Below are 114,088 nucleotides of genomic sequence, written 5' to 3' on the forward strand. Positions count from 1 at the left end.
GAAGGTCCGGTAGACCGGCGTCGCCGCGTCAGCCGTCGGCATCCACCCCGGCTCCTGCATGCAGTCGAGCAGGACGCCGAGACGACGGAACAGCGAGGACCGTGACCGGTCGCTCAGCGACGGGACGGCGAGCCGCACCACACCGCCGAACAGGAGCCCCAGGGCCTGCAGCGCAGGGAGGACGTCCTCGTCCCGCGGCACCGCCACGCGTGTGTACCGGTTCGCCCGCAGTTCGACCAGACCGAGGCGACCCAGGTCCGCGAGGGCCTCCCGCACCGGCGTCCGTGAACACCCGAGCTGCAGCGCGAGTTCGTCGTCGTCGAGTCGTTGGCCGGGACGGAGCCGTCCGCTGATGATCTCCGCACGCAGACGCTCACGAGCGACGTCACGGAGCAGGGTCTTCGTCCCGGGGGTGGGTCGCGCTACGAACATCGGCCCCTCTCGCGGTGCTGCGGAGCCCGGGCGGTCCGGGCGTGTTCCGAGCGTACGACTCCTGCTGCACGATGTCGCGTGTGGTATATCGGTGTCCTCCAGCGCCGGGTTGCAGACCGGGGAACGGGACTGCCAGTGCGCCGCGGCTACTCTCGGTCCGTGCCGTCCTTCGACTTCGCCGACCACTTCCGGCGCCACGCCCGCGAGCAGGGCCCGGACCTCATCGCGATCGACGGGACCGACCGGTTCCTCCTCGACGAGGCTCCGCACGTGCACGGCGACGCCCTGCGGCACCCGGGCGCCGTCACGGTGGTGGACGACCGGTACGGGGTGCTCACCCTCGGAGTGCTCGCCCTGCACGGAGCGTCGGATGTCCGTGTGGTCCAGGACTCGCTCGTCGGTGAGCGAGCACTGGAGGCCAGCGCCGGCACGTTCGGCCGTCGCGGGTTCCACCACCCGGAGGGCTTCGAGGAGGCGTTCCGTGACGCCCGACTCGTCATCCTCCGGCTCAGCAAGTCGCACGACCGCCTGGACGAGGTCGCACGCGCGGTCGCCCGCTTCGCCGCGCCGGACGTCGTGCTGCTCTGCGGTGGACGCACGAAGTACATGACCCTGACCCAGAACGACGTGCTCCGGCGGTCGTTCGGCGAGGTCGTCGCGAGCCGTGGGCGCGGCAAGTCCCGCCTGCTCATCGCGTCGGACCCGCTCCGCGCCGCCGCCGAACGCGCCGCGGTGACCGATCCGTGGCCGCGTCAGGTACGTCAGGACGAGCTCGACATCACCATCGCCGCCCACGGCGGCGTGTTCGCGGGCACGTCGCTCGACATCGGGACGCGGGTCCTGCTCGAGGCCGCCGAGGCGGCCATGCCGGAGGCCCGGGTCGTCGTCGACCTCGGGTGCGGTAACGGGGTGGTCGCGACCGTCGTCGCGCGCTCCCGCCCACGCGTGCGCGTGGTGGCGACGGACGTCTCCGCGGCGGCGATCGCCTCGACGCGTCTCACCGCCGACGTCAACGGCGTCGGCGACCGCGTCCGTACCGTGCGGAGCGACGCCGGCGACGAACTCGACGAGGACAGCGCCGACCTGGTGCTGTGCAACCCGCCCTTCCACGCGGACACGACCGTCTCGACGGACGCCGCCGAGGCGATGTTCCGCAACGCGGCCTCGGTGTTGCGTCCGGGTGGGGAACTCTGGACGGTGTGGAACTCGCACCTCCGGTACCGCCCGATGCTCGAGCGCATGGTCGGACCCACGCGGCAGGTGACGCGGACGGCGAAGTTCACCGTCACGGCGTCGGTCGCCCCGCGCTGAGCTCCGGTCAGACGAGCCGCCGACGTCTGCGGGCCCGGGGGAGTGGCCGGCCGCGACGGGGACGACCCCGCACCACGGGCGTGGAGCGGGGCCGTCCGCATCAGACCCTCGTGACGGGCCGTCGTGCCGTGCGGGTCAGATCGTGACCGTGACCTGCGTGGAGCGGTCACCCGAGACGACGGTGATGACGTGCTCGCCCGCCGTCAGCCCGGTCACGGTGAGGTGTCCGGTGCCGTCCTCGTGGATGGCGCTGTAGGCGAGGACCGTGCCGTCCGCGTCCGTCGCCTGCAGGCCGCCGATGCCCGAGGGGAGGCCCCAGACGTCGATCTCGGCGCTGCCGGTGAGTGCCGACGCGTTCACGACCGTGGCCGCGAGCTGGTCGGACGGGTGGTCGCCGTTGCCGACGACCACGTCCTGTTCGGCGGTGCGGTCGCCGTTCGTCGAGGTGACGTGCACCGTCGTCGTCAGCGCTTCCGGTGCAGGCAGGACGACACTCGCGACGCCGCCGTCGCCGATCGTCGCCTGCTTCGTGACGCCGTTCGCGGTGGCCGTCACCTCGGTGCCCTCCGCGCCCGAGAAGTGCGCGACGATCTCGGAGGCGGTGAGGCGGCTGGTGGTCACGGCGACCTCGGCCGGAGCGGGGGTCTCCTCACCGTCACCCTCGCCCGGGTCCGTGGTGCCGCTGCCGTCGCCCTGGCCGGGGTCGGTGGTTCCGCTGCCGTCGCCCTCGCCGGGGTCGGTGGTTCCGCTGCCGTCGCCCTCGCCGGGGTCGGTGGTGCCGTCGCCGTCGCCCTCACCGGGGTTCGGGGTCCCACCGTCGGCGTCGTAGCGGAGGGAGTACGGCTCCGACTTCCAGCGTCCGTGCTCGTCCTGGTACTGCACGGTGAGCTCGTTCAGGCCCTCCTCGAGGTCCTCCGAGAACGCGATCCGGAAGTCGCCGTCGGCGTCGGTCGTGCCGTGCGCGGCCATGGACCCGGTGTGGTCCGTGACCAGGACCTGTCGGTACGAGCCGACGGTCGACCCCTCGATGGTCGGACGGGCCTCCGTCACGGTGGAGCCGTCGGCGGGCGTCGCGATGGTGAATCCGGTGGTCTTCGGGGCCCAGGTGACGCTCCGGGAGACCCGCTTCTGCCAGCTGCCGTCCGGCTGCTCGAACGCGACGACGATGCCGTTGTCGCCGAGGTGCAGCGCGCCCTCGATCGTGACCGACCAGTTGCCGTCGGCGTCGGCGGTCGTGCTCCCGAGGGGGTCGACGCCCATCGCGAGGATGCTGACGCGGCCGTTCGGGCGACCGTGCCCGGTGAAGGTCGGCTGCGCGGTGTCGACCGTGGCGCCGTCGGCGGGGCTCGTCACGTCGTAGACCGGTTCGGTCGCCTCGCCGGGGCCCGGGTTCTCGGAGCCGGAGCCGGAGCCTTCGCCGGCGCCGGAGTCCTCCCCACCCGAGCCGGAGCCCGAGCCGTCCCCGGCGTCCGCGCCGGCCTCCGCCAGCACCCAGCCGCTCGCCGCGAACCGGTCGTGGTCGGGCGTGCTCGCCGGCACGGCGTCGTTCACGGTCCGGACGAAGGCGTGCTCGGCCTCCGCGCCGCCCGGGATCCGGACGCTGAAGTCGCCGTTCGACCCGGTCTCGGCGGTGGCCAGGACGGTCTCGCGGTCGGTCGACGCCTGGACCTCGGCGCGGAGGTTCGTGTGACCCGTGACCACGAGGTCGTCACCGTCGCGCGTGACCGTGTCGATCGTCGGGGTCGCCGCGTAGGCGTCGAGCTCGGCCTGACCCGGCGTGCTGTACGTGCCGTTCTTCTTGACGACCGACGCCGTGATGGTCTGCGGACCGGAGACGAGCGGTTCGAGCGTGCAGGAGTACAGGTTCGGACGCGCCTGGGTCGCGGTGCCGGTGCACAGGACGTGCCCGTCCGCGTCGACGATCTTCAGCGTGCCGCCGGTGACGGAGCTCGTGACCCGGGCCTCCGGGGAGGCCTGCCCGGTGACGAACAGGCGGTTGCCGTCCCGCTCACCCTGGGCGGTGGCGCCCTGCACCGTGTACACGTTCGTGGTGCTGCCGACGATCGGCCGTGAAGCCGTCGCCCCCGGGATCGACGGGGTGTCCGCAGGGCTCGTCGCGGCGGAGGCGGCCGACGGGACGAGGGTTGCGGCGAGGACGAGGCCGAAGGCGGCCCCGGCTGTTGCTCGGTGGATCGTGCGCATGGTTCCCTTCCTGTCCGCGCGGAGCACGCGGACCTGGGAATACTGCATGTGGGATACGGAGAAGATCCCGAGTGTGATGGTGAGGTTCCTCCACCAGAACGAGGAAAGCCCCGACCAGATGGCCGGGGCTTTCCTCGTGGGAGCGTGGACTACGCGGGGACGTAGTCGAACGTGTCCGGGTCGGGGCCGGTGCGGTGGCCCTTGTCGAGCGTCGTGATGTCCGTCATGTCCTCGTCCGAGAGCTCGAAGTCGAAGATCTGGAAGTTCTCCTCGACGCGCGAGCGGGTCACCGACTTCGGGAAGACGATGTCGCCGCGCTGGATGTGCCAGCGGAGGACGACCTGGGCCGGGGTCTTGCCCGTGCTGCGGGCGATGCGGGTGATCGTCTCGTCATCGAGCACGAGACCCTGGGCGATCGGGGACCAGGCCTCGGTCGCGATGCCGTGCTCCGAGCCGTACGCGCGGAGCTCGTCCTGCACGAGGTACGGGTGCACCTCGATCTGGTTCACGGCCGGCGTGATCGTGGTCTCGGCAGCGAGACGGTTCAGGTGGTGCGCCTGGAAGTTGCTGACGCCGATCGAGCGCGCGGTGCCGGCGTGGTAGAGCTCCTCGAGCGCCTTCCAGGTCGGGACGAAGTCGCTCACGGTCGGGAGCGGCCAGTGGATGAGGAAGAGGTCCGTGTAGCCACCGAGCAGGTCGGCCGACTTCTTGCCGTTCTCGGCTGCTGCTTCCGGGGCGTGGAAGCCGTTGTTGAGCTTCGAGGTGACGAAGACCTCCTCGCGGGGGATGCCCGACTCGGCGATCGCCTCACCGACCTCCTTCTCGTTGCCGTACATCTCGGCGGTGTCGATGTGGCGGTAGCCGACCTCGAGCGCCGTGAGGGTTGCGGCCTTCGTCTCGGCGGGGTCGATCTGGAAGACGCCGAAGCCGAGCTGCGGGATCGTGCGTCCGTCGTTGAGCGTGATGTTCGGAACGGTGGTCATGCGTCGATCCAACTCCCGACGTCGCGCACGGCTTCCCGGGGACGGTCAGGCGGGCGTGTCCCCCTCCCGCCGGTCCGGGTGGGTCAGGCGAGTGCGGCCGCGATGTACGCGGCGAGCGCCTCGCCGTACGCCACCGCCGGGTCGGCCGAGGCGAAGGTCCGGTCGGTGCCGGCGATGCGGGCGGTGACCGTCCACAGGACCTGGTCGTCCTGGCCGACCAGCCGCGTCAGTCCGACGAACGCCGGCCCGAGCAGGTCCCGCAGTTGGTCCTCGCGCGGCAGCCACAGGGAGTCGGCCGCGGCGACCGAGTCGAGCGCCCACTCGGTCGTGCCGTTGAAGCCGAGTTCGACGCCCGTGGGGTGGTCGTGCCGCTCGACCGTCATCTCGGAGACGGTGTACACGTCCTCGTCGACCCCCGGCTTGTCGATGACGAACCGGTCGCCGGTGTCCGGGTGCCAGCAGAGCCCCGCGGTGCGGAGGGCACGGGCGAGTTCCACGGTGATCATGCGCCCACACTGGCACGCACCGGACCGGCCGGCACCGAGCGCACGACCAGGTTGCGGACCGGACCCGCGAGGCCGCGCTCCCGGGACGGCAGGACGGCCCTCCGGAGAACTCGTCGGGCGGTCGTACTACCATCGCGACGCACCCGCGCGTCACGCCCGTCGTGACGCGCGCGCGACGCGACGACGCCCGGCCACCGGTGCCGCGCCTCCCGGTCGGACCACCGACCACGGGGCGGGCCGAGGGCCGGCGTCCCGAACCGCAGGGCCGACCGGCCCGCTCAGCAAAGGACCCGTATGACCCTCGACCGTGAGGAACTCCGCGACGGTTGGACCGTGTCGCTCGTCGAGGACGGCGCCTCCGGCGTCGCTGCCGACCTGCCGACCGGCGTCCGCGGTGTCACGTTGCCGGCGACCGTGCCCGGACAGGTGCACACCGACCTGGAGCGTGCCGGGCTGCTGCCCGATCCCACCTTCGACCGCAACGAGACCCGGACGCAGTGGGTCGGGCAGTCGGACTGGGCGTACCGACGGCAGCTCGACGTCGACCCCCGCGGCCACGAACGGGTCGACCTCGTCTGCGACGGCCTGGACACCGTGGCCGAGCTGTCCCTCGACGGAGTCCCGATCGCGACCACGCGGAACATGCACCGGCGCTACCGGTTCGACCTCCGGCAGGTCGAGACGTCGGGTCCGGTCGACGGCAAGGAACTCGAGATCGCGTTCGAGTCGCCCTACCGCGAGGCCGAGCGCGTCGCCGCGCGCGCGGGCAGCATGCCCGGCCCGTACGACGAGCCGTTCCCGTACGTGCGGAAGATGGCGTCGAACTTCGGGTGGGACTGGGGGCTGACCGCGGTCACGAGCGGACCGTGGCGACCGGTCGCGATCGAGCGGTGGTCGACCGCCCGTCTCGCCGACATCCGGCCCCTCGTCGACGTCGAGGCCGGTGAGGGCGTGCTCGACACCCACATCGCACTCGAGCGCTCCGGCCCGACGCTCCACGGCACGAGCACCGGCGACCTCGACCTGGACGGCGAGGACGACGACCTCGTGCTCGTCGTGACCGTCTCGGGTCCCACGGTCGACGGGCGGACGACCAAGCAGCGGTCCCGCGCCCAGGTCACCCCGAAGGAGGACGGTGCGGTCGTCACGGTCCGTGTCCCGGACGCGGCGCTGTGGTGGCCGCGCGGGTACGGCGAGCAGGCCCTCCACGACGTGGTCGTGGAGCTGCAGACCGTCGACGGCGCGGTGCTCGACCGGCGCTCGTTCCGCACCGGGTTCCGGTCCGCCGGGGTGCGGACGGCGCTCGACTCCGCCGGTCGCCCGTTCGAGGTCGTCGTCAACGGCACCGTCATCGACGTCCGCGGCGTGAACTGGATCCCCGACGACGTCATCGTGTCGCGGGTCGACCGTGCGCGGTACGCCGCCCGGCTCGACGCGGCGGTCGACCTGCGCGCGAACCTCGTCCGCGTCTGGGGTGGCGGGGTCTACGAGTCGCACGACTTCTACGAGCTGTGCGACGAGCGCGGTCTGCTCGTCTGGCAGGACTTCCCCTTCGCGTGCGCCGCGTACCCGGAGGACGAACCGCTGCGCGGCGAGGTCATCGCCGAGGCGCAGGACAACGTCGCCCGGCTGTCGCGGCACCCGTCCCTCGTGGTGTGGAACGGCAACAACGAGAACATCTGGCTGCACGACGTCGACGGCTGGGGGGACGAGCTCGGCGACCGCCCGTGGGGCCTCGGCTACTACCTCGACCTGCTGCCGACGATCGTCGACGCGGTCGACCCGTCCCGCTTCTACACGGTGGCGTCGCCGTGGTCGGGGTCCGAGTCGATCGAGCCGAACCACGTCGACCACGAGACGCACCACTCGTGGGACGTCTGGAACCGGGTGTCCGACGACCACTACCGCGACTCGGTGCCCCGGTTCGTCTCCGAGTTCGGGTGGCAGGCGCCGCCGGCCTGGCGCACGCTCCGCGACGCGGTGACCGACGAGCCGATGACGCCGACGTCCCCCGGGGTGGTGCACCACCAGAAGGCCGCCGACGGGATGGCGAAGCTCGCGCGGGGGATCGAACCGCGGTTCGGCAGCGCCGGGGACGACCTCGACCGCTGGCACTACCTGACCCAGCTCCAGCAGGCCCGCGCGATCGCGACCGGCGTCGAGCACTGGCGGACGCACTGGCCCCGCAACACGGGCGTCGTGGTCTGGCAGCTCAACGACCTGTGGCCGGTCTCGTCGTGGTCCGCGATCGACTCAGCCGGTCGCCGCAAACCGCTCGCGCACGAGCTCCGCCGGCTCTACGACGACGTCCTCGTCGCGATCCGCCCGGTGTCGACCGTGGACACCGCCGTCCGCGCGGTGCCCACCGAGGTCGACGACCGGACGGGAGGCCCGGCTCCGCGCACCGCGTCCCTGCCGGTCACCGACTCGGCCGGGTCCGGCACCGTCCCCGGCGACGACGGGCGTGACGACCCGTCGCGGGCCTCCGACGCCTCGCCGGTCGAGGTCGCGGTCCGCTCGGCCCGCACCGGGCTCGACACCGTCGTCCGGGTCCGCCGGATCGACCTGTCCGGGCGGATCCTGGCGGAGGAGACCCTGCCCGTCGTGCTCGACCGTCCGGGGGTCGCCGTCGTGCGGCTGCCCGCGAGCGTCGGTGTCGTGGACGACGCCCGGGACGAGGTCGTCGTCGCGGACATGGACTGGCGCCGGGCCGTGTGGACGCCGGCGCCGGACCGGGAGATGCGCTGGCAGCCCGCGCGGTACAGAGCGACGTTCTCGGCGACGCCGGAGGGCGACGGGCTCGACCTCGTCGTCGAGGCCGACTCCCTCGTCCGCGACCTGCTCGTGCAGCCGGACCGGGTGGCCGCGACGGGCACGGTCGACCGCGGGTTCATGACGCTGCTGCCGGGGGAGCGCGTGCGGTACCGCCTGACCGGCGTCGGGGAGGCGGACATCGCGGCCCTGACGAGTGAGCCGGCGCTGCTGACGCTCGACCGGGTCCTGCTGGAGGCATCCGACATACTGGATTGATGTACCATGGCCGGGTGAGAGCGGGAGACCGCCTCTGCGTATCCGCACGCCCCTCGCCTGATCAGGAGCCCACATGTCGCTTGCGCCTGGTCCCGTCCGGCGTCCGTCGACACACACCGATCGGTCGTGCCGGGACGTCCCCGATCCCGTCGACGTGACCGAGGACCGGTCGCACGTGCCCGTGACGACGACGGAGCCCGGCCGGAGGACCGCGTCCACCGGAACCTCTGCGCCCGCCGGAACCTCTGCGCCCGCCGGAACCTCTGCGCCCGCCGGGACGTCGGTGCTCACCGGAGCGACTCCGCCCACCGGTGCGACGTCGTCCAGTGGGACGACGCTGCCCAGCAGCACGACGGCGCCCGACGTCTCGACGGGCTCGTCGCCACGACCGCTGTGCGGGACCCGGGTGCGCGGGACGCTCGTCGTGCTGGACCTGCTGTTCCTCGCCGTCGCGTTCCTCGTCGCCCACGTGACCCGGTTCCCGGGGGAGTCGCCACTGCCGCGGCCCGATGCCGGGCTGCTCGAGTTCACCGTCGCCCCGGTCGTCGTCGTGCTCTGGCACGCGATGCTCGGCGCGGCGCGTTCGCGTGACCCGCGCGTGGTCGGGTTCGGCAACGAGGAGTACCGACGTGTCCTCACCGCGAGCCTGGTCACCGGAGCGACGGTCGCCGTCGTCGCCTACGCAGTGGGCATCGACCTGGCACGCGGGTACGTCGCGGTCGCGTTCCCGGTCGGCCTCGGGCTCGTCGCCGCCGGACGCAAGGCGGTCCGGACGGTGCTCGCGCGGCGACGGTCCCGGGGTGTGGGGCTGGTCGACGTGTTGGTCGTCGGTGACGCTGACGACGTCCGGTACGTGGGGCGGCGCCTGGTGGCCACCCCCGCGGCGGGCTACCGGGTCGTCGGGGTGCTCACCGACTGCCTCCCAGCAGGGCGGGCGATCGGACTCGGTGACACCACGGTCCCGGTCATCGGCGGCATCGACGACGTGCTCGACGTCGCTCGGCGCCGGCGGGTGGCGGCCGTGCTCGTGGCCGGGGCCGTGCCCGGCGGACGGGAGCGCATCCGCCGGCTCGGCTGGCAGCTCGAGGCGGACGGGATCGAGCTCGTCGTGTCCTCGCCGCTCGCCGACGTCACGTCCGCCCGGGTGCACGAACGCCCCGTCGACGGGTTGCCGCTCATGCACGTCGAGATGCCCGACTACTCCCGTCGCGCGGGCAAGCGGGCGTTCGACCTGGCGGGCGCGGCGCTCGGGATCGTGCTCCTCGCCCCGGTGTTCGGCCTGGTCGCGCTGGCGATCCGGGTCGACGACGGGGGCCCCGTCCTGTTCCGGCAGACCCGCGTCGGCCGCGGTGGTGCGCCGTTCTCCATCTGCAAGTTCCGCACCATGTGCGTGGACGCCGAGCAGCGTCTCGCCGACCTCCGGACGCGCAACGACGGCGCCGGGCCGCTCTTCAAGCTGCACGACGACCCGCGTGTGACCCGGGTGGGGCGGTTCCTCCGCCGGACGTCCCTCGACGAGCTGCCCCAGCTGTGGAACGTGCTCGTCGGGACGATGAGCCTGGTCGGACCACGTCCGGCGCTGCCGAGCGAGGTCGAGCGGTACCGGGACTTCGACGACCGTCGCCTCCTCGTGACGCCGGGCATCACGGGGCTCTGGCAGGTGAGCGGCCGTTCGGACCTCGACTGGGCCGAGGGTGTGCGGCTCGACCAGTACTACGTCGAGAACTGGTCCTTCCTGCACGACGTCGTCATACTGGCCCGGACCCTCCCGTCGGTGCTGCGGTCGCGCGGCGCCTACTGAAGCCGATCGCCGGGGCAGAGGCGTGAGCCGAGGAGGCGCGGGGCACCGCCTGCTCGGCCGTCCCTGGACGAACGGTGACCATCGGGCTCCTCGCCTGGGCTTCTCACGCGGTGCGAGTTACGATGGTGGGACAGCGGGACACCGCCGGACCGGTCGACGGTGACCGGACGGGACGACCAGGGACACTGGTCGGACGGCGGCCAGTTCCAGTACCGAAGGAGTCGACATGTTGCAAGGCCTCACCGGAATCCACCTGGTGATCATCCTCGGCATCGTGCTGCTGTTGTTCGGTGCGACGAAGCTCCCGGCGCTCGCGAAGGGCCTCGGCCAGTCGATCAACGTCTTCAAGAAGGAGATGGGGACCGACGACGGCAAGAAGACCGGCGCCGCCTCGACCGATGGGACCGCGAACGCCGCACCCGTCCAGCAGCCGACGGCGCAGTACCCGAGCAGCAACGGCGTCCAGGAGCCGGTCGTGAACCCCGGCCCGTCCACGCAGCCGAACAGCGACTCCCGCTCCCTCTAGACCGCCGACCCATCGGCATCCCGGCCCCGGGACCGACGACAGCCCTCGTGCACCAGCACGGGGGCTGTCGCCGTTGCACGGCGCGACCGGGCGCATGATGGCCGCATGACGACCAGCGCCCCAGCCGCAGCCGCCGACCGGCCGGGAGGCACGGCCCCCCTCCACGACGACCGACGCCTGGTGCTCGTGGTCGCGGTCCTCGCGTCCTTCGTCGTGGGGCTCGACTCCAGCGTCGTGAACGTCGCACTCCCCGCGATCCGGACCGAGCTCGGCGGTGGCCTCGTCGTCCAGCAGTGGACGGTGGACGCCTACCTCGTCACGCTGGGGTCGCTGGTCCTGGTCGCCGGGTCGCTCTCCGACCTCTTCGGCCGGGTCCGCATCATCACGTGGGGTCTCGTCGTGTTCGGCGTCGCCTCGGTCCTGTGCGCCGCTGCACCGAGCGGCGAGGTGCTCGTCGTCGCGCGCGCGGTGCAGGGGGTCGGTGGAGCGCTGGTCACCCCGAGTGCGCTCGCGCTGATCGTCGCCGCCTACCGCGGGGCAGCCCAGGCGAAGGCCATCGGGACGTGGACGGCCTGGTCGAGCGCAGCGATGATCCTCGGCCCCGTCGTCGGCGGGCTCGTCGTGGACGGCATCGGGTGGCGCTGGATCTTCGTGCTGACCGCGGTGCCGATCGTGGTGACGATCCCGCTCGTCCGCCGCATCGGGTCCGAGGTGCGCGGCGGCCCGCACGCGCGGGTGGACGTCGTCGGCGCGGTGCTGGCGGTCGTCGGGGTCGGTGGCGTCGTGCTCGGGCTCATCGAGCAGGAGCGGCTCGGGTGGGGCTCGCCCGTGGTCGTCGGCGCGCTGGTCATCGGCGGGGTCGCGCTCGGGGCGTTCGTGCCGTGGGAGCTCCGGGTGACCCGGACGTCCGGGGCGCCGCTCGTCCCGCTCGGGCTCTTCCGGGCGCGGAACTTCACCGTCGGGAACCTCGCGACGCTCTCGATCTACGGCGCACTCGGGATGGTGTTCTTCGTCGTCACGCTGTTCCTCCAGGAGGTCTGGGGTTTCCCGGCATGGGTGGCGGGCCTCGCGACGCTGCCGCCGACGCTGATGCTCCTCGCGCTGTCCACCACGGTCGGTGCGCTGGCCGGTCGGTTCGGACCGCGGTGGTTCATGACGGCCGGGCCGGCGATCGCCGCGGTCGGTGCGCTGCTCATGCTCCTCGCCGGCGACGACCCGGCCGGGTACTGGTGGTCGGTCCTGCCGGGACTGGTCCTCGTCGGTGCCGGCATCGCGACGATGGTGACCCCGCTGACGAGCGCCGTCCTCGGCTCCGTGCCGCAGACCCAGGCAGGTGCGGGGTCGGCCGTGAACAACGCCGTGGCGCGCATCGCGGGCCTCGTGACGGTGGCGCTCGCCGGGGTCGTCCTGGGCGGTGAGGTCGGCGTCGCCGGCCTGCACCGGGCGATGGTCGTGATGGCGGTGCTGCTGCTGGCCGGAGCCGTCGTCAGTGCGGTCGGGATCGTGGACCCGGACCGTCGAGACTCCGACTCGTCCGCCTGACCAGCCGTTCGAGCGGCCCGGTGCCGATCCACCGCCGCCACGGGGTCGCCACCAGACCGGCGCCGACGACCACCAGGAGTGTCGCCGTCCACCCGGTGTGCCAGTGTCCGTCACCGGTTGCGTCGAGTGCGGCGTACACGACGATGTGGGCGGCGTAGACGGTCAGGGCGAGTGCCCCGACGGCCCGCACCGGGGCGAGGAGGACGCCGGCGCGACGTGCGGTGAGGAGGCTGAGCGCGAGGACCGCGAGCGCGACGCCGAGTGCGCCGAGCAGCTCCGGCGTCGACCCGGCATGCGGCTGCACCGAGGTCAACCCGGCCCAGTCGACACCGGGGTGCTCGACCGTGCCGCCACCCTGTGGGACGAGGTGTGGTCCGGCGTCGGCCGGGCTGGTCCCCGCCGACCCGGCGCCGGCGGAACCCGCGCCGGCCGTACCGGAGCCGGTGGACGTCGACCCGCTCGCGCTGGTGTCGCCGGGTGGGAGTCCCAGGGCCGCCCGGACGAGGACACCGCCGCCGTAGCCGACCACCTCGGCGGCGATGCCGGCGGCGAGCAGGAGCAGGTGCACCCGGGTCCGCCGGAGCGGGAGCCGTCCGACCACGAGCCCGACGAGGACGACGCCCCACCAGGTGATGCCCGGGTAGGCACCGAGCAGGACGCCGTGCACGAGTGGGTCGCTGGCGTCGTGCAGCACCGACCGGCCGACCGCGGTGCAGACCGGCCCCGTCACGAGCGCTGCGGCCGCGACCCCCGCGACCGTGCGGGTGCGGGCCCGCAGGAGCGGGATCGTCGCCACGAAGCACACCGCGTACGTGGGCAGGATGACCTGGACCGGGGTGTCGAGGACGGTCAGGAGGGAGCCGAGGACGAACAGGGCGACCGCGCGCACGAGCACCCGCCGTCGGTGCACCACGAGGCCCTCCGGTGCCGATGGGTCCGACGGGTCCGACGGGTCCGACGGGTCCGACGCCGGCCGAGGTCGGGTCATCAGCGTGAGCGAGACGCCGGCGCAGAGGGCGAAGAGGACCGCCGAGCGCCCGTCGACCACCGCCGCCCAGGTGTCCGGCCGGGCCCAGTCGAAGTCGGGGTGCGGTGGACCGAGGTGCGCCACGACCATGCCGAGCACGGCCAGACCGCGGGCGAGGTCGAGGCCGTCCAGCCGGGACGGTCGCGCACTCGACGCCGGGGCCGGCCCGGCGGACGGCCCGTCGGCGGACGGCCGGTCGGCGGATGGGCCTGCGACCGGGCCCGGGGACCGGCCGGGGGATCGGCGGGTGGAGCGGCGGAGGGACGCGAGCGGACCCGGGGTCCGGCGAGCTGTCGAGGTGGTCATGTCCCCAGCACAGCGCGCGGGGTGTTTCGTCGGAGTTGCCCGCAGGTGGCGGGAATGCCGTCGCCCGCCGTAAACTTGAGTCAAGTGGACTCAGGAAGGCGCTGACGGGATCGGCCCCGCGCCGGACGGTCCGAGGACTCCGGTCCGGCTGGCGGTCGCCGGCCGACCACACGGCAACGCAACGGAAGGACGGAACGCATGGCGAACCTCCAGGGCGCTCCTGACTCGCAGGAGAAGCAGAAGACCGCCCTCCAGCAGTACGGCGTCGACCTCACGGCGATCGCGCGGAGCGGCAAGCTCGACCCGGTGATCGGGCGGGACGCCGAGATCCGGCGGGTGTCGCAGGTGCTCACCCGCCGCACGAAGAACAACCCGGTGCTCATCGGCGAGCCCGGCGTCGGCAAGACCGCCGTCGTCGAGGGGCTCGCGCAGCGCATCGTCGCCGGTGACGTCGCCGACTCGCTCAAGGACAAGCGGCTCGTCTCGCTCGACATGTCCGCCCTCATCGCCGGTGCGAAGTACCGCGGCGAGTTCGAGGAGCGGCTCAAGGCCGTGCTCAAGGAGATCGACGACTCCGACGGGCAGGTCATCACGTTCATCGACGAGCTGCACACGCTCATGGGCGCAGGCGGCGGCGAGGGGTCCGTCGCCGCGTCGAACATGCTCAAGCCGATGCTGGCGCGCGGCGAGCTCCGGCTCATCGGGGCGACGACGCTTGACGAGTACCGCGAGTACATCGAGAAGGACGCCGCCCTCGAGCGACGCTTCCAGCAGGTGTACGTCGGGGAGCCGAGCGTCGAGGACACCGTCGCGATCCTCCGCGGCCTCAAGGAACGCTACGAGGCGCACCACAAGGTGACGATCAACGACTCCGCCCTCGTGGCCGCGTCGGCGCTGTCCGACCGGTACATCTCCGGCCGTCAGCTGCCGGACAAGGCGATCGACCTCATCGACGAGGCGGCGAGCCGACTGCGGATGGAGATCGACTCCAGCCCCGTCGAGATCGACGAGCTCAAGCGCACCGTCGACCGGCTGCGCGTCGAGGAGTTCGCGCTCAAGCAGGAGAAGGACGACGCCTCGAAGGCCCGGCTCGAGACCCTGCGGGACGAACTCCGCACCCGCGGCGAGCTGCTCGCCGGACTGGAGGCGCGGTGGCAGGCCGAGCGCGCCACCCTGAACCGGATCGGTGAGCTGAAGCAGCAGCTCGACGACCTCAACATGCGGTCGCAGCGTGCCCAGCGGGAAGCCGACTACGAGACCGTGTCCCGCCTGGAGTACGGCGAGAAGCCCCGCATCGAGGCCGAACTCGCCGCAGCCGAGCAGGCCGGGTCCACCGACCGCATGGTGAACGACAGCGTCACCGACGAGGACATCGCCGCCGTCATCGCGCAGTGGACCGGCATCCCCGTCGGGCGCCTGCTGCAGGGCGAGACCGAGAAGCTCCTGCACCTGGAGAGCGAACTCGGTCGTCGGATCATCGGGCAGCGGACCGCCGTGTCTGCCGTGTCGGAAGCGGTCCGTCGGACCCGCGCCGGCATCTCCGACCCGGACCGACCGACCGGCTCGTTCCTGTTCCTCGGCCCCACTGGCGTCGGCAAGACCGAGCTCGCGAAGGCGCTCGCCGAGTTCCTGTTCGACGACGAGAAGGCCCTCGTCCGCATCGACATGAGCGAGTACGGCGAGAAGCACTCGGTCGCGCGGCTCATCGGCGCCCCGCCCGGGTACGTCGGCTACGAGGCCGGCGGGCAGCTCACCGAGGCCGTCCGCCGTCGGCCGTACTCGGTGATCCTGCTCGACGAGATCGAGAAGGCGCACCCCGAGGTGTTCGACGTCCTGCTCCAGGTCCTCGACGACGGCCGGCTCACCGACGGGCAGGGCCGCACGGTCGACTTCCGGAACACGATCCTCGTGCTGACGTCGAACCTCGGGTCACAGTTCCTCACCGACCCGGCGCTCTCCGAGGAGCAGCGTGAGGCGGCGGTCCGCGAACTGGTGCAGCAGGCGTTCCGTCCGGAGTTCCTCAACCGGCTCGACGACATGGTCGTCTTCCAGGCGCTCACCCCGGACGACCTCAGCCAGATCGTCTCGCTCTACGTCGACCGACTCGCGCGTCGACTGTCCGGTCGCCGCCTCGAGCTCGCCGTGACGCCGGACGCCCGCACCTGGCTCGCCGAGGGCGGGTACGACCCGGCCTACGGCGCTCGGCCCCTCCGTCGGCTCATGCAGCGGCAGATCGACGACCAGCTCGCTCGCGCCATCCTCGCCGGCGACGTCCGGGACGGCGACACCGTCCGCGTCGACGTCGCGCCGGGTGGCGAGCAGCTCACCGTCGAACCGTTCGAGGTCGGCGAGCTGGTCGAGGAGTGACCGGCCCGGCCCGCACCACGGCGGATCCGGGCGTGACGGCCGCGCGGTGACGGACGGGAGGCCCGGTGCCGGTCCCACGGACCGGTGCCGGGCCTCCCGTCCTGCGGTGCCGGCCGTCGTCGGTGTCGCCTGGCGGACAGTGGCGGCGTGCTGTGAACCCGATCCCCGGCGGCGGTCTACCGTCGGCGGCATGCCGGAGATTGCAGCACTGCGACGCGTGACCGATTCCATCGAGCAGGCGAGTGTGCTCGACAAGGCCGTCGACCTGGACCGCAAGGTCGTCAACGCCCTCATCCGACCGCGGGCGCTCCGGCAGATCCTGCACGGGGTGCCGTTCGGGCACCCGATCCACCCGCTCATGGTGCAGGTGCCGCTCGGTGCCTGGATCTCCGCGGCCGTCCTCGACCTCGTCGGCGGGAAGGGCAACGAGAAGGCCGCGAAGACCCTCGTCGGGCTCGGCGTCGCCTCGGCCGGGAGCGCGAGCGTCGCCGGCTACACCGACTGGTCGGAGATGAACCGCGAGCAGCTGCGCACGGGTTGGGTGCACCAGGCGGTGAACTGGGTCGGCATCACGTTCTACGGCCTGTCGTGGCTGCAGCGGAAGCGCGGCAACCACGCAGCCGGGCGGACGCTGGGGTTCATCGGCCTCGCGACCGTCTCGGTCGGCGGGTACCTCGGTGGGCACCTGTCCTACCGGCAGCGTGGCGGCGTCAGCACCTCGGGCGAGGTCCCCTTCGACGCGTAGCATTCCCAGCCACCGCATACCGTACTGGTACATCATGTTCCGGTGCGGGTGTTGGTGGTGGACGACGAAACGGCGCTGGCCGACCTCGTCGCGAGGGGGTTGCAGCGGCAGGACATGGCCGTCGACGTCGCGTACCGCGGCGACACCGCCGACGAGCTCCTCGCCGTCAACGACTACGACGTCGTCGTGCTCGACCGGGACGTCCCGGGCCTGCACGGCGATGCGGTCGCGCGTCGGCTGGCAGCGCGGGGCTCGCTCACCAGGATCCTCATGCTCACGGCGGCGACGTCGCTGGCCGACCGGGTCCAGGGCCTGGAGATCGGCGCCGACGACTACCTGACGAAGCCGTTCGAGTACCCGGAACTCGTCGCCCGGGTCCGTGCCCTCGGTCGGCGCTGCCTCGCGCCCGTCGCGCCCGTGCTCGAACGCGGCGGGATCGTGGTCGACACGAACCGGCGGATGGCCACCCGGGACGGCCGACCGCTCGACCTGACGAGCAAGGAGCTCGGCGTCCTCGAGGAACTGCTGCGCGCGGACGGTCGGGTCGTCCCCGCAGAGGAGCTGCTCGAGAAGGTCTGGGACATGAACGTCGACCCGTTCACCACGGCGGTGCGGGTGACGATGTCGAAGCTCCGGCGGAAGCTCGGCGACCCCGATCCGATCACGACCGTCCCCGGGCGGGGCTACGCGCTGTGACGCGGACGTGGAGCATCCGGGCGCGGACGGCCCTCGCGTTCGCGCTGACGGCGATGGCGCTCGCGGCCGGCACCGTCGCCGTCGTCAACCTCGGGTCCCAGGCCTCGCTGCAGCGTGCGGTGCTCGATCGGCAGCCCGGCGCCGGGCATGTCGACGGTGTCCCCGCGGTCCGCCCGGACAGCGGTCCTGCGACAGCGGTCACCCTGGACGGCAGCGGTGGCGTGCAGGTGGTGGCGGTCGTCGCCGGGCTGCAGTGGCAGTGGTCCGTGCTCGGGGTGACCGGCGCGGGCGTCCTCGCCGGTGGGATCGGGTGGGCGGTGAGCCGGCGGATGCTCGCGCCCGTGGACCGCATCACCGCGACCGCCCGCCGGATCTCGGCGTCGACCCTGCACGAGCGGATCGCGCTCGACGGCCCGGACGACGAACTCCGGCGGCTCGCGCACACGATCGACGACCTGCTCGACCGGCTCGAGGACGCCTTCGCGAGCCAGCGGCGGTTCGTCGCGCAGGCGTCGCACGAGCTCCGGACGCCGCTCGCCGTGCAGCGCGCGGCCCTCCAGATCGGGTTGCCGGACGACGCCGGACCGGCCGACGTGGCCCGCACGCGGGAGGAGCTGCTCGAGCAGAACCGGCGGACCGAGCACCTCGTCGAGTCGTTGCTCGTCCTCGCCGAGGCGGACCGGGGACTGGACGGGCGGACCGTGGCGGTCGACCTGGTGGCGCTCGTGGACGATGTGGCCGCGGAACACCGCGCCCGGGCGGAGACCGCCGGCCTGACGCTGACCTGCCGGACGGAGGGCGGGCCTCCAGGGCGGGTGCCCCCGGTGCAGGGTGAGCCGGTGCTCCTGCGGCAGGCGCTGCGGAACCTCGTCGACAACGCGATCGAGTACAACGTGCCGGGCGGGAGCGTCCGGGTGACGGTCGACGCTGCCGGGGTGCTCGTCGAGAACGACGGGCCGGAGGTCCGTGCAACGGAGGTCGCCCGGTTGACCGAGCCGTTCCGGCGGGGCGGGACGACCGCCGAGCCGCCGAGGACGACCACCGGTCGGCGGCACAGCGGGCTCGGGCTGTCCATCGTGGCGGCCGTGGTGTGCGCGCACGGGTGGGTCCTCGCCGTCGACCCGCGGGACCGCGGTGGACTCGTGGTGCGCATCGGTGTTTCGTCGGTGTGACCTCGGCGGTACCGCTGCCGAAACGTGCCGACCGCTCTGCTCGGAGCATGACGACGACACCGAGATCATCCTCCCGACCACTCCTCGCCGGTCTGCTCGCCCTCGGGTTGGCCGCCGGCCTGTCCGCCTGTACCGGGGCGCCGAGTTCCGCTGCCGGGACCGCGGACGCCGACGCCGGCCTCGGGTCCCGATGGGGCGCGTGCATGCGCTCCGCGGGGTTCTCCGTCGAGGACCCGAGCGACGACCAGATCCGCTCCGGGACCATCACGTCGCCGTCCGGCGTCGACCAGGACCGCTTCCGGTCCGCGGCCGACCAGTGTGCGGAGGACCTCGGCGTGCACGGGGCCGACTCCGCCTCGAAGGAGAAGTGGATCCGCGAGTACGACCAGGTCGCGTCCTGCATCCGTGACGCGTACCCGGACTTCCCGGAGCAGCGGCCCGGCGTGATCGAGTGGGACCGCGAGGAGTACCCGCCCGCCGGTGACCCGGCGTTCCAGCAGCGGGCCGACGAGTGCACGAGGAAGTACTCGCCCGACACGAAGACGCAGAGCGTCGGATGAGGCGCGTCGACGACGCCCTCCGGCGGGCTGTCGGCACGGAACGGTGTTGCGTCGATGTGACCTCGGCGGTACCGCTGCGGCAACGCCTGGGCCGCTGTGCTGGAGGCATGACGACGACCACGAGGCCACGCACACGACTCTTCCTCGCCGGTCTGCTCGCCCTCGGGCTGACGACCGGCGTCACGGCATGCTCGGGCGCGACGGACCCCACCGCCGGACCGACCCACGCGAGCACGGGCATCGGAGCCCAGTGGGGTGACTGCATGCGCTCCGCCGGGTTCGACATCGAGGACCCGAGCGACGACCAGGTCAGCTCCGGGACGATCCTCTCGCCCGCGGGTGTCGACCAGGAACGCTTCCACAGCGCGGCCGACGAGTGTGCGGAGGACCTGGGTGTGCACCGCGCCGACTCGGCAGAGCAGGACAAGTGGGTGCGCCAGTACCAGCAGGTCGCCTCGTGCGTCCGCGAGGAGTACCCGGACTTCCCGGAGGACGGGTCGGACGGTGGCATCTCCTTCGACCCGGACGGGTACCCGCCCGCCCGCGAGCCGGCGTTCCAGGAACTGGCGCAGAAGTGCATGCAGCAGTACGCACCGGACACGCAGACGCAGGAGGTCGGCTGATGCGGATCGACGCGCGAGCCGTGCTCGCCTCCTTGCTCGTGCCGGCGCTGCTCACCGGGTGCTCGTCGGCGCCCGACGACGAGTCCCGTCCTCCGGCCACCGGCACACCCTCGGCATCCACTGCGTCAGCCGCAGAGGTGGGGGCGTGCATGCGGGACCGCGGCCACGACGTGGACGACTCGCAGTTCGCCGAGAGCGGGGGCTCCCGAGCCCGCGTGAGCGTCCCGCCGGGGGTCGACGCAGACCGCTGGGTCGCCGATTTGGACGCCTGCTCCGGCGGTGCCGCCGACGCACCCGCTGCCCAGCCGGTACCCGGCTGGGACGCGCTGAGGAGGAAGGCGGCGGCCTGCATCCGGGACGGCGGGTTCCCGGACTACCCGGACGGGACGGAGGACCAGCGCCGGTGGAAGCCGTCGGACACCGACGCGTTCGACCGCGTCGCGGAGGACTGCGACGCTGAGGTGTACGGCGCCGTGGGGACGGAGGCCGGGCGATGAGCATGACTCGCAGGGCCAGGACCGTGACCACGGCCGTCTGCCTGGTGGCCGCCCTCGGAGCAGGGACCGCCACGTGGGCACTCGTCGCCGCACCCTCGACCGAGGCCGCCGAGCACGTCGCCGAGCACCACGGGCCGACAGCGGAGGTGACGCGCGGTGACCTCGTCGAGTCCCGGACGGCCGCCGGCACCCTCGGGTACGGTGCACCGACCCCGGTGGAGGGTGCCGGCGGTGGGACGCTCACGTGGCTGCCACGGCCCGGACAGGTCGTGCACCGCGACGAACCGCTGTACGCCGTCGACGAGCGGCCGGTCCGGGCGTTCACCGGCACCACCCCGCTCTGGCGGCCCCTCTCCCGAGGGCTGCACGGCGCCGACGTCCAGCAGCTCAACGAGAACCTCGCGGCGCTCGGCTACGACGTCGCCGAGGACGACGTGTTCGGTCCGCGGACCGCCGCTGCCGTCCGGGCGTGGCAACGGGACCGCGGGCTCGAGGTCACCGGCACGATCGACTCGGGACAGATCGCGTTCGTCGACGGGACGGTCCGTGTGGCGTCCGTGCCCGGACGACTCGGACAACCGGCCGGTGGCGACGTCCTGCAGGTGACGAGCACGAAGCGGGTGGTCACGGCGACGGTCGCACAGCGTGACGCCGAGCCCTTCGCGGTCGGCACCGCGGTCCGGGTGCTCGTCAACGGCGGCGGGGATGCGATGGCCGGCGAGGTCGTCGACGCCGTCCCGGCCGAGTCGGACGACGGCAAGGAGACCGTCACCGTCACGGTGTCGTTCGACGCCGGTGACCGGGAGTTGCCCGACGCAGCCTCCGCACAGGTCGTGGCCGACGGGCACACCGAGCGGGACGTCCTGTCGGTCCCGGTGTCGGCGCTGGTCGCACGCGGCTCGTCCGGGTACGCCGTCGACGTCGTGGGGAAGGGCGGACACACCCGGCGCGTCCCCGTCGAGGTCGGTTTCGTGGCCGACGGCCGCGCCGCGGTGACGGGCGACGTCGCCGAGGGCACCCGCGTGGTGGTGCCCTCGTGACCGCCGGCACCCCCGGGACCGTGGGCACCGCCGGGACCGCCGGGACCGCCGGGACCGCCGGGACCGGCACGACCACGGGAGCAGGGCGGTCCGCGGGGGAGGACACCGCCCTCGTCCTCGCCGACGTCACCCGGTCGTACGGCGAGGTGCAGGCCCTGCGCGGGGTCTCGCTCGAGGTCCGGCGCGGGGAGCTCGTCGCCGTCGTCGGCCCCTCCGGGTCGGGCAAGTCGACCATGCTCAACACCATCGGCACACTCGACCGGCCCACGACCGGGACGGTGACGATCGCGGGCGCGGACGTCGGGTCGCTGTCCGACGACGCGCTCTCCGCCCTCCGCGCCGAGCACATCGGGTTCGTGTTCCAGCACTTCCACCTGCAGGCGGGGGCCACGGCGACCGAGAACGTCGCGGACGGGCTGCTCTACACGGGGACGCCGCGGCACGAGCGGCTCGAACGGGCGGTGGCAGCGCTCGAGCGCGTCGGACTCGGGCACCGGGTCGACCACCGGCCGCACCAGCTCTCCGGCGGCGAGAAGCAACGCGTCGCCATCGCCCGCGCGATCGTCGGCGAGCCCACCGTGCTGCTCGCCGACGAACCCACCGGCGCGCTCGACACCGTGGCGGGGGCGGCGATCCTCGGTGTGCTCCGCGAACTGCACGCCGCCGGCACCACGGTGCTCGTCATCACCCACGACCTCGAACTCGCCGCGTCGCTGCCCCGACAGGTGCGCATGCGGGACGGCCGGATCGAGGACGACAGCAGGAGCGACGCAGCGCGCCTCGCAGCGGCGATCGGCGCGGTCCCGGCCGTCTCCACCGAGGCCGCGCGGTGAGCGCCCGACGCACGCTCGGCACGGGTGACCTGCTCCGGCTCGGGGTGTTCGGCCTGCGGACCCGACCGACCCGCGTCGTGCTCTCCGCCCTCGGGATCGCGATCGGGATCGCCGCCATGATCGCGGTCGTGGGCATCTCGTCCTCGAGCAAGGCCGCGCTCGACCGGGTCCTCGACGCCCTCGGGACGAACGTCCTGACGGTCACGCAGGCGGAGTCGTTCGCGGAGCAGGTGCCGCTGCCCGCCACCGCCGTCGAGTCCGTCCAGCGGCAGGACGACGTGCTCGAGGCCGCCGGGGTGGGCAAGGTCGAGGACGCACGGGTCTACCGGACCCCGTACGTGCCGACGGCGGAGACGAAGGGCATCGGCGTCCTCGGGGCCGAGGGGGACGTCCCCGAGGTCCTCGGCGGCTCGGTCGCGGCCGGCCGGTGGCTCGACCCGGGATCGGCAGCGCCGGCACAGGTCGTGCTCGGGGCGACGGCGGCACGGGCCCTCGGCATCGACCGCGTGACGGCGGACACCCGCGTGTGGCTCGGCGGTCGCTGGGTGCAGGTCGTCGGCGTCCTCGGGCCGCTGCAGCTCGCCGAGGACCTCGACAACCAGGTCTTCGTGCCCCGTGGCCTCGCCGCCGACCTCGGCTGGGACGGGCATCCGTCCGCGGTCTACACCAGGGCCGACCCCGACCGGGTCGCCGCCGTCCGCGACCAGCTCCCGCGGACGGTCAGCCCGGCGTCCCCGGCGGACGTGGCGGTGACCCGCCCGTCCGATGCACTCGCGGCGAAGAACGCGACCGACGACTCGTTCACCGGCCTGCTCGTCGGCATTGGCGGCGTGGCGCTCCTGGTCGGCGGGATCGGCGTCGCGAACACGATGGTGATCACGGTGCTCGAGCGACGGGCGGAGGTCGGTGTCCGCCGAGCGCTGGGAGCGCGGCGTCGGGACGTCCGGGACCAGTTCCTCGTCGAGTCCCTGCTGCTGTCGTTCCTGGGTGGTGTCGCGGGGGTGGTGATCGGCGTGGTCGTCACGCTCGTGTTCGCGCTCGGACAGGGGTGGCCGGTCGCGGTCCCGCTCTGGGCCGTCGCCGGCGGGCTCGGGGCGACCGTGCTCATCGGTGGGCTGTCGGGGCTGTCGCCGGCTGCGAAGGCGGCGCGGATCCCGCCGACGTCGGCGCTCGCCGCGGCCTGAGGCGGGCGGGCAGGACCGAGCCGGGAGGCACGGGGCCGGGTCGGCCGGACCGGTCCCGTGCCTTCCTCCGCGTCGGTGATGTTGGTTCTCCTGTGGAACGGTTGCGTTCGTGTTGGTTCAGCACGTACAGTGCTCAGAACCAACGGGAACGAAGGAGTCCGGGCATGTACGCAACGGAGCGGCACGAGGCCATCGCCGCGGCCCTGCAGTCCGCGGGCCGGGTGTCCGTGGCCGGGCTCGCCGAGCACTTCGACGTCACCACGGAGACCGTCCGCCGCGACCTGGACGCCCTCGAGACCGCCGGGGTGCTGCGCCGTGTGCACGGCGGAGCGGTCCCGGTCGAGCGGTCGAGCCTCGTCGAGCTCAGCGTCGCCGAGCGGGAGGGGCAGCACGGCCCGGAGAAGACCGCGATCGCCCGGGCCGCCATGCGCCTGGTCCCACCGACGTTCACCGGGTCGATCGCGCTCGACGCCGGCACGACGAGCGGTGCGGTCGCCGCCGAGCTCGCCCGCTGGGAGCCCGCCACCCCCGGCGCGACGATCACGGTCATCACGAACTCCGTCCCGATCGCGGGCGTCCTCCAGCACAGCGCACACGTCGAGCTCCACCTGCTCGGCGGCCGGGTGCGCGGGGTGACGAGCGCCGCCGTCGGCACCGCGACCGTCGAGCAGATCGGCGCGCTCCGCCCCGACGTCGCCTTCGTCGGGACGAACGGCCTGTCCGCCGGCTTCGGCCTGAGCACGCCCGACGAGCACGAGGCCGCGGTGAAGGCCGCCTACGTCCTCGCCGCCCGACGGAGCGTGGTCCTCGCGGACGCGGCGAAGCACGGCGTCGAGGCCCTCATGCGCTTCGCCCGACTCGACGAGATCGACACGCTCGTCACCGACCAGGAGCCGCCGGCCGACCTCGCCGGGGCCCTCGCCGACGCCGACGTCGAGGTGGTCGTCGCATGAGCGCCCGCATCGTCACCGTGACGCCGAACCCCTCGCTCGACCGCACGATCGAACTGTCCGGGGAACTCCAGCGCGGCGCCGTCCAACGAGCCGTGCGGTCCACGGCCGAGCCCGGCGGCAAGGGCGTCAACGTCTCGCGGGTCGTCGTCGCGAGCGGCGGGGACACCGTCGCGGTCCTGCCCGGCGACGAGACCGACCCCGTGCTGCTCGGCCTCGCCACCCGCGGGATCCCCACCGCAGCCCTGCCGATCGGCGCCGCGCTCCGCTCGAACGTCACGGTCACGGAGCCGACCGGCACGACGACGAAGCTCAACGAGCCGGGCCCGTCGCTCGCCGGCCGGCTCGACGACCTCGCGGAGCTCGTCGCCACCACCGCCGGGCCCACCGCGACCGGACCGGCCGCACGCTGGGTCGTGCTCGCCGGGTCCCTCCCGCCGGGGCTGCCGGACGACGCACTCGCCGTGCTCGTCCGCGCGGTCCGGCAGCGACACGGCGACGACGTCAAGGTCGCGGTCGACTCGTCCGGCGTCCCGTTCACCGCGCTGCTGCAGTCGGGGGAGCGGATCGACCTGGTGAAGCCGAACGCCGAGGAACTCGCCGAGGTCGTCGGCGGCGACCCGGAGGCGTACGAGCAGGAGCCGGGACTCGCCGCCGCCGCAGCCGCACGGCTCCGGGAGCGCGGCGTCGGCACCGTCCTGCTCACCCTCGGCAGCGCCGGCGCCGTCCTCGTCGACGGCACCGGCTCGTGGTCGGCAGCGGCACCACGGATCACGGCACGCTCGACCGTCGGAGCGGGTGACTCCGCGCTCGCCGGGTACCTGCTCGCGGAGGTCGCCGGAGCTCCGCAGGAGCGTCGACTCGCCCAGGCCGTCGCCACCGGGGCAGCCGCCGCGGGCCTCCCGGGCAGTGACGTCCCCGCGCTCGACGCCACCGACCCCGACGCCGTCGTCGTCCGTCGCCTCGACCCGTCGGCGGACAGCTCCCCAGCGGAGCACGCCACCGACCACCCCGTCCCGCACGTCGTCTGACCTCTCCGGTCCGTCGTCCGCCTCCCGGCCCGCCCCGCCGCCGGAGCACACCAGCACACCCGTCCCACCAGCACAGCCCCCCGGCGCACCGCGCCACTGCGAAGGAGCAACCCATGTCCGCTGCGCACAGCACCGGCGCCGGCGACGGTGCCGGCCTGATCGGCGTCGACCTCGTCGGCCTCGACGAGGACCTCGGCGCCACGTCGTCCGACGTCATCCGCGTCCTGGCCGACCGCATCGCCGCGACCGGCCGCGCCGCCTCCGGCGAGACCCTCGCCACGGACGCGATCGCCCGCGAGGCGAGCGTCGGCACCGGCGTCCCCGGCGGCATCGCCATCCCGCACGCCCGGTCGACCTCGGTCACGGCCCCGACGCTCGCCTTCACCCGCCTCGCGCGGACGGTGCCGTTCGGTGCGCCCGACGGCGACGCCGACGTCGTGTTCATGATCGCGGTGCCCGACGGCGCGGACAAGGACCACCTCACCGTCCTGTCGACCCTCGCACGTGCGCTCATCCGCGAGGACTTCACCGCAGCCCTCCGCGCCGCGACCACCCCGCAGGAGATCGTCGACCTGGTCGACCGCGAGGTGAGCGGCGAGGTCGCCGCAGCCGGTGTCGGTGCCGCTGGTGTCGGTGCCGCTGGTCGGGCCTCCACCGCGACCAGCCGGGAGGCCCGTCCCACCCCGGCAGCGGACACCCACGTCGTCGACAGCGACACGACCGGCACCGCCGGTCGCCGGAAGGTCATCGTCGGCGTCACCGCCTGCCCGACCGGCATCGCGCACACCTACATGGCCGCCGACGCCCTCGTCGCGGCCGCCCAGCGGGCCGGTGCCGAGATGCACGTCGAGACGCAGGGGTCCTCGCAGGTCGAGCCGCTCGACCCCGCCCTCATCGCCCGTGCCGACGCCGTCGTCTTCGCGGTCGACGTCGACGTCCGGGACCGCTCGCGGTTCGCCGGCAAGCCGCTCGTCTCCGGCCCGGTCAAGCGCGGCGTCGACGAGCCGGACGCGATGATCGCCGAGGCGCTCCGCGCGGCCGACGACCCCGCGGCCGCCCGGGTCTCCGGCTCCGCGGCCGAGGCGGGCACGAGCACCGCGAAGGACGAGCACTTCGGGCAGGCGCTCAAGCGCTGGCTGCTCACGGGTGTGTCGTACATGATCCCGTTCGTCGCGGGCGGCGGGCTCCTCATCGCCCTCGGCTTCCTGCTGTCCGGGTACGGCATCGCGCTGGCGCACGGTGACGACGGCGTCAACAACGCGGTCTGGACGCTGCAGCACTCCACCCTCCTCGACCTGCCGTCGCAGGGGCTCGGGTACTACCTCGGTGCCGCGGCCTTCCAGATCGGCTCCGTGTCGCTCGGGTTCCTGGTGGCAGCGCTCGCCGGGTACATCGCCTACGCCATCGCCGACCGGCCGGGCATCGCGCCGGGCTTCGTCGCGGGGTCCATCGCCGTGTTCATGAACGCCGGGTTCCTCGGCGGGCTCGTCGGCGGTCTCATCGCCGGTGCCGCCGCGTACTGGATCGGCCGCATCCCGACCTGGCGCTGGCTGCGCGGGCTCATGCCGGTCGTGATCATCCCGCTGTTCGCGTCGATCATCGCCTCGGGCCTCATGCTCCTCGTGCTCGGCGGTCCGATCGCCTGGCTGATGACGCAGCTCACCGGCTTCCTCAACTCGCTCTCCGGTGCCTCGGCGGTCCTGCTCGGCATCATCCTCGGCCTGATGATGGCGTTCGACCTCGGCGGTCCCGTCAACAAGGTGGCGTACGCGTTCGCCGTCGCCGGGCTCGGTGCCGGCAGCGCCTCGAACGTCGTCCCGTTCGAGATCATGGCCGCCGTGATGGCCGCGGGCATGGTGCCGCCGCTCGCCCTGGCCCTCGCGTCCACGGTCCTGTACCGCAAGGGGTTCACGAAGCCCGAGCGCGAGAACGGCAAGGCCGCGTGGCTGCTCGGCGCGTCGTTCATCTCCGAGGGCGCGATCCCGTTCGCCGCCGCCGACCCGCTGCGGGTGATCCCGGCGTCGATGGTCGGTGCGGCCGTCACGGGTGCGATCTCGATGGCGGCGGACGTCACCTCGCGGGCACCGCACGGCGGGTTCTTCGTGTTCTTCGCGATCGGGAACCTGCTCATGTTCACCGTCGCGATCCTGGCCGGCACGGTCGTGTCCGCGCTCGTGCTCGTCGCGCTGAAGAAGTGGGTGCGCCGGGCGCCGGCCGCGACGGACGCGGCTGCCGCCGAGGCAGCGTCCGCCGGCGAGACGGTGGGGCAGCGCGCGCCGGTCGCCGCGTAGCGCGTCAGAGCCCTGCGACACGCCGCCGGGCTGCCGAGACGCCGCTGAAGGCACGAGACGCCGCCGGATCCGGCGGCGTCTCGTGCCGACGCCCCCGTCCCGCACGGGACTGACGGGAGGCTCCCCACCGGTGGGCCCGGCGACGTGGGCCCGGGTGCCAGCTGGGCCCGGGCCTCCCGTCCGTCGCGACGCGCGCGAGCGGTGCGCCGAGGTTCCGCGATCACGGCACCTCGGGGCGCGAGGCGCGCGCATTGCGGAACCTCGACGGGAGCCGGCGGCGTGTTGCGGAACCGCGGGCGGGAGCCGGGGCGGGACCCGGGGGCGGGGACGCACCCCGGAGTCTGTCAGGCCACTCAGGCAAGGTGGCGGGATGACGACCGCCGTACCCTCGACCGTCGCCCACGTCGGCGCCACCACCGCGTCCTCCGGATCGGGAGGTGGCCCGGACCCCGACATCGGCGGGCTGACCGGCCTCGTCCTGCAGGTGATCGACACGATGGGGGAGTGGGGCGTCGCCCTCATGCTCTTCATCGAGACGGTGTTCCCGCCGATCCCGTCCGAGGTGATCCTGCCGCTCGCGGGCTTCCTCGGCGGTGCCGGGCGCATGGACCTGACGCTCGTGCTCGTCCTCGCGACCGTCGGCTCGTACGTCGGGGCGCTCGTGCTCTACTGGCTCGGCGCGGTGATCGGCTTCGAGCGGACCGTCCGGTGGTTCGGCAAGCTCCCGCTCGTCGACGAGGACGACTTCCGCAAGGCGGCGTCGTGGTTCCACCGGCACGGGAAGAGCGCGGTGTTCTTCGGACGTCTCGTCCCCGTCGTCCGCAGCCTCATCTCACTGCCGGCGGGTGCGGACAGGATGCACCTCGCCACGTTCTCGGTCTTCACGATCCTCGGCAGTGGGCTGTGGAACTCGGTGCTCGTGCTCGGTGGCGCGGCGCTCGGGACGCAGTACGAGCGCATCGAGGGGTACACCGAGTGGATCGACCGCGCGGTGTACCTCGCCGTCGTGGTGGTCGTCGTCGCGTTCGTCGTCCGGCGCATCCGCCGGGGCCGCGCGGCTGCCCGGAACTGACCCCGGCTGCCCGGAACTGACCCCGGCGGTCCCGCAACCCCGGCGATCACGCCGAGCGCTCGTCACTTCGCGGTGAGCGCCGACTCCTTGTGCGCGGCCTGCTTGCCCGACTTCTCCGACTCGATGATCCAGTACGGGTCGTCGTCCGTCGGCTTGAAGGTCTGCCCGTCGAACTCGAAGTCCTCCGTCTTCTTCTCGACGAGCTTGCCCGTCGTCTTCCCCTGCGACGTGTTCCACTGGACTTCGTCACCCTTGCGCATGTCGGCCTCCCGCCGTCCTCCGGAGGACACTCCGTCCGGGACGTGGACGGTACGCGCGGCCGCTGGATCATCCCTGGTGCGCAGTTCCGGCCCTTGCGCCGGTCACATTCGGGTAACCGCGGCTCGGATCGGCGGGGCCACGGGTACCGTGGCCGAGGAGTCACACCGCGAACACCCGACGCGGATCCGGACTCCCGAGGGATCGACGTGCACCATGAGCCTGGCCACCGACAGCGCGCGGGCGGAGACCGTCCTGGCAGGACGGTACCGTCTCGTGAAACTGATCGGCACCGGCGGCATGGGTTCGGTGTACGAGGCCCGCGACGAACACACGTACCGCGCGGTCGCCGTGAAGATGTTCGCCACGCCGGAGCGCATGACCACCGCGGACCGGGTGCGCCAGGAGCGTGAGATCCGCCTGCTCAGCATGCTCTCGCACCCCGGGCTCATCCCGCTCTACGACGCCGGCACGCACGACTTCGAGGACGGCCCGCACCGCTACATCGTGATGGAGCTCATCGCCGACGCGACGCTGCTCCGCCGCCTGGCCGAGGGGCCGCTGCACAACTACGAGGTTGCGGACCTCGGCGCCCAGCTCGCCGACGCCCTGGCGTACGTGCACTCCCGCGGGATCGTGCACCGCGACGTGAAGCCGGCGAACATCCTGCTGAGCGACGAGGGCGCCTCCGGGTTCGTCCGCACGGTCAAGCTCACCGACTTCGGCGTCGCGCACTTCGTCGACGGTTCCCGCCTGACGAACGACGGCACGATCATCGGCACCGCCGCCTACCTGTCGCCGGAGCAGGTCGCCGGGGAGCCGATCAGCTACGCCACCGACGTCTACTCGCTCGGACTCGTGCTGCTCGAGGCGCTGACCGGCGTGCAGGAGTACTCCGGCACCGTCATCGAGGCCGCGCTCGCCCGGCTCCGCCGCAACCCGTCGGTGCCCGACTCGGTCGCCTCGGAGTGGCGTGACCTGCTCACCAAGATGACCGCCCGCGACCCCGTGAAGCGCCCGACCGCGGTCGCGGTCGCGCGGGCTCTCCGCGGCGGGTCGACCCAGGTGACCGGACCGGTTCCGCTCGGCCCCGGTCGCGAGGTGCACCGACGCGAACACCGGATGCACCGAGCCGCTCACCGTCACGCACGACGTGGCACGTTCGACGCCGCCCGCCGCTGGCGCCGACGGAACGTCATCGCGGCGTCGGTCACCGCGCTCGCGGTCGCCGCCGCCTGCGTCGGGTCGTACGTCGTGGGCGCGCTGCACTGACCTGCACCGCATCGCCCGGCACCGCACCGACCGGCACTGCACCGCACCGCACCGCACCGCCAAGCCCGGCCGGCAGCGTTCGCTGAGCGCGCCGCTCCCGACCCGTCCGCGCGCGGAGTGATCGGGCAGGATGGGTGCATGAGCGACCAGCGCTGGATCAAGATCTGTGGCCTCTCGACGCCGGAGACCCTGGACGCCGCCGTCGACGCCGGTGCGGACGCGGTCGGCTTCGTCTTCGCCGCGGGCAGCCCCCGCACGGTGACCGCCGACGCCGCGAAGGCACTCGTGGAGCGGCTGCCGGACGGCATCGACGCCGTCGGGGTCTTCCGCGACCAGGCGATCGACGAGGTCGTCGGCATCGCCTCCGAGGTCGGCCTCACCACCCTGCAGCTGCACGGCCGGGAGTCCGCGTCGGACTTCGCCCGCGCCCGCGACGCCGGGTTCTTCACCATCCGGGCCGTCGCCGCCGCCGACTACCTGCGCGAGACGCCCGAGCAGCGCGCTTCCTTCGACCACGACCTCCTGCTGCTCGACGCGGCCGAGCCCGGGAGCGGACACCTCGTCGACCCCGCCACGCTCACGGGGTCGGTGGACGAAGCCTGGATCCTGGCCGGCGGACTCACCCCCGCGAACGTCGCCGACCTCGTGCAGCGGCTCGACCCGGACGGCGTGGACGTCTCGAGCGGCGTCGAGTCGTCGCGCGGCGTCAAGGACGTGGCACGGATCCGCGCCTTCGTCGAGGCGGTCCGCAGCATCCCCTGAGCACGACGGACGGGAGGCTCCCCACCCGCCGGTGGGGAGCCTCCCGTCCGTCCCGTGGTCCGCCGTCAGGCGGTGCGGAGCGTGGGCACCAACTCGCGGAGGAACGCGTCGGTGTCCTCCCAGCCCTCGACCGCGTGGCAGGGGACGCCGAGCGCCTTGACCGGGTAGTCGTTGCCCTCCGGGTCGAGCCGGTCGCCGACGAAGAGCATGTCGTCGAGCGCGATGCCGGTCAGCTCCGCGAGGCGCTGCATGCCGTACGCCTTGTCGATGCCCTTGCGGGTGATGTCGATGCTCGTGGAGCCGCCGGAGCGGACTTCGAGGTCGGGGAGCTCGGCCTGCACGCGCCGACGGAGGTCGTCCTTCTTCGCACCGGTCGGGTCCCAAAGCTTCTTGACGTCCACCGGAGCCGTCTGGCCCAGCGCGGAGAACGTGATCTGCGAACCGCGGTCCTCGAGGATGGCGCCCCACGTCTCGGACTCCCAGTACCCGGCGGCCTTGGCCTGGGCCTCGACCGCGGCGAGGGCACGCGTCTTCTCGTCGTCGGTCAGGTCCTCGGCGTACTGGAGTGCCCAGTCCCCGGCGTCCCACCGGTAGTACCGCGTCCCACAGGTCGGCATGAGGTGCAGCGCGTCGAGTGCCAGGCCGTCCCGGTCGCGGAGCGGGGACACGAGCTGCTGTTCGAACTGCTGGAAGTTGCCGCCGCTGATCACGGCGACGGGGACGACCTCGAGCAGGGACGCGAAGGTGTCGAGCATGCGGGGGTCGAGCGGCGACTTCGACGGGGCGAGCGTGTCGTCGAGGTCGAACGCGACGAGGCGGGGTGTGGACATGCCCTCGATCATGCCAGGACCCGGTGTCCGGACCGAGTGGGGCGGGCCCGGAGGCGTGCCGGGCCCGCCCGTCGGGTCACTCCTTGACGAGCACGACCTCGTCGAGCGGGAGGCGCGTGCGCTCCGCGGTCTCCCGGGCGGCGGCCTTCTCGTCGAGCTGCGACGGGTCGGCGACGTGCCCGATCGCGGTGACCGTCACGGGCACGAGGTGCTCCGGCAGGGCGAACGCCGAGCGGATGGCGTCGACCTCGAAGCCGCCCATCTGGTGCAGGTGCAGGCCCTCGGCGTGCGCCTGGACGGCGAGCGCGGCGACCGACTGGCCGAGGTCGTACTCCGCCCAGCGACGCGGCTCGCCGTCCGCGGTCACCGGCTCGGCGATCGCGACGAGCAACGCACCGGCGCGGTGCGCCCAGGCGCCGTTGAAGCCCATGAGCGTCGCGTGGATCGCGTCGAAGGTCGGGGTGCCACGGCGACCGACGACGAAGCGGCGGGGCTGCGTGTTCGCGGCGGACGGCGCCCAGCGAGCGGCCTCGAGGAGCGCGTCGAGCTGGTCGTCCGAGATGGTGGCGGACTCGTCGAACGAGCGGGGGCTCCAGCGCTCCTCGAGGAGCGGCACGAGGGGCTGGCTGGAGTCGGTGGTGCGGGAGAGCGTCGTCGTCATGCTCGCTGGAACAACCCTCCGGGCGCGCATGATTCCCGATCCTCCCGATCCGCCTGCGAGGATGGGCACGATGAGTGGTGTCCTGGTCGGCTTCGCGATCATCGGCGTCGTCATCGCGACCGGCTACGGCGTCGGGCGGGCGGGGTCGCTCGGGCCGCACGCGCAGTTCGTGATGAGTCGGCTGGCCTTCTTCGTGCTCATGCCGTGCCTGCTGTTCCACACGATCGCCACGGCCGACGTCGCGACGCTGTTCTCCCCGATGCTCGCCGTGTCGGCGCTCTCCGCGCTGTCGGTGGCCGTCGTCACGGCGACCGTGTTCGCGCTCGTGCTGCGGCGCCCGCTCACCACGACCACGGTCGGTGCGTTGGCGGCGTCGTACTCGAACGCGAACAACATCGGCCTGCCGGTCGCGGTCTACGTCCTCGGGCAGGCGACCGCGGTCGTGCCGGTCATCATGCTGCAGCTCGTCGTGATGGCGCCGATCGCGCTGACCGTCCTCGACGCGGCCACGGCCTCCGGGGGCGGCTGGCGACGCCGGGTGCTCGGCCCGGTTTCGAACCCGCTCATCATCGCGTCGCTGCTCGGGCTCGTCTGCTCGGTCACCGGGCTGACGCTGCCGGACCCGGTCCTCGAACCGTTCGTGCTCGTCGGCGGTGCCGCGGTGCCGGTCGTGCTGCTCTCGTTCGGCATGAGCCTGCACGGCTCGGCTCCGCTGCGGGACCCCGCGATCCGGCTCGACGTGCTGCTCGCGACCGGCGGGAAGCTCCTGGTGATGCCGGTGGTGGCGTTCCTGCTGGCCCGGTACGCGTTCGGCCTGGACCCCGCGCACGTGTTCGTCCTGACGGTCCTCGCCGGGTTGCCGTCGGCGCAGAACGTGTTCAACTACGCCCAGCGGTACGACGCCGCGGTCCCGGTCGCGCGGGACGTGGTGCTCCTGTCGACGGTCGGCTCCGTGCCGGTCCTGGTCGCGATCGCGGCGCTGCTGCACCCGTAGGCGGGCGCTCGGAGCGTCAGAAGATCATCGGGCGGTCGTCGTCCAGGACCGTGTCGAGGTCCAGGTCGACCGACACCGGCACGTGGTCGCTCGGGGCGTCGCCCTTCCGCTCGTCCCGGTGGATCGTCGCGCCGACGGTGACGTCCGCGAACGCCTGCGACCCCATGACGAAGTCGATGCGCATGCCCTCGTTGCGGGGGAAGCGGAGCTGCTTGTAGTCCCAGTACGTGTACCCGGTGGGGACGAGCGGCCGGACGACGTCCTGCAGCCCGCGCTCCTCGAACGTGCGGAACGCGGCGCGCTCCGGCTCGCTGACGTGCGTCGACCCCTCGAAGACGCGCATGTCCCACACGTCCTCGTCCAGCGGGGCCACGTTCCAGTCGCCCATCAGCGCGAGCGGCATGTCGGGCTCGGCCGCCAGCCACTCGGATGTCCGGTCGGCCAGCTGGGCGAGCCAGTCGAGTTTGTACGTGTAGTGCGGGTCACCGAGCTCGCGGCCGTTCGGGACGTACAGGCTCCAGAGGCGGACACCCTCGACGGTGACCCCGATCGCGCGGGCCTCGACGGGCAGGCCCGGTCCCTCCTGGCCCTTGAGGAAGCCGGGCTGGCCGGGGAAGTCGCGGGTGACGTCCTCCATCGGCAGACGGCTGGCGAAGGCGACGCCGTTCCACTGGTTCAGGCCGTGCGCCTCGACCGTGTAGCCGGCGGCCTCGAACGCCTCGACCGGGAACTGCTCGGGCTTGCACTTGATCTCCTGCATGCCGAGGACGTCCACGTCCTCCCGCACGAGCCAGTCGACGACCCGACCGACTCGGGTCCGGACGGAGTTGACGTTCCAGGTCGCGACACGCATGCACCGAACCTACCGGGATCGACCGACCGGGCGGACGTGCACCGGGGACAGGGTGTTCCCTGGACGGACACATCACGACCAGGACCGCTGGAGGCACTCATGGCGACGACGACGAACTCCGACCGGGTGGACGGCACGACCACCGGCAGCACCACCACCCAGGTCACCTCGGCCGGGCGCACGATCATCGACGACGCCGTGGTCGCGAAGGTCGCCGGCATCGCGGCCCGCGACGTCCCCGGCGTCCACGCACTCGGCGGGAACACCGCGCGGGCGTTCGGTGCCATCCGGGACGCAATCGGGTCGAGCGACCTCGGCCAGGGCGTCCGGGTCGAGGTCGGTGAGACCCAGGCGGCCGTCGACCTGACGATCGTGGTCGAGTACCCGACGCCGATGCAGCAGGTGGCGGCCGGCGTCCGGCAGGCCGTCACCGACGCGATCACCGACCTCGTCGGCCTGCAGGTCACCGAGGTGAACATCGCGATCGTCGACGTGGACATCCCCGCACTCGACGCTCCCGTCGTCCCCGAGACGCGCGTCCGGTGAACGCCACCGTCGTCGGCATGGCCGTCGGAGCGGTCCTGGCGGTCGTCGCCCTGACGCTCGGGTTCTGGGCGTTCGTCGTGGTGGCCGTCGCGATCGCGGTCGGCGGACTGGTCGGCCGCATCGTCAGCGGCGACGTCGATGTGCGTCGACTGCTCGACGTGCTCCGCGGACGACGGAGCTCCTCGTGAGCCACGTGCCGGTGCCCGGCACCGACCGGATCGCGTCCCCGGCCCTGGTGCACACCGCGCAGGCGGTCGCCGCCGAGGTGCTCCGGGCACCGTTCCGGGAGGTCCGTGCCCGGGTCGTCGACGACGGTCGCGGTGCCCTGGCGGTCGAGGTGACGAGCCCGCTGGCTCTGCCGGTCCTCGGGACGCACGCCGTTCCGCACGAGCCCGTCCTCGCGACCGCGCACCGCGCGCGCACCTCGATCGCGGAACGGCTCCGGACGATCACCGGGCGGAAGGTCGCGCGCGTCTCGCTGACGTTCTCGTCCGCCGTCCTCGCCCGGCCGCGGAGGGTCCGGTGAGCACGAGTCCCGCGAAGGGGACCCCGTCCGCCGACGACGACCGCTCCGTGCGCCGCCTCGTCCGTCGGGAGACGTCCGCGTCCCGGTCGGTGTCCGTCGTCGTCGCGATGACGTTCCTCGTCCTCGTCGCGGTCACGGTGGCCGTCGCCGCCGTGGTCGTCCTGCTCGGGCAGCGCATCGCCGGGGTCGACCCCCGGGACGTGGTGGACGCCGCCGTCCGTGCGCCCACCGGGCTGGTCGACGCGGTGGTCGTCGCCGTCGGTGCCGTCCTCGCGCTGCTCGGTCTCTGGTCCCTGCTACACGGCCTCCTGCCGGCGCGACGTCCCCGACACGTCGTCCGCACCGACCGGCTCGGCGTGGTCGTCGACGACGAGGTGCTCGCGTCCGCCGCCGCGCGCGCCGCCCGGTCCGCGACCCGGCTGGGACCGGACGCCGCCGTCGGGTCCGTCGGTCGCCGCGCCCTGGACGTCGTGCTCCTGCCCGCCTCCGGTGTGGACGTCGACGAGGCGTCTGCCGCAGCGGCCGTGGACCGTGAGCTCGCCGCCGTGGACGTCGTGCCGCCCCTCACCGCCCGTGTCCGGGTGCGCACCACCGGCAGGATCGACGGATGAACGGCACGAACCGCACGGTCGGTCGGATCGTCCTCGTGGTGGTCGGGCTCGTGCTGCTCGCCCTCGGGGTCGCCGTCGTCCTCGTGCAGACACTGCCCGACGCGGCCGACCGCTGGCACGTCGTCGCCGACACCGCACTCGGCGGCCTCGGCTCGGGAGCGGCACGGGAAGCAGGCGTACGCGCGTGGTCGGCGGTGCTCGCGGGCGCGGTCGTCCTCGGTGTCCTGGCGCTGCTCGTCCTCACCTCGATCCGGAGTGGCCGGACCGGCACGGTCGTGGACGACGACGGGCCCGCGGACGGCCTGCCCGGACGGGTCCGCATCGAGGCCGCGGCGATCGAGCACGCGCTCTCGTCCGCGATCGCCCCGCTGCCGCAGGTCGCGTCCCTCGCCGTCGACGTCCGCCGGGTCCGTCGTCGCACCGCGGTCCGGATCCTGGTCCGCACGCGCCGCGGAGCGCCCCCGCGTGAACTCGTCGAACGGGTCGAGGCCGTCGTGCACGACCTCGACGCACTGCTCGGGGAGCGCCTGCCGGTGCTGCTGCGCATCGCCCGCGGCGGGTCGTCCCGTCCGGACCGGGTGCGCTGACCGATGCCCGGCGTCGGTGACGACGGCGACCCGACGGACGACCTCGTCGGCCGCGGCGGACTGCCGGAGGGTCCGGTCGAGGTCCCGGCCGCGGTCGTCGGGGTCGCCCGCGGGCGGCCGCTCGAGCCGGTTTGGGTGAACTCGGCCGGCGGACGGACCTTCCGTCTCGGCCCGACACCGGACCGTGCCGAGGGCTACGTGAAGTGGGTCCCTCCGCGCTACGCGCCGTGGATCGACGCCGAGGTCGCACGGCTGCGCTGGGCGGCCCGCTGGCTGACCGTGCCGGAGGTGCTCGAGCACGGGGCCGACGGTTCCGGTGCGTGGATGGCGACACGACCGGTGCCGGGCTGGAGTGCCGTGGACCCGCGGTGGCGGGACGACCCGCGCGCGGCGGTGATCGGTGTGGGGGAGGGGCTCCGCGCGCTGCACGACAGCCTGCCGGTGCCGTCGTGTCCGTTCACGTGGTCGACGGACGAGCGCCTCGACCGGGCACGAGCGGCCGGTCGGAACGTCGACGCGATCGGTCCACAGCCCGCGACGGACCAGCTCGTGGTGTGCCACGGGGACGCCTGCGCCCCGAACACGCTCCTCGGGGCCGACGGCCGCTGGGTCGGGCACGTGGACCTCGGCGCGCTCGGCGTCGCGGACCGGTGGGCCGACCTCGCGGTGGCGTCGATGAGCCTGGGGTGGAACCACGGCCCGGGCTGGGACGACCTGTTCCACGAGGCGTACGGGCTGCCGCAGGACCCGGAGCGGACGGCCTGGTACCGGGCGTTGTGGGAACTCGACGTGGATGACGTGGACGACCCACGGCGTGCGGCCTGACCCGCCGAGTGGCCTGACCAGCCGGGTGGTCTGACCGACCGGGCGGTCCGGTCGCGCGGGCGCTACTGCCGGGCGCGGGCGCTGCGGCCGGGCGCTGCTGCCGGGCTAGAAGCCGACGCCGCGTGCACCCATGAACGACACCGGGTCGACCGTCCCGCCGCCGACGTGGGTCTCGAAGTGCAGGTGGCACCCGGTCGAGTTGCCGGTGGAGCCGACGAGGGCGACGAGGGTCCCGGCGCCGACCTGCTGGCCGGGGCTGACCCGGAAGCCGCCGGCGACGATGTGCCCGTACGCGGTCTTCACGCCGCCGCCGTGGTCGATGCGGACGTAGTTGCCGTACCCGCCGTAGGGGCCGACGTACTCCACGGTGCCCGCGGACGCCGCGACGATCGCGGTCGAGCAGCCGCTGCCCAGGTCGATGCCGTCGTGCATGGCCGTCGCGCCGGTGTACGGGTTGACGCGGACCCCGTAGCCGCTGGTGATCCAGCCGCCCGCCGGTCGGACCCAGCCGGACCCGGACGGCGCCGTGCCACCGCCGCCGCTCGGCGCGGCCGGCGCGGCCGGTGCACTGCCGCCCTGGTTCGCCGCCGCGGCCGCGGCCTGCTGGTCCCGCAACTGCTGCGCCTGACGTGCCAGCTCGGCTTCGAGGGCCTTCCGGCGACGCTCCTCCGCGGCCTTGCGGATCCGCTCGCCCTTCTCGTACTGGGCCTCGGTCGTGGCGCGACCCGACGTCAGGGAGGCGAGCTGGGCCTCCAGTCGGGACTTGTTCGCCTCCTGCTCGTCGTACGCGGCCTGCGCGCGGTCGGACGCCGCCTGTGCTTCGCCCATCCGGTCCTGTGCGGCCTGCGCGAGCTCCTCGAGCGCGAGCGCGGCGCGGTCGGCCTGGTCGGTGAGCGACCGGGCGACGGACGCGTCGTTGGTGGCCGCGGTCTCGACCCGTTCGGCCTGCTCGGACAGCTTGCTCAGCGCGCCGAGGTCGTAGAGGAGGTCCCGCGCGTCCTCGCCGCCGGTGAGCACGCTCGTCGTGACGTCGGCACCACCGGACCGGGCCATCTGCGCGGCGAAGCGGCCGGCCTGGGCGGCGCTCGCCTCGGCGACCTCGGCGTGCTCCTCTGCGTCGTCCCGCAGCGCCTGTTCCCGCTCGGCGGCGCGCAGGGCCCTGCGCTGGGCGGCCTCGAACGCGGCACCGAGCCGTTCGGCCTCGGCGCGGGCGGCGTCGACCTCGTCCGACAGACCGGAGATGATCCCGCGGATCTCGACGATCTGCGACTGCTTGGCCGACTCCTTGCCGCGGGCCGCGACCACGTCGTCCCACGAGGGGTACGTGGCGGCCTGGGCGGCGGGCGCGTCGAGGACGAGCGTGCCGATGAGACCGGCGATCGCCAGCCCGGTGGCGAGCAGACGCCGCCGAGCCGTCGGCGCGGAGCGGGGACGGGGGGCGGTGACCACGGAGCGAGACATCGCAACGGAGCCTATACATCTCCACAGGCGGTTCGCTGCGGCGACGCTCCGCTGTGGACGGATCCGTGGCGTGATCGAGCCTGTGGACGACTTCGTCGCCGCATCGGAGCCGGACGACGGCCGGTCGGAGGTCAGAACCCGCGCTCGTGCAGGATCCGCTCGGCCGACCCAACGACCGTCCTCTGCAGCACCTCGGCGCCGCGGGTCCCCGCGTAGTCGTGGACGTCGTACCCGTCGCAGTGCGTGATCGTGGCCGGGGGTCCGAGCGAGTCCTCCACGGGCGTCGTCCAGACGTCCCCGGACCCGACGACCACGTAGTCCGGTCGGGCGTCCCGGTAGGAGCCGAGGTCGACGAGCCAGGGGTAGGTGTCGAAGGTGTCCCGGACCTGGAGCAGCCGGACGTCCTGGTCCGCGTAGGCGGCGAGCGGACGGATCGTCCAGAACTGACCGACGCCGACGGGATCGCGGTCAGCGGTGCGGTGTGCGTCCACCCACCGGTCGAGGCAGGCGACCGGTCCGTACCGGGCGTCGACGACCGAGCGGACCGTGCCCGGCGTGACCGCGACGCCCGCGACCAGGACCAGGGCGGCACCCACCGCCGACAGCGTCCGGAGGGTCCGCGTGGGACGGTGCAGCCGGGTCTGCCGGACCGCGGTCCGGGCGAGTTCGCACACCGCGACGAGCGCCAGGAGCGGCATCGTCACGACCGGCTCCAGGTAGCGGGGTGTCTCCGAGCCGGCGACGACGACCCCGACGGACACCGCCACGATCGTCACGAGCGGCAGCGCGGTCGCGAGCAGCACCGCCCGGGAGGACCGCGTCCGCCAGGCCCAGACCGTGCCGCCCGCGCTGAGCAGCACACCGAGCAGCATGAGCAGCAGCCCCGCGTCCCCGGAGGCCGAGGCGGCACGGTCGTCGGTGAGCGCCGCGAAGAACGCCGCCGTCGCGCCGGCCCGGTCGGGGTGCACGTACGTCGACGGGTCCAGGGAGACGAAGGGGCGGAGCGGGATCCGGACGAGGTACCCGACCACGGCGCCGACGGCGAGGGCTCCGGCGACCAGGGCCGCCGGCCGCCACGGCACCCGGCGCGCGACGACGAGCAGGGCGAGCGTGACGACGACGGGTCCGGCGGACCACGGGACGTACAGCGGGTTCGACCCCGTGCTGAGTGCCGCGACGACGCCGACCGTCCCGAGCACCGGCAGCGACGCCCGGCCGGTCCGGACGGTGCGCAGTACGAGCACCGCGGTGGCGAGCATCGCGAGCACGGCCCCGTAGTAGTAGGTCGTCGTGAGCAGCAGGGAGGCGAGTTCGAGGGACGTCGCGGTCGCCGAGGACTCGGTCAGGACGAGCATCGTCACGAGCACGACGGCGAGGACCGACACCGCGATCCGGGCCGGGCGGGCGGCGGCGGGCATGAGCTCGTTCGCGGCCGCACGGACGAGCGCGTACACGGCGAGCAGCACCAGGACGCCGTTCAGCGCCAGGGCCTGCTGCGGTGTCGCGGTCACGGCGGAGACGGCCAGGTAGACCGGCAGCTCCGGGAAGAAGAACAGTGCCGGGGACATCGCCCACTCGAACGGCTGCCCGAGCGCGATCGACCGCGCCACGAGCGGCAGCAGCACGGAGTCGCCGTCGTACCAGAGCAGGGCGACCCGCTCCGTCGCGAGGACGTGGCGGAGCGCGACGACCGCCAGGGCCAGGGCGAGCAGGGCCCCCACGGCCTCGTGCCCGACCGCCCGCGCGACTGCGGAGCGGGGGCGGGGAGTGCCGGCCTCGAGCGGCCGTGCACCGTCCCGCGGTCGGACGAGGGGCATGACCGGAGCGTACCTGCGACCGCGTTCCGGAAGCCGGGCGGAGGGCTCCAGGGAGCGCGGACCGCCGGTCACCGCTGATCTCGGGTGCCGTCCCGGGAGCCGGGCGGAGCGCTCCAGGGAGCGCGGACCGCCGGTCACCGCTGATCTCGGGTGCCGTCCCGGGAGCCGGGCGGAGGGCTCCAGGGAGCGCGGACCGCCGGTCACCGCTAATCTTGGGCACCGTGACCCACGCGCGCGAGCAGTTGATCGAGCACATCAAGGCCGATGCGGTCTTCCACGGCGACTTCACCCTGACCAGCGGGAAGCAGGCGTCGTACTACATCGACCTCCGCAGGGTGAGCCTCGACCACCGCGTCGCTCCCCTCATCGGCCAGGTGATGGCCGACCTCATCGCCGACGTCCCGGACGTCGACGCCGTCGGCGGCCTGACGATGGGCGCCGACCCGATCGCCAGCGCGGTCCTGCACCAGGCCGCTGCCCGCGGGGGCTCCTACGACGCCTTCGTCGTGCGCAAGGAACCGAAGGACCACGGTCGCGGCCGCCAGGTCGAGGGGCCGGACGTCCGTGGCAAGCGTGTGGTCGTCCTCGAGGACACCTCCACCACCGGCGGGTCGCCGCTCAAGGCGGCCGAGGCCCTCGAGCGCGAGGGCGCCGTGATCGCCGCCGTCGCCGTCGTCGTCGACCGGGACACCGGCGCGAAGGAGCGGATCGAGGCGGCGGGCTACCCGTACCTCGCTGCGATCGGGCTGGCCGACCTGGGGCTGTCCGCGTGACCGAGGAGCGTCCGGACGACGCGCGCGAGCCCGACGGCCCCGTCACCCCCGACTCCGGGGACGACGGCCGGGAGGCCCGCCGTGCGCCCGCCCCGGACGCTCCGTTCTCGGGCCTCCGCAGTGCCGCGGACATCTTCGGCGCCCCGCTGACGGAGGAGGAGTGGCCCTCCCGGCGCGAGCGCCGCGAGGCCGAGCGTGCCGCCCGTCAGGCTGGTCGGCCGGAGCCCGAGCCGTTCACCGCCCCGGCGTCCGTGCCGGTCGCCCCCGCGTCGGCACCGGCCCCCGCTTCGGCGCCGGCGCCCGAGCTGGACCCCGGCGCGACCCAGGCGATCTCGATGCCCGAGGAGCTCGCGCTGCCCGGTGGCGTCGCCGGTCGGGTCCCGCCGCCCGCGGCCGTGCCGCCGGTGTCGAACGCCCCCGACCCGCGCGCGATCGTCCTGCCCACGGCCCGCTCCGACCGGGAGGCCCGCGCGGCCGAGGCCCGGGCGATCGAGGACGAGCGTCGACGCACCGACCCGGACGGCCTCGGACGGTCGGACGTGGACTGGCTCGGACGCGTGCGGCCCGGCGCCGTGCCGTCGGCCGACCCGTCGTCGTCGGGCGTGACGCCCGTGCCGCCGGCCCTCGCCGGTGGTCCGGACGCCCAGCCGCTCGGCGTCGAGGACGTCCTGCCCGCGACCGACGAACCGCCGACCTTCACCGAGCTCCTCCGGCTGCACGACGACGTGGACGGGGCCCCGCAGGCCGACCGCCCCTTCGACTGGTCGGTCCTCGGTGAGGAGACCGGCGAGGTGCAGACCACGCTGACCCAGGACGCCTTCGACACCAACCTCGTCGCCGCCGGGTCGTGGGCCACCGGGACGACCGTTCCCGACGCTGCCTCCCACGCCGACCCCGATCCGATCGACCCCGATCCGGTCGACGACGACCGGGCCGGCGAGCGGACGACGCCGTCGGGCGGGTCGAGCTGGTCGCTCAGCGACGAGGCCGCCCGGACCGGCGAGGTGTTCCCCGGTGACGTGACGGACGACGACAGCACGATGGCGATGCCCCTCGACCGTCACGGCGTCGACGACCACGGCGCGGGGTCCCGCGACGGTGGCCACGACGACGGCGACCTCGACGACGACCTGGACGACTCCGTCGGGACGGCTCCCACGGCCGCCTTCGCCCCGCGCTCGGCGGCTCCTGCCGTGCCGCCGTCGGTCCTCCCGTCCGTTGTGCCGCCGTCCTCCGCCACCCCGTGGTGGGAGGCGGAGGAGGACGAGTCGCCGCGGGTCGTGCCGGCGGATCACGTCCCCCCGCTGGTCGAACCGGGCCCGCGCACCGCACGCCGCGCACCGGAACCGCGCACACCCTCGGACGACCGTGTCGCCGGAGCCGACGGGACGACCGGCTCGGACCGTGTGCACGACCGGGACCCCGCCCCCGAGCGGGACGGCGCCCCGTGGCGCCTCGCGCCCGAGGACATCGACCAGTCCGAGTGGCAGGGTCGCGAGACGAGTGACACCGGCGTCATCAAGGACCTGTTCGGCACCGAGGCGATCCAGCAGCTCCGTGACGCGGACGCCGCCCGTACCGAGGACACGAGCACCCGGATGATGCCCGCCGTCGCGGCGACGCCCCCGTCCGGCCAGGCGGAGTCCCGGACGACGGACGCCGACCGTGCCAACTTCATCAACGAGGGGTTCGCCCGTCTGCAGAGCGAGGGACGGCGCGGCAAGCAGCTCCTGGTCTACGGCTCCGTCGCGATCATCGTCGTGCTCCTGCTCCTCGTCCTGGTCATCACCGCCTGGATCCGCGGGAACAGCCTCGAGGAGCAGCCGGCGTCGCCGTCGAGCAGCCCCGCCGGCGCGCTGGCGGTGCACCCGCCGACGAGCGCACTCGACTGACACGCCGACCGGCGGACCGACCGCGCCGAGCCGACACCCAGGCGCGGGGAGTGGAGTGGGACGGCCATGCCGACGCTCGCTTCGACCCTGACCGATCCCCGACCCGCCGTCCGTCTCCGGGCGGTGATGGCCGCCGGGACGACCCCGTCCGTGGACGAACTCGACGTCCTCGTCGCGCAGTGCGCGGTCGAGCCGGACCTGCAGGTGCGGGAGATGCTCACGTGGGCGCTGGTGCGCCTCCCGGCCGCGGTGGTCGTCCCGCGGCTGCTCCCGGAACTCGAGCGCCCCGAGGCGCAGGCCCGGAGCCAAGCGCTGCACACGCTCTCGAAGATCCGCGACGGCTCCGTGTACCCGCAGGTCGCGGAGCGGCTGTCCGACCTCTATCCGGGTGTCGCCAGGACCGCGTGGCGTGCTGCCGTCCTGCTCGCGCCCGAGTCCGAGCGGCCGGAGCTCGCGAAGACGCTCGCCGTGCAACTCGGCCACGGTGACGAGGAGACCCGGCTGGCGCTGAGCCGGGCGATCGCCGGGCTCGGGTCAGAGGTCGCCGGGCCGGTCCTCGCCGTCGCGGCGGAGCACCGGAACGCCGCGGTGCGGGAGCACGCGGCCGAGACGGCCCGGCTGCTCGAGGACCCGGACGCGGGGTCGGCGCTGGCGCTCGCGCGGGCGCGCCGTGAGGTCGCCCTCGGCCGGACGCGTTCCGCGAAGGGCTGACCGCCGGCGGCGGCAGTGCTGGCGGGGCAGCGCCCTGGGTTCCGTGACTCGCCGTGGCCCTGCCCCCGCGGTTCCGGCATTCGCGCATCTCGGGCGCCGAGATGCGCGGATTCCGGAACCTCGGGGGTGGGGGTCGGGCGCGCCGCGGCGCGGCGTGCCGTCAGTGCGGGGCGTCGGGCGTCAGCCAGATGGCGGTCGCCGCGGCGGCCGGGAGGTCCACCAGCGCCTCCGCCCCGCCGGCGTCACGGCGCGCGACTGCCACCACCCCCGCGTAGTCGCGCACCTGTTCCACGCGGAGGTGCGTGCCGAGCCCGACCCCGAGTTCGTCGAAGTACCGCAGCAGCGCCGGGTCGTCGTCCGACACCCGGCCGACGGTCCCGCAGACGCCGGGGTCGACGGTCCCGAGCAGCGCGCCGGGCGTGTCCGGCACGACCCCCTCGGCGCTCGGGATCGGGTCGCCGTGCGGGTCGTGCGTCGGGTGGCCGAGGTCGGCGTCCACCCGGTCGAGGAACGTCTCCGACACGGCGTGCTCGAGCGCCTCCGCCTCGGTGTGCACCTCGTCCCAGGAGTACCCGAGCCGTTCGACCAGGAACGTCTCGATGAGGCGGTGCCGACGGACCATCGCCACCGCGGCTTGCCGACCGAGCGGGGTGAGCACGACGCCGCGGTACGGGGTGTGCTCGATGAGGCCGTCGCGGTCGAGCTTCCGGAGGTTGCCCGACACGGTCGACGCCGAGACGTGCAGGGCCGCCGCGATGTCCCGGGTGGCGAGGCCGTCGTCGCCGCGCTCGCCGGCCTTCCAGACGAGCTTGACGTAGTCCTCGGCCATCGTGCTGAGCGAGGGCAGGCGCATGCGCCAATGGTACGGCCGCTCCTGGTACAACCGGGAGGTGACCTCCGTCCAGCCTCCCGCCGTCCGACGTCGCCGTCGCGGGTGGTGGCCGGTCCCGCCGTCGCTGCTGGTCGGGCTCGCCCCGCTGGTCGTGTTCGCCGTGGTGAGCATCGTGCGCTCGCGGCCGAGCGACGACTACCCGGCGCTCGGCCGCACGGTCGACAGCGTGGTGCGCGACCTCGTCGTCCCCGAGGCGGTCGTCGCGGGCATCCTGGCGCTGGTCGTCACCGCGCTCGGGTGGTGGCGGATCGCGACGGTCGACCCGGCGCGGGGCGGACCGCGGTGGACGATGGTGGCGCCGCTCCTCGTCCTGGCGGTGTGCCTCGGTCGGCTCCCGCTCCTCGACTGGGGTGGGAAGAGCCTGCGGTACTTCCTGCTCCTCGCGCTCGGGGTCCTGCTGGTCGGTGTCGTCGAGGAGCTGATGACCCGCGGCGTGCTGCTCGTCGGACTCCGCCGACGCCTGCCCGAGATCGGGGTGTGGGCGCTCTCGTGCGTGCTGTTCGGGCTGCTCCACTTCCTGAACGTCCTGTCCCTCGCCCCGGTGGCCACGACCGTCCTGCAGGTGGTGTTCGCCACCTCGTTCGGGTCGGTGCTGTACCTGGCCCGGCGCCTGACCGGCAACCTGCTGGCCCCGGTGCTGCTGCACGCCTTCTGGGACTTCGGCGCGATCGGCGTCAGCGCCTCCGCGCCGGGGTCGGTCGACGTCCTGCTCGTCGGACTGCTCGGCCTCGCCACGATCGCGGTGCTGCTGCTCGGCGTCGTCGCCGGCGGACTCGTCGCGTGGCGGGACGACCGGGGCCGGCGCCTGCGCCGCCGGTGGCGGACCGTACCGCCCCTGGGAGCCGCCGCGGTGCGCGGTCCGGAGGCGGGCCTCCCGGCCGGAGCGGACGCCCCGGTCGAACTGGCCGGCTGACCGGTCTAGATCTCCACCTCGTACGGCTCGGTGTGCAGGAGCTCGTGCACGCCGGAGATGACCTCGCTCGGGCGGAACGGGTACTTGTCGATCTCGGCCTGGTCGCTGATGCCCGTCATGACGAGCACGGTGTGGAGGCCCGCCTCGATGCCGGCCTGCACGTCGGTGTCCATCCGGTCGCCGATCATGCCGGTGTTCTCGGAGTGCGCGCCGATGCGGTTCATCGCCGAGCGGAACATCATCGGGTTCGGCTTGCCCACCACGTAGGGCTGCTTGCCGGTGGCCTTCTCGATCATCGCGGCTATCGCGCCCGTGGCCGGCAGGACGCCCTCGGCGCTCGGGCCCGTCGCGTCCGGGTTCGTCACGATGAACCGGGCCCCGTCGCGGATCAGGCGGACGGCCTTCGTGATCGCCTCGAACGAGTAGTTCCGGGTCTCGCCGACGACGACGTAGTCCGGTGCCGTCTCGGTCATGATGAACCCGGCCTCGTGCAGGGCGGTCGTCATGCCGGCCTCGCCGATGACGAACGCCGAGCCCTCCGGCATCTGCGACGCGCAGAAGTCGGCGGTGGCGAGGGCCGAGGTCCAGATCCGCTCCTCGGGGACGTGCAGCCCGGACTGGCGGAGTCGCGCGCTGAGGTCACGCGGCGTGAAGATCGAGTTGTTCGTCAGGACGAGGAACTCGGTGCCCTGGTCCTGCCACTGCCGGATCAACTCCGGGGCGCCGGGGAGCGCCTGGTTCTCGTGGACGAGCACGCCGTCCATGTCCGTCAGCCAGCACTCGACCTCGTCGCGGGATGCCATGCGGCCAGCGTAGTGGGCGGACCCGGTCGGAATCCCGAAGTGCCCTAGGCTTTCAGGGCGCGTTCCCGTACGCGTACCGGAAGCGTCAGGAGGAAGCCGTGCTCGTCGACCAGGACCCCCGTGCCAGCCCGGACGGTCCCGCAGCAGCACCTCGCCGCCGAGGCCGACCGAACGTGCTCTCACGCGACCAGGTCATCGACGCCGCCACCGTCATCGCGAACGAGGACGGCCTGGACCGCCTGTCCTTCCGAGCGCTCGGTGCGGCCCTCGGCGTCGCCCCGATGACCGTGCACCGGACGATCGGCGGCCTCGACGACCTGCACGCCGAACTCGTCCGCCGGACGGTCGACGAGTTCACCGCCACGTTCGTCTGGCCAGAGGGCTGGCGCGCCGTGGTCCGGGTCTTCGCCACCACCTTCCGCGACCTGCTCGTCCGGCACCCGCTCGTCCTCGAGTCGCACAGCAGCCGGGCGCCGCTCGCCTCGTCGGAGTCGGACGCCGTCGTCGCGACCGTCGTCGGTGCCCTCCGCTCCGCAGGGCTCTCCGAAACCGAGGCGATGTACGCGTTCTTCGTCGTCTACGACTTCGTCGTGGGGCACACCGCCGTGCAGGTCGGGCGCGGCGACTCCGAGGCCGGGCGGCCCGAGCGGCACCGGCTCGTCGGGGAGGTCCTCGGCGAGCACTCGTACGAGGCGCGCTTCGCGCTCGGGCTCGACGTGCTGCTCGGCGGCATCGAGGCGCGGGTCGCGGACGCCGGGGTGCAGGCCGCGGGCTGAGCGTCGGACGGGAGGCGCGGTGCGCGCGCCGTACGCTGGTCACGTGACCCAGGGCCTCCCGTCCGGCGACCTGCCGGAGCCGTCTCCGGCGCTCCCACCCACCCACGAGGCGACGACGCACGGGGTCGGGCCGCACCCGCGGCCGTGGCCCGAGGGGCCGCAGTACGACCCGGAACTGCTCGAACACGGGGACACCCGCAACGTCGTCGACCGCTTCCGGTACTGGTCGATGGCGGCGATCGTCGCCGACCTCGACACCCGCCGGCACGCCTTCGACGTGGCGATCGAGAACTGGCAGCACGACCTGAACATCGGGTCCATCGTGCGCAGCGCCAACGCCTTCCTGGCCGGCACCGTGCACATCATCGGTCGACGCCGCTGGAACCGCCGTGGGGCGATGGTCACCGACCGGTACCAGCACGTGCGGCACCACGAGGACGTCGCCGCGTTCCTCCGGGTGATGCGGGACGAGGGACGGCCGGTCATCGCGATCGACAACACCCCGGGGGCGGACCGCATCGAGACCGCCGACGTGCCCGAGCGCTGCGTGTTCCTGTTCGGGCAGGAGGGGCCGGGGCTCACGGACGAGGCGGTCGCGGGCGCCGACGGGCACCTCGAGATCACGCAGTTCGGGTCGACGCGGAGCATCAACGCCTCGGCGGCTGCGGCGATCGTCATGCACAGCTGGGTCGTCCGGCACGCGGTGCTGCCGGGCTGAGGCGGGCGGGCGCGTCCCGTCGAGGCGGGCGCATCCCGTCGAGGTTCCAGAATTCGCGCATCTCGACGTGCGAGAGCGGCGCATTGCGGAACCTGGGCGGGATGCGCGCGGCATGTCGTGCGACCTCGGCGCGGGCCCGGCGGGCGCGGGCCCGCGGGCGCGAGCCCCGTGGTCCGCGGTCTCGAGGTCGCGCGAATCGCCGTGGCCGTTCCGTCGAGGTCGCACGAACTGCGCATCGCGACCTGCGGGAGCGACCGATTGCGCGACCTGGGCGGGAGGCGCGCGGCGTGTCGTGCGACCTCGGCGCGAGCCCGGTGCGCACGGGCCGGCGTGGTCCGCGCGGTCTCGAGGTCGCGCGACTCGCCGTGGCCGTTCCGTCGAGGTCGCACGAACTGCGCATCGCGACGTGCGGGAGCGACCGATTGCGCGACCTGGGCGGGAGGCGCGCGGCATGTCGTGCGACTCCGGCGCCGGTCGGTGGGCGCGAGTCGGACGAGCCCGAGCCCGAGCCGGTCGGCCCGGGCACGCACCTGACGCGCGACCCGGACCGACCGTGGGCGGGATGACGGCACCAAGCGGGAGCCCGGCGCCGTCACCCCCGGGGGTCAGGCCCGGCGGCGGCGCACCGCAGCGAAGGCGGCGAGGGCGCCACCGAGGAGCATCGCGACCAGCGCGCCGACGCCCACGCCGAGGCCGACGGGCGAGCCGGTGAACGCGAGTTCGCCGGTGCCGTTCGAGCCCGGACCGGTGCCCGGTGCGCCGGCGGCCGTGGTGCTCGTACCGGTCGGGGTCGTGCCGGGGAGCACGGTGCCGTTCGGCGTCACGTCAGCGGTCGGGGTCGCGGGTGCACTCGGCGCAGGGGTGTTCGTCACCACGGCCGGGGTGGCCGGGACGGTCGGCGTCGGGGTGTCCGTCGGCGTCGGCGTCGCGGGCGTGGTCGGGACCGCGGGCGTGCTCGGGGTGCCCGTCGGAGGGGCCGTCGGGGTCGCGGGGGTCGTCGGTGCCGGCGTGCTCGGCGTCGGCGTCGGCGTCCCGGTCGGGGTGGGGACCGGGGGCACGACCGTGAGGCACGCGTCGGTCGACTCGCCGGCGAACGTCTTGTCGAAGGCGTGGTCGCCGTCGCCGGACGTCACCGAGACGGACCAGGTGTGCTTGCGGGTCGTGTCGAGCGGGAACGTCGTGTCGAACGCGCTCGGCCCGAAGGTCGTGGTGCCGCGGTCGGTGTCGTCGAGAACGACGTCGACCGTCGAGTTCGCCGGGTAGTTCGCGAGCGCGACGTGCAGCTGCGTGCAGGATGCCGACACCTCGGGGGTGTGTGCCGAGGCGACTCCGGTCACCGCGACGGCTGCGATGCCGCCGACGATGATCGAGGCCGCGGCGCCGCCGATGGTGCGGGTGAGGATGCGTGCCATGTTCTGTTCTCCAGGGATTCGGGTACTCCGAGGAGGGCCACCCGGGCAGGCGAGGCAGCATCGGTCAGGACACCGTGGGCAGGGACCCACGGCGAGGGCACGGGCAGGGTGACCTGTGCGTCCGACACGAGAGGGTGCTCGTGCCGCCGAAAGGATGCAGACGTCGGGATGAACTCGGGTGTTCCGTCCACGTGACCCCTCGGGTAGGGGTCGACCGAAGCCTAGTTCCGCTCAGGTACCAGCGCTGTCAGGATGTCCCGAAAGCGGGGATAGATCACCGATGCCCGCCTCGGGTGCACATGTCGTCGCGGGTGCGTTCAGCGTGGGGCGGTCGTGCGGCGGGCGACGAGCCGTGGCTCGACCAGGACCTCGGTGGGGGTCAGCCCCGGGTCCGCGATGCGTTCGAGCAGCCGCACCCCGGCGCCGCGGCCGATGTCGATGCTGCGGTCGTCGATGCTCGTCAGGCCGACGTACCGGGATGCCGCGATCGGGGTGTCGTCGTACCCGATCACCGAGATGTCCTCGGGCACGCGGAGACCTCGATCGGCGATGGCGGACATCGCGCCCAGGGCGGTCACGTCGTTCGCGGCGAACACCGCGGTCACCTCGGGGTGTTCGTCGAGGAGGCGGTGCGTCCCGGTGAACCCCGTCTCCTCGGTGACGTCGGCGGCCAGGACCACGGCCACCCCGGTCACGCCGGATGGCCCGGTCGCATTGGACGGCCAGGGCACGCCGTCCGACGCCGACCCGCCAGCCCGTGCATCCGCCGCGTCGATGGCGGCGCGCCACCCCTCGAGCCGGGCGTCGCTCGCCGCCGAGTGCCCACCGACGAAGCCGAGCCGCACGTGCCCGAGGTCGATGAGGTGCTCGGCCGCCATGCGCCCGCCGGCGAGGTCGTCGTTCGCAACGGTGTCCGCGCGGGCGAGCGCTGCCCGACCGCCCGCGACGACGACGGGCGTGCTCGCCGGGATCGCGAGGTCGGTGTCGGGCTCCCCGGCGATGACGAGTCCCTCGACCCGCATGGACAGGAAGCCCTCGACAGGGGAGACGTCGAGCCCGGTGTTCAGGAAGCGGTCGGCGACGACGAGTCGATGGCCCTGGTCCTGCAGCGCCTCGCGGAGGCCGGTCAGCAGGTCGACGAACCACTGGTTGCGGAAGTCGTCGAGCACGACCCCGATCGTCCGGGAGCGGGTGCCGGCGAGCGACACCGCGGCGGTCGACGGCCGGTAGTCCAGCTCCTGGATCGCCGCGAGGACGGCCGCCCGGCGCTGCTCGCTCACCCGCGGGGAGCGCTGCAACACGAGGGACACGAGCGACTTCGACACCCCCGCACGCGCGGCGACGTCGTAGATCGTCGCGGGCTTGGTGTTCCCCATCGTCATCCTCGACCTCCGGCTGCGCACCCGCCGGATGCGTCCTCCCGATCGTAGCGCTGTCGCGCTCACGCCCTGCCGGGCGGCGCAGGGGCCGGAAGGCCCGGGTCGGTCCGGCCGCGCGCCGCCCGCCCGCCGTGGCGACCGCCCCCGGGCCGGACCCAACAGCAACCAGTCCGCACCGCGGGAGTCCGTGGTGCGGACCGGTTCTCGTCGTGCGTGTCCGGTCCGCGCCGCCCTGCCAGCCGGGAGGCCCGGGGCGGGTGCCCCCCGCGCCTCCCGGCCGCCGTCGCGACCGGTCCCGTGTTCGTACACAACAGGAACCGGTCCGCACCGCGGGGTTCTGCGGTTCGAACCGGTCTTTGTTGTGCGGGTCCGGCCCGCGCCTGGCCAGGCCGCGCACGAGACGGGAGGCCCGGGCGGGCAGCCCCCGCGCCTCCCGGCCGCCGGCGGAACCGGCCCCCCAACTGACGCAACAGGAACCGCTGCGCAATGCGGGAGTCCGTGGTGCGGACCGGTTCTGGTCGTGCGGGTCCGGTCTGTGCCCTCCTGCCGGTCGGGAGGCCCGGGGCGGGCTGGCCGCGCCGCCCTGCCGGGCCGGTGGCTCAGGGCGGGCTGCCCCGCGCCTCCCGGCCGCGGTCGCGGCCGGTCCCGTGGTCCGACACAACAGGAACCGGTCCCCACTGCGGGAGTCCGTGGTGCGGACCGGTTCTCATCGTGCGGGTCCGGTTCGCGCCCTCCTGCGGGGCGGGAGGCCCGGGGCGGGCTGGCCGCGCAGCCCCGCGGGGCGGGCTGGCCGCCCCCTGCGCGGGCGGGAGGCTCGGGGCGGGCTGGCCGCGCCGCCCTGCGGGGCGGGAGGCTCGGGGTGGGCTGGCCGCGCGCCTCCCGGCCGCCGTCGGGACCGCCCCCAACCGACGCAAGAGGAACCGGTCCGCGCCAGGGGAGTCCGTGGTGCGGACCGGTTCTTGTTGTGCGGGTCCGGTCCGCGCTGGCGCGCCCGCGCGTCGCGCGCCCGCCGCCTACCCGATCAAGCTCGGCCGCAGGTCGCGCAGCGTCCGCGTCCGCGTCTGCCGCGCCGTGACGAGGTAGGACACCAGCAGCGCGCCGAGCAACCAGCAGAGCAGCACGCCCGCGTCGCTCCACGCCGTGCCGAGCGAGCCGCCGTACATCGTCTGCCGGATGGCGTCGACGGAGTAGGTCATCGGCAGGGCGAAGTGCAGCGCGGCGAGCGGCCCGGGCAGGGTCTGCCAGGGGAACGTGCCGCCCGCGGTGACGAGCTGGATGAGCATGAGCACCAGGCCGAGGAACTGCCCGACCGACCCGAGCAGCACGTTGAGCGTCATGATGATCGCCGCGAAGGTCGCCGACGCCAGGACCATGACGCCGACCGTCCCGCCGGCGTGCACGACGTCGAGGTCGAGGGCGTACCGGACGATCAGGAAGAGCGCGGCCATCTGCACGACGCCGAGGAGCGCCGGGGTGAGCCAGCCGCCGAACACGACGCGCAGGGGTCGGCGGACGGCGGTGATGGCGCGCTTCGAGATCGGCTTGAGGATGAGGAACAGCGCGTACATGCCGATCCACGCGGCGAGCGAGATGAAGAACGGCGCGAGGCCGGCTCCGTAGTTCGAGGCCGCGGCGATGTTGTCGTCGCCGACCGTGACCGGGTCCGAGATGACGGAGGCCTGCGCGTTCCGCGACGACGCGGTCGATGCGGGGATCTTCGTCCGCCCCTTGTCCAGCTGGGACGCCAGTTCCGACGAGCCGGACTCGAGGGCGTGCACGCCGCTGGCGAGCGACTTCGCACCGTCGTCCGCCGAGGCCGCTCCGGTGGCGAGCTGCGACGCCCCCGAGGACAGCTGCGGGGCGGCAGCGGCCAGCCGATCCGTCCCCGCGGCCACCTGTGCGGCACCGGTCGACAGCGTCGAGGCCCCATCCGCGGCCGTGGCGATGCCGGATGCCAGCTGCGGGGCGGCGTCGGCCAGTGCTGCCGCGCCGTCGGACACCTGGCGGGCACCGGCGCTGAGCGTGTCGATCTGCTGCGTCGTCGCACCGAGCTGCTGTTTCGCGTCCGCTCCGGCGCTGTTCGCCCGGTCGACGGCCGAGGTGACGGTGGCGGTCAGGGCCTGCTGCTGCTCCGGCGTCAGGGTGACGCCCTCGGGCAGGTTCGCGGTGATGTCCTGCAGGACGGCGTCCGCGTCGAGGGGCTGGATCGCCTGCACGGTCGTGTTCGCCTCGTCGACCCGGGCGGCGAGCTCGGCGTTGCCGGCCGCGACCTGTGCGGCGCCGTCGGCGAGCTGCCGCGTCTGGTCCGGCAGCGCGGCCGTCTGCTGCTGCGCCGACCGGAGGCCCGTGGCCAGGGACGCCGCGCCCGTCGCGACCTGCTGTGCGCCCGAGTCGAGCTGCGCGGTCTGTTCCGGCAGCGCGGCCGTGCTCGACGCCAGGGTCCCGGCTCCGGTGGACAGCTCCGCGGTGCCGTCCTCGAGCGCATCGGCTCCGTTCGCGGCCTTCGTCGCGCCGGACGCGAGCTCGCCCGCACCGTCGACGGCGTCCCCCAGGCTGTCCCGCACGTCGGCGAGCCCGACGAGCAGGGTGGTCGCCGCCTCCTTCCCGACGCGTTCGGCGACGGCCGTCCGCATGGTCTTGCCGGCCTGCTCCGCGATGGTGGAGGCGAGGTAGGAGTTCGTGTCCGCCGTGGTCATGACGAGTTCGGCGCGCTCCGGGTGGTCGGACTGCGCGGAGGCCAGGGACGCGGAGAAGTCGTGCGGGATCGTGACGACGAAGTCGTACGTGCCGTCGCGCACGCCGGAGCGGGCGTCGGCCGCGGTGGTCTCGGTCCAGTCGAAGTCGTGGCCGTCGACGGCCTCCTTCGCGACGTCCTTCCCGTAGTCGACGCGCTCGCCGTCGAGGGTGGCCCCGGCGTCCTGGTCGACGATCGCGGCCGGGATCTGGTCGAGCTTGGCGTAGGGGTCGCGGTTGGCCCAGAGGTAGGCGCCGCCGTACAGCAGCGGGACGCACATGAGGGCGATGAACGCCAGGCGGGCGAGCGGGGTGGCGGTCAGGCGCGCGAGTTCGGCGCGGACGAGCGAGGGGATGGTCACGAGCGGGTCTCCAGGGGAGCGGGTGCGTCGGTGGTGTCGGTGGGTTCGGTCGGGAGGCCCGCCGGGGCGTCCTCGGTCCGGGTCGCGTCCTCGGGACCCTCGGTGGTGGTGTCCGCCGCGTCGCCGCGGTCGGTGATCGTGTCGAGCAGGGCGGTCGCCGTCTCCGCCGCGGCCTTGGACGTGACGAGCACGACGGTCACCCCGCGGCGCGCGACGTCCCGGACGACGGCGAACCAGTCGGTGACCGCACCACCGTGCCGCTCGGGCGAGGTGATGACGAGTCCGGAGACGCCGGGCCGCAGGAGCGCGAGCTCGGCGAGCAGTCGGACGCGGGCGTCGGTCGGGACCCGCTGCACCGGGGTGTCGGACCAGTGCGTCATCCCGAGCTCCTCGAGCACCGTGGCGACGTCCGCCCGGGAGGGCCGTCGGCCGGCGAACGCGAGCTCCTCGTGCACGATCTGCTTGAGCGTCATCACCGGGAACGGCTCGGCGACGCCGGGGGTGTCGACGAGGGCGAACGCGCGACGGACGGCCGCGGGGTCGTCGTGTCCGTCGAGGAGCACCTGCCCGGTGTCGGGCTTCATCCGCCCTCCGGCGACGAGCGAGGCGAGCACGGGTGCCTGTTCGGTCTCGACCGCGACGACGCCCGGGTGTCCGGAACCGGCGACGGCGCTGACCACCGGGAGCTCGGCTCCGGGGCCGGTGCCGATGCCGACGGCGGCGAGTTCGAGCGTCATGCGTGGTCCTCCGGGACGGGCGTGTGGGTGGGGAGTGCGAGCAGTGCCGTGCGCCAGTCGACGCCCGCCATGCCGAGGGCGGAGACCACGACCATGCGGCGGCCGGCGTCGTCGGACGTGCCGGACCGTGCGGCCTCGTCGAGGACGGCCAGGCAGGCACCCTCGACGAGCCGACCGAGCGTCTCGGCGTCGACGTCGTCGCGCAGCGTGCCGTCGGCGATGCCGAGGGCGCATGCGTCCTGGACCTGCTCACGGAGCGGGGCGAACACGGTGGCGACGGTCTCGACCAGGGGGCCGCGGACGGCGATGACCGCCATCGACCGGACGTGCGAGACCTCGGTCCACAGGGCCACGGCGATCGCGGCCAGACGGGAGGCCGGGGGCAGCCCTGCGAGGGCGGCTCGGCTCGGCATCGCGGCGAGGATGCGCTCGGCTCCGCCCGTCACGACCTCGCGCACGAGGTCGTCCCGGGAGGGGAAGTGTCCGTAGACCGCACGCCGGGACAGTCCGGCGTGCGCGGCGATCGCCTCGAGCGACGCGTCCGGATCGGCCTGCAGGAGCGTCCGCGCGGCCTGGACGAGGGCGGCGCGGTTCTCGGTCGCGTCCCGTCGTGGCGCACGTGTGGGCCGATCGGTGGTCGTCATGCACCCATCGTAATAACGTGCACACACCTGTGCAACTTCAAACGACCACAGGGTCTGTCCCCTGAACTGCCGACTCCCCGTCCTGAGAAGGACCACATAGCTTCATCGGAACTTCACCCGAACGTCGGACTCATCAGGAGTGTGCTGCGTGCCCCGAGCGACACCGCCCAACAACCCCTCTCGTCGGTACCGCGCTCCGCGGTTGCTGACCTCGATCGTCGCGGTGGCGGCACTGGCCTGCGGCGGACTCGCCGTGGGTGGTGCGGCCTCGGCGGCACCGGCCGGCGTCCCCGCTGCGGCCGACCTCAAGCTCTCCGCGCCGCTGCGGAACGCGAAGCCCACGAAGACGGTCAGCGCGTTCGTCCGCACCACGGGCGCCGGCGCACTCGAGGTCGACGCCGCGGCGAAGGGCGGCGACCTCACCCGGTCGAAGCGTCCCTCGTCCGCAGCGCAGAGTCGCGTGGAGACCATCGAGTCGACCGTGGCGAAGGTGCGGGCAGCGGTGAAGGCCGCGGACCCGGAGGCCACCGAGCTGTACGCGACCGAGTACACGGTCCCGGGCATCGCCGTCGTCGCGGACGTCGCCGCCCTGGCCGAGATCGCGGAGCGCTCCGACGTCGAGAGCATCGTGGCGCTGACGCCGAAGAAGGTCGTCGAGCCGACGGTCAACGAGGACGCCGGTGCAGCCCCGTCCGGCGTCGACCCCGACACCGTCCGTCCCGGTGCGGAGGGCGTCAGCCCGAAGAACGCCGCGAGTGACCTGTACACCCGGGCCTACGACGCCTGGACCGCGACCGGTCACACCGGCGAGGGCGTCAACATCGCCGTGCGCGACACCGGCCTCGACTACACGCAGGCCGACTTCGGCGGACCCGGCACGACCGCGGCCTACCAGGACGCCCTCGCGAGCACGGGTGCGCCGGCCTCCAGCTGGTACGACCCGTCGAAGTTCCTCGGCGGCTACGACTTCGCGGGCCCCACCTACAACGCGGACCCGAGCACCGCGGCCTACCAGCCCGTCCCACAGCCGGACGCGAACCCGATCGACGGCAAGGGCGGCGACCACGGCACGCACGTCGCCGGTACTGCCGCGGGCTACGGCCTCGACGCCGACAAGACCACCTTCCGCGGCGACTACTCCTCGCTGACGCAGCAGCAGGTGCAGGACATGTGGGTGGGTCCGGGCAGCGCGCCCGAGGCCGGCCTCTACGCCCTCAAGGTCTTCGGTGACGGCGGCGGCTCGACCGACCTGACCGGTGCCGCGCTCGACTGGGTGGGCCAGGCGCTCACCGAGGGCAAGGACATCAACGTCATCAACCTGTCGCTCGGGTCGGACTACGGCGCGACCGACGACCCGGACAACGCGAAGATCGACGCCCTGACCGACCGCGGCGTGCTGCCGGTGATCGCGTCCGGCAACGCCGACGACTTCACCGACGTCGGTGGCGCACCGGGCACCGCCGAGGGGGCCCTGACGGTCGCCGCGGCCGCCGCCGGGCAGAGCCTGTACGACGGCGTCCAGGTGACCGAACCGGCCGACCTCGCCAAGACCTACCGGTCGCAGTACTCGGGTGACTACAAGGGGACGCTGCCCGTCGAGGGCGACGTGTTCGTCCCGACGGTCGACGTCGACGGGTGCGCGCCCTTCACGGGTGACGAGGCCGCTGCGCTGAAGGGCAAGGTGGCGTGGCTGAAGTGGACCGACGGCGCGCTCGAGTGCGGCTCGAAGGTCCGGTTCGACAACGTCCAGGCCGCCGGTGGTGTCGGCGTGCTCCTCGCCGGCACGATCGACATCTTCGACTCGGGCATCGCGGGCAACGCGACCATCCCGGGTGCCGAGCTGACCGCGGACAGTGCTGCGAGCCTCCAGGCCGCTGCGAAGGCGGGCACCCTGCACGTGCGCTTCGCCCAGGAGCTCAAGGGCTTCGACATCGCCCGCGGGCAGGAGACCACCAACACCCTCGCGCCGTTCACCAGCCGTGGCGTCCACGGTTCGGTCGACGACATCGTCAAGCCGGACATCGCCGGCCCGGGCGTCAACGTCATCTCCGCCGCGAACGGCACCGGTGACGGTCGCATGTCGATGAGCGGGACCTCGATGGCCACGCCGCACGTCGCCGGTGTCGCCGCCCTGACGTTCGAGGCCCACCCGGGCTGGAGCGCACCGGAGGTGAAGGCCGCGCTGATGAACACCGCGACCTCCGACGTCCAGCAGAGCGCGACCGACGACCAGCTGGCCACGCTGCTCCGACAGGGCACCGGCCGTGTCGACGCCCTGCAGGCGGTCCAGGACACCACCACGGTCCGCAGCCAGGAGAACGACGACCTCGTCACGGCGTCCTTCGGGGTCGTCGAGGTGAGCGGCCCGACGACCGCGAAGCGCAGCCTGCTGGTGCGCAACACGGCCGACGTCGCACACACCTACTCGGTGGCCTACGAGTCCCGGATCGCGAAGTCCGGCGTCGCCTTCTCGCTCAGCGCGACGACGGTCACCGTCCCGGCGAACGGCACCGCCACGGTCACCCTGACCATGACGGTCGCCGACCCGACGCTGCTGCGCAAGACGATCGACCCGACGCAGGAGCAGACCCAGCAGGGCTACCCGCGTGAGTTCGTCTCGGCGGCCACCGGCCTCGTGACCTTCACGCCGGCCGCGACCGACGTGACGCCGCTCCGCCTCGGTGTGTACGCCGCGCCGAAGCCGGTCAGCGCCGTGCACGGTGACGACGTCACCTTCACGGGTACGTCGAAGTCGAGCACCATCGCGCTCAGCGGGACCGGCCTCGCCCAGGGCACCGGTGCATCGCGGTACTCGGCCCTCGCGGCGCCGTTCGTCCTCGGTGCCACCGACCCGAAGGAGGCCTTCCCGGCCGGTTCGGCGCAGCAGTCCCTCGCGGCCGCTGACGTCCGGGCCTTCGGCGCCAGCTCCACGGCAGTCGGTCTGGCGGACAAGTCGCAGGGCGTCGTGTCCTTCGGTGTCCAGACGCAGGGTCCGGACGCCAACCCGGGTGCCGTCACCAACGTCGAGGTCCTCATCGACACGAACCGGGACGGCGAGCCGGACTTCCTGACCTACGACGTGAAGTCCTCGGTGGTCGACGCGACGTTCGTCACGACGGTGGACCTCAACGACCCGAAGCAGAAGACGGTCGACACCTGGCCGCTCAACGTCGACGAGACGCAGGACACGAACACGTTCGACTCCGCCGTCAAGGTGCTCCCCGTGTCGCTCTCGGCGCTCGGGTACACCGCGACGTCGACGAAGGCCGCGTTCGACTACCAGGTCGTCACCGAGTCGGCGTACGCGCCGGGTGCGGCGACCACCGGGTCCTCGGTCGTGGACGAGACGAAGACGGTCACCTTCGACGCCTTCGCCCCGGCGCTGTCCTTCACCCGTGACGGTGTCTCGACGCCGCTGTTCGCCGACGACTCCGCCATCCGGGTCAACCGGCCGGCGTCGACCACGAACGCCAAGGTCCTCCTGCTGCACCTGCACAACGCGGTCGGAGACCAGGCCGAGGTGCTGACGGCGAACGCCGTGCAGCCGACGCTCGCACTGCGGTCGGGCAGCAAGGCCAGCGTCGGTGGATCGTGGAAGGTCGGACGGACCATCACCGCGAAGCCGGGTGAGTGGAACGCCAGCGGCGTCACCTTCACGTACCAGTGGTCGCGGGGCGGCACGGCCATCCCGGGTGCGACCAAGGCGACCTACACGACGACGACGAAGGACGTCGGGCAGCGCCTGACGGTCACCGTCACGGCGAAGAAGTCCGGGTACACGAGCGGGACGACGACCGCACTGTCCGGGCGCATCTACAAGTAGCGCACGGCAGCACGAGGACGGAGCGGGTGGCCCACGGGCTGCCCGCTCCGTTCATCGTCGGTCCGTGTCAGCGCGCGACCAGTGCGCGTACGGGACAGGTAGTTAGACGAACTAGGTAGTTGATGGGAGTGTTGGTGCATGCGAACGAACACCCTGGTGCAGCTCCGACAGAACCCCATGGAGTGGCGTCGACGTGGGCTCACCCCGCCGGACGTCATCCGGGCGATGGTCGAGGAGCGGCTGGCCGAGCCGGGCCACACCCAGCCGATCGGTGACCCGTCCTACGCGGACTTCTTCCGGGGCTGACGCCCCGACTGCTGCGGGGCGCGTGACGCACCGCGGAACAGACGGGAGGCCCGGTACCAGCTGGTACCGGGCCTCCCGTCGTGTTCGGCGCGGGGGCGCCGACGGTGACGTGACCGGCTCAGTTGCCGATCTTGCCGTCGGCGGCGTTCTCCGCCTTGTCGATCTGGTCGCCGTGGCTCCCGCCGGTGGCCTTGTCGGCTGCGCCGGCGGCCTTGTCGAGGCCGGCGTCGGTCGCCTTCTCGCCCTTGTCGCTGTTCGCGAAGTCCTTGGCCTTGTCGCTGAGGTCGCTCATGGTGTTCCTTCCGTTCGTCGGATCACTGACCGGTCCACCGTGCTCCGGTGACCATCCGTCCACGCCCAGGCGTCGTCGCCGATCAGGCGTCATCGCCGGTCAGGCGTCATCGCCCGTCAGGCGTCATCGCCCGTCAGGCGTCGGGGCGCTCCTCGGCGGCCTCGCGCCCGCGGTCGGTCTCGGGCATGACGTCCTGCGGGGCGCCTTCGGTTGAACCGATGCCGCCGTCGGTGAGGTCCCCGGCCTGCTGGCTGTCGAGCAGGCGGCTCATGTCGTCGATCGGGTCGCTCATGGTGGTTCCTCTCGTCGGTGTGGATCCTGCCTCGGATCGTGTCCGTCCCAGCGTGCTCCGTGCCCGGGGCGTCCTCCACAGGGACCGTCCGGCCGGTGACGCGGAGGTGACCAGCCGATAGACTCGGGTGGACCACCGGCCCGGACGGCCGTGTGCGGTCCTCCGCCAACGTGAGGAGAACCAGATGCCCGCAGCAGTCATCATCGGCGCCCAGTGGGGCGACGAGGGCAAGGGGAAGGCCACCGACCTCCTCGGTTCCCGCATCGACTACGTCGTCAAGTTCAACGGCGGCAACAACGCCGGGCACACGGTCGTCGTCGGCGGCGAGAAGTACGCGCTGCACCTGCTGCCCTCCGGCATCCTCACCCCGGGCGTCACCCCGATCATCGGCAACGGCGTCGTCGTCGACATCGAGGTCCTGTTCCAGGAGCTCGACGCGCTGAAGGCCCGCGGGGTCGACGTGTCGAAGCTCCGCGTCTCCGCGAACGCCCACGTCATCACGCACTACCACCGCACCATCGACAAGGTGACCGAGCGCTTCCTCGGCAAGCGCCAGATCGGCACCACCGGTCGCGGCATCGGCCCGACGTACGCGGACAAGATCAACCGCGTCGGCATCCGTATCCAGGACATCTTCGACGAGAACATCCTGCGGCAGAAGGTGGAAGCCGCCCTCGACCAGAAGAACCACCTGCTCGTCAAGGTCTTCAACCGGCGCGCGATCGACGCGGAAGAGGTCGTCGAGTCGCTGCTGTCCTACGCGGACCGCCTCCGGCCGATGGTCGCCGACACCGCGCTCGAGATCCACCGGGCGCTCGAGCGCGGCGAGACCGTCCTGTTCGAGGCCGGTCAGGCCACCATGCTCGACGTCGACCACGGCACGTACCCGTTCGTGACGTCGTCCTCCGCCACAGCCGGCGGTGCCGCGACCGGTTCCGGCATCGGCCCGGGCAAGCTCGAGCGCATCATCGGGATCGTCAAGGCGTACACGACCCGTGTCGGCGCCGGCCCGTTCCCGACCGAGCTGTTCGACGAGTCGGGGGAGTTCCTCCGCGCGAACGGCTTCGAGTTCGGCACGACGACCGGGCGCCCGCGGCGCTGCGGCTGGTACGACGCCCCGATCGCCCGCTACACGGCCCGCATCAACGGCGTGACGGACTTCGTGCTCACGAAGCTCGACGTCCTGACCGGTCTCGAGACCATCCCGGTGTGCGTCGCCTACGAGGTCGACGGTTTGCGCGTGGACGAGGTCCCGGTGTCCCAGTCCGACTTCCACCACGCGAAGCCGGTCTACGAGGAGTTCCCCGGCTGGTCGGAGGACATCACGGGCGCGCGCTCGTTCGAGGACCTGCCGAAGAACGCCCAGGACTACGTGCTCGCGGTCGAGGCGATGTCCGGTGCCCGGATCTCGGCGATCGGCGTCGGACCCGGTCGTGACGCGATCGTCGTCCGGCACGACCTGCTCGGCCAGGGCTGAGCGTGCGGATCCTCTTCGTCTGCAGCGGCAACATCTGCCGCTCACCGCTCGGCGCCCAGGTGCTGCAGGCGCGTCTCGGGCCGGCCGCGTCGGTGCACATCGTCGAGTCGGCCGGCACCATCGCGGACGACGGCGCCGTCATGGACGGTGCGGCTGCGGCCCAGTCGCAGCGCCTCGGTGGCGCCACCGAGGCGCACCGGTCCCGCTACCTGACCGAGCAGATCGCCGCGTCCGCCGACCTCGTGCTCACGGCCGAGCGCTCGCACCGGTCCGCGGTCGTGCAGCTCGCACCCCGTGCGGCGAAGCGGGCGTTCACGATCAAGCAGTTCGCTCGGGTGCTCGACGGCCTCGAGCCGGGGGACCTCGCCGACGTGCACTCGCCGGAGGCCCTGGTCGAACGGGTCGCGCGCCTCCGCGGTGCCGTCCCGCCGCCGTCCGACCCGGCGGACGACGACGTCGACGACCCCTACCGTCGCTCGGAGGCCACGCACGTGCGGGTCGCCGACGAGATCGACGCCGCACTGGCCACGATCGCCGACGCCCTCCGCGCCGTCTCCTGAGGCCGGATCGTCCGGAACGCGAGTACCCCGTTGCACCCCGTTGTACCCCGATCGGCGGATGGCGAAGCCCGTCGTTCCGGGGATCACGGATGAACATCCGGGGCTGAACCCGTGAATCGGCGGGCTCCGCTGTCGATCGGCACGCTCGGTGTCGTAGCGTTCAGGTACCGCAGCACGTACCCCGAACACGACAGGAGAGCGCGATGAACACGACCATCAACCGGACCGCCGCCGGGACCGACGTCACCCTCGACACCGACACCGTCGACATCGTCGCCGTCCTCGAGGCACAGGCCGCCACCAGCGCCCGTGCCGCGCGGGCCAAGCTCACCTGGACGCTCGAGGGCGACGACGAGTGGATCGCCAACTACGGCGGCTACTTCGGCGGCTCCGTCGACAAGCGCGACGGACGCTACGTGGCCTCGGACACCTTCGGCCTGGTCGTCGGCGACTTCGCATCGCTCGAGGACGCACAGACCGCCCTCGCCGGTCACCTGCACGTCATGCTCCCGTCGGTCATCCGCCCGGTCGCGTAGCAGCCTCCCGCCGTACGACGACGCCCCGCTGGTACAGACCAGCGGGGCGTCGTCGCGTCCGGAGGGGGCGCGTCACTCCGGCAGGCGGTAGTTCCCGACCGTGATCGCGTGGGCACCCTGCCCGGCGAGGACCCGCACGACCGCGTCGGCACGGGCGCGGTTCGGCACCGAGTCCTTCGCCGCCCAGGCCGCGAGCGCGGACTGCAGCTCGTGGTCGTTCGTCACGACGCTCGTGGTGACGGTGCCGCTCCGGTCCTCCGCCTGCACGAAGGCCGTGGCCGACGGCGACGAGTAGAACACGCACGTGTCGAACCAGGTGCGGGAGACGCCGGTCCGCTCGTCGACGAAGCGGGCGAGGCGACGGGCCTGCTGTCGGACCTGCTGCGCGGGTGACGCGCCCTTCGCCTGCACCCGGACGCGCCACCAGTTCTCGGCCTCCTCCTCGGCGTTGAGCACCTTCCGGCTCTGCACCTGCACGGCGAACGGCGGGACGAGGGACGACTCGTCGACCAGGTTCCGGAACGCCGGGTGCACCTCGCTCGGTCGCCGCCCGTCGAACACGATGCCGCCCCACCGCTTGCTCTCGATCACCAGACCGCGCCCGGAGTCGGACACCAGTACGTGGTCGACCTGCGCGACGAACTTCCGCCACGACCCCTGCTCGGTCTCGCCGACCGGGACGAACACGACGTTCGTCATGAGCACGCCGTTGACACCCGCGGCACGACAGGCGCGGAGGATCGCCTGTTCCGACGCCTCCTCCCACTTCATGCCCCGGCGCAGGAGTGCGCGGCTCTCCTCGGCCTCCGACGCGGCGTCCCGCCGGCGGGCCTCCACGGCCTCCACCTGTGCGGCGCGATCCGCCTCGATGCGAGCGGTCTCGTCGCGGTGCTCGGCCTCGCGCTGCGCGAGTTCGTCCCGGCGGGCCCGGTCGGCGGCGTCGAGCTCGGATCGGGCAGAGGTCTGGTGTCGCCGCAGGAGGATCACCAGGACGACCACCACGACGGCGAGCCCCCCGGCGACCGACCACGGCACGAGGTCGCTGGTCATGGACCAACCACACCACGAAGGCCGGCCGGGAGGCACGTCCTGCGTCGGCGCGTCCTCCGCACCTCCGCCGTCGGTCCGGAGTGCGTCCGACGGGTTGCGTCAGCGCAGGTGGTCGGCGAACCGGTCGGTGGTCTCGATCAACGCGTCGAGGATCCCCGGCTCGTCGAACGCGTGGCCGGCGTCGTCGATCATCCGGAACTCCGCCGACGGCAGCGCCCGGTGCAGGTCCCACGCGGTGACGGCTGGCGTGCACATGTCGTAGCGCCCCTGCACGATCACGGTCGGCATGCCCTCGAGGCGGCCGGCGTCGCGGATGAGTTGCGCGTCCTCGAACCAGCCGTCGTGCGTGAAGTAGTGGTTCTCGATCCGGGCGAACGCCAGCGCGGTCGTCGGGTCCGCGTACCGGGCGACGAGGTCGGGCCGGGGCAGGAGGGTGATCGACGCCGCCTCCCAGCTCGCCCACGCGACCGCGGCCGGACCGTGCACGGCGGGGTCCGGGTCGGCCAGCAGTCGCTCGTAGGCGCGGACGAGTCCGCCGGGCCGCCGCTCCTCGACCGGGACGGGAGCGAGGTACTGCTCCCACAGGTCGGGGAGGACGTTCGCGGCCCCGCCCTCGTAGAACCAGTCGATCTCGCTCGTCCGCAGCGTGAAGATGCCCCGGATGACGAGTTCGGTGACCCGCTCCGGGTGCGTCTCCGCGTAGGCGAGCGCGAGGGCCGAGCCCCAGGAGCCGCCGAACACCTGCCACGCGTCGATCGCCAGGTGCGCGCGCAGCCGCTCGATGTCCTCGACGAGGGTCCACGTCGTGTTCGCGGACAAGTCCGTGGTCGGGTCGCCGGCGTGCGGCCGGCTCCGGCCGCAGTTGCGCTGGTCGAACAGCACGATCCGGTAGCGCGCGGCGTCGAAGAGCCGTCGGTGGTCCGGGGAGCAGCCGGCACCGGGCCCGCCGTGCAGGAACACGACCGGCTTGCCGTCGGGTGACCCGCACTCCTCCCAGTACACCTGCTGGCCGTCACCGACGTCGAGCAGGCCGGATCGGTTCGGTTCGAGCGGCGGGTAGAGCTGGCGCACGGGGGTCCTTCCGGCGGAGGGGTGGCGGTCGCTGCCACCGTACCGCCGGGCTGTGGTGCCGGCCTCTGCGAGGAGCGGCGCCGTCACGGGAGGCGGTCGTTCGACGGGGTGCTCGCCGACGAGGACGAGCCGTGCCGACGTCGACGGCGGACGACGGTGACGAGGACGCAGACCACGAGCACTGCCACGCTGACCACCGACAGCCACAGGCCGGCCTGCAGACCGCCGAGGACGAGGTCCGGCGTGGCGCCGGGTTCGACGCCGGCGTCCTCCTGCATCCGGTAGTCGACACCGCTCGCGACGAGGAACGCGATCGTGATGAGCGCGCCGACACCAGCTCCGATCGTTGCCGCCACGACGACGCGCTTCATGTGGTCGATCATCCGGACGGTCACCGGCGCTCCAGCTGGTGCCGACTCGCCGTGAGGACCTCGTCCGCCAACGGCCCGTCCGCTTCGGCGACGGCACGCGAGACCACGATGGCGCCGATCATCTGGGTGAACATCGTCACCGCCTGCTGCCGGGCGTCCGTGGGGGCGAGTTCCGTGCCGGTCTCCTGTGCTCGCTGCACCAGCAGCTCGGTGAGGTTCGCGAAGTACCTCTCGAGTCCGTCCCGGTAGGCGCCCTGGGGCGCAGCGCCGTGCCGCCCGGCGTCGACGGGCAGCGCTGCCGAGGGGCAGCCGGCTTCCGGGTGGTCCCGATGGGCGGCCGTCAGGTAGGTGTCGATGACGGCGTCCAGGGCGGACTGGGCACCGTCGGCGTGTTCTGCCCGGATGGCATCGACGGCCGCGAGCGACTCCGCGAAGCCCTTCCGGTAGACCTCGAGCACGAGGTCCTCCTTCGAGGCGAAGTGGTTGTAGAACCCGCCGTTGGTCATCCCCGCGGTGTTCATCAGGTCCTTGATGCCGACGCCGTCGACGCCGCGGCGCTTGAAGCCCTCGCTCGCCGCGCGGACGATCTCGTCGCGGTTGCGTTCCTTCTGGGCTTGCGTGATCCGGGGCATCGCGGTTCCTCCTCGCGGTCGGCTCGAGCGCGGATGACTGCGCTCGTGACTCTTTGATGTTAGTCGACATCATCGGGGTTGACAAGGAATGATGTCGGGCAACATCATTGGTTCTGCGTCGACCGGCGCACTCGAGGGCATCGCGGAAGCCGCCCGAACCCACCTGAAGGACCCACCCATGTCCGAGATCACTGAGACCACCGACACCACCGCAGCCCGCACCCCGGCGTACAGCATCACGGAGGTGTACGAGGTGCTCGACCCCGCTGGCGCACGGCGGTACTCCGAGGTGACCCCGGCCACGGTGGAGGCGTTCGGCGGCCGCTTCGTGGTCCTCGGTGCCCAGCCGGTCGTCGCGGAAGGCGATGCCGGCGCCGTGCTCGCCGTCGTCGAGTGGCCCGACATGGAGACCCTGCAGGCCTGGTACGAGTCGGAGGCGTACGCTCCGGCTCGAGCGATCGCCGCCACCGCGATGCGTCGGCGCCTGGTCTTCCTGCCCGGCGTGCCCGCCGCGGTCTGACCGCACGTCACGACGACGCCGGACGGGCGACGGACGGGAGGCTCCCTACCGGTCGTGTCCGGACCCGCCGCTCACACGGGGGGGGGGGGGGGGGGGAGAGCCTCCCGTCGGTTCGGTGCTACTGCTCCGTTGGCGTGATGCGGGGCAGCGTGCCCAGCCGTCGACGGACGAGGACCGCGGTCCCCGCGGCGAGCGGCAGGAGCGCCGTCACGCCGAGCAGCCCGAGGCCGTGTGCGGGGTGGACACGGCGTTCGGGCAGGGCGTGTTCGAGAGCAACGCGTGCAGCGATCTGGACCCCGCGCTGGCGTCACCCGACGCGGAGTGCCGCACCCTTGCTCGGGTACGTGGACGGTGTTGCGTTCAGCGCCCCTTCACCGGGCATTTTCGCGGGGCAGTCATACGGGAATCCCCAGGTCAAGCAGGACACGGGAAAGTTGTCGTGGTTGTCGCCGCCAGCCCTGTACCGGTGGACGACCGCTCATCGGACGGCGATGTCGATGTCCAGGAGTAGGTAGGATGGTCTACCTAACGAGGAGGGCGCTGCCATGTCTGACGTCGCGCTGTCGGCTCGAGACCGACTCCTGACTGCTGCTGCACGCTTGTTCTACGCGCACGGGATCGAGGCGACGGGCATCAACGCGATTACCGCGGCAGCCGGGGTCGCGAAGATGAGCCTGTACAACAACTTCGCCTCGAAGGACGACCTGGTGAGCGCGTACATCGAGGCTCGGCATCAGGAGTGGTTGGGGCTCTATGCCGTCCGTGTCAGCGGTGCAACCACGGCTGCGGAGCGGGTCACGGCTGTGTTCGATGCGTACATCGACCACGCAGAACTCGGGTACGAGCACGGGTTTCGTGGTTGCGGCTTGCTGAACGCAGCCGCGGAGCTACCGGTCGGTGCCCGCGGCCGTGATGCAGTCCGTCGGCACAAGGAGCAGGTCGAGTCGATCCTGGTGTCACACCTGACGGAGCTGACTTCTCCCGCGACCGCGACCGCCTTAGCGGAGCACTGCTCGTTCCTGCTCGAAGGCGCGATGGCCCGCGCCGGTCTTGAAGGCGCATCGACCCGACTCGTCCACGCGCGAGTCCTCGCCAGCTCCTTGGTGGCAGGGCTGTGAACACACGGGCAGTCGGTATCGGCGCGATTGTCATAGCCGCGCTGCTCTGGGGCACGACCGGAACCGCGGCAACCTACGCCCCCGACGTTGGCCCGCTCGCCATCGGCGCCGTCTCGCTCGGCCTCGGCGGGCTCCTGCAGGCAGCGATCGCTGTGCCTGCGCTACGCCGTGAACGGTTCGCCATCCGCCGCCATTGGCGCGTCGTCGCGCTGGGGGCCCTGTCCGTGGCGATCTATCCGCTGGCGTTCTACAGCTCCATGCACCTCGCCGGAGTCGCAATCGGCTCAGTCGTGTCCCTCGCCTCCGCACCCCTCGCTTCGGGAGTACTGGAACGCGTCATCGACCGCAGCACACTCAGCCGGCCGTGGATGGTTGCTGCCGCGATCGGCGTCGTCGGCAGCGCCTTGTTGTGTCTGTCTAAGCTCGATGGGCACGGCGGAGCGCTCACGTCGACGTTGATGGGGATTGGACTCGGACTTGTCGCCGGCATCACCTACGCCGGTTACTCGTGGGCCGCACATCGACTCATGCATGACGGGCTCGGCCGGGCGGCCTCGATGGGTGCCGTGTTCGGCGGGGGAGGTCTCCTCCTCATGCCGGTGCTGCTCCTCACTGGCGCCCCACTCCTGGCAACGCCAGGAGCGGTGACGGTCGGGGCGTACATGGCTCTCGTGCCGATGTTCGCCGGGTACGTCCTGTTCGGTTACGGTCTCTCGCAAGTCCCTGCGAGCACCGCGACGACCCTCACCCTCATCGAACCGGCAGTCGCCGCCATCCTCGCCGTACTCGTCGTCGGGGAACAGCTCACCGTCGTGGGGTGGGTTGGTCTCGGGCTTATCGGCGTTGTTCTCGTGATCCTGACTACAGCTCCCACGACCAAGCCCGGGGCGAAGGCCCCGGTGCAACTCGAACGAGCCGGGGAACAGAATCTGCACCGCTCAGACGACCGCAGCTGAAAAGGGCGGAGTGGAGAAAGGGCTCGCCGCTCTCCACTCCGCCTTCCCAGCACCCTGACCTCGATCTCGTGACGTCAGTCACGAAGGAGTCCCGGGCAGTGCTCTTTCACCGAGGCGCGGGGAGCGAGGCGGCCCACTGCGTCAGCGTGGTCGAGAACAGCTGCGGGTCACTCGCGTGCATGGCGTGCATCGCTTCGGGGAACGATCGGTAGTCGAGGTCCACCTCGGCAAGCGTGATGAGCTCGCGAGCCTTCGTCGCCTGCAGGTCGCTCATGGCACCGATCAGGACGCCTGTGTCAGGGTCCTCGGTACGAGCGTGGTGGGTGAGCAGGATGGGCGTGGTCACCCGGGACAGCAACTCCTCACTCCGCACGGTGCCAGCCATGGTTCCGTCGAGGAACGCCCGGCTCCACTCAGGGTCGTACTCCTGGAACGCCTGGGGGATCTTCTCGAAGGAGCCCATCATCTGTGCCAGCGGCGACGGAGACGCCTTGGCCGCGTCGAGGAAGCCTGCCCAGTCCGCGATGGACCACTGGTCACCGATGAAGTCGCGCCACAGTTCGAGCACCGGACCCGACGACTGACGCTGGGACTGACCGAACGCGGGGTCGAGCTCGCCGGAGAACAGGGGCGGGTCCTCGAGGACGGCCCCGCGGATCTGGCCCGGCATGGCGTACGCGGAGAGCCACCCGGCCAGAACCCCACCGGACGAGTTGCCGCTGACGATGACCGGTTCACCGATGACGACATTGATGAACCGCACGAGGTCGTTGCCGAGGATGTCGAAGGAGTAACGGCCCGGGGTCCAGCTGCTCCGCCCCTGGCCGCGCATGTCGACGGCGAACACGTGGAAGTCCTCGGAGAGCAGCCCCATCGCCGCTTCGTAGCCCCACCACGACTCGGACTGCCCCGGGATCAGCAACAGCGCGGGCTTGGACGGGTCGCCCGCTTCGGCGTAGTTCATGACGATCTCTCCGAGATCGACGTGATGATCGGCGTAAGCGTGCTCGATGCAGGATCGGCCGTAGGTCTTGTGCTTCCGGATCTGGTCGAGGACGGCAGATGTGTCGCTCATGGGTTCCTTCTTCGTCGTTGTCCCCCTCGGACCACCCGAGGAAGTTGAATCTTCAAACACCATACACGTTTCAGTTGAAGATTCAACTAGCGGTACGCTCGACTCATGCGTACCCACCGAGGCGGTCCCCACGAGCTGTTGACACGTGAGGAACGTGAAGCGTGGTTGGCGATCCTGGCGCTCACGCTCAAACTGCCCGCGGCGCTCGACGCCACACTTCGCGAGACTGGCGACGTGCTCCTGGTCGAGTTCATCGTGCTGTCGTATCTCGCCGAAGACCCGGGGAGCAGCAGGCGCATGAGCGCCATCGCGAAGGAGTCCCACCTCTCGCCGTCACGGACGACGCATCTCGTCGGGCGCCTCGAGAAACGCGGCCTCGTCACGCGCCACCCCTCAGACGATGACGGCCGCGCCATCGTCGCGACCCTCACCGCCGAAGGCTCCGCGTTGGTCCGCGAGCTGTCACCTGTTCACGCGGAGGACGCACGGGCTCGCGTGTTCAACAAGCTCTCTACCGAGCAGATCGACGCACTGCGAGACATCGCCAGGACCATCACCGACAGCTGACGCGCTCAACCTCTCCAACTCCGCCCGCGATCGGCTATCGGACGCGCTCGGCAAAGGATCCCCTATCGAGGCGGCCGAAAGGTTTGCCGATCGAGGCGCAGCGGGTGGCCAAGGATGCGACGGACTATTCTCGACTCTTCACGTCGATCGGAGCTTGACCCACCATGACTGCCATCCAGGTCATCACCGTGCCGTTCGACGCTGGCGTGGAGGGCGAGCGCATGGGTGCCGGCCCCGACGCCCTAATCGCGGCCGGACTTTTGGGCCGGCTGGGGCTGTGCCACGACGTCGATGCGGTTCGAGTAGTACCAGCCGACCGTTGGCGCGCAGAGCTCCGCACCACTTTCACGCTGCACCACGATGTCGCTCAGCACGTACGAAGGGCTCTCGTCGCGGAGCGCGCACCGCTTGTGCTCTCCGGAGATTGCAACATGACGGTGGCAGCGGTCGCGGGGTTGGGCACGGGCAGGCGAACAGGGGTCATCTGGATCGATGCTCACGGCGACTTCAACACCCCGGACACGGACCCGGATGGTTACCTGGACGGGCAGGGGTTGAGCATGCTCACGGGGCGCTGTTGGACAGCGCATACCCGCTCTCTGACGGGCTTCACGCCGATCTTGGACCACCGCGTGCTCCTTGTCGCTGCGCGCGATCTGGACGATGAGGAAAGCCTCGCGCTCGATGGTTCGGACATCGGCACCCTGAGCGCGCAGGAGTGCCAGAACCCAGTCACGCGAGGTACCGCCCTCGCTCGACTCATCGCGGACGTCGATCGGGTGCACGTCCACTTCGATGCTGATGCTCTCGATCCGGAGATCGCTCCAGCGAACAGTTACGCCGCATCGGGTGGCCTCCAGCCCGATGAAGTGATCGCTCTGATCAGCGAGCTGTCCGCGCTTCGCCCCGTGGTGAGCGCGACGATTGCGTCCTGGGACCCGTCCTTCGATCGAGAGGCGCGACTGGGGCGAGCGCTGACCGAGGTGATCGAGGCGATCGCGCTGGTCATCAATCACTCGTGACCAGGCGTGCGAGTCCTGCTCTGACTTCAACCACGGACCGATAGAGAACGTCCGGAGAGGGATCGGCTATCGGACGGTCCGAGCGGCAACCCACTCGCGATCGAGCATGGCGTACTGGTAGCCATCAACCCAGCCCAGGTCGGCGTGCCAGGAGTCCTCGATGCCGTGCTGCTCGCGTCGCATGCCGTTCTTTTCGAGGACGCGGGCTGAGGCGATGTTGTCGGCGTTGCAGCTCGCTGTGACGCGCCGGAGTCGGAGCACGTCGAACGCTGCGGTCAGGAGGCCGCGTGCCAGGTCCGTTCCCAGCCCTTGTCCGGCGAGGTCGGGTTGCAGCATGTAGCCCATGACGCCTTGCGTCGCCCGGGGCATGCCAGGTTGTCCCAGGCCGTCGGTGACGTCGAGGAAGCCTAAGCCGGCGAGCCGGCCGTCCAGCTCGGCGATGCACGAAAAGTCGGTGTCGCTGTCGGGGATGCTCGCCCACTCTTGGGCGTAGGCGTCCGGGTCGACGTGGGTGCGAAGCATGAACCGGTTGACGACAGGGTTGTTCCGTAGAGCGACGAGCTGGTCTGCGTCCTCGGGCTGAGGGTCGCGGAGGAGGAGAGCCCCGCTCCGAGCGGGCCAAGGAAAGGTGCGCACCCCGTCATCCTCCCAAGAGTCAGGCTCGGTGACCGATCGGCTATCGAGACACCGCACCTGCCGTCCGACAACGACTGCGCAAAGCACTGGCGGGAACCCGGTTCCCGGATTCCCGCCAGTGAGTCACCGCTTCGCGGCGCTTGCTACTTGCTCTTCTTGTGCGAGGTCTGCGTGGTGCTGGGGTGCGACTTCGCGTACTTCGACGTCACGAACTTGCCAGTGACCGAGCTTCGCGACGAACCGCCGCTGCTCTTGCCGGACTTGGCCATGACTCCGCGCTCCTTCCTGCCGCGAGCGAGCGGACGGTCCACCCTCTTCGACGCCGCTATGGTCGCGCAGAATGGCGCATGTTGTGCCGCGACACACCGCTAACCACCACATGTAGTGGTTGGCGGCGGCGTCGATGGTTCGCGCAGGACTCCGTTGGCGCTCAGAAGCCGCCAGCGGGGCGCACCTGGTAGTGCTCCTCGAGTGCGGTGACCTCGTCTGCGGTGAGGTCGATGTCGACGGCTGTGGCAGCGTCGTCGAGGTGGTGTGGCTTTGTGGCGCCGATGATGGGTGCGCTCACGACTGGGTTGTTGAGGACCCATGCCATCGCGATCTGCGCCATCGGGACGTTCCGTGCTTCGGCGATGTGCTGCACGGCGTCGATGACGGGACGGTCACGTCCGGTGTCGGCGAAGAAGCTGTTACCGACCGGGTCGTCGGAGGAGCGCTTGGTCTGCTCACCGGCGGGGCGGGCGACGCGGCCCTTGGCGAGGGGGCTGTAGGGGATGCTGCCGACGCCCTGGTCGGCGAGGAGACCGAACATCTCGCGCTCTTCTTCGCGGTAGAGCAGGGAGTACTGGTCCTGCATGGACACGAACCGCGTCCAGCCGTGGAGGTCGGCTGCGTGCTGCATGTTGGCGAACTGCCACGTCCACATCGCGGACGCGCCGATGTAGCGGGCCTTGCCGGCCTTGACGACGTCGTGGAGGGCTTCCATCGTCTCCTCGATCGGGGTCTCCGGGTCGAAGCGGTGGATTTGGTACAGGTCGACGTAGTCGGTGCCGAGGCGGGTCAGGGATGCGTCGATCTGCTGCATGATCGCCTTGCGAGACAGGCCGGCGACGTGCAGGCCCGGCCCGGTGCCGGGCTTGTCGGAGAAGTGCGCCTTGGTTGCGAGGACGATTTCGTCGCGGTTGGTGAACTGTCGGATTGCTTCGCCGACGATGCGTTCGGAGTCGCCGTAGGAGTAGACGTTGGCGGTGTCCCAAAAGGTGATGCCGAGGTCGAGGGCCTGCCGGAAGTAGGGCAGGGCGTCGTCCTTGGGGAGGGACCACTGCAGATGGCCGCTGGCGGGGTCGCCGAAGCTCATGCAGCCGAGCGCGATGCGGCTGACCTTCAGTCCGGAGTTACCGAGGCGGGTGTACTTCACGGGTGGGTCCTTTCGATGGGCACGACGAGGCGACTCATGGTTCGGTCGTTCGGGGTTCCTTCACGCTCGCGGCGTCCTTCGTCGCAGCCCAGTGCGCAAGGAGTTGCAGGCTGTCGTCGGAGGGCGATCCCGGAACTGCGATGTAGGTGATCAGGGCGAGCCCGCTTCGAGAGCTGACGCCCAGTGACTCGAACGTCAGGTCGAGGTCTCCGACGATCGGGTGGTGCACGAGCTTCTCCCCCGCCCGGTGCTCCCGCACCGTGTGACTGGCCCAGAGCGTGCGGAACGCCTCGCTTGCCAGTGACAGCTCCCCGACAAGGGCAGCGAGTGCACGATCCGCCGGGGCACGGGCCGCCTCAGTGCGGAGCACCGCGACGCTCTGCTCAGCGACGCTGTCCCAGTCGCGGTAGAAGTCGCGCGAGCGAGGGTCGAGGAAGATGTACCGGCCGAAGTTCACCGACCGGCTCGGAGTACCGAACAGGTCGAGGTAGAACGCACGCCCCAGCGCGTTCGACGCGACCACGTCGAGCGTGGTGTTCTGCACGATCACCGGCATGCCCGTCATGCCGTCCACAATCTGCTGCACGCCCGCACTCACGCTGCCCGGTTGTGATCGCTGCGCAGAGCGCCGCGGCCGAAGGTGGGTCGGCGCGTTGGCGGCTCGAACGAGGTCGGCCAGGTGGGCCGCTTCGACGTCGTCGAGGAGCAGAGCACGAGCGACACCGTCGAGGACGCTGTCAGAGACGCCGGTCGCGTTGCCCCGTTCGAGGCGTGTGTAGTACTCGGTGCTGATCCCGGCGACGAGGGCCACTTCCTCACGGCGCAGCCCAGCAACTCGGCGGCGTCCGCCGAAGTCCGGCAGGCCAATCTGCTCCGGCAGGAGCCTGGCCCGCCGCGATGTGAGGAAATCGCGAATCTCCGCCTGAGTGTTCACGCCTCGACGGTACGTCAGCGGATCGCCGGCAGGGGGTCCCTGTCAGTGACCGTGTAGCCGGAGTCTGTTTCCGGCCGTGACGGCGTCGTTCACTTGCGGTGTTCCCGATCGAAAGGCACACCCATGACTGACTCCACCGTTTGGTTCATCACCGGCGCAGCGCGCGGGATGGGCATTGACCTAACCCGAGCCGCCCTCGCCGCCGGCCACCGCGTCGTTGCCACCGCGCGTGACGCCTCGAAGGTCACCGAGGTGTTCGGCGAGCGGGATGATCTGCTGGCAGTGTCGCTCGACATCACCGACGAAGACGCGGCGCGGGCCGCCGCGGACGCCGCGGTCTCTCGCTTCGGGCGGATCGACGTGCTGGTGAACAACGCTGGCTTGTTCTACGCAGGGTTCTTCGAGGAGATCAGTCCTGAGCAGATGCGGCAGCAGATGGAAACGAACTTCTTCGGCCCGCTCAACGTCACCCGTGCGCTCCTACCCGTCATGCGTCGTCAGCGCAGCGGTCAGGTCGTCACGATCAGCTCAACTGCCGGCCTCGTCGGTCAGGAGTTCGTCGCGGCGTACTGCGCGTCGAAGTTCGCCCTCGAAGGGTGGATGGAGTCCATCCGGTACGACCTCGCGCCGTACGGTGTCTCGACCATGATTGTCGAGCCTGGCTTCTTCCGTACCGAGCTGCTCGTCGAAGGGGCTTCCACCATCTGGCCAGAGTTGTCCATCGACGACTACGCCGAGCGCACCGCGACGACGATCGAGGCGTGGAAGAGCATGAACGGCAGACAGGGGGGCGATCCCACCAAGCTCGCTGCTGGCCTGGTGTCGTTGGTCGATTCCGATGAGCCGCCGCTGCGATGGGTTGCGGGCGCCGATGCCGTGCAGACCGGTGTCGACAAAGCCAACCTGCTTCTTCAGCAGGTCGCCGCACATGAGGAGCTGTCCTCTTCACTCGCTCACGACGACTGACTCCCTCGACCGGCTACCGGACGTCCCCACGGCCGTCCGGTAGCCGATCGGCTAACGGTCACCCGATCGAACGATGCGACGTCTTCCGAGACTCGTAAACGGCAGGAGGAGCACTGGTCCCGCTCCCAGACCCATGCCCGTGAGAGCAACAGCTGTCATCGCCCAGTCACTCTCGGCGACGACTGCGCTACGGCCCGACGGTCCGACGAGCGTGCAGTCGGTGCCAAGCGGCCAGTACGACGGGGTGACACTGATCCCGACCTCCTCCTCGAACTCAGCACCCACAACAGCAGGGTCCGTCAGGCATCCAACTCCATCATCACCGCCGATAAGACGTCCCTGCGCTGCAACAACAGCACCCGCTAGCAGCACAACACCCACGACGACCGCTGTCGCGGCCAAGAACGAGAAGCGCCCCCAGCTCATCAGCGGTAGTCGATTCCTTCGCGGACTCATGGCCACCCAGTCAAGCCCATGGAACGGCCCGTTGGCCGATCGGCTACTGAGACTGCTGGGCTCGGCTGTTTGGCGTCCCTACTACCGCTTGCCGGTGTAGCGGGCCCGGAGCGCAACGAAGGTCACGACGATCGCCAACCCAACGGCCACGACGGGGATCCCATACAGGTGACCGTCGACTCGGGCGAGGAAAGATCCCGTGCCAAAGACGGCAAGCCCGACCGCGAACAAGAACCAAAGCCAGACAGGTGTGCGGCGGCTCGGGTCGGAGTCGTTTTGCATGCACTGAACCTACAACTCTGCGGTCCGACTCACGCCCGTCCCGGTCATGGATCCCCTACCGGAACGACCACGAGCGACCGAGGCGGCGTTCGGTAGCCCACCGGCTACTGAGACGGTCGATACCGTGCCTGGACCGGCCAGTCGTGGCCGGTTCTGCCTGCTGAGTCATCGACAGCACCTTCGAGAGCCTTCGCTCCACCCGCACGTCCGGTCCGAGGCGTCATTCGCGCCTCGCACAAGTAGACAAGGGTCATTGCGCAAGAACGATTGAGCAGCTACGTTGCTCGCATGGCCTCTCGCGACACACCCCGTTCGACCCTCACCGACGCTGCTTCGATGCGGGTGCTGGCCCATCCGACGCGCCTGCGCCTTCTCGGATTGCTGCGCGAGCGAGGTCCGCAGACTGCGGCGCAGCTCGGCGACGTCGTCGACGAGGCCCCGGGCACGGTCAGCTACCACCTGTCCAAGCTCGCCGCGAGTGACCTCATCCAGGCGGCCGAGCCGCAAAGCGCCGACCGGCGCGAGCGCTGGTGGCAGGCCGCAGCACCTCTCACTTCGTGGGAGCCGGCCGACCTGCTCGACGACCCAGCTCGCCTCAGCGCATCGGCCGCCCTCGAGAAGTCGATCGTCCAGGCGAACGCGGCGCGCTACCTCCAGTACGTCGACGCCAGACCGGCCCTGCCGCGGGAGTGGGTCACGGCAGCGGCTGGCGGCGACCGCGCGATCCGCCTCACCGTGACGGAGCTTGCCGCCCTGCGCGCCGAACTCGAGTCCGTCGTCGACCGCTGGGTAGATGTCGGCGCCGCGCACAGCCCAGACGTGGAAGACGGGGCCGAGACGATCGTCCTCGCCTACCACGCCTACCGGCACCCAGGTGGTGCGGGCGCGTGAGTGAGAACTCCCCGCCCACCGGGACGCCCGCTCCCGACGAACGCCATGCGCGCGTTGACGCCGCGAAGAGCGACACATCCGACGAGGGTGGCGACGGCGAAGCCGGTTCGTCGAGTCGCGCGGCCCGCACAGCCCTCTGGGCCGTCGTCGCCGCTCACGCGATCTCGCAGACCGGCAACGTGGTCACGGCCTTCGCGGTCCCCTTCTACGTGCTCGCGCTCGGCGGCTCGGGCGTCGAGATCGGCGTCGCCGCAGCGTTCGCGACGGCGCCGGTGATCATCGGCGGACCGCTCGGCGGGGTCGTCGTCGACAGGGTCGGCCACCGTCGCGCTGCGATCGTGGCGGACGTCGTGAGCGGTGCCTCCGTCGTTGCGATGCCGGTGTTGGCGCTGACGGTCGGTCTGCCGTTCTGGGCGTTGTTGGCGCTGGTCTTCGTGGGCGGCCTCCTCGACACCCCGGGCCAGACCGCTCGCCGCGTGATGCTGCCGGGCCTGACCGAGCGGGCGGGTGTGCGCATCGAGCGCAGTGTCGGCCTCCTCGACGGATCCGAGCGCTTCGCGAAGCTGGTCGGCGCTTCCCTGGCGGGCCTCCTCGTGGCGGCCGTCGGCCCGATCGGGGCGCTGTTCGTCAACGCTGCGACCTTCGCGGTGTCTGCGGTCCTGACATGGGCGCTCGTCCCTCGCGATGTGAAGGCAGCAGAAGCCAACACGGGGATCGGGGGTGCGCGGCGCGGGTCCTTCTGGGCCGACCTCGCCGAGGGAGCCCGTTTCGTCGTGCGGGACCCGCTGATGCGGCTGCTGGTCGGGCTGGTCCTCATCACGAACCTCCTCGATGCCGCTCGCGGATCGACCCTGCTTCCCCTCTACGCCAACGACCGTCTCGGAGGCGCGGCAGCGCTGGGGCTGCTCGTCGCGACCATGGGTGGTTGCGCCCTCCTCGGCAACGTCGCCTTCGGTTTCATCGCCCACCGGGTGCCGCGGCGGGTGACGTTCGCGGTGTGCTTCACACTCGCCGGCGGGCCGTCCAGCCTGGCGTTCGCGCTCGGGGCGCCGTTGCCCGTGCTCGTCGCAGCGACCGCGCTGGCAGGGCTCGCGGCGGGATCGCTCAACCCGATCCTCGCGACAGTCGAACTCGAGCGGGTGCCCGAGCACATGCGCGGCCGCGTCTTCGGCCTCATCAATGCGGGAGCGTGGGCTGGCGTCCCGTTCGGCGCCCTGCTCGGCGGGCTCGCCGCCGACACGATCGGACTCGCTTTCGCATTCGGCATCGTCGCGGCGGCTTACGTCGTGACGACTCTCACACCGCTGACGGGCGGGTCGTGGCGGTTGATGGAGAGGAACAAGTCAGCGCACCACGTCGGAAACGATCGTCCCTGACCTGTCCAGCGACCGACCGGCTACTGGGATGGTGTGTGCGGTGCGACGAAGATGCAGAAGGGGTGTCCGGAGGGGTCAGCGAAGACGATGAGGGGTTCGTCGACGTCGTCGGATCTGTCCGTCAGGACTGTTGCTCCTAGGCGTATGGCGCGAGCCCGCTGCTGTTCGAGCGTGGCTGTCGCGTCGACGGTCAGGTCGAGGTGGAGCATCTGCGGAGGTGAGCCGGTGGGCCACTGTGGCCGGGGCAGGTCAGGGACGAGCTGGAACGCCAGGCGGCGGGTGCCGTCTTCGGCGGTCAGCACCAACCACTCGGGTTGTTCCGTCTCGTCGGAGTCGGGTGCGTCGCCGTCTCGGTAGTGAAGGCCCAGGAGTGACCGGTAGAACTCGGCGAGCTCGCGCGGCGCAGGCGTGTCGATGACGGTCTGCAAGAGCTGTGGAACGTCGTCGAAGGAAGGCACACCCCTGTCTACCGTCCGGGTCACCATCGGTTACCGAGACGCCGTTCGCGGCTCCTACGCTTACGGCATGTCAAGGTGCATCCGCTTCGCCCAGGAAAGGGACTCGCACGCGATCGAGCGGATCGAGAACGACGCGGACCAGCTGCTGATCGATCACCTCCACCCCGAGGTATGGTCCGCAGCTCCCACCGGGACCACGCGACTGTCTGAGCCTGGCTTCCTGCTGATCATCGACGTTGACGGGGATGTCGCCGGCTTCGTTCACGTCCTGGAGACGGGTGACATCTCTCACTTGGAACAGCTGTCGGTAGACCCGCTGCAGTCGCGGCAGGGTCTGGGTCGAGCGCTCGTCGAAGCTGCGAAGGACCATGCTCGGGAACGTGGGTACAGGCGCATCTCTCTCCGCACGTACGCGGACGTGCCGTGGAACGCCCCGTTCTACGCAACGGCCGGCTTCGTGGAGGAAGAGCCAGCCACGCCGTTTCATCAGTCACTGCTCGTGGTCGAGGCCGAGCACGGCCTCGACCGATACGGGCGACGGGTGCAGATGAGTGCGTGGCTTTCGCAGCCGCTTCCGTAGGACGGTCCCCTACCGGTCGATGTTGCGCCGGGGTTAGCCTGCGAAGGTGACAGCGGAGGCAGCAGGTTCGGCGCCGGCGGAGCAGCGCTTGCGCGTGCGAGCGGCGCTCGCGATGGCGGCGGTACTCGCGTGGGTGCCTCCGGCCACAGTCAGCATCGTTCGTCTGAATTGGACGACGGTTCCTTCCCGTGTTCCGGTGCACTGGTCTGGAGCGGGACCTGACCAGTGGGCTTCTGTCGCGTCGGCCTTCTGGTCGTGCATCGTGCCTGGAATTGTCGGAGCCGTGGTGTGCAGCCTGTTGGTAGTGCCATTGTCGTCGGACGTTTCGCGTCGGAGCGCGGCACTCACGATGGGCGCGCTCTCCGCGGGAACCGGGGCCATCGCGTTCCTGTGGCTCGCCATGGCGCTGACCGCTACGGGAACTGGGGCACCGTTCCTGGTGGTCCTCGCCCCACTCGGTTGGGGCGTGCTCGTGTTCGGAGTCGCGCTGCTCACGAAGGCACGAACCGCCCGGTAGCGGATCGTCTACCGAAACACGTGTCGGCTGTAAAAGCGTGCGTGAGAATGACACCGTGAAGGCTCAGGTGCGGTGCATCTCGACGAATGACGGTCAAGACCTCGAGGACGTTGTGCTCGAGGATCCACACGATGTCGAGTGGGTCCCGCACCAGATCCGATCCTTCATCAACCGGCTCTTCACGGAGGCGGAGGGACGGGACTGGAACGAGTCGGAGAGAAGCTCAGCCGGTTGGGATACTGGGAGTTCGAGGACTACAAGCCCTGATCAGTCGGTGCAGGAGGCGACAGCATCAGGAGCACCCGCTCTCGTCCGGTAGCCGAGCGGCTATCGAGACGGGGCGTCGCCCTTCCTGCTTCGCGCTCTGATGAAGCCTTCCACGACCCAGCAGCCGACGCCGATCACGATCAGAACGATGACGATGCACACCGGTATCGGTCGATCAGTCGACGCGGTGCCCCGCGAACAGGCCGGTGCCGAGCAGAACGAGCAACAGGCCCGCTCCACCGACGAGTGCAGCTCGCACCTTCGGGCGGTCTGCACCTCTTGGTCGGGGGAGGCCAAGAAAGTTGAAGTCGCGCCACATGCCGCGGAGCATACGGCTGGCTGTTACTGAAGGACTGGTGACCGCTGGGACATGCTTTCCGAGCGAGCCGCACGTCTGAATGACGTTTGGCTATTGCGAACTCGCAGCCACGCCTGCGTCCGGCCGTCCGGCTTGTGGTGATGGCAAATGTCTGGGTCCTCCTCCTTTGCGGACTAGCTGTGCTCCTCGCCGGCGTAGCGCAGCTCCTGAACGGCGGTACGGGCGGCCTCGTGTTCGGTGTCCCGCTCATGACCCTGGGCGTCGTCTGTGTTGTCGCGTCCGTCGTGTACCGATCCCGATCGTCGCGCTAAGGGGCGGAACGCCGTGCAGCCACTGCTGAGGTGATGCCGCAGACGATTGCGGTGCTAGGAAGCAGGGCGGACTCCGCCCCGCTTCAGGCGCAGCGCCCGGTGACGGATCCGCTACCGAGTATCAGTCTCCACACGCACCCTCTGTCCCTCGATCGTGAACTGCCCGGTAGCGCGGACGACTTCTGACAGTTTCGGGTAGCCCCAGTTGCGTGAGTCGAAGTCTGGTTGCCACTTTCGTAGGAGCTGTCCGACCGTCGCGAGGTTCGCCCATCCATCCTCGGACGACGCAGTGGTCACGCTGTTCCGAAGCCCCTCGATGAGACGCGGGTCATCGCGAGGCGCGATCCGACCGCTCACCTGGGACGCTTCCATGAGGGCGGAGTCACCGTCCGCGCTTCCGAGGACGTCCAGGTAGGTGAACTGGTCGCAAGCGTTCCGGAATGATGCTGGCGTCTTGCGTTCCCCGAAGCCGTAGACCGTGATCCCTTGCTCACGGATTCGGGATGCGAGTCGGGTGAAGTCGCTGTCGGACGACACGATGCAGAACCCGTGGAACCGGCCTGTGTAGAGCAGGTCCATCGCGTCGATGATGAGTGCGCTGTCGGTGGAGTTCTTGCCCTTGGTGTGTGCGAACTGCTGCATGGGCTGGATGACGTGCTCGCTCGCCGCTGCTTTCCAGCTGCTGAGCTGCGTCGTCGTCCAGTCGCCGTAGACCCGCTTCACGGACGCAGTGCCGAAGCGGGCGACCTCCGCGAGGACAGCTCCAATCCGGGACGGAGGGACGTTGTCGGCATCGACGAGTACTGCGAGCAGATCACTGGGCGCGTCCATGCGCACAGTCTGGCGGCTTCACCCCGGGCTACTGACTTCTGGTCGCAGCCGAGGCGCCTGCCCGGCCACGCCGTCGCGAAGCGTCGCCGTTCCGATGGACGATCGGCTCACGACACACCGCTCCCGCCTGACCTGACGAGGACTGAACCCGCAACCGGTCGGAGACCTAGCATCAGGGGATGGACGACGCGGTGAGGAAACGGCTCAGCGGCCGGCAACGCAAGGCCAAAGTAGTCGCGTTCTGGTCGCTCACTGTTCTGGGTGCGCCGATCATGTGCGGGGCCTGGATCTGGCTCACTCTCGCGTCCATAGAGCAGGTGACGGAGTCAGCCAAAGCACCCCCGGGCGACACCTCGACCGACGGTTTCTTCGTGATGTTTGGCGTAGTACCGCTTGTGCTCGCACACCTGCTCGGACTCGTCATCCTGCGATCCATCGCGCCGCGCGAACGAGACGAGCGAGGCACGAGCTGGACGATGGCAGCTGTTGCGGTCCTCGTCACGTCTGGTGTCGGCCTTGCCGTGGCGCTGCAGGTCAACGGTGGGGTCCTCCTCACCCCCGCTGACGGCGGCTACACGCCGTAGAGGCCCCTGAGTCTCACTTTCCGTCCAGGCGTCCGAGTCAGGCCGGAGTCAGCGTCCGGTAGACGATCCGCTACCGGGACTGCCCGCAGGGTGAGGACTGCGACGATGGTCCGGTGGCTGAAACCCTCGAACCCTCGCTCGTTCCCGAACTGCTCGTGGCCGACCTGGATCAGAGCATCGAGTTCTGGTGCAACTTGTGCGGCTTCGACGTCGCCTACTCGCGCCCTGAGGAACGCTTCGCGTACATCACGCTCGGTTCCGCGCACCTGATGCTCGAACAAGCGGGCGTGGGTCGCAACTGGATCTCGGGGCCTCTTGAGCGCCCGCTCGGTCGCGGGGTGAACCTCCAGATCACGGTGCCGGACTCCGAGGCGTTGGCGCAGGTCCTCGGACGGGCTGGCGTTGAGCTCTTCATGCAACCCGAGACGAAGTGGTACGGCGTCGGCGAGGAAGAGGTCGGCGTGCATCAATTCCTCGTCCAGGACCCTGACGGATACCTCGCGCGGTTCCAGTCGTCACTGGGACGACGACCAACCGCCCCGTAGACGATCGGCTACCGGGCGTCCGCTGCCCCGTGGTGATCGGACTCGTCGTCCCGGTTGTCTGCTCTTGGTCGTCGGAGAACCAGACCTGCGCATCCCGCGGCCAGGGAAGCGCAGACGGCTGCCGCCGGCAGGACGAGTTGCCAACCGCCCACCGTCAAGAGCAGACCGCCGACAGCGGCAGCGACGAACGCCAGCACGCCCACAACGACCGATGCACGGCGGACCGGATGCGCCACGAGTTCGTCTTCCGCGCGGTTCCTCACGATCACTCCGACCCGCGCGACGGTAGCGGCCACCACGACTCCCAACGGGATCGCGACCTGTGAGGCGACAGCCACCGATTCCCAGTCCACGGAGCTGTACCTGATCGTCCCGAGACTGAACATCCCGACGGCGAAGACCGCGCCGGCGAGGACGACCACGGCAGGGAGCGCAACTCGGCGCGGACAACTCATCGTCGACTCGTCCCGAGATGCCATCATGCCGCCAGGGTAGATCGCGGCGCGCAGACGTGCCGCCACCGGACGGGAGGCGCGGTGCGGGCCCGCCCCGGGCCTCCCGTCCGGCGGTCCCGCCGCGTGCCAGCATGGGCGCATGCCCGTCGTCGAGTCCCGCTGTGTCGTCCCGGTCGACGTGGACGTCGCCTTCGCCGTCTCGCAGACGCAGGGCGAGGTCCGGAAGCGGTGGGACCCGTTCATCCGGCGGCAGCACCTCATCGGCGCGACCGTGCCTGGCAAGGGTGTGCGGACGTACACGGTGCAGCGGTTCGGCCTGGCGATGGAGAGCGAGTACGTCTCGTACAACCCGCCCTCGAACGTCGGCATGAAGATGACGAAGGGCTCGTGGTTCTTCGAGCGCATGGGCGGCGGATGGCGGTTCAGCGCCGCGGAGGGGCAGCCGGGGCACACCCTGGCGGTCTGGCGCTACAACTTCACGTGCAAGCCGAAGTGGCTGGCCCCGCTCGCGGAGCGCATCGGTGTGCTCGTGCTGCAGCGCGACATCGACCGGCGGATCGCGGGCTTCGCGCGGGGCTGCGAGGACCCGGTGGTGCTGGCCGCCGCGGCTCCGGACCGGGGTCGCTGACGGGCGCGGCGGGGCTGCATCCTTTCGATGCAAGTCCCGCACGTGCGTCCCTCCGCCGGTCGTCCCGGCGCGGCGCAGTTCCTAGCGTCGATGTCATGACGAACACCATCGAAGCCCGGTCGCAGACCGGCACCGCTCCGCAGGACCGGCACGGGATCCGCGGCGTCATCGCGCGGCACCCGCTCGGGTCGTTCTTCACCCTCGCACTCGGGCTGAGCTGGCTCGCGTGGGTCCCCTACATCCTGTCGCCGCACGGCATGGGCGTCTGGGACATCCACTTCGCCGAGGTCCTCGGCAGCGCGCAGTTCACCGGGGTGCTGCCCGGCGCACTGCTCGGCCCGCTCGGCGGCGCGTTCATCGTGACCGCGGTCGCCGACGGTCGCCCGGGCCTCCGCCGCTGGGTCGGACGCCTGTTCCGCTGGCGGGTCGCCTGGTACTGGTACGCCCTGGCGCTCGTCGTCGTGCCGGCCCTGATCATCGTGTCGGCGCTGCCGTTCGCCGGCGGGGACGTGCACGCACCGACCGCCCTCGTGTTCGCCGCCGTGGTGCCGGGCCTGGTCATCCAGCTGTTCTCCACCGGTCTGAGCGAGGAGCCGGGCTGGCGCGACTTCGCCCTGCCCCGCCTGCAGCACCGCTTCGGTGGCCTGGGTGCCGCGGCGATCCTCGGCCCGGTGTGGGCGCTGTGGCACATGCCGCTGTACCTCAGCGACTGGGGCGGGTGGCCGAACGCGCACTGGAGCGAGCCCGTCGTGTTCGCCCTGTTCACGATCACGTTCAACGTCCTGATGGTGCAGGTCTTCAACAAGACGGGCGAGAGCCTGCCGCTCGCACTGCTGCTCCACGTCGGCGTGAACAACACGATCTCGACGTTCTTCCCCACGATGTACCCGAGCATGACCGCCGGCACGCTGATGATCGGCCTGACGATCATGTCGACGATCACCGCCGTGGTGCTGCTCATCGCCACCCGCGGGCACCTCGGGTACGACCCGGCCCGTCGGGCGCTGCCGATCGACGCCCCGATCCCGGCGGCGAAGCCCCTCGTAGGATCGCAGCATGGCACCCGCTGAGCCGCTCGCGCAGCGCCCCCAGGCCGAGGCCGGGGGCGCTGCGCCCGCCCGGCGTCCCGCCACCGCCCGCGAGCGCCGCACCGACGTGCTCGTCGCGCTCGGCACCGCCGTGGTCGCCCTCGGTCTGCTGCTCGCCCTGCCGCCGCTCGACGCCGCCGACCCGGACACGATCGGCGAGACCGTCAGCTACCCGGCCGTCGGCAGTGCGCCGTGGACGGTCCTGACCCTCGGGCTCCTCGCCCAGGCGGCCGCCCTGCTCGCCGCCCGCAGGGCACCGCGCGCCACGCTCGTCGTCGTGGCGGGGATCCCGGTGCTCGTCGCCGTCCTCGCCCCGCAGGCGTTCGAACTCTTCGGGCTCACGCCGTTCGCCGTCGCGGTGGCCGTCGTCCTCGCCGCACTCCGCGTCCCGCTCGCACGGCTGTGGCCCGCACTCACCGCAGCGGCCGTCCTGGTCGTCGTCGCGGGAGCGGCGATCTGGGCCGTGCTCGCGGGCGGCTTCCGTGCCGACTTCACCCAAGGCCTGACGACCTCGATCGGCCAGGGCGTCCTGCAGGCGGTCGGCGCCGTCGGCCTGCCGCTGCTCGTCACCCTGGTGGTGCTGTCCCGTCGCGAGGTCCGCGTCGCCCGCACCGCCGAGGCCACCGCGGTCGACCGGGAGCAGGACGCCCTGATCGACGCCGCCGTCTCCCGCGAGCGTGCCGCCATGGCCCGGGAACTCCACGACATCGCCGCCCACCACCTCTCCGGGATCGCCCTCATGTCCGCCGTCATCGACCGCCAGATCGACACCGACCCCGAGCGTGCCCACGAGGGCGTCCGCCAGGTCCGGGAGCAGAGCACCGCCGTCCTCGAGGACCTCCGCCGCCTGGTCGGCCTGCTCCGCGACGACAGCCCCGCCGAACGGGCCGTCGAGACCGTCGCCGGGGTCGTCGACCTGGTCGAACGGGCACGGTTCCGCAGCGACGTCCGGCTGGACGTCCTGGCCGCCGACCACGCGGGTGGTGGCCGTCCGCTCGGCGACGGGGTCGGCCCGCTCGCGCAGCTCGCCGCGTACCGCACCGTCCAGGAGGCCCTCGCCAACGCCGCCCTGCACGCTCCGGGAGCGCCGTGCACCGTCACGATCGACGACCGCGCCAGCGACCACCTCCTCGTGCGCATCGAGAACGGGCCGGCCGCCGTGCCGGCGCAGGGCAGCACGCCCGCCGGTGGCAACGGACTCCGCGGCATGCGCGAGCGGGCGGAACTGGTGGGGGCGGGCCTCCAGGTCGGTCCGACGGACGACGGCGGGTGGCTGGTCGCACTGACGCTCGGCCGGGAGGCCCGGCCCGAGTCCGACACGACGGCCGCCGACCCGGAGGTGGCGCGGTGATCCGCGTGCTCGTCGCCGACGACCAGCCGCTCGTCCGGGCCGGCGTCTCGGCGCTCCTCGACGCCGAGTCGGACATCGAGGTCGTCGGGGTCGCCGCCGACGGCGGCGAAGCACTCGCGCTCGCCCGCAGCACGCGGCCCGACGTCGCGGTCCTCGACATCCGGATGCCGGTCCGGAACGGCATCGAGGTCGCCCGTGAACTCTGCCGGCCGGACGCCGACCCCGCGGTGCCCGTCCTCATGCTCACGACCTTCGACATGGACGACCTGGTGTTCGGTGCCCTCGAGGCCGGGGCCTCCGGCTTCCTGCTCAAGGACGCCGAACTGGACACGATCATCGGCGCCGTCCGTCAGGTCGCCGCAGGCAACGGCACCCTCGACCAGGCCCTGACCCGGCGTGTGCTCCGTGAGTTCACCTCGCGCCGGAGCCTGCAGCCGGTGACGGGCGACCGGGTCGACGGGGTGCTGACCGCCCGGGAGCGGGACGTGCTGCTGCTCCTGGCGCAGGGGATGTCGAACGAGGAGATCGCCGCGGAGCTCGTCGTCGAGGTCTCCACCGTCAAGTCCCACCTGGCGCGCATGCTGCCCAAGCTCGGGGTCCGGTCGCGGCTGCAGGCCGTGGTCTGGGCGTACCAGAACCGCATCGTCACGGTGCCCGAGTAGGACACGGAGCGCCGTCGGGCGCCGCGGCGGGGCTGCCTGGTGCTCCGCTGTCACTCCGCGGGTGCATGATGGGCGCGGCCGTCGCCCGCACGGCCGCGAACTGGAGCCCCCGCCGTGACCGAGACCCGCGCGTCGTCGCAGTCGTCCGACCAGCCGTCGGCTGCGCGTGACGCCCAGCCCGGAGACGCCGGTCCCGGCGACGACGCCACGCACCCCGCGACGGCCAGCCAGCAGCCCGCCGGCCGGGAGGCCCGTGGGCACCGCGGTGCAGCCGGGCTCGCCTTGGCCGCACTCGGCGTCGTCTTCGGGGACATCGGCACGAGCGTCCTCTACTCGATGCGCACGGTGTTCTCGGTCGACGGCGGGATCGTCCGGCCGGTCCCCGAGGACGTCTACGGCGTCATCTCGCTGCTCGTCTGGTCGATCACGATCGTCGTGTCGATCAAGTACGTACTCGTGCTCATGCGGGTCGACAACCACGGCGAGGGCGGGGTGATGGCGCTCGCCGCACTCGCCCGACGTCTGCACGCGCACCGCCCGCGCGGGACCACCGTGTTCCTGGTCATCGGGATCGTCGGGGTCGCCCTGTTCTACGGCGACTCCGTGATCACACCGGCCGTCTCCGTGCTGTCAGCAGTGGAGGGCCTGGGCACCGCGGCTCCGTCGGTCGAGCACCTCGTCGTGCCGATCGCGGCCGTCATCCTCGTCGGGCTGTTCGTCGTTCAGCGGTTCGGCACCGCGAAGGTCGGTGCCTCGTTCGGACCCGTGATGCTGCTCTGGTTCGTCGTCATCGCCGTCGCAGGCATCCCGCACATCGTCGAGCACCCCGGCGTCCTGCAGGGGCTGTCCCCGACCTGGGCGATCGCGTTCCTGTTCGCGCACCCGTTCATCACCTTCATCGCGATGGGCGCGGTCGTCCTCGCGATCACCGGGGCCGAGGCGCTGTACGCCGACATGGGCCACTTCGGACGCATGCCGATCCTCCGCGCCTGGTTCTTCGTGGTGTTCCCCGCGCTCGTCTGCAACTACCTGGGCCAGGCAGCCCTGGTGCTCGAGGACCCGACGGCCACGGAGGACCCGTTCTTCCTGCTGTTCCCGAGCTGGGCGCAGATACCCGTCGTGATCCTGGCCACCGCGGCCACCGTGATCGCGAGCCAGGCCGTCATCTCCGGCGCGTTCTCGCTCACCCGGCAGGCCGTGCAGCTCGGGCTCCTGCCGCCGCTGACCATCCGCCAGACGTCCAAGCGCGAGGGCGGCCAGGTCTACCTGCCGGCCGTCAACCTGCTGCTCTTCATCGGCGTGATGGCGATCATGCTCGCGTTCCGGTCCTCGGCGGCGCTGGCCACCGCGTACGGGGTGTCCGTCACCGGGGCGCTCGTGGTCGACACGCTCCTGCTGCTCGTCGTGGTGAAGCCGCTGTGGCGTTGGGCGACGTGGAAGCTCGTGCTCGTCGCCGTGGTGTTCGGCGGCCTCGAGCTCACCTTCCTGGCCGGCAACCTGTCCAAGGTCGTGCACGGCGGGTGGGTGCCGCTGCTCATCGCGCTCGCCGTCGTCACGCTGATGACCACCTGGCACCGCGGCCGCCAGCTCGTGCAGCAGGAGCGGCGGAAGCGCGAGGGGTCCCTCTCGGAGTTCATCGAGACGGTCAACGCCGACCACATCCCGCGGGTCCCGGGCGTCGCCGTGTTCCCGCACCCGAACAAGGAGACGACCCCGCTCGCGCTCCGGGCGAACGTCGAGCACAACGGGGTCGTGCACCAGCGGGTCGTCATCGTGTCCGTGCTCACCGCGAACGTGCCGCACGTGGCGCTGTCCGATGCGTTCAGGCGCGACGAGCTCGGCCACGACGAGGACGGCATCGACCACATCACGATCACCTTCGGGTTCTCCGACGACCAGGACCTGCCCGCGGCGATGCGTGCCGCATGTGCCGCCGGCGTGCTCGACCTGGCGCAGGAGGACATGTCGGCCGCGTCGTACTTCATCTCCCGTGGTGCGCTCCGGACCGGCTCGGGCAAGGGCGGGATGGTGTCGTGGCGGCGGAAGCTGTTCGTCGCGATGGCCCACAACGCCGCCGACCCGGCTGCACGGTTCGGGCTGCCGCTCCGGCGCACGGTGACGATGGGGAGCGACGTCGAGGTCTGACGCGCCTGCTCGCGCCGGTCAGTCGTCCAGACGCTGGGCGGCGCCGGGCACGACGAGTCGCCACGCGCCCCCAGCCTGCTCCTTCGTCAGGTACAGCCGGTAGGAACCCGGCTCGGCGAGCGGATCGCCGTCGAGGTACTCCACCGGCTCCCCGCTGCTCGTGCACTGGTCCGAGGTCGCGATGACGTCGATGCGGTCGCCGGGCGCGTGGCCCTTGCGGACGCTGGTGATGTCCGCTTCACGGACGCGGTAGCGCCCGAGCGCCTCGACAGTGCGGTCGGTCGGCCGCAGGTCGGCGTCCACGACGAGGCTCGCCTCCTGCTCCTGCTCGGCCGGGGAGAGCGGCGCCCACTCGACGCACTGGCCGACCGAGATCGCCGCGCAGCCACCCAGTCCACCGCCGAGCGCGAGCACGACCCCGATCGAGACCCCGGTCTTCCCCCGTGTCATGGCGTCAGTGTCGCCCAGGTCGGGCTCGTCGTCGCGGATCGTGACCGGATCGTGCCTGATCGTATGCGGGTGGAATACGGAATGCCGAGAAAGAGGCGCTGGGACGCCGCTCGTGTTTGATGTGTGACGTACGGATACCGCCCGGGTACCTGACGGTGCCCGTCCTGAACTGGAGTCCCCTTGCGACCACGCATCCCCTCCCGCATCGCGGTCATGGTGGTGACCGCCGCGAGCCTCGTGCTGACCGTGGCGACACCGACCTGGGCGGTCGCGGGGCGACCGTCCGCGCCAGCGCCGGCCGCGTCCAACGCGCCGGCCCCGGTTCCGTCGACCGGTCCGTCCCCGGCCGCGTCCACTGCGCCGGCACCGGCCACGTCGACCGGTCCGGCCACGTCGACCGACGCCGAGGTCGGGCTCGCGATCGAGGTCGCGAAGGACGGCAACGGTCCGTTCACGCCCGATGACCAGCCGGGCGGCGACAGCGGCGCCGCGAACGGCATCGTCCGCACCCTCGACGCGATCACGTACCGCGTCACGATGAACTCCACCGGCGGAGCCAGTTCGCACGAGCGCTTCACCCTCACCGCGCCGGCCGGTACCAGTTGGGCCGCCGTGCCCTCGCGGTGCACCGGGAGCGGATCACGGATCCACGGCCAGGAGCTGGTCTGTGACCTCGACACGGTCCCCGAAGGCCGGGCGGTCGCGGTGCCGGCGGTGCTCGACGTCTCCGCGGAGCTCCGGCACGGTGACGAGATCACGGTCCGTGCGACCGGCACCGCGGACGACGCCGACAACGGGACCGTCACTGCGACCTCGCCCACCACGACCGTGTCCGCCGCAGCGCGGTACAACCTGGCGAAGGACATCCAGGCGTCCTCGCTCCGGACGGACGTCACCGGTCCCGACGGACAGCGGGGGATCCAGCTCGTCTACCCGATCGCGGTCGACTGGCAGCCGGTCGTCCCGGGCCAGGGTCTGCTCGGCTTCGAGGCGGCCGGTGGTCCGATGACCTTCACCGACGACGTCTCCCAGATCCTCGGCGACCTGCCGTCCGGCGCTCGGCTGTGGAACGGGGACGAGCCCGTGTGCGGCCCCAACTCGCGCGCCCTGCTCGGGTTCGGCGGACTCCCGGCCGGGAAGGGCGGTGGTGCCCGGGCCGTCGCGGACTCGGGCACGATCAGCTGCACGCAGAGCGGCCCGGGGGAGGACGTCGACGTCACGATCACGGGGACGGTGACCGACCCCACACGGATGCCGACGGAGAACCAGTACGGCGGCCCGATCGCCGGTGGCAAGGTCGGCCTCGTCGTCGCCGGGTACATCAGCTTCTGGTTGCCCGAGCCGACGGGCGGGACGAACGTGCTGTCCCGCAACACCTTCACCCCGCTGCAGACCACGTCGGCCAGCGGCGCCCCGAACTTCCCGGGCGGGACCGAGCCGACGGCGGACAACGTGTCCGAGCGCAACCTCGTGGAGTTCGACCCGGGCAGCGGCGGGAAGCGGCTGTACCGGGTGGTCGGCGACGCCCACGAGGTCCGCCCTGGGTCCGCGCGCCAGGGCGATCCCTGGGCGACCGCGGGGGTCCGGCTCCGGAGCGAGGTCACCATGAGCAACGGCGGGCTCTCGGCGTACCAGGACGCGGTCCTCTGCGACACGTTCGACCGTGCCACCCAACGCCTCACCCGGGTGGGGAGCCCGTCACGGGCCGCGGAGGCGACCGGGTTGTCGGACGCGCACGTGCAGTACGCCGCGTACGACATGACGTCGGCCGCAGCGGGGCAGCGACGCACGTGCGACGACGAGGACGGACCGTGGTACGACGCTCCGGAGGACGTGCCGGGCGGCATCGCCGCGGTCGGTGCCGTCCGCGCCGTCGGTGACCTGGCCGGTGGGCGCCACGCGGCGCTGTACTCGTGGGTCACCGTCCTCGACGCCCCGGACGGGACCCGAGCCCTCGACTTCGGGCACCTCTCCTCGGGCACGCAGCACCCCGGGTGGATCCACGACAGCGCCGATCCGTCGCTCGGCGTCGGCGGCCTGACGGACAGCGTCGTCATCACCGAGAACCTCGCCCGGATCGCGAAGAAGACCGTCGACCCCGGACACGACGCTGCCGACACCCCGGACCGGACCACCTCCGCGGTCGCCGGGGACACGCTCGAGTACGCCCTCTACCCGACGCTGACCAACGGGAACACGAAGGGGCGTCCGGCGACGGTCACCGTCCGCGACACCCTGCCGGTGGACACCACCTACGTCCCCGGCAGTGCGTCGACCACCCCGGCGGTCGACACCGTGCAGGACGCGCAGGGGCGGCGGCACCAGCGGCTCACCTGGACGATGCACGACGTCCGACCGAACTCGTCCATCCCGCCGATCACCTACCGGGCCACGATCTCGACCGCGGCGCCCGCCGGTCCGATCGACAACGTGGCCGAGGTCGCGTCCCCCACCGATGCGTCGCCCGCCGAGTACCGCCGAGCGCAGCGAGCGGTGCAGGTCACCACCACGGGCGGGGTCGGTGTGGAGGAACACGCCGTCGAACCGGTCGTGGTCGCCGGCGACCGGTTGGAGTGGGACCTCGTCTACACGAACACCGACCCCGACCCGTTCCACGGCTCCGACCTCTTCGACGTCCTGCCGGATCGGACCGCTGCACACGACGGGTCCTTCCACGGCCGGACAGCGCTCGCCGAGCCCGTGGCGATCGACACCGGGGCCGGGGAGCAGGTGCGCTACACGGCGGCAGCACCCGGCGACGTCTCGCTCGTGGGCACGGACCCGTCGAACCAGCCCGGTGGCTCCACCACGTGGTGCTCGGAACAGGAGTTCGGCGCAGACGGGTGTCCCGCGTCGCTCCGGGACGTGACGGCGATCCGGATCACCCGCACGGCCCAGGTCGCCGTCGGCGCCTCGGTCACGCACCGGTTGGCGCTCGCGACCGAGGGTGAGCAGGACGGCGACACGTACGCGAACCGGTTCGGCCTGAGCGTGGCGGGCATCCGCCTCCCCGTGCAGTCCAACCGCGACACGATCCGGGTGGTCGCCGGGGCGATCGGCGACCGCGTCTGGTCCGACCGGGACGGTGACGGCCTCCAGGGCGCGGACGAGCCCGGCGCCGAGGCCGTCGACGTGCGACTCACGGGGACGGACGACTCCGGGGAGGCCGTGCAGCGGCGGACGACGAGCGACGCGGACGGCGGGTACCGGTTCGACGGCCTCAGACCCGGCGCCTACGTCGTCACCTTCGACGCCCCGGACGACCGCAGCTTCACGCGGCAGCACGTCGGCGACGACGACGCCGTCGACTCGGACGCAGGTGAGGACGGCTCCACCGAGACCATCACGCTCCGCCGGGTGACCACCCCGGAGGGTGCTCTCGACGGGGTGGACCGCACCACCTCCGTCGACGCGGGTGTGCTGCCGGCGGAGGACCCGGGTGGCCCCGGCGACGGCGGGCCGGGCGACGGCGGCCCCGGCGACGGCGGCCCCGGTGACGGTGGGCCGGGCACACCGGGCGGCACCGGTACCGGCACCGGCACCGGCACGCCGGGCAGCTCGGCTGGTGGGAGCGGCCGACCGGCGGAGCAATCGTCGGCATCGGTCCCGGACCGCGCACCGACCGCGGGCACTGCGCGTCGGGGCGACCTCGCCTTCACGGGTGTGGCGGGCCTCCCGATCGCACTCGGCGCCGCGCTGCTGCTGCTCGCCCTGGGCAGCGCGATCGTCCTCGGACGCCGGGGCCGCGCCTGCCGCCGGTGCGGGGACGGGAGGTGCGGGGCCGACCCGCCCCGCGCCTCCCGTCCGGCTCCGGTCACCGGCGTGCGCCGGGGCCGCGCCTGCCGCCGGTGCGGGGACGGGAGGTGCGGGGCCGACCCGCCCCGCGCCTCCCGTCCGGCTCCGGTCACCCGCGAGCGCGCTCGATCTCGGCGCGGTACCCGTCGAGCTGCGCGACCAGTCCCGCGCCGTCGTCCGTCCCGCGGAGGTCCCCGATGAGACGGTCCACGCGGGTGAACACGGCACGCTGCTCGGCGTCGGAGAGCGCACGGAACCGGTCGGCGTCCGGCAGCTGCCCCTGCCACCCGTCGTCGTCGGTCGTGGGGGCCGTGGTCTGCACGACCGTCGAGATGCCGCCCGTCCTCGTGGTCCCGTCGGTCGCACCCGATGCCTCCGGTCCCGTGACGGTCGCGGCGGCAGCGCCGGTGGCTGCGATCGCGACGACGAGAGCCAGGGTCGTCAGTGTGGCTGCGGTCTTCTTCTGCATCACGTGCTCCCGTCCGGTGGGCCGCGGTGTGCGGCACGTCCAGCCTGGGACGAGGCGGGCGTCGGCCGCATCGGCGGACCGGCTGGGCCTCCCGTCCGTCCGACTGATCGTCGCGACCGGCGACTCCGACCTTCGGAGGAGGCGCGACGTGGACTCCGGCGGCTAGCCTCTCGCCATGCGTCCTCTGCCGATCCCGCCGTGGGTGCGGTCCGCGCTCGCGGGGGTGGTGTTCCTCGGAGCCGCCCTGATCGCGATGGAGGGGCTGCACCGAGCCGGGTGGTACCCGACCCGGCTCGACGACTACCGCCTGACCGCGTTGCTCGTCGCGGTGTGCTTCGTGGTGGGGCAGCGACTGCCGTACCCGCTGCTCGTGGTGGTCGGGGTCGTCGTCGCATGGCCCTCGTGGACCTTCGACGTGCTGCAGGTCCGGCTCATCCCGCTCGTCATCGCGGTCTACCTGGCCTGCGCTGCCGGCCGCCGGGTGCTCGCGGTGCTGTCCGTCGCAGCCGTCCCGACCGTGCTCGCGATGTTCCTGCCGCTCGTCTCCGTCCCCGTGCACGACTGGCTCACCGCGCTCCGCGGCTGGCAGGTCTGGTCGAGCAACGCCGACTGGTCGACGATCGTCCTGATGGGGATCCTGCTCGTCGCCTGCGCGTTCCTCGGCCGCGCGACCGCACGACGACGGCGCTCCGAACTCGTCCTGCAGCGCCGCAACGAGGAGCTCGTGCGCCTGCGGGAGGCCGACCAGGCCCGCATCGCCTCGGAGGAACGGACCGCCGTCGCCCGCGAGGTGCACGACGTCGTCGCGCACCACATGGCCGCCATCGTCGTCCGGTCGCAGGCCCTCGTGCGTGTCGGGGTCGCCGACCAGACCGAGTTCGCCGAGTACGCTTCGTGGGTCGCGGGCACCGGGCAGCAGGCGCTGTCCGAGATGCGGAAGGTGGTGCGGGTCCTCCGTGCCGGTGGGGACGGGGGCACGACCGACGCTCCGGTGTCGCTGCGGGCCGCGGTCGAGGACGCCGTCGAACGGGTCCGGGCGACCGGCGTCGAGGTCGAGGTCGACCTCCGCGTGGGGGCGCGGCTCGGCGTCATGCAGGACTTCGCCGTGCTCCGGGTCTGCCAGGAGGCACTGACGAACACGCTCGTGCACTCCGACGGCTCCTCCGTGCGGGTGACGCTCGCCGTCTCGGAGGACCGCATCCACCTCGAGGTCCTCGACGACGGCGGGACCGAGGGCGGCCCACGGGTGCCGGCGCTCGCCGCCGGCGGGGCGGGGATCCGCGGCATGCGCGAACGCGCCGCGTCGATCGGCGGGGTGCTCGACGCCGGTCCGGTCGGCGGCGGCGGCTGGCGGGTCGTCCTGGAGGCCCCGCGTGAGGTCCCCGGATCGGCCGCAGCTCCGACCGGGGGCGCGCACACGACCGGGCCGTCGCTGGCACCGGCGCCGGTCCGGACGCAGGCAGCGACCGCCGGGGCCGGGGACGGGCCCCGTGCCGCTGCCGTTCCCGTCGACCGCCGGGTGGTGGCACCGTGATCCGCGTGGTGATCGTCGACGACCAGGCGGTCGTGCGGACCGGACTCGGCATGATGGTCGACGCCGAGGCGGACCTGACCGTGGTCGGCCAGGCACCGAACGGCGCCGAGGCGGTCACCGTCTGCGCCGAGCTCCGCCCCGACGTCGTGCTCATGGACGTCCGGATGCCGGTGCTCGACGGCATCGCGGCCACCCGCACGATCGTGTCCGAGGGCACCGCAGGCGCGGTCGTCATCCTCACCACGTTCGACGACGAGGAGTACCTGCTCGACGCCGTCCGTGCCGGGGCACTCGGGTTCCTGCTCAAGGACGCCGGCCCCGACCTCATCGCCGCCGGGGTCCGGGCCGCCCACACCGGGGACACCCTCATCGCACCCTCGATGACCCGCGCGCTGCTCGAGAACCGCCTGGTCGCCGCGCCCGTCGCAGGAGGCCCGGCAGCACCGACCCCGCCGGCCGAACATGCCTCGGCCCTCGCCGCGCTGAGCGCCCGGGAGCGGGAGGTCCTCGGCGCCCTGGTCCGCGGTGCGAGCAACGCGCAGATCGCGAAGGACCTCTGGATCAGCGAGGCCACCGTGAAGACCCACATCAGCAGCGTCCTCGCCAAGGTCGGTGCGACCAGCCGCGTGCAGGCAGTCGTGTTCGCCTACGAGAGCGGCTTCGTCCGGCCCGACTGGTCCGCGTAGTCGCGCGCGCCAAGCCGCCCGCCCGGGACGGTTCGCCGCCCGCCCGGGACGGTTCGCGCTGAGCGACAGTGCTCGCGGACGCGGCTACGAGCGGTGTCGCTGAGCGCGAGCGGTCGGCCGCCGCGGTCGGGCACGTGGCGGTCCGGCCGGGAGGCACGTGGCGGGGCCGCGCCGGGCCTCCCGTCCGGCACGGCTCGCGCTGGGCGACAGTGCTCGGGCCCACGACCGCGATCGGTGTCGCGCAGCGCGGAGCGAGCGCCCCGCCGCGCTCAGGCGGAGCGCGTCAGCGGCGCCGCCGCCACCTCGGTCGGCGAGGACACGACGGCCTCGCGGCGGATCGCGATGACGGTCACGTCGTCGTCGTGCGGCACCCGGCCCGCGCGCTCGGTCAGGGCCGCGACGATCGCCGCGGGCTCACGGTCCTGACCGGCGAGCTCGGCGACCGAGTCGACGGCGTCGTCACGTCCGCCGAACAGGTCGAGGACGCCGTCGCTGAAGGAGATGAGCAGGTCGCCCGGCTCGAGGATGCCGGTGGTGGTCGCCCACTCGTCGCGGAGGCCCATCCCGAGCGGCAGGTCGACCGACCGCAGGCGCTCCACGCCTCCGTCGACGCGCAGGATGAAGCTCAGGCCGTGTCCGGCGTCCGCCCACTGCAGGCTGCCGTCGTCGTCGATGCGGGCGTGGAACAGCGTGGTGAAGGTGACGTCGGTGCCGGAACCCTCGGCGGCGAGCCCGTCGGAGGCGCGACGGAGTGCCTCGGAGGTGTCGTCGACCGTGCGGGCGCTGCGGATGGTGGCGCGGACGGCGGCGGCGATCAAACCGGCCCCGACGCCCTTGCCCATGACGTCACCCAAGCTGACGGCGATGCCGTCCCGGGTGCGGTACCAGTCGTAGAAGTCGCCGCCGACGCTCTTCGCGGGCAGGCAGGCCCCGGCGACGGTGACCGCCTGGCCCATGTGGTCGCTCGAGGTCGGCAGGAGGGACCGCTGGACGGCGGCGGCGCGGCTGATCTCGGCGCGGACCCTGCCCTCGCGGGCCTGGGCGGTGAGGACGGACCGGCGGGCGCGGGAGGACAGCTCGTGCACGATGACGGCGACGGTGCCGAACACGATGACGGTGATCGCGAGCCGGACCAGTTCGCTGGGACGCGGCACGTCGCCGGGCAGGAGCACGAACGGGGCGAGGATGACGAACGTCACGCCCAGGACCGAGTACACGATGGTGCGCCGACCCTCGAGGGACGCCCACCACACCACGGGCAGGACCACGAGGGACGTGAAGACCGACGCCCCGGCACCCGTTCCGGTCCGGAACAGGGCGATGGACACGAAGTCGACGGCGAGCAGGATCGGGACGAGCGGCGCCACCTTCGGCAGGTACACGGCGACCGCGGCGAGCAGTGTCGCGATCGCGGTCGCGAGCAGGCTCGCGAGGAAGAGCTCCACGTGGGTGACCGAGAGCGACGGCAGCGCCACGGTGCACAGCGCGCCGAGGGCCAGCAGGCCGCTGATCGGAGCCTGCCGGACGAGGGGGTTGTCGATGACGCTGGTGGGGCGAGACATGCTCAGGGCAGGCTACTGGTTCGGGCTGGGCCGCGCCGGTGTGGCGTCCCGAAGAGGGGCCAGGACGACGACGGCGGGGCACCCGTTCCCGGGTACCCCGCCGTCGTCCGACCTCGGGCTCAGCGTCGCGCGCTCAGCCCGTCCGGCTCACTCCGCGCGGCGGCGTCGCATCCGCTGCGTGAGGAGCAGCCCGCCCGCGGCGAGGAGCACCACGGCGAGGATGCCGATCGGCACGACGTTCGCACCGGTCCAGGCGAGGGCACCGTCGCGGTCCGCACCGGAGCCTCCCGGCTGGTCGCCGACGGGCTGCGCACCGGAACCACCAGCACCGGAACCACCAGCACCGGAGCCGTCAGCACCGGAACCACCGGCACCGGGGGCACCAGCACCGGGGCCACCGGTCCCCGGGCCGCCGGCACCAGGACCGTCACCCGGAGCGGGCGTCGGCGACGGCGACGCCGTCGGGGCAGCGGCCACCACGGTGAAGGCGGCCCGGGCGAGGACCACCCCGCCCACCGAGGCGGTCACCGCGACGCGGCCGGCCGCGGCCGTCGCCGGCACGGCCAGCTCGGCCGTGAAGGACCCGTCGGCGGCCGTGCGGACGGTGACGTCGTCGCCCAGCTCGGGCGTCGTCGCCAGCGTGACCGTCGCGTCCGCCGGGAACCCGGTGCCGGTGACGGTCTGCGTGTCACCGGCGGTGACGCGCTGGTCCTCGACCTGGAGGCTCGGCACAGCGGCCGCGAGCGTCGAGTACCGCACGACGGTCCGGTCCGTCACCGAGCGCTCGGCGATCGGCACCGTGAGGGTGCGGCTGTCGGCGTCGTACGTCCACTCGGACGCGGCGACGGGGGCTCCGTCGATCGTGACCGACTGCGGACGCTCGGCGTTCGTGAACGTCGCCGTCCACGAGCGGTCCTGCACCTGACCGTCGAACGAGCCGTCGACGGGGGAGATGTCGAGCGTGCCGCCGGTCGCCTGCTGCGTGAACCGCATGGCGGTCGAGGCCGAGTTCCCGGCCGCACGGGCCGAGGTGTCGGCTGCGGCGGTGGGCTGGCCCTCGCCGGAGTCCTCGTGCAGGGCGAACGAGCCGTCCGCGCCGGTCGCGACCGTCACCGTGACCGCGTCGAGCGGTGCGGCGTCGTTCGCGACGTGGTGCGAGCGGGTGGGCACGATGCCGCCGCTGCGGACGAACACCGGCATGGTGGTCAGGTCCGTCGTGACGTCGGCGGTGGTGCCGCCCTCGTAGGTCTTGCCGGTGAACCAGTCGGTCCAGGTGTCGCCGGCCGGGAACCACACCGAGGTGGTCGCGGTCGAGCCACCCGAGGTGACGGGTGCGACGAGGACGTCCTTGCCGTACAGGTACTCCTTGCCGGCCTGCGCGTAGGACTCCTGCGCCTCCGGGTACTGCAGGTAGAGCGGCTGCAGCATCGGGGTGCCGGTGCGCGAGGCGTCGGCGGCGAGGGTGTACGTCAGGGGGAGCAGGTCCTCGCGGAGGTTGAGGAACTGCTTCGCCGACGCGTTCGCCTCGGCCGGGTACTGCCACGGCAGCCGGTCGCTGTGGTTGCTGTGCAGGCGGTCGATCGGCTGGAAGGCACCGAACTGCACCCAGCGGGCGTAGAGGTCCGGCGGGAGCTGCGTCGTGCCGGGCTCGGCACCCTCGATGCCGTACTGGCCACCGTTGTGTCCGCCGATGTCGTGGCTGATCGCCGACAGGCCGGTCGCTGCCGACTCACCGGGCGTGTAGCCGACCTGCGCGGCGAGCTCCTGCCACGTGGACGTGGTGTCCCCGGTGAAGTGGAGCGTCGTGCGCTTGTCCGCCCACGGTCCGGTCGGGACGGCCTGCGGGTTGCCGTAGCCGCCCGCGGTCAGCGACCCGTACGCGCGGGAGAACGCGAGACCGCGGCCCTTGAGCTGCTCGTCGGTGTACTCCGCGTACTGCTGGTTGATGAACGCGTCCGGCGTGACGCCGTTCGCCGAGTACTTCGAGTTCTCGCTGCAGCACCAGTCGAGCCACCACATGTCGACGCCCTCGGGCTGCAGGGTGTCGTGGAGCTCGAAGTAGGCCTTGAGCTGGTCGGGGTCGGACCAGTCGAACAGGTAGCGGTCGCCGTCGCCCTTGGTGAGCTTGCCCTTCGCGGTGGCCTGCGCCTTGGCGAACTCCGGGTCGTTGCCCGAGATCGACGGGTGGATGTTGAGCGTGTTGTGGATGCCCTGCTCGTGCCAGTCGGCGAGCAGCGCGGTCATGTCCGGGATGCGGGACGGGTCGACCGACCAGCCGTTCCACTTGCTGTCGCCCTGGTTCGTGGTGCTGCCGGTCTTGTAGTCCGTGTCGATCGCCATGACGTCGACGGGCACACCTTCGTCCTTGAAGCGCTTCGCGATGGCGAGGTAGTCCTCCTGCGAGCGGTCGTAGTACTCGGAGTACCAGACGCCGTATGCCCAGCGCGGCAGGAGCTTCGACGGCCCGGTCAGGGTCGCGAGGTCCTTCAACGCCGTCGTGTACTCGGTGCCGTACCCGAACACGTAGCCGTCCTGGTAGCCCTCGCCGCCGTGGTCACCGCGGGGCGTGGTCTGCTCGGTGGCGGTGTCGTACAGCGCCGAGGCGGTGTCGTCGAGGAGCGACCAGCCGTCCTGGTAGAGCAGGCCGGGGTTGGTCTTCACGGAGCCGTTCGCCGTGTCGAGGTCGCGTCGGTACCCGCCGAGCGGGGCGTGCGCGGCGAGCAGCGGCGAGGACTGGTCGACGACCGCGATGGTGTCGATGTTCACGTTGCAGTTGTTGTCCACGGTCGGGCAGCCGAGCGTGACGTCGTTCGCGCCCGCGGCCAGGTGCACCGGGATCGTGACGGTGTTCCAGTAGTCCCAACCGCTCGTGGGTGCGAGGGCACCGGTGGTGGCCTCCTGGCCGGCCGGTGCGACGGTGAGCTCCGGGGAGTTCGCCGTGCCGTTCGCGTACCGGACCTGCAGGGCGTAGTCGCCCGCCGTCGGGACACCCGTCACGTGCGTGGTCAGCGCCGAGTCCGCGCCGCCCCAGAGTCCGGACGCGAAGCCGTCGCCGGAGAACCCGTTGTGGTCGGCGGCGGTCTGTGCGTTGCCCGCCTTGCCGGCGTCTTCGGCTTCACAGACCGCACCGAAGGCGCAGTCCTGACCGGCGGTCGCGGGGGTCGGCGTCGGGTAGCCCGCGCCGGAGGGCACGACCGCCAGGCTGTCGACGTTCACGCGGCCGGAGTCGGACGCGCTGCGCTCGATCCGGATGGTGTGCTTGCCGGCGGTCAGGTCGAGGGCCGCCGTGGTCTGCTTCCACTCGTCCCAGCTCTCGCCGGCCGGCAGGCGCAGCGTGACCGGCGCCCCACCGTCGACGACGATGCTCAGGATGCGGGTCTCGAGCTGGCCGTCGCCACCGCGGTTGTTCGCGTAGCGCATGGCCAGGTCGTAGGAGCCGGCCTGCTGCACCGTCGTGGCGAACGTCATCGAGTTGCCGACGTTCTCGAACCCGGCGGCGAAGCCCGACCCGGTGTAGCCCGCGTGGTCCTTGGCGGAGGCCAGGCCCTGCAGCTGCAGCGCCTCGCCCTCGCAGAGCGTCCCGATCGTGCAGACCGGGGTCTCGGCGGTCACCCACGGGGAGCCGGTGACGGCCTGACCCGTGGACGTCGTCAGGTCGACCTGGAGGTTGTCCTGGGTGAAGTCCCCGGACCCCTCGCGGTACTTGACGGTCATCTTCCCGGTGCTCAGCGTCAGCCACCCGTCCGCACGCGTCTGCGTGAACGGCGTCGCGGCGAAGTCGTCGCGACCGATGACGTTGAAGGTGCCCTGGTCGATGAACTGCGCGTCACCGGCGTACTCGGTGCGGATCAGGGTGGGGGAGAGGACCTGGAAGCGGGCGTCTCCCGACACCACGGTGCGGGCGTCCGGCGCGGCGGCTGCCGGCAGGGCGGAGATGCCGAGTCCGCCGAGCGCGAGTGCGCCGACCAGGGCTCCGGCGAGGGACGACCCGAGGACGCGTCGGCGCCTCCGGGTCGAGGTGAGAGTGGGACGCAAAGGTGTGCTCCTCGTGGACGGCGTCGTCCGGTCGTTCGTCGGCGGGGCCGACAGCGATCTGCTGAGGTCGTCGCGCGAGCACCCCCGTCCGCCCGCGTTACAACGTGGGAAAGAGTAGGGCTCACAGCCGGTTCAGGGAAGTCCGACAGGAGATCGGAGGGTTCGCGGTCGCGCTCAGCGGACCGGACGGGAGGCCCGGATCGCCGGATCAGGACGCGGTCGCCCTGGCAGTCGCGACAGCCAGCGGGCGCCGAGCGGCGAGGCCGGCGCGGCTACCAGGAGGGTCGGCCGCGCCAGGTCCGGTGGCAGGAGTCAGCGCGGCCAGGTCGCGACGACCGCCACCGCGTTGAAGAGGACGTGCGCCAGGACCGCGCCGCCGAGCCGGTTCGTCATCGCGACGAGCGTGCCGGTGAGGGATCCGAGCGCGAAGGTCGTCAGGAACACCCGGAAGCCGTCGAGCTGGGTCGTCCCGGCGCCGAGCAGGACGTGCAGCACCGCGAACAGGAACGCGGTCAGCAGCACGGCCATGAAGCGTGTGCGCAGTGTCAGCTCCTCGGCCATCCGGCGCTGGAACAGTCCGCGGAAGAAGACCTCCTCGAGGAAGGGGCTGACCAGCACGAGGCCGATCGCCGACACCACGAGCAGCGTGATGTCCGGCGTCCCGAGGGTGGGGACCGGTTCCAGGCCGGTCCTGCCGCCGAACGCGAGGCCGAGGAACGCGTCGAACACCCGGACCAGGATGACGATGCCGATCGCGAAGATCGCGTCCCCGATCTCGAGGCGCAGGATCCGGCCGCGACCCGGGCTCGGTGACCGTCGCAGCACCCAGACGATCCCAGCCACCAGGGGCAGCCAGACGGCGAGATCGGCCGCGATCACCTGCAGGACCGGCGACGGGATGCTCCCGCTGCGGCTCACGCCACCGACGACGCGGGCCAGGATGACCGCCACCCCGAGGGCGACGAGCAGGATGACCAGGTCGCGCTGGCGGCTCGTGTCGGGCTCGGCGTGCTTGACGTCGGACTCGATGCTCATGGGGTCACCGTAGAGGACGCTGCGACCGGATCGCCCGACACAGCCGAGCGTTGCTCGATCATGTGGCACTATTTGAATGCCGTAGGCCGGGACGTCCCCGGTGTGCCTGTGTTGGGACCGCAGGAGCGCGGCAGGATCGTCGGGGAAGGCGGGCCGCGTGGAACTACGCGACTACATCACGGTGTTGCGCAAGGGATGGGTCCTCATCCTGGTGTTGGCACTGGTCGGAGTGGCCGCGGCAGCGGGCTTCTCGCTGTTGAAGAAGCCCGTGTACTCCGCCTCCGCGCAGGTGTTCGTGTCGACGGAGACGTCGGGCAGCGCGAGTGACCTGGCCCAGGGCAACACCTTCACGCAGCAGCGTGTCCTGACGTACTCGAACCTGGTGTCGACGCCGATCGTGCTCCTGCCGGTCATCTCGAAGCTCCAGCTCGACATGAACGCCGAGCAGCTCGCGACGATGGTGTCCGCGAGCGCACCGACGAGCACGACGCTCATCTCCATCAGCGTCAACGACACCGACCCGGTCCGGGCCGCGGACATCGCGAACGCGACCTCGCAGAGCCTCACCAACGTCGTCGAGGACATCGAGGCCACCGACGCCGAGGGGACGAGCAGCGTCAAGCTCACTCGCGTCAAGCAGGCCGACGTGCCGAGCGCCCCGGTCAGCCCGAACGTCCCGGTCAACGTGGCCCTGGGCCTCCTCGTCGGACTCGCGCTCGGCGTCGGCATCGCCGTCCTGCGCGAGACGCTCGACAACCGCGTCCGCACGGAACAGGACGTCGAGAAGATCAGCGACAAGCCGGTCGTCGGCGGCATCGCCTTCGACAGCAAGGCGTCGGAGCGTCCGCTCATCGTGCAGGTCGACCCGCGCAGCCCCCGTGCCGAGTCCTTCCGCACGCTCCGCACGAACCTGCAGTTCCTGGACCTGGGCACCGGCTCGCGCACCTTCGTGATGACGTCCTCCGTGCAGTCCGAGGGCAAGAGCACCACGGTCGCGAACCTGGCGATCGCGCTCGACAGCGCCGGGTTCCGCGTCATCCTCATCGACGCCGACCTCCGCCGTCCGCGCGTCGCCGAGTACATGGACGTCGACACGAACGCCGGCCTCACCGACGTGCTCATCGGCCGCGCCGAGCTCGAGGACGTCGCACAGCCGTGGGGCCGCGGCAAGCTCGTCGTCCTGCCGGCCGGTCAGATCCCGCCGAACCCGTCGGAGCTCCTCGGGTCCCGGGCCATGCAGGAACTCATCGAACGCCTGGAGAAGGAGTTCGACTACGTCCTGTTCGACGCTCCGCCGCTCCTGCCCGTCACGGACGCCGCGATCCTGTCGAAGAAGGCCTCCGGCGCGATCGTCGCCGTCGCCTCGGGCAAGACGCACAAGGGCCAGTTCGCCGCGGCCGTCTCGGCACTCGAGAACGTCGGTGCACCGATCGCCGGGTTCGTCATCACGATGATGCCGGTCCGCGGTCCGGGCGCCTACGGCTACGGCCGGTACGGCTACGGGTACGGCTACGGCCTGGAAGCGGATGAGAACACGCCGAAGGTCAAGCCGCCCAAGCGCGGCGGGAAGAAGCTCGGCGCACTGAGCCGCGCTGAGCGCTGAGACGGGGTCGGGGGACATGGACACTCGCCGGGGGACCCGAAACCTCGGTTCGACCACCACACGGACCACCCTGCTCTGGGTCGCCGTCGTGGTGGTCGTGCTGGTCGTCGTCGACATCGCACTCGTGACCCTCGCGCTCGGTCGCACCGCTCCGAACGCCGGTGACCCGGCAGGCCCGATCCCGACCTTCTCCAGCTCGCCGGACTCGAGCGCCAGTCCGACCCCGTCCGTCTCTGCGGACGCCGCGGGCGTGACGCGTCGCTTCCTCACCGCGGTGGACGGCCAGGAGGCGTGGCGCGCCACCGGCACGACGTGCGGCGGACCCGCGCCCACCCTCGAGCACACCGTCGACGGCGGCGCGACGTGGGTGCCGGTCGCGCTCGGACCGGACGTGTCGACGCTCATGGCGATCCGGGCCTCCAGTACGGACTTGACGATCCTGGCCGGCGTCGGTGCGGACTGCGCCACCACCGTCCGCACCAGTGCCGACGACGGCGTGACCTGGACGGCCGGCAGCCCCGGCGCAGCCGGTGCCGGCATCTCGACGGCCGGCATCGTCCTCGCCACCGGTGTCGTCGAGTCGCCCTGCGGCCGCCCGAAGAAGGCGTACCAGGGACAGCAGACCTCGGTCGTCATCTGTGAGGGGAAGGTCGAGTGGCGTTCGGGCACCGGCGAGTGGGTGGAAGTCCCGGTCGACGGGATCCGCGCGGTGGCGGACAACGACGACGAGTACCTGCTCGCCCGTGTCGGCGCCGAAGGGTGCGCGGGTGTCGAGATCGCCTCGCTGACCGCGATCGGCGTCACGCCGGAGACGGCGACCCCGGCCGTCGGCTGCGCCGCTGACGCCGCGACGATCGGCCCGATCGGCCTCGACCGTGCCGGGGACGACATCTGGCTCTGGGCCGGCGACGCCGTCTCCGTGTCTGCGGACGGCGGCGCGACGTGGTGACCGGATGGCGACCATGACCGCGGGCGCGGTACGGGTCTCAGCATCGACGGGCTCCACCGAAGCGTGGAGTAGGTCCTACTCGCGCCGCGTCCTGGTCACGGACCTGTTGGCGCTCTTCTGGGTCGTCTTCGGCGTGCAGATTGCGTGGCTCGGGCTCGACTCGAACCTGGCGACGAACACCGCCGACCTGCGCCTCAGCTACACCGGGATCTCGATCGTCGTGATCGCCGTGTGGATGAGCGCCCTGGCGCTGTACGACACCCGGGGGCACCGCGTCATCGGCGTCGGCAGCACCGAGTACCGCCTGGTCGCCGATTCGAGCGTGCGCGTCTTCGGGGTCCTGGCGATCGCCGCGTACCTGCTGCACGTGGACCTGGCCCGCGGGTACATCTTGATCGCCTTCCCGGTCGGCATCCTCGTCCTGCTGCTGTCGCGGTGGATGTGGCGCCAGTGGCTCGTCGCCGAGCGGAAGCGGGGGAACTACTCCGCCAAGGTCCTGCTGGTCGGGTCGACCAGCAGCGTGCTGCACCTGGCCCGTGAGCTCGGCCGATCGCCGGAGGCCGGCTACCGCGTCGTCGGTGCAGCTGTGTCAGCAGGGACTCGAGGCGTCCTGCCCGGCTCGAGCGTGCAGAGCTTCGGCGGCTTCGACGACCTGACCGAGGCCCTGGCGGAGACGGGCGCCGACACCGTCGTCATCACCAGCGCGGACGACCTGCCGCCGGAACGCGTCCGGCAGCTCAGCTGGTCCCTGGAGCCCGGGCGCCAGCACCTGGTGGTCGCTCCGAGCCTGACGGACATCGGTGGTCCACGCATCCACGCTCGTCCGGTCCAGGGCTTGCCCTTGATCCACGTCGAGATGCCGACCTACACAGGGAGGAAGCTCTACACGAAGCGTGCGTTCGACTTGCTCGGGTCTGCGGTGCTGATCCTGACGCTATCGCCAGTACTGCTCGTTCTCGCGATTCTCGTCAAGGCCAGCTCGCCCGGCCCCGTCTTCTTCCGCCAGGAGCGCGTCGGTCTCAACGGGTCGACCTTCCGGATGATCAAGTTCCGCTCGATGGTCGTTGATGCTGAGTCCCAGCTTCGGGAATTGAACCCCCTAATCCGCGCTGAGGGCAACGACGTGCTCTTCAAGATGAAGGACGACCCGCGCGTGACCCGAGTTGGGGGCTTGATGCGGCGGTACAGCCTTGACGAAGTACCGCAGCTGTTCAACGTGTTGCTTGGGAGCATGTCGTTAGTCGGTCCCCGCCCGCCGTTAGCCCGGGAGGTCGAGCGGTACGACGTGCACGTGCATCGACGTTTCCTAGTGAAACCGGGAATGACAGGGCTGTGGCAGGTAAGCGGTCGGTCGGACCTGTCCTGGGAGGATTCGGTCAGGTTGGATCTTTACTACGTCGAGAACTGGTCGCTGATGGGCGACTTTATCTTGCTGTGGCGAACCGCCCGAGCAGTCATCCGAACCCAGGGTGCCTACTGACAAAATAACGGACCGTCGACCACGGTGCCGCCACACTCAAAGCGAGTAGGGCCTCCAGCTCTCCAATCCGTCTACAAAGAACGTTCTAGGCGTCGTCGCATCCTGAGGGTGGGAACCTCGATAACGTGATACGAGGCTACGCCGGCGACGATGCCAATTGCTGCTAGAAGAAGCGCTCGCGAGTAGGGGTCGAGCGCTTGAAGGTGAGGGCTGATCAGATAGATGATCGGCAGATGGACAAGATAAATGCTGTAACTCGCCAGGCCAATCTCATTCAGAAACCGCAGACGAGCAACTGCGGCGAACACGCGGGGCACAACGCTCGTTCCGTTCAAGAAGCCGTACAGCAGTACAAGGCATGCGAATAAAGCCTGCAATGAATATCTCGCACTGTCTCGGAACACTTGATCTCGAATCAGGAGGCTGGCACCGAAGAGTCCGATCGCCGCGACGAGGCTCCAATTGCTGCCCAGCGTTCGACGGAATACATCGGACGGCTTTCCTCGTCTCTCCCACCAGTTCAAAGCGATCGCGCAGAGCAAACCAAAAGCGATCGCATCGATACGCGTGTCCGTTCCATAGTAGATGCGATGAGACAGAGTACCTGGCCCGTCCAGAGCGAACGCAAAGCGCAGGCACGAGCTCGCGACGATCACAACTACGGTCACGGCGCTAAGGAGCCGAACTGCTGCAGGGCTGCGCGTCAAGACCAGCCACAGGATGGCGAACACAACGTAGAACTGTTCCTCGATTGCGAGGCTCCAAACGACGCCAGATCCCGGCAGAACGGCAGCTCCACCATCGACTTTGTACCAGTTGTACGCAAATAATATCTGTGCCGCGAATGCTCTCCAGTCCAACGAGTTGAAAGCACTCCAGATAAGGGTGGGCACGCAGATGAGGACGAAGAACGGAGGTGCCAGTTTGGCAGCGCGACGGAAGTAGAAGCGCCCGATTGCGAAGGAGCCGGTCCTGGCGCGCTCATTGAGAGCTAAGTAAGTGATGATGAATCCGCTAATCGCGAAGAATATCGTCACGCCGCTCCCGCCGGGGACCCGATCCCCGAGTCCAGCATGGGCAACTACCACAAGCGTCACGGCGAAGGCGCGCAGCGCATCGATATGAGCGAACCTGTTCGCCGCGTTGAGGGGAGCGGTTGACCTGAGTCCTTTTTGCGGGATCATCTTGAGCTAATGCCCTGACGGCTCAACGTGCTCATCGACACGCTCGGGCACCTCGTCGAGAAGCGTGCGATAGGCATCGACGAGCTTTGACGCTTGAACTTCCCACGAAAGCTGCTCACGGAATCGGTTGCGTCCGTATTGTCCCATGCGCGAGGCCTCTTCCGGGTTTTGCAGAACGAAGTGCAACTCCGACGCGAGACTGCTGGCATCATTGGACTGGGCATACCTCGAAGCTTCAGCCGCGGAGTAGCGACCTTCCTTCACATCGAACTGCACAATTGGTCGGCCGAGTGCCATGTATTCCATGATCTTGTTCATTGTGGATAGGTTGTTCATCTCGTTGACCTCATCCGGATTCACGCACACATCGGAATCTCGTAAGACACTCCTGAGGTCGGCGTCTGAGAGACGGCCGAGGAACTTCACGTTGTCGGCGAGGCCGAGCTGCTCGGCTAGGCGCTCAAGCCGCGCGCGGTCTGGGCCAGACCCGACCAGAGCCAAGCCGACATCTAGCCCGAGTTCTCGGGTGAGGACGGCCATCGCCTCGATGAGGTATTCGATGCCTTCCTGGCGCCCCATCACACCTACGTAGCCGATGAGGTACTTGTGGGAGCCGTGCCAGTCTCTATCGTCGACATTCTGCGCCCATTCACGCGCGGGTCCGGAGCGGACCACAGTGACTTCGTTCTCGCGGAACTGGCCGCGCTCAACGGCGATGGCCTTGTAACTTTCGTTCGTGGCGATCACATGGTCAGCTGCGCGGTACGTCAGCTTCTCGGCGAGCTTGGCGACGGACACGAAGAAACTGTTGAGTGGCAACCGCTTGGCTCGGACCAACTCTGGACCGAGATCGTGCTGGTCGAACACCAGTCTGCTGCCGTCACGCTGCTTGTACGGCTGTGCGACGGCAAAGAGGAGGTCGGGCGGATTGCAGAAGTGGATCGCATCGAACGCGCCCTCCCGCCGGGCCTCCCTGAGGGCAGATCTCATCCTGAGGAGCGACGTGCCGTATTCGTTGACGTAGCCGGCCACACCTCCCGCCTCTCTCGGTGCCCTGTACCTGAGCACGCGAACTCCATCGATTCGGAAGTTACCGGACGGATGCTTGTCGTCGCTCGGACAGACGACCGAAACCGCAGCACCCGCATCGGTGAGAGCTTTCGCTTCTTGCCAGACTCGCCGATCAAAAGGAACGGGAAGATTCTGAACGAGGATGGCTATCCGCTTGCCCGTGAGTTTCTGCATGTGCGTCCTTGTCGGGTGAGAATCGGGAAGTCTGAAGGTCGGAGTGCGGGCAAAAGAGGCGTCACTTGTCAGACCGCATAAGTCGTTGCGCCAAGAGCTGGAAATCACGGAGCGAGGGGAGACCTCTGACGGGTCGAATGCGGAGTGCGGCGACCAGGAAGAGGGAGAGGGCGAGAGACGCGGTGGCTGACGCTGCTGCCGCACCTTGGGCGCCGAAAGCAGGGCCGACAATGAAAAGCAAACCTGTCCCCAGTGCAAGAGCGGTTAGTTGAGCGACGGTCATGGTGTACCCGCGTCCTGCAGCTGCAAGACACATCGACGCGACGAACGCCACGATTCCGAATGTCGTTCCACCGGCGACGATCCAGGCTACGGGTACAGCTGGCTCGAATGCTTCACCGAATAGTAAGGGGACGCCGATCCAAGAAGCGACTACCGTCATTGGGAAGCTGACGAGGCCGGCGCTCAAAGACACACGGACAGCTTCTTCCCTCACGCTAGCGAGTTGAGCTGGTTCACTTCTAGCAATACGGCGGAAGTAGGTTGCGCCCAGCGCCTGGCCGACTGCCATAGGGATGGTGGCAATCGTCACAGCCACAGCGTAGAGACCTGCTTGCGCTGCGCCGATAAGTGGCAGTGCAAGCACCTGATCCAGGCGGCTAGATGCTGCTTCGGCCATCGAGCTTCCTGCGAACCTAGCGCCGCCTCGTAGGGTTTTCGGAAGCGGAACACGCGCGCCTCGCATGGGGATACGGGTCAGGCTGGAACCAAGGATGAAGGCTGCGCTTGTGCCGCCGATGTTAGCGACCAAGACGGTGCTCGTGTTCAGCTGGCCGAGGGAGAGCAGGAGCATGACGAAGACCAAATACATACCGGGTTGCACCAATTGGAGCGCCATGACCCCTCGGAACCGGCCAGCTGCTATAAGCAGGCTCAGGTCGCACGTCCAATTCATCATCAGAGGAGCGAGGGCGACTCCGGTCGATGCTGCCCACCTTGTACTGCCGTCGAAAGCCGCGAAGAGAGTGAGATAGGCGACTGCAGCGAGTGGAACGGAGAGGGCCAAAGCTAGGATATTGAAGACACGCGCTGATCGGAGGGCTGCCGGACCTGTACCGAGCGCCGCTTGCCGCCTGACTTCTAGTGGGACCCCGAGGCCGAGAAATATTGGGACGAGGTTGAAGAGCGCGATCGCTGCTGCTGTCTCACCTCGTCCGGTCGGTCCGATTGCGTGCGCCACAACAGGGGCGGTGGCGAATGCGAGGAGGGTAGCGCCGAGCCGACCGATGATGAGGTGAGACGGAGAGTCACCTTTGGCGAGACCCAGCACGATGGTCGGCATGCGCATCAGTGGTTCCGGAGCCGATGCAAGTACTCGGCCGCCCGCCGTGGATCCATGCCCCAGTGTCCTCCGTCGAGCAGTTCTGCTCGGAGACCGGTCTCGAGCCTTGTGCGAAGAACGCGCGCTGGGTTGCCCGCCACAACCGTGAAGTCAGCGACGTCGCGCGTGACTACGGAGCCGGCTCCTACGACTGCTCCAACGCCGATCCGCTTACACCCAGGCAGGATGACGACGTTGTCTCCAATCCACGACCCAGCGGCGATCTCGCACGCAGTGCGCTCAACATCCTCACTTTCCGAAACGAAGCCCAACTTGGGGTTGTACCAAAATGGATGTAAGCAGGGTGCGTCCAACGGGTGCGCCGCACCGATCCTTCTGACGTGGCGCCCGATGGACACATAGGTGCCGATCGTCGTCAAGCGGTCTGCCGCTCCGGGATCCAGAAGGGAACCGTAGGAGTAATTGCCGACCTCCACCCCGTGATGCTCGCGCAAGACACGCCGCAGGGTCAGAGAGAACATCGGTCCCCCTTCAGCACGCGTGATCGAGTGCAGTATTTGCCGGCGGAAGGGCAATCTCGCGTAAGAGCGCGCGACTATCTGCCCTATCATTGACTGCTTCATCGTCGTTCCTTGCCCGGACATGTCAAACACTTCGCTGCCGCTCGGAAAGATCAGTTCGAGCCTGCTGTCGTCGGTCGACCATCGCTCGACGCCAAGTGCCAACGATGGCTTTGAGCGCGCTCGCAGGCATCCTGCGCGTTTGTGCGATCAGACCGAACCCCTGGTAGTTGGGCACCGCGAAGCCCGCTAGAGCCCGACCAAGAAGTCTTCCTGCAAGGGTTGCTCCGCGTCGCCGCTGCAACGGCTGCATCCGCTTTGCTTCGTTCAAGTCGATGGCCGACAGCTCGACGATGCCCTCATTCTTTGCCTTGATCAGGAGATCGTGCCCGCGGCGTGTGCGCGCCAACACGATCGAATTACCCTCTGCTTCATCGAACTTCGGATACCCGTCGGCGTCGCCAACCCAGAAGTCACCAACCGCTACATCCGCACTGTCGCCTGTGCCATGCGCGCACAGTTTGCATCTTGTCTGTAACTGCTTACCAAGCGTTCCGCCCCAAGATTCGGGGTAGCTCATACTCTCTGTTCTGCCGGCGGTGTCCGTCACCGTGAAGCGCCCGGGCCAGCCGTCTCCGCGGTACTTGAGGCTCGTGACCTGCTCTTCCTCGACGCCGAGGCCCGCAATGAGCGCGTCCGTACCTTGCTGGCTCGGCGTACCCGCGCAAAAGAAACTGAGAAGCAAGGGTTGCTGTCCGGGGGGGTCGTCCGCTCCTTCGAAGTGCTGCCTCACCGCAGCGGCTTCGCAGGGCTTGCCCACGAGGACGTCGTTTGCCGAGGCGCTCCCGAGAGCGGGAATGTTAGCGACCGGAGCGTAGCGTGAGGTCGCCGCGGCTTCGACGTCGGCGCGGGTCATGAGCTGGATGGGGACGGACCGGGAAGGTCGTTCAGTGGAACCAGAACTCGCGACGATCTTGCGGTTGGTTCCATCACGCCGCAGCCAATCGGAGAGCGCGCTCAGCACTCCGGCACTGCTGCCGCGTCTCCGCAGGGCGGGGTCAATCGCCCGTGCTTCCCATGCAGACACGTAGGCGCCGAAGACCGAGTCTCGCTTTGTGTCCGCTTCGGGATGGACCCTCACCCCAACGCCCGGGCACATTCGCCGGAAGGACGCTGCGGCTTCCGGTGGTTCGGGCTGCCCGGGTTGCAACGCCGGTCGTAAGAATCCTTCTTCGTTGAGTTTCATCTCGACGCCCGGAAAGAGCCACTCACAACCGCCGCAGCCGGTACAGTTACCGTTTTGAACCACTCGTTGGATCTCGGTCTGGAGCGTCATCGAACGGCCTCTCGCAAAGCTGTTGCTGCCTGTGCTAGGCGTTCATCAGCGGCTTGTCTAACTGCGGACAAAATGCTTCCGATGCCATCACCTTCCATCGCTTCGATCGTGGCCAGCGTTCTCTCCGCGACTTCTGGTTCGGTACGAAGATCGACGGAATACTTCCAACCGATATCCGCCAAGAGCGGAGCGAACTTCCTCGAGTAAGCCCAAGGGATGGTCGGGACACCTAAGGAGAGCGCATTTAGGCTCGCATGCATCCTCGCCGCGATGACGAGATTGGCACCGCCGATGGTCTCGCGGGCGGCAGTCAGCGACTCAGGAAGTGCCACCTGGATGCCTGGGACAAGTTCTGTGAGCTCAAGGATCGCGGCGCGATCGTCCACCGTGCTGACGGGGTTGATCACGTGCGCAAGGAGCGCGACCTCCCGGCCTCTGTCGCGCAGGTCTTTCACAAGGCCGACGACTGCTTTGCGGTACAAGTCGTGATCGACGTGTGGATTTGGAAACCACAGCAGGCCGGATACATTGAGCAGCACATCGTGCAACTGCGTTTTGTCTGGGCGGGGTAGCGCGAAAACGACATCGGTAGTTAGCAGATCGGGCGTGCGACCGAGTTCCGTCGCATATGCCTGGCTAACGGAGTCCCGAGTGAGCACAACGGCTGCGGACTTCAGCGTTCGTCGGGCGACCGTGCGCCCGATCCGGGTGTTGAAGGGTCCGATGGTCTGCGGGCCGAGAAGTAGTGGAACACCTTGACGGACGACCGCACGTTGGCCGTACACCATGGTGAATAGTCGCTTGAATCCGTAGATGTCGGCGAAGCTGTCCCCAGCTCCGGAGTCAATGACTGCGTCGTACTGCCTCACCTTTGTCTTGATCGGGCCATTACGGCTCCGCAAGTCTTCCGCAATCGCTCGCAACCCGAACGAAACACTTGAATCGCCCCGCCCGTAATCCTGGAAGTTGACAACCACGTCGTCGCCCCAAGCCTGACGGGCAAGTGCAGCCATGCCTTCCGCCAGAACGCGGACGCCGTAGTTGCCGGACTTGCCGTCGGCCCAAAGGATCAACACGCGCATTTAAGTGTCCCTACTCTGTGAGCGAGATTGCATCTGGAAATCCGCTTCTGTCAAGGGCCTGGCTGGACGTGTGCTTCGCCACCGACGCGCCGACCAGAGCAGGTCCTTGAGCGCGCCCTTCCTCCCCAGAAGTTCCCTCGCCAGCGCCTCGATCAAAAGATTGAGGCCCAACAGCACAAGACCTGTTCGTCCGCGATGCGTGAATGCAACGCGAAGCGCTGCATCCACCTTGCTACGAGCGACCAGCGTGCTGACCGTTCGGCCGCTCTGCCCGCCCTCATGAATGATCGTAGTCGTGCGGTCAAGATTCAAGGATATTCGGGCTTTCCGAGCCCTCAACGAAAGATCCCTGTCCTCGCCGTACAAGAAGTAGTCATCGTCGAACGGCCCAAGGCGTGCTGCTGTGCCCCGGCTCATGCCTATAAAAGTGCCAGGAGCCTTCATGAACCTTGGCAGTACTGAGTTGCTGCCACGTCCAATGAAGTGCCGAGCCACGATTGCGGAAAGTCGCCGAGTCGGGGTGAAAACCCAGGATTCATAGATTCTGTAATCGGCAATACCGGCATCGTCGACGAGGAGCGGAACAGTTATTCCTGGGGAGTTCATCAACGCCCCGATGAAATTCGTTGCTGCCGCCGCCGTTGTAATGCAATCCGGGTTCACGATGAGTGCATAGTCGCCATCCACGGCATGCAGACCAAGATTTACTGCTCGACCAAAGCCGATATTGCCGTGGCCGGACAGGATGATCTGGTCTGGCCGTTCCAGGTACTGCTGGCTGTCGTTCACGACTAAACAGACTGAGGGTTCGACCTGCGCCGTTCTCGCGCCGGACACCAAGCCGTCCACCAAGCGGGCAACCGCTACAGGGTCGTTTCTGAAGGCGACGATGATAATCG

Annotated in this window: 104 protein-coding genes (1 of these 104 cut by a window edge); 62 read left to right on the top strand and 42 right to left on the bottom strand. The window is 71.2% G+C overall.

Annotation, left to right across the window (positions count from 1 at the left end):
- Positions 1–432, bottom strand: partial view of a GntR family transcriptional regulator gene (locus DEJ34_RS02200; RefSeq protein WP_110911159.1) — the 5' portion only. It extends 270 nt beyond the left edge of the window; 432 of the gene's 702 nt are visible here — the first part of the coding sequence; its start codon is at positions 430–432; its stop codon lies off the left edge, out of view.
- 159 nt (positions 433–591) lie between these two features.
- Here DEJ34_RS02200 and DEJ34_RS02205 point away from each other — a divergent pair, with 159 nt between their 5' ends.
- Entirely contained in the window at positions 592–1,743 is a 1,152-nt protein-coding gene (locus DEJ34_RS02205) for a class I SAM-dependent methyltransferase (protein ID WP_110911158.1), read from the top strand.
- A gap of 135 nt (positions 1,744–1,878) precedes the next feature.
- Here DEJ34_RS02205 and DEJ34_RS02210 read toward each other — a convergent pair whose 3' ends face one another.
- The 3 genes from DEJ34_RS02210 to DEJ34_RS02220 all read right to left on the bottom strand — a co-directional run bounded on the left by DEJ34_RS02210 (position 1,879) and on the right by DEJ34_RS02220 (position 5,434).
- The gene (locus DEJ34_RS02210; RefSeq protein ID WP_181422227.1) at positions 1,879–3,945 is read right to left on the bottom strand and encodes an Ig-like domain-containing protein; all 2,067 of its coding nucleotides are present in this window, start codon (positions 3,943–3,945) and stop codon (positions 1,879–1,881) included.
- 149 nt (positions 3,946–4,094) lie between these two features.
- Complete coding sequence (locus DEJ34_RS02215; RefSeq protein WP_110890683.1) at positions 4,095–4,928, bottom strand: aldo/keto reductase; 834 nt, start codon at positions 4,926–4,928, stop codon at positions 4,095–4,097.
- Between the two features lie 83 nt (positions 4,929–5,011).
- Positions 5,012–5,434 carry a pilus assembly protein CpaE gene (locus DEJ34_RS02220; protein WP_110911157.1) on the bottom strand — a complete coding sequence of 141 codons (423 nt, stop codon included), beginning with the start codon at positions 5,432–5,434 and terminating at the stop codon, positions 5,012–5,014.
- A 294-nt stretch (positions 5,435–5,728) separates the two neighbouring features.
- Between DEJ34_RS02220 and DEJ34_RS02225 the strand changes: the two genes are divergently transcribed.
- The 4 genes from DEJ34_RS02225 (at position 5,729) to DEJ34_RS02240 (ending at position 12,333) form a co-directional block, all read left to right on the top strand.
- Positions 5,729–8,464 carry a glycoside hydrolase family 2 protein gene (locus DEJ34_RS02225; protein ID WP_110911156.1) on the top strand — a complete coding sequence of 912 codons (2,736 nt, stop codon included), beginning with the start codon at positions 5,729–5,731 and terminating at the stop codon, positions 8,462–8,464.
- 406 nt (positions 8,465–8,870) lie between these two features.
- Positions 8,871–10,265, top strand: coding sequence for a sugar transferase (locus DEJ34_RS02230; RefSeq protein ID WP_181422226.1), 1,395 nt, complete (start codon positions 8,871–8,873; stop codon positions 10,263–10,265).
- 226 nt (positions 10,266–10,491) lie between these two features.
- A complete protein-coding gene (gene tatA / locus DEJ34_RS02235) occupies positions 10,492–10,791 on the top strand; it encodes a twin-arginine translocase TatA/TatE family subunit (RefSeq protein ID WP_110890686.1) in 300 nt (99 codons plus the stop codon).
- Positions 10,792–10,896: 105 nt separating this feature from the next.
- Entirely contained in the window at positions 10,897–12,333 is a 1,437-nt protein-coding gene (locus DEJ34_RS02240) for an MFS transporter (RefSeq protein WP_110890687.1), read from the top strand.
- Here the strand turns inward: DEJ34_RS02240 and DEJ34_RS02245 are convergent.
- Positions 12,278–13,666, bottom strand: a complete 1,389-nt coding sequence (locus DEJ34_RS02245) for a heparan-alpha-glucosaminide N-acetyltransferase domain-containing protein (RefSeq protein ID WP_110911154.1) — start codon at positions 13,664–13,666, stop codon at positions 12,278–12,280. The two genes, DEJ34_RS02240 and DEJ34_RS02245, sit on opposite strands and share 56 nt — an antisense overlap.
- A 198-nt stretch (positions 13,667–13,864) precedes the next feature.
- Here DEJ34_RS02245 and DEJ34_RS02250 point away from each other — a divergent pair, with 198 nt between their 5' ends.
- From DEJ34_RS02250 to DEJ34_RS02315, 14 genes are all read left to right on the top strand, one after another.
- Complete coding sequence (locus DEJ34_RS02250; protein ID WP_110911153.1) at positions 13,865–16,033, top strand: ATP-dependent Clp protease ATP-binding subunit; 2,169 nt, start codon at positions 13,865–13,867, stop codon at positions 16,031–16,033.
- A gap of 190 nt (positions 16,034–16,223) precedes the next feature.
- Entirely contained in the window at positions 16,224–16,778 is a 555-nt protein-coding gene (locus DEJ34_RS02255; RefSeq protein WP_110823364.1) for a DUF2231 domain-containing protein, read from the top strand.
- A 42-nt stretch (positions 16,779–16,820) separates the two neighbouring features.
- The gene (locus DEJ34_RS02260) at positions 16,821–17,474 is read left to right on the top strand and encodes a response regulator transcription factor (RefSeq protein ID WP_110901054.1); all 654 of its coding nucleotides are present in this window, start codon (positions 16,821–16,823) and stop codon (positions 17,472–17,474) included.
- Entirely contained in the window at positions 17,471–18,646 is a 1,176-nt protein-coding gene (locus tag DEJ34_RS02265; RefSeq protein WP_110911152.1) for a sensor histidine kinase, read from the top strand. The genes DEJ34_RS02260 and DEJ34_RS02265 overlap by 4 nt, the downstream gene beginning before the upstream one ends.
- A gap of 47 nt (positions 18,647–18,693) precedes the next feature.
- Positions 18,694–19,206 carry a hypothetical protein gene (locus DEJ34_RS02270; protein WP_146236900.1) on the top strand — a complete coding sequence of 171 codons (513 nt, stop codon included), beginning with the start codon at positions 18,694–18,696 and terminating at the stop codon, positions 19,204–19,206.
- Between the two features lie 107 nt (positions 19,207–19,313).
- Positions 19,314–19,829: a hypothetical protein gene (locus tag DEJ34_RS02275; RefSeq protein WP_110823373.1), complete on the top strand. Its 516-nt coding sequence runs from the start codon at positions 19,314–19,316 to the stop codon at positions 19,827–19,829.
- 149 nt (positions 19,830–19,978) lie between these two features.
- Complete coding sequence (locus DEJ34_RS02280; RefSeq protein WP_146234119.1) at positions 19,979–20,326, top strand: hypothetical protein; 348 nt, start codon at positions 19,979–19,981, stop codon at positions 20,324–20,326.
- A gap of 23 nt (positions 20,327–20,349) precedes the next feature.
- Entirely contained in the window at positions 20,350–21,366 is a 1,017-nt protein-coding gene (locus DEJ34_RS02285) for a peptidoglycan-binding protein (RefSeq protein ID WP_181422225.1), read from the top strand.
- 146 nt (positions 21,367–21,512) lie between these two features.
- Positions 21,513–22,199: an ABC transporter ATP-binding protein gene (locus DEJ34_RS02290; RefSeq protein ID WP_258368307.1), complete on the top strand. Its 687-nt coding sequence runs from the start codon at positions 21,513–21,515 to the stop codon at positions 22,197–22,199.
- Entirely contained in the window at positions 22,196–23,383 is a 1,188-nt protein-coding gene (locus DEJ34_RS02295; RefSeq protein WP_110911150.1) for an ABC transporter permease, read from the top strand. The genes DEJ34_RS02290 and DEJ34_RS02295 overlap by 4 nt, the downstream gene beginning before the upstream one ends.
- Before the next feature lie 164 nt (positions 23,384–23,547).
- Positions 23,548–24,336 (top strand): DeoR/GlpR family DNA-binding transcription regulator, encoded by a 789-nt coding sequence (locus DEJ34_RS02300; protein WP_110890698.1) that lies wholly within the window; start codon positions 23,548–23,550, stop codon positions 24,334–24,336.
- Positions 24,333–25,364, top strand: a complete 1,032-nt coding sequence (locus DEJ34_RS02305) for a 1-phosphofructokinase family hexose kinase (RefSeq protein ID WP_110823383.1) — start codon at positions 24,333–24,335, stop codon at positions 25,362–25,364. Before DEJ34_RS02300 ends, DEJ34_RS02305 begins: the two co-directional genes overlap by 4 nt.
- 113 nt (positions 25,365–25,477) lie before the next feature.
- Positions 25,478–27,655, top strand: coding sequence for a PTS fructose transporter subunit IIABC (locus tag DEJ34_RS02310; RefSeq protein ID WP_110911149.1), 2,178 nt, complete (start codon positions 25,478–25,480; stop codon positions 27,653–27,655).
- 370 nt (positions 27,656–28,025) lie between these two features.
- Positions 28,026–28,727 carry a DedA family protein gene (locus DEJ34_RS02315; RefSeq protein ID WP_110823387.1) on the top strand — a complete coding sequence of 234 codons (702 nt, stop codon included), beginning with the start codon at positions 28,026–28,028 and terminating at the stop codon, positions 28,725–28,727.
- A 62-nt stretch (positions 28,728–28,789) separates the two neighbouring features.
- On the opposite strand, the gene DEJ34_RS02320 is transcribed toward DEJ34_RS02315, so the two are convergent.
- A complete protein-coding gene (locus DEJ34_RS02320) occupies positions 28,790–28,987 on the bottom strand; it encodes a hypervirulence associated TUDOR domain-containing protein (protein WP_110891495.1) in 198 nt (65 codons plus the stop codon).
- Between the two features lie 214 nt (positions 28,988–29,201).
- Between DEJ34_RS02320 and DEJ34_RS02325 the strand changes: the two genes are divergently transcribed.
- Positions 29,202–30,257, top strand: a complete 1,056-nt coding sequence (locus tag DEJ34_RS02325; protein WP_181422224.1) for a serine/threonine-protein kinase — start codon at positions 29,202–29,204, stop codon at positions 30,255–30,257.
- Between the two features lie 138 nt (positions 30,258–30,395).
- Positions 30,396–31,019 carry a phosphoribosylanthranilate isomerase gene (locus tag DEJ34_RS02330; protein ID WP_110823401.1) on the top strand — a complete coding sequence of 208 codons (624 nt, stop codon included), beginning with the start codon at positions 30,396–30,398 and terminating at the stop codon, positions 31,017–31,019.
- A gap of 65 nt (positions 31,020–31,084) precedes the next feature.
- Here the strand turns inward: DEJ34_RS02330 and DEJ34_RS02335 are convergent, their stop codons facing one another.
- Positions 31,085–31,849, bottom strand: coding sequence for an HAD-IIB family hydrolase (locus tag DEJ34_RS02335; protein WP_110823948.1), 765 nt, complete (start codon positions 31,847–31,849; stop codon positions 31,085–31,087).
- Between the two features lie 76 nt (positions 31,850–31,925).
- Positions 31,926–32,510 carry a nitroreductase family protein gene (locus tag DEJ34_RS02340; RefSeq protein WP_110891493.1) on the bottom strand — a complete coding sequence of 195 codons (585 nt, stop codon included), beginning with the start codon at positions 32,508–32,510 and terminating at the stop codon, positions 31,926–31,928.
- 70 nt (positions 32,511–32,580) lie between these two features.
- Here DEJ34_RS02340 and DEJ34_RS02345 point away from each other — a divergent pair, with 70 nt between their 5' ends.
- Entirely contained in the window at positions 32,581–33,504 is a 924-nt protein-coding gene (locus tag DEJ34_RS02345; RefSeq protein ID WP_110911219.1) for an AEC family transporter, read from the top strand.
- Positions 33,505–33,520: 16 nt separating this feature from the next.
- Here DEJ34_RS02345 and DEJ34_RS02350 read toward each other — a convergent pair whose 3' ends face one another.
- Positions 33,521–34,357: an exodeoxyribonuclease III gene (locus DEJ34_RS02350; protein WP_110911147.1), complete on the bottom strand. Its 837-nt coding sequence runs from the start codon at positions 34,355–34,357 to the stop codon at positions 33,521–33,523.
- Between the two features lie 99 nt (positions 34,358–34,456).
- Here DEJ34_RS02350 and DEJ34_RS02355 point away from each other — a divergent pair, with 99 nt between their 5' ends.
- From DEJ34_RS02355 to DEJ34_RS02380, 6 genes are read left to right on the top strand one after another with little or no spacing between them, the layout of a single operon-like run.
- Positions 34,457–34,903, top strand: coding sequence for an Asp23/Gls24 family envelope stress response protein (locus tag DEJ34_RS02355; protein ID WP_110823407.1), 447 nt, complete (start codon positions 34,457–34,459; stop codon positions 34,901–34,903).
- Positions 34,900–35,091, top strand: coding sequence for a DUF2273 domain-containing protein (locus DEJ34_RS02360; protein WP_110823409.1), 192 nt, complete (start codon positions 34,900–34,902; stop codon positions 35,089–35,091). The genes DEJ34_RS02355 and DEJ34_RS02360 overlap by 4 nt, the downstream gene beginning before the upstream one ends.
- Positions 35,088–35,429 (top strand): hypothetical protein, encoded by a 342-nt coding sequence (locus DEJ34_RS02365; RefSeq protein WP_110901061.1) that lies wholly within the window; start codon positions 35,088–35,090, stop codon positions 35,427–35,429. The genes DEJ34_RS02360 and DEJ34_RS02365 overlap by 4 nt, the downstream gene beginning before the upstream one ends.
- Positions 35,426–36,040 (top strand): hypothetical protein, encoded by a 615-nt coding sequence (locus DEJ34_RS02370; protein ID WP_110911146.1) that lies wholly within the window; start codon positions 35,426–35,428, stop codon positions 36,038–36,040. The genes DEJ34_RS02365 and DEJ34_RS02370 overlap by 4 nt, the downstream gene beginning before the upstream one ends.
- A complete protein-coding gene (locus tag DEJ34_RS02375; protein ID WP_110911145.1) occupies positions 36,037–36,627 on the top strand; it encodes a hypothetical protein in 591 nt (196 codons plus the stop codon). The genes DEJ34_RS02370 and DEJ34_RS02375 overlap by 4 nt, the downstream gene beginning before the upstream one ends.
- A 3-nt stretch (positions 36,628–36,630) precedes the next feature.
- Positions 36,631–37,452, top strand: coding sequence for an aminoglycoside 3'-phosphotransferase (locus DEJ34_RS02380; protein ID WP_110911144.1), 822 nt, complete (start codon positions 36,631–36,633; stop codon positions 37,450–37,452).
- Positions 37,453–37,557: 105 nt separating this feature from the next.
- On the opposite strand, the gene DEJ34_RS02385 is transcribed toward DEJ34_RS02380, so the two are convergent.
- The gene (locus DEJ34_RS02385; protein WP_146236899.1) at positions 37,558–38,913 is read right to left on the bottom strand and encodes a peptidoglycan DD-metalloendopeptidase family protein; all 1,356 of its coding nucleotides are present in this window, start codon (positions 38,911–38,913) and stop codon (positions 37,558–37,560) included.
- Between the two features lie 131 nt (positions 38,914–39,044).
- Entirely contained in the window at positions 39,045–40,730 is a 1,686-nt protein-coding gene (locus DEJ34_RS02390; protein WP_110911142.1) for a hypothetical protein, read from the bottom strand.
- A 221-nt stretch (positions 40,731–40,951) separates the two neighbouring features.
- Between DEJ34_RS02390 and pyrE the strand changes: the two genes are divergently transcribed.
- From pyrE to DEJ34_RS02405, 3 genes are all read left to right on the top strand, one after another.
- On the top strand, positions 40,952–41,503 hold the full coding sequence (pyrE, locus tag DEJ34_RS02395) for an orotate phosphoribosyltransferase (RefSeq protein ID WP_110911218.1): 552 nt from the start codon (positions 40,952–40,954) through the stop codon (positions 41,501–41,503).
- Complete coding sequence (locus DEJ34_RS02400) at positions 41,500–43,395, top strand: hypothetical protein (RefSeq protein ID WP_110911141.1); 1,896 nt, start codon at positions 41,500–41,502, stop codon at positions 43,393–43,395. The genes pyrE and DEJ34_RS02400 overlap by 4 nt, the downstream gene beginning before the upstream one ends.
- A gap of 66 nt (positions 43,396–43,461) precedes the next feature.
- Positions 43,462–44,106, top strand: coding sequence for a HEAT repeat domain-containing protein (locus DEJ34_RS02405; RefSeq protein WP_110911140.1), 645 nt, complete (start codon positions 43,462–43,464; stop codon positions 44,104–44,106).
- A gap of 160 nt (positions 44,107–44,266) precedes the next feature.
- Here DEJ34_RS02405 and DEJ34_RS02410 read toward each other — a convergent pair whose 3' ends face one another.
- Positions 44,267–44,959: a metal-dependent transcriptional regulator gene (locus tag DEJ34_RS02410; RefSeq protein ID WP_110823425.1), complete on the bottom strand. Its 693-nt coding sequence runs from the start codon at positions 44,957–44,959 to the stop codon at positions 44,267–44,269.
- Here DEJ34_RS02410 and DEJ34_RS02415 point away from each other — a divergent pair.
- On the top strand, positions 44,958–45,911 hold the full coding sequence (locus DEJ34_RS02415) for a CPBP family intramembrane glutamic endopeptidase (RefSeq protein ID WP_110911139.1): 954 nt from the start codon (positions 44,958–44,960) through the stop codon (positions 45,909–45,911). The two genes, DEJ34_RS02410 and DEJ34_RS02415, sit on opposite strands and share 2 nt — an antisense overlap.
- Positions 45,912–45,916: 5 nt before the next feature.
- On the opposite strand, the gene DEJ34_RS02420 is transcribed toward DEJ34_RS02415, so the two are convergent.
- Positions 45,917–46,714, bottom strand: a complete 798-nt coding sequence (locus tag DEJ34_RS02420; protein WP_110823427.1) for an HAD-IIA family hydrolase — start codon at positions 46,712–46,714, stop codon at positions 45,917–45,919.
- Positions 46,715–46,812: 98 nt separating this feature from the next.
- On the opposite strand from DEJ34_RS02420, the gene DEJ34_RS02425 reads away from it, so the two are divergent.
- Together DEJ34_RS02425 and DEJ34_RS02430 are read left to right on the top strand one after the other, a co-directional pair.
- On the top strand, positions 46,813–47,490 hold the full coding sequence (locus DEJ34_RS02425; RefSeq protein ID WP_181422223.1) for a TetR/AcrR family transcriptional regulator: 678 nt from the start codon (positions 46,813–46,815) through the stop codon (positions 47,488–47,490).
- Between the two features lie 43 nt (positions 47,491–47,533).
- Positions 47,534–48,208 carry a TrmH family RNA methyltransferase gene (locus DEJ34_RS02430; RefSeq protein ID WP_375232125.1) on the top strand — a complete coding sequence of 225 codons (675 nt, stop codon included), beginning with the start codon at positions 47,534–47,536 and terminating at the stop codon, positions 48,206–48,208.
- A gap of 605 nt (positions 48,209–48,813) precedes the next feature.
- Here the strand turns inward: DEJ34_RS02430 and DEJ34_RS02435 are convergent.
- The 5 genes from DEJ34_RS02435 to DEJ34_RS02455 all read right to left on the bottom strand — a co-directional run bounded on the left by DEJ34_RS02435 (position 48,814) and on the right by DEJ34_RS02455 (position 55,475).
- On the bottom strand, positions 48,814–49,620 hold the full coding sequence (locus tag DEJ34_RS02435; RefSeq protein WP_110911137.1) for a hypothetical protein: 807 nt from the start codon (positions 49,618–49,620) through the stop codon (positions 48,814–48,816).
- 317 nt (positions 49,621–49,937) lie between these two features.
- On the bottom strand, positions 49,938–50,996 hold the full coding sequence (locus tag DEJ34_RS02440; RefSeq protein WP_110911217.1) for a LacI family DNA-binding transcriptional regulator: 1,059 nt from the start codon (positions 50,994–50,996) through the stop codon (positions 49,938–49,940).
- A gap of 1,016 nt (positions 50,997–52,012) precedes the next feature.
- Positions 52,013–54,094, bottom strand: coding sequence for a YhgE/Pip domain-containing protein (locus DEJ34_RS02445; protein ID WP_110911317.1), 2,082 nt, complete (start codon positions 54,092–54,094; stop codon positions 52,013–52,015).
- Positions 54,091–54,831, bottom strand: coding sequence for a hypothetical protein (locus DEJ34_RS02450; RefSeq protein WP_110911318.1), 741 nt, complete (start codon positions 54,829–54,831; stop codon positions 54,091–54,093). Before DEJ34_RS02450 ends, DEJ34_RS02445 begins: the two co-directional genes overlap by 4 nt.
- A complete protein-coding gene (locus DEJ34_RS02455; protein WP_110901072.1) occupies positions 54,828–55,475 on the bottom strand; it encodes a TetR/AcrR family transcriptional regulator in 648 nt (215 codons plus the stop codon). The genes DEJ34_RS02450 and DEJ34_RS02455 overlap by 4 nt, the downstream gene beginning before the upstream one ends.
- 148 nt (positions 55,476–55,623) lie before the next feature.
- Here DEJ34_RS02455 and DEJ34_RS02460 point away from each other — a divergent pair, with 148 nt between their 5' ends.
- On the top strand, positions 55,624–59,298 hold the full coding sequence (locus tag DEJ34_RS02460) for a S8 family serine peptidase (protein WP_146236916.1): 3,675 nt from the start codon (positions 55,624–55,626) through the stop codon (positions 59,296–59,298).
- Between the two features lie 138 nt (positions 59,299–59,436).
- Positions 59,437–59,604, top strand: coding sequence for a hypothetical protein (locus tag DEJ34_RS02465; protein ID WP_181419427.1), 168 nt, complete (start codon positions 59,437–59,439; stop codon positions 59,602–59,604).
- 118 nt (positions 59,605–59,722) lie between these two features.
- Here DEJ34_RS02465 and DEJ34_RS02470 read toward each other — a convergent pair whose 3' ends face one another.
- Both DEJ34_RS02470 and DEJ34_RS02475 read right to left on the bottom strand, forming a co-directional pair.
- Positions 59,723–59,896, bottom strand: a complete 174-nt coding sequence (locus tag DEJ34_RS02470) for an Rv0909 family putative TA system antitoxin (RefSeq protein ID WP_110823435.1) — start codon at positions 59,894–59,896, stop codon at positions 59,723–59,725.
- A 133-nt stretch (positions 59,897–60,029) separates the two neighbouring features.
- Entirely contained in the window at positions 60,030–60,188 is a 159-nt protein-coding gene (locus tag DEJ34_RS02475; RefSeq protein WP_181422246.1) for a hypothetical protein, read from the bottom strand.
- 184 nt (positions 60,189–60,372) lie between these two features.
- On the opposite strand from DEJ34_RS02475, the gene DEJ34_RS02480 reads away from it, so the two are divergent.
- The 3 genes from DEJ34_RS02480 (at position 60,373) to DEJ34_RS02490 (ending at position 62,761) form a co-directional block, all read left to right on the top strand.
- Positions 60,373–61,665: an adenylosuccinate synthase gene (locus DEJ34_RS02480; protein WP_110911320.1), complete on the top strand. Its 1,293-nt coding sequence runs from the start codon at positions 60,373–60,375 to the stop codon at positions 61,663–61,665.
- 2 nt (positions 61,666–61,667) lie between these two features.
- On the top strand, positions 61,668–62,225 hold the full coding sequence (locus DEJ34_RS02485) for an arsenate reductase/protein-tyrosine-phosphatase family protein (protein WP_110911321.1): 558 nt from the start codon (positions 61,668–61,670) through the stop codon (positions 62,223–62,225).
- A 203-nt stretch (positions 62,226–62,428) separates the two neighbouring features.
- Positions 62,429–62,761, top strand: a complete 333-nt coding sequence (locus tag DEJ34_RS02490; protein ID WP_110890790.1) for an RNA-binding protein — start codon at positions 62,429–62,431, stop codon at positions 62,759–62,761.
- Between the two features lie 72 nt (positions 62,762–62,833).
- Here DEJ34_RS02490 and DEJ34_RS02495 read toward each other — a convergent pair whose 3' ends face one another.
- The 4 genes from DEJ34_RS02495 to DEJ34_RS02510 form a co-directional block, all read right to left on the bottom strand.
- Complete coding sequence (locus DEJ34_RS02495; RefSeq protein WP_110911322.1) at positions 62,834–63,811, bottom strand: nuclease-related domain-containing protein; 978 nt, start codon at positions 63,809–63,811, stop codon at positions 62,834–62,836.
- Positions 63,812–63,910: 99 nt separating this feature from the next.
- Positions 63,911–64,882 (bottom strand): prolyl aminopeptidase, encoded by a 972-nt coding sequence (gene pip / locus DEJ34_RS02500; protein ID WP_110911323.1) that lies wholly within the window; start codon positions 64,880–64,882, stop codon positions 63,911–63,913.
- Positions 64,883–64,965: 83 nt separating this feature from the next.
- Positions 64,966–65,277, bottom strand: coding sequence for a hypothetical protein (locus DEJ34_RS02505; protein WP_110901078.1), 312 nt, complete (start codon positions 65,275–65,277; stop codon positions 64,966–64,968).
- On the bottom strand, positions 65,274–65,885 hold the full coding sequence (locus DEJ34_RS02510; protein ID WP_110911324.1) for a TetR family transcriptional regulator: 612 nt from the start codon (positions 65,883–65,885) through the stop codon (positions 65,274–65,276). The genes DEJ34_RS02505 and DEJ34_RS02510 overlap by 4 nt, the downstream gene beginning before the upstream one ends.
- 178 nt (positions 65,886–66,063) lie before the next feature.
- On the opposite strand from DEJ34_RS02510, the gene DEJ34_RS02515 reads away from it, so the two are divergent.
- The 3 genes from DEJ34_RS02515 to DEJ34_RS02525 all read left to right on the top strand — a co-directional run bounded on the left by DEJ34_RS02515 (position 66,064) and on the right by DEJ34_RS02525 (position 68,479).
- Entirely contained in the window at positions 66,064–66,405 is a 342-nt protein-coding gene (locus DEJ34_RS02515) for a DUF1330 domain-containing protein (RefSeq protein WP_181420633.1), read from the top strand.
- Positions 66,406–66,950: 545 nt separating this feature from the next.
- Positions 66,951–67,523, top strand: coding sequence for a TetR/AcrR family transcriptional regulator (locus DEJ34_RS02520; RefSeq protein WP_110911326.1), 573 nt, complete (start codon positions 66,951–66,953; stop codon positions 67,521–67,523).
- Positions 67,520–68,479 (top strand): DMT family transporter, encoded by a 960-nt coding sequence (locus DEJ34_RS02525; RefSeq protein ID WP_110911327.1) that lies wholly within the window; start codon positions 67,520–67,522, stop codon positions 68,477–68,479. Before DEJ34_RS02520 ends, DEJ34_RS02525 begins: the two co-directional genes overlap by 4 nt.
- A 106-nt stretch (positions 68,480–68,585) precedes the next feature.
- On the opposite strand, the gene DEJ34_RS02530 is transcribed toward DEJ34_RS02525, so the two are convergent.
- A complete protein-coding gene (locus tag DEJ34_RS02530) occupies positions 68,586–69,554 on the bottom strand; it encodes an alpha/beta fold hydrolase (RefSeq protein ID WP_110911328.1) in 969 nt (322 codons plus the stop codon).
- 105 nt (positions 69,555–69,659) lie between these two features.
- Here DEJ34_RS02530 and DEJ34_RS02535 point away from each other — a divergent pair, with 105 nt between their 5' ends.
- Both DEJ34_RS02535 and DEJ34_RS02540 read left to right on the top strand, forming a co-directional pair.
- Complete coding sequence (locus tag DEJ34_RS02535; protein ID WP_110911329.1) at positions 69,660–70,121, top strand: MarR family winged helix-turn-helix transcriptional regulator; 462 nt, start codon at positions 69,660–69,662, stop codon at positions 70,119–70,121.
- A 164-nt stretch (positions 70,122–70,285) separates the two neighbouring features.
- Positions 70,286–71,143: an arginase family protein gene (locus tag DEJ34_RS02540; RefSeq protein WP_110911330.1), complete on the top strand. Its 858-nt coding sequence runs from the start codon at positions 70,286–70,288 to the stop codon at positions 71,141–71,143.
- 66 nt (positions 71,144–71,209) lie between these two features.
- On the opposite strand, the gene DEJ34_RS02545 is transcribed toward DEJ34_RS02540, so the two are convergent.
- The 3 genes from DEJ34_RS02545 to DEJ34_RS02555 form a co-directional block, all read right to left on the bottom strand.
- Entirely contained in the window at positions 71,210–71,779 is a 570-nt protein-coding gene (locus DEJ34_RS02545; RefSeq protein ID WP_110911331.1) for a GNAT family N-acetyltransferase, read from the bottom strand.
- Positions 71,780–72,209: 430 nt separating this feature from the next.
- On the bottom strand, positions 72,210–73,196 hold the full coding sequence (locus DEJ34_RS02550; protein ID WP_110911332.1) for an aldo/keto reductase: 987 nt from the start codon (positions 73,194–73,196) through the stop codon (positions 72,210–72,212).
- Between the two features lie 34 nt (positions 73,197–73,230).
- The gene (locus DEJ34_RS02555; protein ID WP_110911333.1) at positions 73,231–74,130 is read right to left on the bottom strand and encodes a helix-turn-helix domain-containing protein; all 900 of its coding nucleotides are present in this window, start codon (positions 74,128–74,130) and stop codon (positions 73,231–73,233) included.
- A gap of 123 nt (positions 74,131–74,253) precedes the next feature.
- On the opposite strand from DEJ34_RS02555, the gene DEJ34_RS02560 reads away from it, so the two are divergent.
- The 3 genes from DEJ34_RS02560 (at position 74,254) to DEJ34_RS02570 (ending at position 78,101) form a co-directional block, all read left to right on the top strand.
- Positions 74,254–75,096: an SDR family oxidoreductase gene (locus tag DEJ34_RS02560; protein ID WP_110911334.1), complete on the top strand. Its 843-nt coding sequence runs from the start codon at positions 74,254–74,256 to the stop codon at positions 75,094–75,096.
- Positions 75,097–76,122: 1,026 nt separating this feature from the next.
- Complete coding sequence (locus tag DEJ34_RS02565; protein WP_110901172.1) at positions 76,123–76,725, top strand: helix-turn-helix domain-containing protein; 603 nt, start codon at positions 76,123–76,125, stop codon at positions 76,723–76,725.
- Positions 76,722–78,101, top strand: a complete 1,380-nt coding sequence (locus DEJ34_RS02570; RefSeq protein ID WP_110911336.1) for an MFS transporter — start codon at positions 76,722–76,724, stop codon at positions 78,099–78,101. The genes DEJ34_RS02565 and DEJ34_RS02570 overlap by 4 nt, the downstream gene beginning before the upstream one ends.
- A 20-nt stretch (positions 78,102–78,121) precedes the next feature.
- Here DEJ34_RS02570 and DEJ34_RS02575 read toward each other — a convergent pair whose 3' ends face one another.
- Positions 78,122–78,559 carry a VOC family protein gene (locus tag DEJ34_RS02575; protein ID WP_258368316.1) on the bottom strand — a complete coding sequence of 146 codons (438 nt, stop codon included), beginning with the start codon at positions 78,557–78,559 and terminating at the stop codon, positions 78,122–78,124.
- A 67-nt stretch (positions 78,560–78,626) separates the two neighbouring features.
- On the opposite strand from DEJ34_RS02575, the gene DEJ34_RS02580 reads away from it, so the two are divergent.
- Together DEJ34_RS02580 and DEJ34_RS02585 are read left to right on the top strand one after the other, a co-directional pair.
- Positions 78,627–79,139, top strand: coding sequence for a GNAT family N-acetyltransferase (locus DEJ34_RS02580; protein WP_110911338.1), 513 nt, complete (start codon positions 78,627–78,629; stop codon positions 79,137–79,139).
- Positions 79,140–80,071: 932 nt separating this feature from the next.
- Complete coding sequence (locus tag DEJ34_RS02585) at positions 80,072–80,272, top strand: hypothetical protein (RefSeq protein ID WP_146236918.1); 201 nt, start codon at positions 80,072–80,074, stop codon at positions 80,270–80,272.
- A 392-nt stretch (positions 80,273–80,664) separates the two neighbouring features.
- Here the strand turns inward: DEJ34_RS02585 and DEJ34_RS02590 are convergent, their stop codons facing one another.
- The gene (locus DEJ34_RS02590; RefSeq protein ID WP_110911341.1) at positions 80,665–81,384 is read right to left on the bottom strand and encodes an NYN domain-containing protein; all 720 of its coding nucleotides are present in this window, start codon (positions 81,382–81,384) and stop codon (positions 80,665–80,667) included.
- Positions 81,385–81,563: 179 nt separating this feature from the next.
- On the opposite strand from DEJ34_RS02590, the gene DEJ34_RS02595 reads away from it, so the two are divergent.
- Both DEJ34_RS02595 and DEJ34_RS02600 read left to right on the top strand, forming a co-directional pair.
- Positions 81,564–81,968: a hypothetical protein gene (locus DEJ34_RS02595; RefSeq protein ID WP_110911342.1), complete on the top strand. Its 405-nt coding sequence runs from the start codon at positions 81,564–81,566 to the stop codon at positions 81,966–81,968.
- 113 nt (positions 81,969–82,081) lie between these two features.
- On the top strand, positions 82,082–82,513 hold the full coding sequence (locus tag DEJ34_RS02600; protein ID WP_110911343.1) for a bleomycin resistance protein: 432 nt from the start codon (positions 82,082–82,084) through the stop codon (positions 82,511–82,513).
- Positions 82,514–82,521: 8 nt separating this feature from the next.
- Here DEJ34_RS02600 and DEJ34_RS02605 read toward each other — a convergent pair whose 3' ends face one another.
- Positions 82,522–82,935 carry a hypothetical protein gene (locus tag DEJ34_RS02605; RefSeq protein ID WP_110911344.1) on the bottom strand — a complete coding sequence of 138 codons (414 nt, stop codon included), beginning with the start codon at positions 82,933–82,935 and terminating at the stop codon, positions 82,522–82,524.
- A 172-nt stretch (positions 82,936–83,107) separates the two neighbouring features.
- On the opposite strand from DEJ34_RS02605, the gene DEJ34_RS02610 reads away from it, so the two are divergent.
- The 5 genes from DEJ34_RS02610 (at position 83,108) to DEJ34_RS02630 (ending at position 88,842) form a co-directional block, all read left to right on the top strand.
- Positions 83,108–83,596: an SRPBCC family protein gene (locus DEJ34_RS02610; protein ID WP_110823452.1), complete on the top strand. Its 489-nt coding sequence runs from the start codon at positions 83,108–83,110 to the stop codon at positions 83,594–83,596.
- Between the two features lie 95 nt (positions 83,597–83,691).
- The gene (locus DEJ34_RS02615; protein WP_110911345.1) at positions 83,692–84,666 is read left to right on the top strand and encodes a CPBP family intramembrane glutamic endopeptidase; all 975 of its coding nucleotides are present in this window, start codon (positions 83,692–83,694) and stop codon (positions 84,664–84,666) included.
- Positions 84,653–86,035, top strand: coding sequence for a sensor histidine kinase (locus tag DEJ34_RS02620; protein ID WP_110911346.1), 1,383 nt, complete (start codon positions 84,653–84,655; stop codon positions 86,033–86,035). The genes DEJ34_RS02615 and DEJ34_RS02620 overlap by 14 nt, the downstream gene beginning before the upstream one ends.
- The gene (locus DEJ34_RS02625; RefSeq protein ID WP_110911347.1) at positions 86,032–86,697 is read left to right on the top strand and encodes a response regulator; all 666 of its coding nucleotides are present in this window, start codon (positions 86,032–86,034) and stop codon (positions 86,695–86,697) included. The genes DEJ34_RS02620 and DEJ34_RS02625 overlap by 4 nt, the downstream gene beginning before the upstream one ends.
- A 114-nt stretch (positions 86,698–86,811) precedes the next feature.
- Positions 86,812–88,842 carry a potassium transporter Kup gene (locus tag DEJ34_RS02630; protein WP_110911348.1) on the top strand — a complete coding sequence of 677 codons (2,031 nt, stop codon included), beginning with the start codon at positions 86,812–86,814 and terminating at the stop codon, positions 88,840–88,842.
- A gap of 18 nt (positions 88,843–88,860) precedes the next feature.
- Here the strand turns inward: DEJ34_RS02630 and DEJ34_RS02635 are convergent, their stop codons facing one another.
- Complete coding sequence (locus DEJ34_RS02635) at positions 88,861–89,292, bottom strand: hypothetical protein (RefSeq protein ID WP_110823457.1); 432 nt, start codon at positions 89,290–89,292, stop codon at positions 88,861–88,863.
- Positions 89,293–89,472: 180 nt separating this feature from the next.
- Here DEJ34_RS02635 and DEJ34_RS02640 point away from each other — a divergent pair, with 180 nt between their 5' ends.
- On the top strand, positions 89,473–93,288 hold the full coding sequence (locus DEJ34_RS02640; protein ID WP_284180699.1) for an SdrD B-like domain-containing protein: 3,816 nt from the start codon (positions 89,473–89,475) through the stop codon (positions 93,286–93,288).
- On the opposite strand, the gene DEJ34_RS02645 is transcribed toward DEJ34_RS02640, so the two are convergent.
- On the bottom strand, positions 93,197–93,556 hold the full coding sequence (locus DEJ34_RS02645) for a hypothetical protein (RefSeq protein ID WP_110901153.1): 360 nt from the start codon (positions 93,554–93,556) through the stop codon (positions 93,197–93,199). The genes DEJ34_RS02640 and DEJ34_RS02645 overlap by 92 nt on opposite strands.
- A gap of 175 nt (positions 93,557–93,731) precedes the next feature.
- Between DEJ34_RS02645 and DEJ34_RS02650 the strand changes: the two genes are divergently transcribed.
- Positions 93,732–95,090: a sensor histidine kinase gene (locus DEJ34_RS02650; protein WP_110911350.1), complete on the top strand. Its 1,359-nt coding sequence runs from the start codon at positions 93,732–93,734 to the stop codon at positions 95,088–95,090.
- Between the two features lie 5 nt (positions 95,091–95,095).
- A complete protein-coding gene (locus tag DEJ34_RS02655) occupies positions 95,096–95,776 on the top strand; it encodes a response regulator transcription factor (protein WP_258365779.1) in 681 nt (226 codons plus the stop codon).
- A gap of 269 nt (positions 95,777–96,045) precedes the next feature.
- Here the strand turns inward: DEJ34_RS02655 and DEJ34_RS02660 are convergent, their stop codons facing one another.
- From DEJ34_RS02660 to DEJ34_RS02670, 3 genes are all read right to left on the bottom strand, one after another.
- Complete coding sequence (locus DEJ34_RS02660; RefSeq protein ID WP_110911351.1) at positions 96,046–97,338, bottom strand: PP2C family protein-serine/threonine phosphatase; 1,293 nt, start codon at positions 97,336–97,338, stop codon at positions 96,046–96,048.
- A 147-nt stretch (positions 97,339–97,485) separates the two neighbouring features.
- Complete coding sequence (locus DEJ34_RS02665; RefSeq protein ID WP_220032814.1) at positions 97,486–101,373, bottom strand: TIM-barrel domain-containing protein; 3,888 nt, start codon at positions 101,371–101,373, stop codon at positions 97,486–97,488.
- Positions 101,374–101,685: 312 nt separating this feature from the next.
- The gene (locus DEJ34_RS02670) at positions 101,686–102,408 is read right to left on the bottom strand and encodes a CPBP family intramembrane glutamic endopeptidase (RefSeq protein ID WP_110911352.1); all 723 of its coding nucleotides are present in this window, start codon (positions 102,406–102,408) and stop codon (positions 101,686–101,688) included.
- 157 nt (positions 102,409–102,565) lie between these two features.
- Here DEJ34_RS02670 and DEJ34_RS02675 point away from each other — a divergent pair, with 157 nt between their 5' ends.
- From DEJ34_RS02675 to DEJ34_RS02685, 3 genes are read left to right on the top strand one after another with little or no spacing between them, the layout of a single operon-like run.
- Complete coding sequence (locus DEJ34_RS02675; protein ID WP_110823464.1) at positions 102,566–104,011, top strand: tyrosine-protein kinase domain-containing protein; 1,446 nt, start codon at positions 102,566–102,568, stop codon at positions 104,009–104,011.
- A 16-nt stretch (positions 104,012–104,027) separates the two neighbouring features.
- A complete protein-coding gene (locus DEJ34_RS02680) occupies positions 104,028–104,960 on the top strand; it encodes a beta propeller repeat protein (RefSeq protein WP_110911353.1) in 933 nt (310 codons plus the stop codon).
- 4 nt (positions 104,961–104,964) lie between these two features.
- Positions 104,965–106,440, top strand: a complete 1,476-nt coding sequence (locus DEJ34_RS02685) for a sugar transferase (protein WP_110911354.1) — start codon at positions 104,965–104,967, stop codon at positions 106,438–106,440.
- A gap of 71 nt (positions 106,441–106,511) precedes the next feature.
- Here the strand turns inward: DEJ34_RS02685 and DEJ34_RS02690 are convergent, their stop codons facing one another.
- From DEJ34_RS02690 to DEJ34_RS02715, 6 genes are all read right to left on the bottom strand, one after another.
- Positions 106,512–107,624, bottom strand: a complete 1,113-nt coding sequence (locus DEJ34_RS02690) for an acyltransferase family protein (protein WP_110911355.1) — start codon at positions 107,622–107,624, stop codon at positions 106,512–106,514.
- A gap of 6 nt (positions 107,625–107,630) precedes the next feature.
- On the bottom strand, positions 107,631–108,869 hold the full coding sequence (locus tag DEJ34_RS02695) for a glycosyltransferase family 4 protein (protein ID WP_110911356.1): 1,239 nt from the start codon (positions 108,867–108,869) through the stop codon (positions 107,631–107,633).
- A gap of 61 nt (positions 108,870–108,930) precedes the next feature.
- Positions 108,931–109,548: a lipopolysaccharide biosynthesis protein gene (locus tag DEJ34_RS02700; protein ID WP_146236919.1), complete on the bottom strand. Its 618-nt coding sequence runs from the start codon at positions 109,546–109,548 to the stop codon at positions 108,931–108,933.
- A 1,308-nt stretch (positions 109,549–110,856) separates the two neighbouring features.
- Complete coding sequence (locus DEJ34_RS02705) at positions 110,857–112,107, bottom strand: Coenzyme F420 hydrogenase/dehydrogenase, beta subunit C-terminal domain (protein WP_110911357.1); 1,251 nt, start codon at positions 112,105–112,107, stop codon at positions 110,857–110,859.
- On the bottom strand, positions 112,104–113,189 hold the full coding sequence (locus DEJ34_RS02710) for a polysaccharide pyruvyl transferase family protein (RefSeq protein ID WP_110911358.1): 1,086 nt from the start codon (positions 113,187–113,189) through the stop codon (positions 112,104–112,106). The genes DEJ34_RS02705 and DEJ34_RS02710 overlap by 4 nt, the downstream gene beginning before the upstream one ends.
- Positions 113,190–113,978 carry a glycosyltransferase family protein gene (locus DEJ34_RS02715; protein WP_146236920.1) on the bottom strand — a complete coding sequence of 263 codons (789 nt, stop codon included), beginning with the start codon at positions 113,976–113,978 and terminating at the stop codon, positions 113,190–113,192.
- Positions 113,979–114,088: the final 110 nt, after the last annotated feature.

The sequence above is a fragment of the Curtobacterium sp. MCPF17_050 genome, assembly GCF_003224435.2.
Lineage (GTDB): Bacteria > Actinomycetota > Actinomycetes > Actinomycetales > Microbacteriaceae > Curtobacterium.

Excerpts from the sequence above, each read along its gene's own strand:
- DEJ34_RS02615 (WP_110911345.1), top strand. The coding sequence starts at position 83,692 with ATGACGAACACCATCGAAGCCCGGTCGCAGACCGGCACCGCTCCGCAG.
- DEJ34_RS02300 (WP_110890698.1), top strand. The coding sequence starts at position 23,548 with ATGTACGCAACGGAGCGGCACGAGGCCATCGCCGCGGCCCTGCAGTCC.
- DEJ34_RS02380 (WP_110911144.1), top strand. The coding sequence starts at position 36,631 with ATGCCCGGCGTCGGTGACGACGGCGACCCGACGGACGACCTCGTCGGC.
- DEJ34_RS02480 (WP_110911320.1), top strand. The coding sequence starts at position 60,373 with ATGCCCGCAGCAGTCATCATCGGCGCCCAGTGGGGCGACGAGGGCAAG.
- DEJ34_RS02535 (WP_110911329.1), top strand. The coding sequence starts at position 69,660 with ATGCGTACCCACCGAGGCGGTCCCCACGAGCTGTTGACACGTGAGGAA.
- DEJ34_RS02345 (WP_110911219.1), top strand. The coding sequence starts at position 32,581 with ATGAGTGGTGTCCTGGTCGGCTTCGCGATCATCGGCGTCGTCATCGCG.
- DEJ34_RS02475 (WP_181422246.1), bottom strand. The coding sequence starts at position 60,188 with ATGAGCGACCCGATCGACGACATGAGCCGCCTGCTCGACAGCCAGCAG.
- DEJ34_RS02680 (WP_110911353.1), top strand. The coding sequence starts at position 104,028 with ATGGACACTCGCCGGGGGACCCGAAACCTCGGTTCGACCACCACACGG.
- DEJ34_RS02450 (WP_110911318.1), bottom strand. The coding sequence starts at position 54,831 with ATGACGCTCGAACTCGCCGCCGTCGGCATCGGCACCGGCCCCGGAGCC.
- DEJ34_RS02470 (WP_110823435.1), bottom strand. The coding sequence starts at position 59,896 with ATGAGCGACCTCAGCGACAAGGCCAAGGACTTCGCGAACAGCGACAAG.
- DEJ34_RS02620 (WP_110911346.1), top strand. The coding sequence starts at position 84,653 with ATGGCACCCGCTGAGCCGCTCGCGCAGCGCCCCCAGGCCGAGGCCGGG.
- DEJ34_RS02280 (WP_146234119.1), top strand. The coding sequence starts at position 19,979 with ATGCGGGACCGCGGCCACGACGTGGACGACTCGCAGTTCGCCGAGAGC.
- DEJ34_RS02660 (WP_110911351.1), bottom strand. The coding sequence starts at position 97,338 with ATGTCTCGCCCCACCAGCGTCATCGACAACCCCCTCGTCCGGCAGGCT.
- DEJ34_RS02350 (WP_110911147.1), bottom strand. The coding sequence starts at position 34,357 with ATGCGTGTCGCGACCTGGAACGTCAACTCCGTCCGGACCCGAGTCGGT.
- DEJ34_RS02410 (WP_110823425.1), bottom strand. The coding sequence starts at position 44,959 with ATGCGCCTGCCCTCGCTCAGCACGATGGCCGAGGACTACGTCAAGCTC.
- DEJ34_RS02530 (WP_110911328.1), bottom strand. The coding sequence starts at position 69,554 with ATGAGCGACACATCTGCCGTCCTCGACCAGATCCGGAAGCACAAGACC.
- DEJ34_RS02595 (WP_110911342.1), top strand. The coding sequence starts at position 81,564 with ATGGACGACGCGGTGAGGAAACGGCTCAGCGGCCGGCAACGCAAGGCC.
- DEJ34_RS02405 (WP_110911140.1), top strand. The coding sequence starts at position 43,462 with ATGCCGACGCTCGCTTCGACCCTGACCGATCCCCGACCCGCCGTCCGT.
- DEJ34_RS02540 (WP_110911330.1), top strand. The coding sequence starts at position 70,286 with ATGACTGCCATCCAGGTCATCACCGTGCCGTTCGACGCTGGCGTGGAG.
- DEJ34_RS02225 (WP_110911156.1), top strand. The coding sequence starts at position 5,729 with ATGACCCTCGACCGTGAGGAACTCCGCGACGGTTGGACCGTGTCGCTC.
- DEJ34_RS02610 (WP_110823452.1), top strand. The coding sequence starts at position 83,108 with ATGCCCGTCGTCGAGTCCCGCTGTGTCGTCCCGGTCGACGTGGACGTC.
- DEJ34_RS02340 (WP_110891493.1), bottom strand. The coding sequence starts at position 32,510 with ATGACGACGACGCTCTCCCGCACCACCGACTCCAGCCAGCCCCTCGTG.
- DEJ34_RS02590 (WP_110911341.1), bottom strand. The coding sequence starts at position 81,384 with ATGGACGCGCCCAGTGATCTGCTCGCAGTACTCGTCGATGCCGACAAC.
- DEJ34_RS02645 (WP_110901153.1), bottom strand. The coding sequence starts at position 93,556 with ATGCAGAAGAAGACCGCAGCCACACTGACGACCCTGGCTCTCGTCGTC.
- DEJ34_RS02420 (WP_110823427.1), bottom strand. The coding sequence starts at position 46,714 with ATGGCATCCCGCGACGAGGTCGAGTGCTGGCTGACGGACATGGACGGC.
- DEJ34_RS02685 (WP_110911354.1), top strand. The coding sequence starts at position 104,965 with ATGGCGACCATGACCGCGGGCGCGGTACGGGTCTCAGCATCGACGGGC.
- DEJ34_RS02580 (WP_110911338.1), top strand. The coding sequence starts at position 78,627 with ATGTCAAGGTGCATCCGCTTCGCCCAGGAAAGGGACTCGCACGCGATC.
- DEJ34_RS02245 (WP_110911154.1), bottom strand. The coding sequence starts at position 13,666 with ATGACCACCTCGACAGCTCGCCGGACCCCGGGTCCGCTCGCGTCCCTC.
- DEJ34_RS02435 (WP_110911137.1), bottom strand. The coding sequence starts at position 49,620 with ATGGCACGCATCCTCACCCGCACCATCGGCGGCGCCGCGGCCTCGATC.
- DEJ34_RS02255 (WP_110823364.1), top strand. The coding sequence starts at position 16,224 with ATGCCGGAGATTGCAGCACTGCGACGCGTGACCGATTCCATCGAGCAG.
- DEJ34_RS02275 (WP_110823373.1), top strand. The coding sequence starts at position 19,314 with ATGACGACGACCACGAGGCCACGCACACGACTCTTCCTCGCCGGTCTG.
- DEJ34_RS02705 (WP_110911357.1), bottom strand. The coding sequence starts at position 112,107 with ATGACGCTCCAGACCGAGATCCAACGAGTGGTTCAAAACGGTAACTGT.
- DEJ34_RS02385 (WP_146236899.1), bottom strand. The coding sequence starts at position 38,913 with ATGTCTCGCTCCGTGGTCACCGCCCCCCGTCCCCGCTCCGCGCCGACG.
- DEJ34_RS02670 (WP_110911352.1), bottom strand. The coding sequence starts at position 102,408 with ATGAGCATCGAGTCCGACGTCAAGCACGCCGAGCCCGACACGAGCCGC.
- DEJ34_RS02215 (WP_110890683.1), bottom strand. The coding sequence starts at position 4,928 with ATGACCACCGTTCCGAACATCACGCTCAACGACGGACGCACGATCCCG.
- DEJ34_RS02495 (WP_110911322.1), bottom strand. The coding sequence starts at position 63,811 with ATGACCAGCGACCTCGTGCCGTGGTCGGTCGCCGGGGGGCTCGCCGTC.
- DEJ34_RS02335 (WP_110823948.1), bottom strand. The coding sequence starts at position 31,849 with ATGTCCACACCCCGCCTCGTCGCGTTCGACCTCGACGACACGCTCGCC.
- DEJ34_RS02250 (WP_110911153.1), top strand. The coding sequence starts at position 13,865 with ATGGCGAACCTCCAGGGCGCTCCTGACTCGCAGGAGAAGCAGAAGACC.
- DEJ34_RS02635 (WP_110823457.1), bottom strand. The coding sequence starts at position 89,292 with ATGACACGGGGGAAGACCGGGGTCTCGATCGGGGTCGTGCTCGCGCTC.
- tatA (WP_110890686.1), top strand. The coding sequence starts at position 10,492 with ATGTTGCAAGGCCTCACCGGAATCCACCTGGTGATCATCCTCGGCATC.
- DEJ34_RS02510 (WP_110911324.1), bottom strand. The coding sequence starts at position 65,885 with ATGCCCCGGATCACGCAAGCCCAGAAGGAACGCAACCGCGACGAGATC.
- DEJ34_RS02220 (WP_110911157.1), bottom strand. The coding sequence starts at position 5,434 with ATGATCACCGTGGAACTCGCCCGTGCCCTCCGCACCGCGGGGCTCTGC.
- DEJ34_RS02320 (WP_110891495.1), bottom strand. The coding sequence starts at position 28,987 with ATGCGCAAGGGTGACGAAGTCCAGTGGAACACGTCGCAGGGGAAGACG.
- DEJ34_RS02690 (WP_110911355.1), bottom strand. The coding sequence starts at position 107,624 with ATGATCCCGCAAAAAGGACTCAGGTCAACCGCTCCCCTCAACGCGGCG.
- DEJ34_RS02240 (WP_110890687.1), top strand. The coding sequence starts at position 10,897 with ATGACGACCAGCGCCCCAGCCGCAGCCGCCGACCGGCCGGGAGGCACG.
- DEJ34_RS02695 (WP_110911356.1), bottom strand. The coding sequence starts at position 108,869 with ATGCAGAAACTCACGGGCAAGCGGATAGCCATCCTCGTTCAGAATCTT.
- DEJ34_RS02585 (WP_146236918.1), top strand. The coding sequence starts at position 80,072 with ATGACGATGCACACCGGTATCGGTCGATCAGTCGACGCGGTGCCCCGC.
- DEJ34_RS02315 (WP_110823387.1), top strand. The coding sequence starts at position 28,026 with ATGACGACCGCCGTACCCTCGACCGTCGCCCACGTCGGCGCCACCACC.
- DEJ34_RS02700 (WP_146236919.1), bottom strand. The coding sequence starts at position 109,548 with ATGGCCGAAGCAGCATCTAGCCGCCTGGATCAGGTGCTTGCACTGCCA.
- DEJ34_RS02565 (WP_110901172.1), top strand. The coding sequence starts at position 76,123 with ATGGCCTCTCGCGACACACCCCGTTCGACCCTCACCGACGCTGCTTCG.
- DEJ34_RS02455 (WP_110901072.1), bottom strand. The coding sequence starts at position 55,475 with ATGACGACCACCGATCGGCCCACACGTGCGCCACGACGGGACGCGACC.
- DEJ34_RS02650 (WP_110911350.1), top strand. The coding sequence starts at position 93,732 with ATGCGTCCTCTGCCGATCCCGCCGTGGGTGCGGTCCGCGCTCGCGGGG.
- DEJ34_RS02210 (WP_181422227.1), bottom strand. The coding sequence starts at position 3,945 with ATGCGCACGATCCACCGAGCAACAGCCGGGGCCGCCTTCGGCCTCGTC.
- DEJ34_RS02270 (WP_146236900.1), top strand. The coding sequence starts at position 18,694 with ATGACGACGACACCGAGATCATCCTCCCGACCACTCCTCGCCGGTCTG.
- DEJ34_RS02490 (WP_110890790.1), top strand. The coding sequence starts at position 62,429 with ATGAACACGACCATCAACCGGACCGCCGCCGGGACCGACGTCACCCTC.
- DEJ34_RS02560 (WP_110911334.1), top strand. The coding sequence starts at position 74,254 with ATGACTGACTCCACCGTTTGGTTCATCACCGGCGCAGCGCGCGGGATG.
- DEJ34_RS02375 (WP_110911145.1), top strand. The coding sequence starts at position 36,037 with ATGAACGGCACGAACCGCACGGTCGGTCGGATCGTCCTCGTGGTGGTC.
- DEJ34_RS02440 (WP_110911217.1), bottom strand. The coding sequence starts at position 50,996 with ATGGGGAACACCAAGCCCGCGACGATCTACGACGTCGCCGCGCGTGCG.
- DEJ34_RS02390 (WP_110911142.1), bottom strand. The coding sequence starts at position 40,730 with ATGCCCCTCGTCCGACCGCGGGACGGTGCACGGCCGCTCGAGGCCGGC.
- DEJ34_RS02520 (WP_110911326.1), top strand. The coding sequence starts at position 66,951 with ATGTCTGACGTCGCGCTGTCGGCTCGAGACCGACTCCTGACTGCTGCT.
- DEJ34_RS02710 (WP_110911358.1), bottom strand. The coding sequence starts at position 113,189 with ATGCGCGTGTTGATCCTTTGGGCCGACGGCAAGTCCGGCAACTACGGC.
- DEJ34_RS02305 (WP_110823383.1), top strand. The coding sequence starts at position 24,333 with ATGAGCGCCCGCATCGTCACCGTGACGCCGAACCCCTCGCTCGACCGC.
- DEJ34_RS02355 (WP_110823407.1), top strand. The coding sequence starts at position 34,457 with ATGGCGACGACGACGAACTCCGACCGGGTGGACGGCACGACCACCGGC.
- DEJ34_RS02515 (WP_181420633.1), top strand. The coding sequence starts at position 66,064 with ATGTCCGAGATCACTGAGACCACCGACACCACCGCAGCCCGCACCCCG.
- DEJ34_RS02465 (WP_181419427.1), top strand. The coding sequence starts at position 59,437 with ATGCGAACGAACACCCTGGTGCAGCTCCGACAGAACCCCATGGAGTGG.
- DEJ34_RS02310 (WP_110911149.1), top strand. The coding sequence starts at position 25,478 with ATGTCCGCTGCGCACAGCACCGGCGCCGGCGACGGTGCCGGCCTGATC.
- DEJ34_RS02325 (WP_181422224.1), top strand. The coding sequence starts at position 29,202 with ATGAGCCTGGCCACCGACAGCGCGCGGGCGGAGACCGTCCTGGCAGGA.
- DEJ34_RS02415 (WP_110911139.1), top strand. The coding sequence starts at position 44,958 with ATGCGCCAATGGTACGGCCGCTCCTGGTACAACCGGGAGGTGACCTCC.
- DEJ34_RS02330 (WP_110823401.1), top strand. The coding sequence starts at position 30,396 with ATGAGCGACCAGCGCTGGATCAAGATCTGTGGCCTCTCGACGCCGGAG.